The 111044-nt window shown below is 67.9% G+C and carries 111 protein-coding genes and 1 pseudogene (1 of these 112 running past the window's edge); 64 read left to right on the top strand and 48 right to left on the bottom strand.

Annotated features, from left to right (window positions below; translation table 11 throughout):
• Positions 1 to 43 precede the first annotated feature (43 nt).
• A complete protein-coding gene (locus ACS5NL_RS12245) occupies positions 44 to 478 on the bottom strand; it encodes a hypothetical protein (protein WP_439354100.1) in 435 nt (144 codons plus the stop codon).
• A gap of 177 nt (positions 479 to 655) precedes the next feature.
• On the opposite strand from ACS5NL_RS12245, the gene ACS5NL_RS12240 reads away from it, so the two are divergent.
• From ACS5NL_RS12240 to ACS5NL_RS12225, 4 genes are all read left to right on the top strand, one after another.
• Positions 656 to 1780, top strand: a complete 1125-nt coding sequence (locus ACS5NL_RS12240) for a hybrid sensor histidine kinase/response regulator (protein WP_439354099.1) — start codon at positions 656 to 658, stop codon at positions 1778 to 1780.
• A complete protein-coding gene (locus tag ACS5NL_RS12235) occupies positions 1777 to 2406 on the top strand; it encodes a response regulator (protein ID WP_439354098.1) in 630 nt (209 codons plus the stop codon). The genes ACS5NL_RS12240 and ACS5NL_RS12235 overlap by 4 nt, the downstream gene beginning before the upstream one ends.
• 234 nt (positions 2407 to 2640) lie before the next feature.
• Positions 2641 to 3075, top strand: coding sequence for an outer membrane protein assembly factor BamD (locus ACS5NL_RS12230; protein ID WP_439354097.1), 435 nt, complete (start codon positions 2641 to 2643; stop codon positions 3073 to 3075).
• A gap of 14 nt (positions 3076 to 3089) precedes the next feature.
• Positions 3090 to 3296 carry a DUF4287 domain-containing protein gene (locus ACS5NL_RS12225; protein WP_439354096.1) on the top strand — a complete coding sequence of 69 codons (207 nt, stop codon included), beginning with the start codon at positions 3090 to 3092 and terminating at the stop codon, positions 3294 to 3296.
• Between the two features lie 9 nt (positions 3297 to 3305).
• On the opposite strand, the gene fliR is transcribed toward ACS5NL_RS12225, so the two are convergent.
• The 8 genes from fliR to fliK form a co-directional block, all read right to left on the bottom strand.
• Positions 3306 to 4082 carry a flagellar biosynthetic protein FliR gene (gene fliR, locus ACS5NL_RS12220; RefSeq protein WP_439354095.1) on the bottom strand — a complete coding sequence of 259 codons (777 nt, stop codon included), beginning with the start codon at positions 4080 to 4082 and terminating at the stop codon, positions 3306 to 3308.
• Between the two features lie 118 nt (positions 4083 to 4200).
• Positions 4201 to 4470: a flagellar biosynthesis protein FliQ gene (gene fliQ / locus ACS5NL_RS12215; protein ID WP_439354094.1), complete on the bottom strand. Its 270-nt coding sequence runs from the start codon at positions 4468 to 4470 to the stop codon at positions 4201 to 4203.
• Positions 4471 to 4478: 8 nt separating this feature from the next.
• Positions 4479 to 5252 carry a flagellar type III secretion system pore protein FliP gene (fliP, locus tag ACS5NL_RS12210; RefSeq protein WP_439354093.1) on the bottom strand — a complete coding sequence of 258 codons (774 nt, stop codon included), beginning with the start codon at positions 5250 to 5252 and terminating at the stop codon, positions 4479 to 4481.
• Positions 5239 to 5592 carry a FliO/MopB family protein gene (locus tag ACS5NL_RS12205; RefSeq protein WP_439354092.1) on the bottom strand — a complete coding sequence of 118 codons (354 nt, stop codon included), beginning with the start codon at positions 5590 to 5592 and terminating at the stop codon, positions 5239 to 5241. Before ACS5NL_RS12205 ends, fliP begins: the two co-directional genes overlap by 14 nt.
• Positions 5593 to 5602: 10 nt before the next feature.
• The gene (gene fliN / locus ACS5NL_RS12200) at positions 5603 to 6037 is read right to left on the bottom strand and encodes a flagellar motor switch protein FliN (protein WP_439354091.1); all 435 of its coding nucleotides are present in this window, start codon (positions 6035 to 6037) and stop codon (positions 5603 to 5605) included.
• Positions 6027 to 7031 (bottom strand): flagellar motor switch protein FliM, encoded by a 1005-nt coding sequence (gene fliM, locus ACS5NL_RS12195; protein ID WP_439354090.1) that lies wholly within the window; start codon positions 7029 to 7031, stop codon positions 6027 to 6029. The genes fliN and fliM overlap by 11 nt, the downstream gene beginning before the upstream one ends.
• Positions 7032 to 7052: 21 nt before the next feature.
• Positions 7053 to 7655 (bottom strand): flagellar basal body-associated FliL family protein, encoded by a 603-nt coding sequence (locus tag ACS5NL_RS12190; protein WP_439354089.1) that lies wholly within the window; start codon positions 7653 to 7655, stop codon positions 7053 to 7055.
• A 157-nt stretch (positions 7656 to 7812) separates the two neighbouring features.
• Entirely contained in the window at positions 7813 to 8154 is a 342-nt protein-coding gene (gene fliK / locus ACS5NL_RS12185; RefSeq protein WP_439354210.1) for a flagellar hook-length control protein FliK, read from the bottom strand.
• A 108-nt stretch (positions 8155 to 8262) separates the two neighbouring features.
• Here fliK and ACS5NL_RS12180 point away from each other — a divergent pair, with 108 nt between their 5' ends.
• Complete coding sequence (locus tag ACS5NL_RS12180; RefSeq protein WP_439354088.1) at positions 8263 to 9342, top strand: hypothetical protein; 1080 nt, start codon at positions 8263 to 8265, stop codon at positions 9340 to 9342.
• Here ACS5NL_RS12180 and fliJ read toward each other — a convergent pair.
• Genes fliJ through fliF form a run of 5 tightly spaced genes read right to left on the bottom strand, consistent with a single transcriptional unit; the run spans position 9337 to position 14686 of the window.
• Entirely contained in the window at positions 9337 to 9807 is a 471-nt protein-coding gene (gene fliJ, locus ACS5NL_RS12175) for a flagellar export protein FliJ (protein ID WP_439354087.1), read from the bottom strand. The genes ACS5NL_RS12180 and fliJ overlap by 6 nt on opposite strands.
• Positions 9804 to 11276, bottom strand: coding sequence for a flagellar protein export ATPase FliI (gene fliI, locus ACS5NL_RS12170; RefSeq protein ID WP_439354086.1), 1473 nt, complete (start codon positions 11274 to 11276; stop codon positions 9804 to 9806). Before fliI ends, fliJ begins: the two co-directional genes overlap by 4 nt.
• Positions 11269 to 11991, bottom strand: a complete 723-nt coding sequence (locus ACS5NL_RS12165; protein ID WP_439354085.1) for a FliH/SctL family protein — start codon at positions 11989 to 11991, stop codon at positions 11269 to 11271. Before ACS5NL_RS12165 ends, fliI begins: the two co-directional genes overlap by 8 nt.
• Positions 11975 to 12970 carry a flagellar motor switch protein FliG gene (gene fliG, locus ACS5NL_RS12160; RefSeq protein WP_439354084.1) on the bottom strand — a complete coding sequence of 332 codons (996 nt, stop codon included), beginning with the start codon at positions 12968 to 12970 and terminating at the stop codon, positions 11975 to 11977. Before fliG ends, ACS5NL_RS12165 begins: the two co-directional genes overlap by 17 nt.
• A 33-nt stretch (positions 12971 to 13003) precedes the next feature.
• Positions 13004 to 14686 carry a flagellar basal-body MS-ring/collar protein FliF gene (fliF, locus tag ACS5NL_RS12155; protein WP_439354083.1) on the bottom strand — a complete coding sequence of 561 codons (1683 nt, stop codon included), beginning with the start codon at positions 14684 to 14686 and terminating at the stop codon, positions 13004 to 13006.
• A 184-nt stretch (positions 14687 to 14870) separates the two neighbouring features.
• Between fliF and fliE the strand changes: the two genes are divergently transcribed.
• Complete coding sequence (gene fliE, locus ACS5NL_RS12150; protein WP_439354082.1) at positions 14871 to 15197, top strand: flagellar hook-basal body complex protein FliE; 327 nt, start codon at positions 14871 to 14873, stop codon at positions 15195 to 15197.
• Positions 15198 to 15307: 110 nt separating this feature from the next.
• Here fliE and ACS5NL_RS12145 read toward each other — a convergent pair whose 3' ends face one another.
• From ACS5NL_RS12145 to ACS5NL_RS12130, 4 genes are all read right to left on the bottom strand, one after another.
• Positions 15308 to 15601, bottom strand: a complete 294-nt coding sequence (locus tag ACS5NL_RS12145) for a flagellar protein FliT (protein ID WP_439354081.1) — start codon at positions 15599 to 15601, stop codon at positions 15308 to 15310.
• A gap of 2 nt (positions 15602 to 15603) precedes the next feature.
• Positions 15604 to 16038: a flagellar export chaperone FliS gene (gene fliS, locus ACS5NL_RS12140; RefSeq protein ID WP_439354079.1), complete on the bottom strand. Its 435-nt coding sequence runs from the start codon at positions 16036 to 16038 to the stop codon at positions 15604 to 15606.
• Positions 16039 to 16161: 123 nt separating this feature from the next.
• Entirely contained in the window at positions 16162 to 17577 is a 1416-nt protein-coding gene (gene fliD / locus ACS5NL_RS12135) for a flagellar filament capping protein FliD (protein WP_439354078.1), read from the bottom strand.
• 146 nt (positions 17578 to 17723) lie between these two features.
• Positions 17724 to 18551, bottom strand: a complete 828-nt coding sequence (locus ACS5NL_RS12130) for a flagellin N-terminal helical domain-containing protein (RefSeq protein WP_439354076.1) — start codon at positions 18549 to 18551, stop codon at positions 17724 to 17726.
• Between the two features lie 488 nt (positions 18552 to 19039).
• On the opposite strand from ACS5NL_RS12130, the gene flhD reads away from it, so the two are divergent.
• The 6 genes and pseudogenes from flhD (at position 19040) to ACS5NL_RS12100 (ending at position 23254) form a co-directional block, all read left to right on the top strand.
• The gene (flhD, locus tag ACS5NL_RS12125) at positions 19040 to 19381 is read left to right on the top strand and encodes a flagellar transcriptional regulator FlhD (RefSeq protein WP_439354074.1); all 342 of its coding nucleotides are present in this window, start codon (positions 19040 to 19042) and stop codon (positions 19379 to 19381) included.
• A gap of 28 nt (positions 19382 to 19409) precedes the next feature.
• Positions 19410 to 19949, top strand: a complete 540-nt coding sequence (flhC, locus tag ACS5NL_RS12120; protein WP_411365938.1) for a flagellar transcriptional regulator FlhC — start codon at positions 19410 to 19412, stop codon at positions 19947 to 19949.
• Between the two features lie 158 nt (positions 19950 to 20107).
• Positions 20108 to 20968 carry a flagellar motor stator protein MotA gene (gene motA, locus ACS5NL_RS12115; RefSeq protein WP_439354072.1) on the top strand — a complete coding sequence of 287 codons (861 nt, stop codon included), beginning with the start codon at positions 20108 to 20110 and terminating at the stop codon, positions 20966 to 20968.
• A pseudogene (motB, locus tag ACS5NL_RS12110) lies at positions 20968 to 21831 on the top strand (flagellar motor protein MotB); the annotation flags it as partial. The gene motA and the pseudogene motB, both read left to right, overlap by 1 nt.
• A 398-nt stretch (positions 21832 to 22229) precedes the next feature.
• A complete protein-coding gene (gene cheY, locus ACS5NL_RS12105) occupies positions 22230 to 22616 on the top strand; it encodes a chemotaxis response regulator CheY (protein ID WP_439354070.1) in 387 nt (128 codons plus the stop codon).
• A 20-nt stretch (positions 22617 to 22636) separates the two neighbouring features.
• Positions 22637 to 23254, top strand: a complete 618-nt coding sequence (locus ACS5NL_RS12100) for a protein phosphatase CheZ (RefSeq protein ID WP_439354068.1) — start codon at positions 22637 to 22639, stop codon at positions 23252 to 23254.
• Between the two features lie 57 nt (positions 23255 to 23311).
• On the opposite strand, the gene ACS5NL_RS12095 is transcribed toward ACS5NL_RS12100, so the two are convergent.
• Positions 23312 to 23737 (bottom strand): Cd(II)/Pb(II)-responsive transcriptional regulator, encoded by a 426-nt coding sequence (locus ACS5NL_RS12095; RefSeq protein WP_439354066.1) that lies wholly within the window; start codon positions 23735 to 23737, stop codon positions 23312 to 23314.
• A 24-nt stretch (positions 23738 to 23761) separates the two neighbouring features.
• Positions 23762 to 25996 carry a heavy metal translocating P-type ATPase gene (locus tag ACS5NL_RS12090; RefSeq protein ID WP_439354209.1) on the bottom strand — a complete coding sequence of 745 codons (2235 nt, stop codon included), beginning with the start codon at positions 25994 to 25996 and terminating at the stop codon, positions 23762 to 23764.
• Positions 25997 to 26184: 188 nt separating this feature from the next.
• Here ACS5NL_RS12090 and ACS5NL_RS12085 point away from each other — a divergent pair, with 188 nt between their 5' ends.
• The 7 genes from ACS5NL_RS12085 to ACS5NL_RS12055 all read left to right on the top strand — a co-directional run bounded on the left by ACS5NL_RS12085 (position 26185) and on the right by ACS5NL_RS12055 (position 39367).
• Positions 26185 to 27345: an EscU/YscU/HrcU family type III secretion system export apparatus switch protein gene (locus tag ACS5NL_RS12085; RefSeq protein ID WP_439354064.1), complete on the top strand. Its 1161-nt coding sequence runs from the start codon at positions 26185 to 26187 to the stop codon at positions 27343 to 27345.
• Positions 27342 to 29426 (top strand): flagellar biosynthesis protein FlhA, encoded by a 2085-nt coding sequence (gene flhA, locus ACS5NL_RS12080; RefSeq protein WP_439354062.1) that lies wholly within the window; start codon positions 27342 to 27344, stop codon positions 29424 to 29426. The genes ACS5NL_RS12085 and flhA overlap by 4 nt, the downstream gene beginning before the upstream one ends.
• Positions 29423 to 30943 carry a flagellar biosynthesis GTPase FlhF gene (gene flhF / locus ACS5NL_RS12075; protein WP_439354060.1) on the top strand — a complete coding sequence of 507 codons (1521 nt, stop codon included), beginning with the start codon at positions 29423 to 29425 and terminating at the stop codon, positions 30941 to 30943. Before flhA ends, flhF begins: the two co-directional genes overlap by 4 nt.
• Entirely contained in the window at positions 30936 to 31736 is an 801-nt protein-coding gene (locus ACS5NL_RS12070; RefSeq protein WP_439354058.1) for a hypothetical protein, read from the top strand. Before flhF ends, ACS5NL_RS12070 begins: the two co-directional genes overlap by 8 nt.
• Positions 31737 to 31741: 5 nt before the next feature.
• Positions 31742 to 32458 carry an RNA polymerase sigma factor FliA gene (locus ACS5NL_RS12065; RefSeq protein WP_439354056.1) on the top strand — a complete coding sequence of 239 codons (717 nt, stop codon included), beginning with the start codon at positions 31742 to 31744 and terminating at the stop codon, positions 32456 to 32458.
• Positions 32459 to 32688: 230 nt separating this feature from the next.
• A complete protein-coding gene (locus ACS5NL_RS12060) occupies positions 32689 to 35118 on the top strand; it encodes an HAD family hydrolase (protein WP_439354055.1) in 2430 nt (809 codons plus the stop codon).
• Between the two features lie 31 nt (positions 35119 to 35149).
• Positions 35150 to 39367, top strand: a complete 4218-nt coding sequence (locus ACS5NL_RS12055) for an FkbM family methyltransferase (protein WP_439354053.1) — start codon at positions 35150 to 35152, stop codon at positions 39365 to 39367.
• Here ACS5NL_RS12055 and ACS5NL_RS12050 read toward each other — a convergent pair.
• The 4 genes from ACS5NL_RS12050 to flgA form a co-directional block, all read right to left on the bottom strand.
• Positions 39328 to 40467 carry an acyltransferase family protein gene (locus tag ACS5NL_RS12050; RefSeq protein ID WP_439354052.1) on the bottom strand — a complete coding sequence of 380 codons (1140 nt, stop codon included), beginning with the start codon at positions 40465 to 40467 and terminating at the stop codon, positions 39328 to 39330. The genes ACS5NL_RS12055 and ACS5NL_RS12050 overlap by 40 nt on opposite strands.
• 155 nt (positions 40468 to 40622) lie before the next feature.
• Entirely contained in the window at positions 40623 to 40988 is a 366-nt protein-coding gene (locus ACS5NL_RS12045) for a hypothetical protein (RefSeq protein WP_439354051.1), read from the bottom strand.
• A gap of 17 nt (positions 40989 to 41005) precedes the next feature.
• On the bottom strand, positions 41006 to 41356 hold the full coding sequence (gene flgM / locus ACS5NL_RS12040; protein WP_439354049.1) for a flagellar biosynthesis anti-sigma factor FlgM: 351 nt from the start codon (positions 41354 to 41356) through the stop codon (positions 41006 to 41008).
• Positions 41357 to 41480: 124 nt separating this feature from the next.
• A complete protein-coding gene (flgA, locus tag ACS5NL_RS12035) occupies positions 41481 to 42215 on the bottom strand; it encodes a flagellar basal body P-ring formation chaperone FlgA (protein WP_439354047.1) in 735 nt (244 codons plus the stop codon).
• Positions 42216 to 42376: 161 nt separating this feature from the next.
• Between flgA and flgB the strand changes: the two genes are divergently transcribed.
• The 23 genes from flgB (at position 42377) to ACS5NL_RS11920 (ending at position 61751) form a co-directional block, all read left to right on the top strand.
• Positions 42377 to 42778: a flagellar basal body rod protein FlgB gene (gene flgB, locus ACS5NL_RS12030; RefSeq protein WP_439354045.1), complete on the top strand. Its 402-nt coding sequence runs from the start codon at positions 42377 to 42379 to the stop codon at positions 42776 to 42778.
• Between the two features lie 10 nt (positions 42779 to 42788).
• Positions 42789 to 43193, top strand: coding sequence for a flagellar basal body rod protein FlgC (gene flgC / locus ACS5NL_RS12025; protein ID WP_439354043.1), 405 nt, complete (start codon positions 42789 to 42791; stop codon positions 43191 to 43193).
• 14 nt (positions 43194 to 43207) lie between these two features.
• Positions 43208 to 43873, top strand: coding sequence for a flagellar hook assembly protein FlgD (locus ACS5NL_RS12020; protein ID WP_439354041.1), 666 nt, complete (start codon positions 43208 to 43210; stop codon positions 43871 to 43873).
• Positions 43874 to 43910: 37 nt separating this feature from the next.
• Complete coding sequence (gene flgE / locus ACS5NL_RS12015) at positions 43911 to 45125, top strand: flagellar hook protein FlgE (protein ID WP_439354040.1); 1215 nt, start codon at positions 43911 to 43913, stop codon at positions 45123 to 45125.
• A 31-nt stretch (positions 45126 to 45156) separates the two neighbouring features.
• Complete coding sequence (gene flgF / locus ACS5NL_RS12010; protein ID WP_439354038.1) at positions 45157 to 45897, top strand: flagellar basal-body rod protein FlgF; 741 nt, start codon at positions 45157 to 45159, stop codon at positions 45895 to 45897.
• 12 nt (positions 45898 to 45909) lie between these two features.
• On the top strand, positions 45910 to 46692 hold the full coding sequence (gene flgG / locus ACS5NL_RS12005) for a flagellar basal-body rod protein FlgG (protein ID WP_439354036.1): 783 nt from the start codon (positions 45910 to 45912) through the stop codon (positions 46690 to 46692).
• Between the two features lie 8 nt (positions 46693 to 46700).
• A complete protein-coding gene (locus ACS5NL_RS12000) occupies positions 46701 to 47363 on the top strand; it encodes a flagellar basal body L-ring protein FlgH (RefSeq protein WP_439354035.1) in 663 nt (220 codons plus the stop codon).
• Positions 47364 to 47383: 20 nt separating this feature from the next.
• Positions 47384 to 48583, top strand: a complete 1200-nt coding sequence (locus tag ACS5NL_RS11995) for a flagellar basal body P-ring protein FlgI (RefSeq protein ID WP_439354033.1) — start codon at positions 47384 to 47386, stop codon at positions 48581 to 48583.
• A 7-nt stretch (positions 48584 to 48590) separates the two neighbouring features.
• Positions 48591 to 49580 carry a flagellar assembly peptidoglycan hydrolase FlgJ gene (gene flgJ, locus ACS5NL_RS11990; protein ID WP_439354031.1) on the top strand — a complete coding sequence of 330 codons (990 nt, stop codon included), beginning with the start codon at positions 48591 to 48593 and terminating at the stop codon, positions 49578 to 49580.
• A gap of 16 nt (positions 49581 to 49596) precedes the next feature.
• On the top strand, positions 49597 to 51510 hold the full coding sequence (gene flgK / locus ACS5NL_RS11985; RefSeq protein ID WP_439354029.1) for a flagellar hook-associated protein FlgK: 1914 nt from the start codon (positions 49597 to 49599) through the stop codon (positions 51508 to 51510).
• A gap of 17 nt (positions 51511 to 51527) precedes the next feature.
• A complete protein-coding gene (gene flgL / locus ACS5NL_RS11980; protein WP_439354027.1) occupies positions 51528 to 52760 on the top strand; it encodes a flagellar hook-associated protein FlgL in 1233 nt (410 codons plus the stop codon).
• A gap of 19 nt (positions 52761 to 52779) precedes the next feature.
• Positions 52780 to 54036, top strand: a complete 1257-nt coding sequence (locus ACS5NL_RS11975; protein WP_439354026.1) for an HDOD domain-containing protein — start codon at positions 52780 to 52782, stop codon at positions 54034 to 54036.
• A gap of 116 nt (positions 54037 to 54152) precedes the next feature.
• Positions 54153 to 54914 (top strand): 7-cyano-7-deazaguanine synthase QueC, encoded by a 762-nt coding sequence (queC, locus tag ACS5NL_RS11970; protein WP_439354024.1) that lies wholly within the window; start codon positions 54153 to 54155, stop codon positions 54912 to 54914.
• Positions 54915 to 55281: 367 nt separating this feature from the next.
• Positions 55282 to 55653, top strand: coding sequence for a hypothetical protein (locus ACS5NL_RS11965; protein ID WP_439354022.1), 372 nt, complete (start codon positions 55282 to 55284; stop codon positions 55651 to 55653).
• Between the two features lie 6 nt (positions 55654 to 55659).
• The gene (locus ACS5NL_RS11960; protein WP_439354020.1) at positions 55660 to 56748 is read left to right on the top strand and encodes an AAA family ATPase; all 1089 of its coding nucleotides are present in this window, start codon (positions 55660 to 55662) and stop codon (positions 56746 to 56748) included.
• A 13-nt stretch (positions 56749 to 56761) separates the two neighbouring features.
• Positions 56762 to 57877 (top strand): AAA family ATPase, encoded by a 1116-nt coding sequence (locus tag ACS5NL_RS11955; protein WP_439354019.1) that lies wholly within the window; start codon positions 56762 to 56764, stop codon positions 57875 to 57877.
• Positions 57874 to 59079 (top strand): tetratricopeptide repeat protein, encoded by a 1206-nt coding sequence (locus tag ACS5NL_RS11950; RefSeq protein ID WP_439354017.1) that lies wholly within the window; start codon positions 57874 to 57876, stop codon positions 59077 to 59079. Before ACS5NL_RS11955 ends, ACS5NL_RS11950 begins: the two co-directional genes overlap by 4 nt.
• 52 nt (positions 59080 to 59131) lie before the next feature.
• Positions 59132 to 59686, top strand: a complete 555-nt coding sequence (locus ACS5NL_RS11945) for an isochorismatase family protein (RefSeq protein ID WP_439354015.1) — start codon at positions 59132 to 59134, stop codon at positions 59684 to 59686.
• A gap of 109 nt (positions 59687 to 59795) precedes the next feature.
• Positions 59796 to 60077: a hypothetical protein gene (locus tag ACS5NL_RS11940; protein ID WP_439354013.1), complete on the top strand. Its 282-nt coding sequence runs from the start codon at positions 59796 to 59798 to the stop codon at positions 60075 to 60077.
• A 7-nt stretch (positions 60078 to 60084) separates the two neighbouring features.
• Entirely contained in the window at positions 60085 to 60726 is a 642-nt protein-coding gene (locus ACS5NL_RS11935; RefSeq protein WP_439354011.1) for a LysE family translocator, read from the top strand.
• Positions 60723 to 60938 carry a hypothetical protein gene (locus tag ACS5NL_RS11930; RefSeq protein ID WP_439354009.1) on the top strand — a complete coding sequence of 72 codons (216 nt, stop codon included), beginning with the start codon at positions 60723 to 60725 and terminating at the stop codon, positions 60936 to 60938. The genes ACS5NL_RS11935 and ACS5NL_RS11930 overlap by 4 nt, the downstream gene beginning before the upstream one ends.
• A gap of 12 nt (positions 60939 to 60950) precedes the next feature.
• On the top strand, positions 60951 to 61349 hold the full coding sequence (locus ACS5NL_RS11925; protein WP_439354008.1) for a VOC family protein: 399 nt from the start codon (positions 60951 to 60953) through the stop codon (positions 61347 to 61349).
• A gap of 21 nt (positions 61350 to 61370) precedes the next feature.
• Complete coding sequence (locus tag ACS5NL_RS11920) at positions 61371 to 61751, top strand: hypothetical protein (RefSeq protein WP_439354007.1); 381 nt, start codon at positions 61371 to 61373, stop codon at positions 61749 to 61751.
• A 19-nt stretch (positions 61752 to 61770) separates the two neighbouring features.
• On the opposite strand, the gene ACS5NL_RS11915 is transcribed toward ACS5NL_RS11920, so the two are convergent.
• Complete coding sequence (locus tag ACS5NL_RS11915; RefSeq protein ID WP_439354006.1) at positions 61771 to 63009, bottom strand: MFS transporter; 1239 nt, start codon at positions 63007 to 63009, stop codon at positions 61771 to 61773.
• Between the two features lie 181 nt (positions 63010 to 63190).
• On the opposite strand from ACS5NL_RS11915, the gene ACS5NL_RS11910 reads away from it, so the two are divergent.
• A complete protein-coding gene (locus ACS5NL_RS11910) occupies positions 63191 to 63631 on the top strand; it encodes a hypothetical protein (RefSeq protein ID WP_439354005.1) in 441 nt (146 codons plus the stop codon).
• Between the two features lie 24 nt (positions 63632 to 63655).
• Here the strand turns inward: ACS5NL_RS11910 and ACS5NL_RS11905 are convergent, their stop codons facing one another.
• From ACS5NL_RS11905 to ACS5NL_RS11895, 3 genes are read right to left on the bottom strand one after another with little or no spacing between them, the layout of a single operon-like run.
• The gene (locus ACS5NL_RS11905) at positions 63656 to 65428 is read right to left on the bottom strand and encodes an ABC transporter ATP-binding protein/permease (protein WP_439354004.1); all 1773 of its coding nucleotides are present in this window, start codon (positions 65426 to 65428) and stop codon (positions 63656 to 63658) included.
• A gap of 54 nt (positions 65429 to 65482) precedes the next feature.
• Complete coding sequence (locus ACS5NL_RS11900) at positions 65483 to 67402, bottom strand: sensor histidine kinase (RefSeq protein ID WP_439354003.1); 1920 nt, start codon at positions 67400 to 67402, stop codon at positions 65483 to 65485.
• On the bottom strand, positions 67399 to 68109 hold the full coding sequence (locus ACS5NL_RS11895) for a response regulator (RefSeq protein ID WP_439354002.1): 711 nt from the start codon (positions 68107 to 68109) through the stop codon (positions 67399 to 67401). The genes ACS5NL_RS11900 and ACS5NL_RS11895 overlap by 4 nt, the downstream gene beginning before the upstream one ends.
• 137 nt (positions 68110 to 68246) lie before the next feature.
• Here ACS5NL_RS11895 and ACS5NL_RS11890 point away from each other — a divergent pair, with 137 nt between their 5' ends.
• Complete coding sequence (locus ACS5NL_RS11890; protein WP_439354001.1) at positions 68247 to 68852, top strand: hypothetical protein; 606 nt, start codon at positions 68247 to 68249, stop codon at positions 68850 to 68852.
• Positions 68837 to 70630, top strand: coding sequence for a DUF1566 domain-containing protein (locus ACS5NL_RS11885; protein WP_439354000.1), 1794 nt, complete (start codon positions 68837 to 68839; stop codon positions 70628 to 70630). The genes ACS5NL_RS11890 and ACS5NL_RS11885 overlap by 16 nt, the downstream gene beginning before the upstream one ends.
• 24 nt (positions 70631 to 70654) lie before the next feature.
• Here the strand turns inward: ACS5NL_RS11885 and ACS5NL_RS11880 are convergent, their stop codons facing one another.
• The 12 genes from ACS5NL_RS11880 to gspG form a co-directional block, all read right to left on the bottom strand.
• Positions 70655 to 71551: a 5'-nucleotidase gene (locus tag ACS5NL_RS11880; protein ID WP_439353999.1), complete on the bottom strand. Its 897-nt coding sequence runs from the start codon at positions 71549 to 71551 to the stop codon at positions 70655 to 70657.
• A 7-nt stretch (positions 71552 to 71558) separates the two neighbouring features.
• The gene (gene gspF, locus ACS5NL_RS11875; protein WP_439353998.1) at positions 71559 to 72785 is read right to left on the bottom strand and encodes a type II secretion system inner membrane protein GspF; all 1227 of its coding nucleotides are present in this window, start codon (positions 72783 to 72785) and stop codon (positions 71559 to 71561) included.
• Positions 72786 to 72877: 92 nt separating this feature from the next.
• A complete protein-coding gene (gene gspE / locus ACS5NL_RS11870; RefSeq protein WP_439353997.1) occupies positions 72878 to 74320 on the bottom strand; it encodes a type II secretion system ATPase GspE in 1443 nt (480 codons plus the stop codon).
• 10 nt (positions 74321 to 74330) lie between these two features.
• Complete coding sequence (gene gspD / locus ACS5NL_RS11865) at positions 74331 to 76457, bottom strand: type II secretion system secretin GspD (protein WP_439353996.1); 2127 nt, start codon at positions 76455 to 76457, stop codon at positions 74331 to 74333.
• Between the two features lie 34 nt (positions 76458 to 76491).
• Positions 76492 to 77280 carry a type II secretion system protein N gene (gspN, locus tag ACS5NL_RS11860; RefSeq protein WP_439353995.1) on the bottom strand — a complete coding sequence of 263 codons (789 nt, stop codon included), beginning with the start codon at positions 77278 to 77280 and terminating at the stop codon, positions 76492 to 76494.
• Complete coding sequence (locus tag ACS5NL_RS11855; RefSeq protein ID WP_439353994.1) at positions 77280 to 77741, bottom strand: type II secretion system protein M; 462 nt, start codon at positions 77739 to 77741, stop codon at positions 77280 to 77282. Before ACS5NL_RS11855 ends, gspN begins: the two co-directional genes overlap by 1 nt.
• 77 nt (positions 77742 to 77818) lie before the next feature.
• Complete coding sequence (gene gspL, locus ACS5NL_RS11850) at positions 77819 to 79018, bottom strand: type II secretion system protein GspL (protein WP_439353993.1); 1200 nt, start codon at positions 79016 to 79018, stop codon at positions 77819 to 77821.
• A gap of 86 nt (positions 79019 to 79104) precedes the next feature.
• Positions 79105 to 80073, bottom strand: coding sequence for a type II secretion system minor pseudopilin GspK (gspK, locus tag ACS5NL_RS11845; RefSeq protein WP_439353992.1), 969 nt, complete (start codon positions 80071 to 80073; stop codon positions 79105 to 79107).
• Positions 80070 to 80774, bottom strand: coding sequence for a PulJ/GspJ family protein (locus ACS5NL_RS11840; RefSeq protein WP_439353991.1), 705 nt, complete (start codon positions 80772 to 80774; stop codon positions 80070 to 80072). Before ACS5NL_RS11840 ends, gspK begins: the two co-directional genes overlap by 4 nt.
• Position 80775: 1 nt before the next feature.
• Positions 80776 to 81147, bottom strand: coding sequence for a type II secretion system minor pseudopilin GspI (gspI, locus tag ACS5NL_RS11835; protein ID WP_439353990.1), 372 nt, complete (start codon positions 81145 to 81147; stop codon positions 80776 to 80778).
• A complete protein-coding gene (locus ACS5NL_RS11830; RefSeq protein WP_439353989.1) occupies positions 81144 to 81602 on the bottom strand; it encodes a prepilin-type N-terminal cleavage/methylation domain-containing protein in 459 nt (152 codons plus the stop codon). Before ACS5NL_RS11830 ends, gspI begins: the two co-directional genes overlap by 4 nt.
• Complete coding sequence (gspG, locus tag ACS5NL_RS11825; protein ID WP_439354208.1) at positions 81599 to 82102, bottom strand: type II secretion system major pseudopilin GspG; 504 nt, start codon at positions 82100 to 82102, stop codon at positions 81599 to 81601. The genes ACS5NL_RS11830 and gspG overlap by 4 nt, the downstream gene beginning before the upstream one ends.
• A gap of 77 nt (positions 82103 to 82179) precedes the next feature.
• On the opposite strand from gspG, the gene ACS5NL_RS11820 reads away from it, so the two are divergent.
• On the top strand, positions 82180 to 82680 hold the full coding sequence (locus ACS5NL_RS11820) for a type II secretion system protein N (protein ID WP_439353988.1): 501 nt from the start codon (positions 82180 to 82182) through the stop codon (positions 82678 to 82680).
• Positions 82681 to 82723: 43 nt separating this feature from the next.
• Here the strand turns inward: ACS5NL_RS11820 and ACS5NL_RS11815 are convergent, their stop codons facing one another.
• Positions 82724 to 83809 (bottom strand): nicotinate-nucleotide--dimethylbenzimidazole phosphoribosyltransferase, encoded by a 1086-nt coding sequence (locus ACS5NL_RS11815; RefSeq protein ID WP_439353987.1) that lies wholly within the window; start codon positions 83807 to 83809, stop codon positions 82724 to 82726.
• Between the two features lie 9 nt (positions 83810 to 83818).
• A complete protein-coding gene (gene ilvA / locus ACS5NL_RS11810; protein WP_439353986.1) occupies positions 83819 to 85414 on the bottom strand; it encodes a threonine ammonia-lyase, biosynthetic in 1596 nt (531 codons plus the stop codon).
• Between the two features lie 231 nt (positions 85415 to 85645).
• On the opposite strand from ilvA, the gene ACS5NL_RS11805 reads away from it, so the two are divergent.
• Positions 85646 to 86095: an OsmC family protein gene (locus ACS5NL_RS11805; RefSeq protein ID WP_439353985.1), complete on the top strand. Its 450-nt coding sequence runs from the start codon at positions 85646 to 85648 to the stop codon at positions 86093 to 86095.
• A gap of 14 nt (positions 86096 to 86109) precedes the next feature.
• On the opposite strand, the gene coq7 is transcribed toward ACS5NL_RS11805, so the two are convergent.
• Positions 86110 to 86748 carry a 2-polyprenyl-3-methyl-6-methoxy-1,4-benzoquinone monooxygenase gene (gene coq7 / locus ACS5NL_RS11800; protein ID WP_439353984.1) on the bottom strand — a complete coding sequence of 213 codons (639 nt, stop codon included), beginning with the start codon at positions 86746 to 86748 and terminating at the stop codon, positions 86110 to 86112.
• A 255-nt stretch (positions 86749 to 87003) separates the two neighbouring features.
• Here coq7 and ACS5NL_RS11795 point away from each other — a divergent pair, with 255 nt between their 5' ends.
• Positions 87004 to 88002: a porin gene (locus ACS5NL_RS11795; RefSeq protein WP_439353983.1), complete on the top strand. Its 999-nt coding sequence runs from the start codon at positions 87004 to 87006 to the stop codon at positions 88000 to 88002.
• A 231-nt stretch (positions 88003 to 88233) separates the two neighbouring features.
• A complete protein-coding gene (locus tag ACS5NL_RS11790; RefSeq protein ID WP_439353982.1) occupies positions 88234 to 89154 on the top strand; it encodes a porin in 921 nt (306 codons plus the stop codon).
• Between the two features lie 85 nt (positions 89155 to 89239).
• On the opposite strand, the gene ACS5NL_RS11785 is transcribed toward ACS5NL_RS11790, so the two are convergent.
• Entirely contained in the window at positions 89240 to 89581 is a 342-nt protein-coding gene (locus ACS5NL_RS11785) for a ComEA family DNA-binding protein (protein ID WP_439353981.1), read from the bottom strand.
• Between the two features lie 170 nt (positions 89582 to 89751).
• On the opposite strand from ACS5NL_RS11785, the gene ACS5NL_RS11780 reads away from it, so the two are divergent.
• The 7 genes from ACS5NL_RS11780 to ACS5NL_RS11750 all read left to right on the top strand — a co-directional run bounded on the left by ACS5NL_RS11780 (position 89752) and on the right by ACS5NL_RS11750 (position 97583).
• A complete protein-coding gene (locus ACS5NL_RS11780) occupies positions 89752 to 90597 on the top strand; it encodes a DUF3047 domain-containing protein (RefSeq protein ID WP_439353980.1) in 846 nt (281 codons plus the stop codon).
• A gap of 146 nt (positions 90598 to 90743) precedes the next feature.
• Positions 90744 to 91724 carry an ABC transporter permease gene (locus tag ACS5NL_RS11775; protein ID WP_439353979.1) on the top strand — a complete coding sequence of 327 codons (981 nt, stop codon included), beginning with the start codon at positions 90744 to 90746 and terminating at the stop codon, positions 91722 to 91724.
• The gene (locus ACS5NL_RS11770) at positions 91724 to 92947 is read left to right on the top strand and encodes a M20 aminoacylase family protein (RefSeq protein ID WP_439353978.1); all 1224 of its coding nucleotides are present in this window, start codon (positions 91724 to 91726) and stop codon (positions 92945 to 92947) included. Before ACS5NL_RS11775 ends, ACS5NL_RS11770 begins: the two co-directional genes overlap by 1 nt.
• A 30-nt stretch (positions 92948 to 92977) precedes the next feature.
• Positions 92978 to 94549: an ABC transporter substrate-binding protein gene (locus tag ACS5NL_RS11765; protein WP_439353977.1), complete on the top strand. Its 1572-nt coding sequence runs from the start codon at positions 92978 to 92980 to the stop codon at positions 94547 to 94549.
• Between the two features lie 129 nt (positions 94550 to 94678).
• Positions 94679 to 95590 (top strand): ABC transporter permease, encoded by a 912-nt coding sequence (locus ACS5NL_RS11760; RefSeq protein WP_439353976.1) that lies wholly within the window; start codon positions 94679 to 94681, stop codon positions 95588 to 95590.
• Positions 95587 to 96567: an ABC transporter ATP-binding protein gene (locus ACS5NL_RS11755; RefSeq protein WP_439353975.1), complete on the top strand. Its 981-nt coding sequence runs from the start codon at positions 95587 to 95589 to the stop codon at positions 96565 to 96567. Before ACS5NL_RS11760 ends, ACS5NL_RS11755 begins: the two co-directional genes overlap by 4 nt.
• The gene (locus ACS5NL_RS11750; protein ID WP_439353974.1) at positions 96564 to 97583 is read left to right on the top strand and encodes an ABC transporter ATP-binding protein; all 1020 of its coding nucleotides are present in this window, start codon (positions 96564 to 96566) and stop codon (positions 97581 to 97583) included. The genes ACS5NL_RS11755 and ACS5NL_RS11750 overlap by 4 nt, the downstream gene beginning before the upstream one ends.
• 249 nt (positions 97584 to 97832) lie before the next feature.
• On the opposite strand, the gene ACS5NL_RS11745 is transcribed toward ACS5NL_RS11750, so the two are convergent.
• Positions 97833 to 98681 (bottom strand): MurR/RpiR family transcriptional regulator, encoded by an 849-nt coding sequence (locus ACS5NL_RS11745; RefSeq protein ID WP_439353973.1) that lies wholly within the window; start codon positions 98679 to 98681, stop codon positions 97833 to 97835.
• A gap of 85 nt (positions 98682 to 98766) precedes the next feature.
• Here ACS5NL_RS11745 and tal point away from each other — a divergent pair, with 85 nt between their 5' ends.
• Complete coding sequence (tal, locus tag ACS5NL_RS11740) at positions 98767 to 99708, top strand: transaldolase (protein ID WP_439353972.1); 942 nt, start codon at positions 98767 to 98769, stop codon at positions 99706 to 99708.
• Here tal and ACS5NL_RS11735 read toward each other — a convergent pair.
• Genes ACS5NL_RS11735 through ACS5NL_RS11725 form a run of 3 tightly spaced genes read right to left on the bottom strand, consistent with a single transcriptional unit; the run spans position 99683 to position 103619 of the window.
• A complete protein-coding gene (locus ACS5NL_RS11735; protein WP_439353971.1) occupies positions 99683 to 100666 on the bottom strand; it encodes an aldose 1-epimerase in 984 nt (327 codons plus the stop codon). The two genes, tal and ACS5NL_RS11735, sit on opposite strands and share 26 nt — an antisense overlap.
• Positions 100663 to 102006, bottom strand: a complete 1344-nt coding sequence (locus ACS5NL_RS11730; protein WP_439353970.1) for a vanadium-dependent haloperoxidase — start codon at positions 102004 to 102006, stop codon at positions 100663 to 100665. The genes ACS5NL_RS11735 and ACS5NL_RS11730 overlap by 4 nt, the downstream gene beginning before the upstream one ends.
• Complete coding sequence (locus ACS5NL_RS11725) at positions 102003 to 103619, bottom strand: CRTAC1 family protein (RefSeq protein ID WP_439353969.1); 1617 nt, start codon at positions 103617 to 103619, stop codon at positions 102003 to 102005. The genes ACS5NL_RS11730 and ACS5NL_RS11725 overlap by 4 nt, the downstream gene beginning before the upstream one ends.
• A 217-nt stretch (positions 103620 to 103836) precedes the next feature.
• On the opposite strand from ACS5NL_RS11725, the gene xylF reads away from it, so the two are divergent.
• From xylF to ACS5NL_RS11690, 7 genes are all read left to right on the top strand, one after another.
• Entirely contained in the window at positions 103837 to 104856 is a 1020-nt protein-coding gene (gene xylF / locus ACS5NL_RS11720) for a D-xylose ABC transporter substrate-binding protein (protein WP_439353968.1), read from the top strand.
• A gap of 141 nt (positions 104857 to 104997) precedes the next feature.
• A complete protein-coding gene (locus ACS5NL_RS11715) occupies positions 104998 to 106131 on the top strand; it encodes a sugar ABC transporter permease (RefSeq protein WP_439354207.1) in 1134 nt (377 codons plus the stop codon).
• Positions 106128 to 106892: an ATP-binding cassette domain-containing protein gene (locus ACS5NL_RS11710; RefSeq protein ID WP_439353967.1), complete on the top strand. Its 765-nt coding sequence runs from the start codon at positions 106128 to 106130 to the stop codon at positions 106890 to 106892. Before ACS5NL_RS11715 ends, ACS5NL_RS11710 begins: the two co-directional genes overlap by 4 nt.
• Positions 106893 to 106918: 26 nt before the next feature.
• The gene (locus ACS5NL_RS11705; RefSeq protein WP_439353966.1) at positions 106919 to 108094 is read left to right on the top strand and encodes an ROK family transcriptional regulator; all 1176 of its coding nucleotides are present in this window, start codon (positions 106919 to 106921) and stop codon (positions 108092 to 108094) included.
• A 12-nt stretch (positions 108095 to 108106) separates the two neighbouring features.
• Entirely contained in the window at positions 108107 to 109555 is a 1449-nt protein-coding gene (gene xylB, locus ACS5NL_RS11700; RefSeq protein WP_439353965.1) for a xylulokinase, read from the top strand.
• A gap of 34 nt (positions 109556 to 109589) precedes the next feature.
• The gene (xylA, locus tag ACS5NL_RS11695; protein ID WP_439353964.1) at positions 109590 to 110906 is read left to right on the top strand and encodes a xylose isomerase; all 1317 of its coding nucleotides are present in this window, start codon (positions 109590 to 109592) and stop codon (positions 110904 to 110906) included.
• A 26-nt stretch (positions 110907 to 110932) separates the two neighbouring features.
• A protein-coding gene (locus tag ACS5NL_RS11690) for a Gfo/Idh/MocA family protein (protein ID WP_439353963.1) crosses the window boundary here: on the top strand, positions 110933 to 111044 show its start. The gene runs 893 nt beyond the window's last position; the window shows 112 of its 1005 coding nt (coding positions 1–112); it begins with the start codon at positions 110933 to 110935; the stop codon falls past the right edge of the window.

Here is a 111044-nt window from a genome sequence, read left to right as displayed (position 1 = left end):
TTCTCCGTGGTTCGAACCGATATCGGCAAACGGGTGGGCGGCTTTAGAAAAGGTCGATGGAGCCGGCGTCCATCTCGTTCTGTGTCACGGGGCTGGGCCGGTCGGGCATGGGGTCCGGCGTGATCGGCATTTCGCCTTCCTCGGCCTCCATGGTTTCGTCGGCCAGCTTCCAGGCGCAGCCCTGCAGCACCTTGCCGGTGTGCACGATCAGCTGGGTTGCCATGTCGTGGAACTGCAGCTCGGTCACGGCCTGGTGCAGGCTGTGGCGGATGCTCAGCAGATCGTCGGTGTCCTTGTGGACCGCCAGGTTGCCCAGCGCGTGGTTGGCGGTGGAGAAGCGCTCCAGCAGGTTGCCGGTCGCGTGGTCCAGCAGCCCCTCCAGACGCTTGAGGTCGGTCATCGCCATCAGCAGGGAGTCCTGGAGGTCGGCCACCAGGTTCACGGGCAGGGAGACAGACGGCGAAGTTTGCGGCGTCATGGGTAGGTCCTTGGTTCTCAGTGCCGACAGGCCTGGCTGTCGGAAGCCATTGCGCGTCGGGGCAGTACAATTTTCTCGGTCCGAGAGCAGCTGTATCGGCAGATAACGGCCCGAATTCAGCGCCAATTCGATCCCTGTGGAATCCGGCCATTGACGGCCCCCATCCCTGCGAGTGGCATGTCCGATACCCCCGAAGCCCGTCCGGTCCGCATCCTTCACCTGGAGGACTCGCGCGTGGATCACGCCCTCGTCAAGTTCGCCCTGCAGCGCAGCGGCCTGCCCAACGAGATCTTTCTGGTCGACACGCTGGACGATTTCGAGCGCGAACTCGACAGCGGCAAGTACGACATCGTGCTGGCCGACTACCACCTGCCGGGTTTCTCGGGGCTGGACGCCTGGGACCGGATGCGCGAGCGCGGGCACGACCTGCCCTTCGTGATCCTCTCGGGCGCCATCGGCGAGGCCGCGGCCGTCGAGGCGATGCACCGCGGCGTGAGCGACTACCTGCTCAAGGACAGCATGAACCGGGCGGCCCACGTGATCGAGCGCGCCATCGAGGTCAGCGAGACCCGCCGCGCCAAGGGCCGTGCCGACGCCGAGCTGGCCGAATCGCAGCGGCGACTGGCCGAACTGGCCGAACACCTGCAGACCAGCATCGAACAGGAGCGGGCCGACATCGCCCGCGAAATCCACGACGACATCGGCGGCGCCCTCGCGGCCGTCAAGCTCGACCTCTCGTGGATCGCCCGCCGCCCCGCGCTCGACAACGACGTGCGCCAGCACATGGACACCGCGCTGGAAATGCTGCAGCACGCGCTGGGCGCGAGCCAGCGCATCATGATGAACCTGCGCCCGCCCATCCTTGACCAGGGCCTGGTCGCTGCGGTGCAGTGGCTGGCCTCGGGCTTCGAGAAACGCAGCGGCGTGCGGGTCATCGTGCGGCGGTCGGCGGAGCAGATCGACGTGCCGCGCGAGGTGCAGCTGGTCGCCTACCGAACGGCGCAGGAAGCCATGACCAACGTCTCCAAACACGCGACGCGCGCGACCCAGGTCGACATCGACCTGGACGACCGCGAAGGCGTGCTGACCCTCGAAGTCAGCGACAACGGCCAGGGCATGGGCGCCGACGCGCTGCGCAAGGCCAAGTCCTTCGGCCTGCTGGGACTCAAGGAGCGCGCTGCCAAGGTCGGCGGCTGGCTCGACATCAGTTCATCGCCGCGCGGCACCTCGGTCATCCTGTCGGTGCCACTGGACGGCGAGGTGAACGACGCGGACCACACACACAGGGAAGAAGAAAAATGATCAAGGTCATCTTGTGCGACGACCATGCCGTCGTGCGGCGCGGCATCCGCGACACGATTTCGGAGGCGGTCGACATCCAGGTCGTCGGCGAGGCCGGCAGCTATCCCGAGTTGCGCGAGCAGATGCGCAAGACGGAGTGCGACGTGCTGGTGCTCGACCTCAACATGCCCGGCCGCGGCGGGCTGGAGGTGCTGGCCGCGCTGCGCGAAGAGGGCTCGCCGGTCAAGACCCTGGTGGTCTCGATGTACCCCGAAGACCAGTACGCGATCCGCTGCCTGCGCGCCGGCGCACGCGGCTACCTCAACAAGGCGGGCGAGCCGGCCGAGATGATCGCCGCCATCCGCACCGTCAACCAGGGCCGCAAGTACGTCACGCCCGACGTCGCACAGATGCTGGTCGACAACCTGAACGCGCCCGAGAGCGAGGAGCTGCACGCCAGCCTGTCCGAGCGCGAACTGCAGACCCTGCAGAAGATCGCCTCGGGCAAGAAGCTCTCGGAGATCGCAGACGAGCTCATGCTCAGCCCCAAGACCGTGAGCGTCTACCGCGCCCGCGTGCTGGAGAAGCTGCACCTGGCGAACAACGCCGAACTGACGGTCTACGCGATCCGGAACAGCCTGGTTTGAGACCTGCAACCGCAAGTCGAAGGCAGTCCGGCATATGTTGAAAGCACTGTATGTTCTGGGCACAACACTGGCTGTCGGATTGATTTGGTTTCTCGTGATCCTTGGACTACTGGAAAAATTTCTGGGTCACGAGAGCAGTGACTTTGCCCGGTTGCTCCTTCTATGCACATGTCTTTGTGTTGGAGCGGTGACCGGGTGGAAGCTCTTTTGGCGTGCCGCAAGGACTGATTAGCCATGCACCGCCGCACCGTCTCCCTCACCCTGCTCGCCATCTCCGCCGGCCTGCTCACCGCCTGCGGAAAACCCGATCCTCTGAAAGCCCTCGAAGCCGCCGTCCAGCGGCTGCAGGACCATCTGGAGGCCAAAGACAGCAAGGCGGTGCTGGCCCTGCTGGACCCGCACTTTCGCGCCCAGGACGAACACGACACCGAGTGGGCGCGCAAGACCATGGCGCTGATGTTCCTGCGTTATGCCCATGTGAAGGTGATTGCGGTCACGCGCAGCAGCCGCATCGAACCGCCGGGGTCGGAGGTCGGCATCACCGACGCGCAGGTCGTGTTCACCGGGGCTCAGGGCCTCATTCCCGAACGGGCGTCGCCCTATGCGGTGCAGCTGCAGTGGGTGCTCGATGGCACTGACTGGAAGCTGCGGGACCTGCACTGGGAGTAACAGGAGTAATCCACATGGCAACCGAAGACAAACCCAAAGGCCCGGCCTCGTACTTCCCCTCGATCGAAAAGAAGTATGGCCAGCCGATCGCCCACTGGCTGGACCTGGTGGCCGGACTGAAGGGCATGAAGCACATGGAGATGGTGGCCTGGCTCAAGAGCGAGCACGGCATGGGCCACGGCCATGCGAACGCCATCGTGGCGTACGTGCTGTCGCGGTGAGCGCCCGGCTCACCCGCCGATGAACATCCCGGTCGCCAGCTTCATCAGCGCGACCACCGGGCCTTCCATCATCGGCAGCGTGACGGCGATGCCGAGCAGTCCGACGGTGAGGGTGATGGGGAAGCCGATGGCGAAGGCGTTCATCTGGGGCGCGACGCGCGAGATGACGCCCAGCAATACGTTGACGAACAGCAGCATGCCGACCATCGGCAGCGCGATCCACAGGCCGTAGCGGAACACGACCGAGCCCAGTTCGTGCAGGCGCATGCGTGCGACAACCTCGAAGGCGTCGGTGCCGATGGGGAAGGTCTCGAAGCTGGCGACCACGGCTTGCAGCACCATCAGGTGGCCGTTGAGGATCACGAACAGCAGCATGGTCGAGTTGCCGTAGAAGCGGCCGACGGCGCTGGTGCTCTGGTTGGTCGTGGGGTCGAAGAAGCCGGCGTAGTTCAGGCCCATCTGCAGGCCGATGATTTCGCCAGCGAGTTCGACCGACGCGAACACGATGCGCACGGCCAGGCCGATGGCCACGCCGATCACGACCTGCTGCAGCACCACGCCCATGGCCTTGGCGTCGGCCAGACCGACCACGGGCTGGTCGGTCGGCAGGGCGGCCTGGGCGCAGATGGCGACCAGCATGGCCAGCGCGACGCGGCTGCGCATGGGGACCGAGCGGGCCGAGAAGATCGGTGCGCTGGAGAAGACCGCCAGGATGCGCAGGAAGGGCCAGAACACCGGCGCCACCAGCGCCATGATGTCGGCCTCACTGAACGTGAACGTGAACATGACCAGGTCCCGGAGCGGTGTGTCTGTGATCAGGGGCGCCGCGGAACCGGCTTTGCCGGGCCGCCAGCGCCGCCCCCCTGGAGGGGGGAGACGCGAAGCGGCGCAGGGGGTGTTCCATCTAGATCGCGTGGTTGGGGATCGCCATGATCGTGCTGCGGATGAACTCGACCAGGGTCGTGAGCATCCAGGGACCGGCGATTGCGAACACCGCGATCGCGGTGATCAGCTTGGGCACGAAGGACAGCGTGGCCTCGTGGATCTGGGTGATGGCCTGGAACAGGCTGACCAGCAGGCCCACCACCAGCACCGCGCCGAGCACGGGCGCGGCCAGCATCAGGACCATGTAGAGGGCGTTCTGCCCCATCGTGAGGGCGGCTTGGGGGTCCATGGTTTTCCTTAAGTGGCGAAGGACGCGGCGAGCGAGCCCAGCAGCAGGTTCCAGCCATCGGCCAGCACGAACAGCATCAGCTTGAACGGCAGCGCGACCAGCACCGGCGAAAGCATCATCATCCCCAGCGACATCAGCACGCTGGCGACCACCATGTCGATCACCAGGAAGGGGATGAAGATCATGAAGCCGATCTGGAACGCGGTCTTGAGTTCGCTGGTGACGAAGGCCGGCACGATGACGCGGAACGGGGCGGTCTCGGCCTTGACCTCGGCCGGCAGCTTGGCCAGGCGGGCGAACAGCTCGAAGTCGCTCTGGCGGGTCTGCTTGAGCATGAACTCGCGCATCGGGCCCTGGGCGCGGTCGAGCGCCTGGTCGAACGGAATCTTGTTGGTGGTGTAGGGCTCGTAGGCCTCGGTGTAGACCTTGTCGAGCGTCGGACCCATCACGAACAGGGTGAGGAACAGCGACAGGCCGATGATCACCTGGTTGGGCGGCGCGGACTGCGTGCCCAGGGCCTGGCGCAGCAGCGAGAGCACGATGACGATGCGGGTGAAGCCCGTCATCAGCAGCAGCACCGCGGGCAGAAAGCTCAGCGCGGTGAAGAACAGCAGGGTCTGGATCGGCACCGAGTAGCTGGTGCCGCCCGCGCCCTGGCCGACCACGATGGGCAGCGCGCCGTTGCCGCTCTGCTGGGCCCAGGCGGGTGCGGCGAACAGCAGGGCGCCGATCAGTGCGGGTGCCGCGGCACGCAGCAGGGAACGCAGGTCAGGACGCCGCATGGCCGCCCTTCCGGATCTGGGCCAGCCGCGCGGCAAAACCGGTGGCGGGCGGGGTGGTGTCGGCCGGCTCGTCGGCGACGGCGGGCAGGGGCATCTGGTGCAGCGCGGTGACGCTGCCGGGCGAGACGCCGAGCACCAGGCAGACGCTGGTCTCGCCGCTGCCGACCTGCAGCGTGACCACGCGCTGCTGCGGGCCGAGCGCGACCGAACCCAGCACCTGCATCGCAGGGCCGGCGCGGCGCGCGGCACCGGGCAGGTGGCGGCGGTAGCGTTGCAGCAGCCAGGCGATGCCCACCATCAGGATGAGCAGCACCACGGCGGGAGCGGCGTTCTGGATCATCAACCGGTCCTCAGCTCTTGCTCACCCGGCGCATGCGCTCGGACGGCGTGACGATGTCGGTCAGGCGGATGCCGAACTTGTCGTTGACCACGACCACCTCGCCCTGGGCGATCAGGTAGCCGTTGACCAGCACGTCCATCGGCTCGCCGGCCAGCGCGTCGAGTTCGACCACCGAGCCCTGCGCCAGCTGCAGGATGTACTTGATCGGCACCTTCACGCGGCCGAGTTCGACCGACAGCTGGACCGGGATGTCCAGCACCATCTGGATGTCCTGCGTCGCGTTGCTGCCGCCGGGCGGCGCGGTGTTGGCCGAGGGAGCGTTGGGGGCGTCGAACGCGGGCGCGGCGTCGACCGTCGCGCCGGACGACGCCTGTTCTTCCAGGGCCTGCGCCCAGTCGTCGGCGATGCTGTCTTGGTTCATGGTGTCGGTGGTGTCAGTGGACATAGTTGTCTCCCAGCCAGGTCATCTCGGAACCGCGCAGCTTGCGGTCGATCCGCAGCGCGTACTTGCCCTTGTGGGTGCCGTACTGGCACTCGAACAGCGGCACGCCTTCGACCTTGGCCTGGATGGACGGGGCGCGTTCAAGCTCCAGGAAGTCGCCGACCTGCATCGCCAGCAGCTGTTCGATGGTCGCGTCGGTGCGGGCCAGCTCGGCCACCAGCTGCAGCTCGGCGGCCTGGATCTCGTGCGAGAGCAGGCGCACCCAGCGGCGGTCCAGTTCCATCGCATCGCCCTGCACGGTCGAGTACAGGACATCGCGGATCGGTTCGAGCGTGGCGTAGGGGATGCAGACGTGCAGCGAGCCGGTCAGGTCGCCGATCTCCAGCGAGAAGCTGGTAGTGACGACGATCTCGCTGGCGGTGGCGATGGTGGCGAACTGCGGCTGCATTTCCGAGCGCTGGTAGACCAGCTCCAGGGGATACACGCCCTGCCACGCCTTCTTGTATTCGTCGGCGACGACCTCGATCAGGCGCGCGATCACGCGCTGCTCGGTGGGCGAGAAGTCGCGTCCTTCGATGCGGGTCTTGAACTTGCCGTTGCCGCCGAACAGGCTGTCGATCACGCCGAACAGCAGGGTCGGCTCGCACACCACCAGGCCGTTGCCGCGCAGCGGGCGCACCGACATGATGTTGAAGTTGGTCGGCACCACCAGCTCGCGCAGGAAGGCGCTGTACTTCTGCGCCTTCACCGGGCCGACCGTGATCTCGGGGCTCTTGCGGATGAAGTTGAACAGGCCCATGCGCAGGTTGCGGGAGAAGCGTTCGTTGACGATCTCCATCGTGGGCATGCGCCCACGCACGATGCGCTCCTGGTTCGAGAGGTTGTAGCCGCGCACCCCTTCGGTCGCTGGCTCTTCCTTCTCGATCTTCTGGCTCTCGCCGGTCACGCCTTCGAGCAGCGCGTCGACTTCTTCCTGGGACAGAAACGATTCGGACATGGCGGTGGCCCGTTGTCGGTGTTATTGCACGATGAAGCTGGAGAAAAGCACGCCCTCGATGGGGTTGTTGACCTCGCGCTTTTTCTTCTTCTTGCCCTTGGCGTCGGCCTCGGGTTCGGCCTCGGGGTGCTCGTATTCGTAGCCCATGACGTTGGAGATCTCGGCAATGATGTCGTAGGTCAGTGCCTGCTTGCCTTCGGCCTTGAGCAGCTCGTCGGCGGTGCGCTGCGAGATCAGGATCAGGATGCCGTTGCGGATGCTGGGCATGTAGGTCTTCATCTCGTCGCCGGTGTGGGCGTCGGCCAGCTGCAGGGTGATGCCCATCTGCGCGAAGCGGTTGCCGCCCGGGTCGGCCAGGTTGACCACCATGCTGTCCAGCGGCAGGAAGGTCGGTGGCACCTTGGGATCGCGCTTGGGCGTTGGCGCGTGGGCCTCGGTCTTGTGTGCCCCCGGTTCGGCGCCGTCGGAGCCTTCTTCGTCGGCGTGTTTCTTCTTCAACAGGAAGAACGCGGCGCCGCCCCCGATCAGGGCCAGCACCACCACACCGATGATGATGAACAGCAGTTTCTTGCTCTTGGGCTTGGCCGGTGCTTCGGCATCGGCGGTGGCGGCGGCAGCAGACATGGAATTCCTCCGGAAGGTCGCCCCGACGGGGGCGGTGCACACCGCTGGAAACGGTGGGCTGTGGAGGAATTATTGGAGTCGGACCCCCGAGGCGTAGCCCGGAATAGCGCCCGGAAAACCGGCTATTCGGGACCGCTGCGGCCCCGGTTTGCGGTTCTCAGGCGAAGGTGTCGAGCGGCCGGTTGCCGTCGGTGCGGGGGCGCAGGGGGGTGATCGGGGCCTCGGAAACCGCCGCTCCCGACCGCTCCACGCGGCCCGCGGGGCCGCTGCGGCTGGTGGTGTGGCGGGCATCGCTGCCGGCGCCCTGGCCGTTCTGGGCGCCGACGCTGACGTCGCCGAGCTGGATGCCGCTGCGCTGCAGCAGTTCGCCCAGCGAGCCCTGGGCGTGGTCGACCAGCGCCGCGCGCGCCTCGGCGCTGTCGGTGCGGAAGCCCAGGTCCAGCTCCTGGCCGGACAGCGAGAGCCGGATGTCGATCGCATCGCTGCCCTCGTCGCCCACGCGCAGCTTGGCTTCGTGCAGGGTCGGGGCGGTGAAGGCGTCCAGGCGTCCAGGCGTTCTTCGTTCTGGGCCCGTTCTTCGGCGGCCCACAGGGCGCCGTCGTCGGGGTTGCCGCTGTGGCTGTTGCTGTCGCCGCCGGACGACGAGGTCGCGGCGCCGGTGTCCTGGCCGCCGTGGCCGCTCTGGCCCGCGAGGTCGCCGCCCGAGGAGCCGGCGCCGGTCGAGGCCGGCGCGGTGGCGGCGGCGCTGCTGGCCGCACCGGCGCCCAGGGCGTCGCCCGACGGGGTGCTGGCGCTGAAGCGTTCGTCCAGGGTCACGGTCGAGCGGGTGCTGGCGACGGCGGTGTTGTCGCCGCGGTTCTGCAGGCGCTCGATCTGCACCGACACCGGTGCCTGCTGCAGGGCCTGGGTGGACACCACCGGGTTGGCCTGCGCATGTGCGCCGGCCGGGGCGTGGGCGCCGGGCCTGGCGCCGCCAGCGCCCTGGTGGGCCGTGGCGCCGGTGGCCGCGTTGGCACTGGTCGCATTCGCGAGGCTGGCGGCGGCCGCCTGGTCGGGGGTCGCGGTTTCGACCGCCATGCCGCCGGTCGACCCGGCCAGGGCCGCGAGCGTGGCGCTGTCGGGCGCTTCGGCCTGGGTCAGAAGCTGCATGCCGGCCGGCAAGGGGTCGCCCTGGCCGGTCGTGCGGGCGCCGTCGGCGCCGATCGGCCCGGACAGGCCGCCCGCGAGGCCGTGGCCCTTGCCGGCCCGGCCGCCGCTGGCGTCGAGACCGGTGTCCGTGTCGGCATCGGTGGCGGCGCCGCGCTTGGCGCTGCCCTGGGGCAGCCCCATCCACTGCATCACCGCCGCCAGGTGGCTGCCGTCGGCGGCCGTGGCGTTCGGGTCGATGCTTGTGCCCAGGGCATCGGTGGCGGACGGTGTGGCGCTGCCGTCGGCGCTGCCCAGGAGCGCGGGCAGACCGGTGGCGTCGCTGGCGCTGAGCAGCGACAGCAGCATGGAGAAGTGGTCGGTGCCGGTGCCGTGGGCGCCGGGCTTGCGGGCGGCCGCGTGGGCGGCGCGTGCGCCGGCGGCGTGGCCGGCACCGGTCGTGCTCGCGTGCGAGGAGGCGGGAGCGGTGCTCATTGGACGATCCTCCGTGCTGCGCACTGCGGGGCTGAGCGCCTTGGGAACGGCCCGGCGGCGCTCATGACCGCAGCCCCTGGGCCTGGGCACGGCTCTGGCGCAGGTGGATGGTGAGGGCCATCTCGTCGGTGGACTTCTGCTCCTGGCGCATCACCCGCAGGTCGATGGCCTGCTGCTGGCGTTCGGCGTACTTGCGCAGGCCGGCGACGTCGCGCTCGGCCGCATAGACCTGGGCCTGCACCCGCTCGACCATTTCTTCCCGGCTGCGCTGCACCGACTTCTGGAACTCGATCGCGTGGGTGATCTTTTCCATGAACTGGCGGTGGTGGTGCAGCAGGGCGGCGTCGACACCGCCGGAGGTGCTGCGCGTGGCCCAGCGTCCCAGGGCTTCGTCGGCGTAGGCGCGCAGCTGGTTCATCTGGTCCTGCGCCGCCTGCAGTTCACGCTGGGCCTGGCCGAGTGCCAGCAGTGCGTCGTCGCGGCGCTTTGCCGCCAGGTCCACCACCTTGTGCAGTGTCTGCAACTTGTTCATGCCTGGGCTCCTTCATACGGGTTGTGGTGGGTGCGTCCGCGCAGGCCGGCGCCGTCGCGTGCATGCGGCTTGTCTTCCTGCAGCGCCACGGCCAGTTGCTGCAGGCTGCCGGCCATGGTGGCGGGCTCGCGCATGTCCTGGATCAGGAAACGCTGCAGGCCGGGGTAGAGCACGATGGCGCGGTCGGTCTCGGGGTCGCTGCCGGCCGCATAGGCGCCCAGCTGGATCAGGTCGCGGCTCTTCATGTAGCGCGAGTAGTTGTTGCGGAACTTGCGCGCCAGCTCCAGGTGCTGCGGGCTGGCCACGTTGTGCATCACGCGCGAGGCCGAGGCTTCGACGTCGATGGCCGGGTAGTGGCCCGATTCGGCGAGCGCGCGCGAGAGCACGATGTGGCCGTCCAGGATGGCGCGCGCCGCGTCGGCGATCGGGTCCTGCTGGTCGTCGCCTTCGGTCAGCACGGTGTAGAAGGCGGTGATCGAGCCCTTGCCGTTGAGGCCGTTGCCGCTGCGTTCGACCAGCTGCGGCAGCTTGGCGAAACACGAGGGCGGGTAGCCCTTGGTGGCCGGCGGTTCGCCGATCGCCAGCGCGATCTCGCGCTGCGCCATGGCGTAGCGGGTGAGCGAATCCATCAGCAGCAGCACGTGCAGGCCATCGTCGCGGAAGCGTTCGGCGATCGCGGTGGCGTAGGCCGCGCCCTGCATGCGCACCAGCGGCGGCGCGTCGGCCGGGGCGGCGACCACGACCGAGCGCTTGCGGCCGTCCTCGCCCAGGATGTCCTCGATGAATTCCTTGACTTCGCGGCCGCGTTCGCCGATCAGGCCGACCACGATCACGTCGGCCTTGGTGTAGCGGGCCATCATGCCCAGCAGCACCGACTTGCCGACGCCGGAGCCGGCGAACAGGCCGATCCGCTGGCCGCGGCCGACGGTGAGCAGGGCGTTGATCGCGCGCACGCCGGTGTCCAGCGGTTCGCGCACCGGGTCGCGGTCCATCGCGTTCAGCGGCGTCTGGTCCATCGGCTCGATGTCGACGTGGGTGATCGGGCCCATGTGGTCCATCGGGCGGCCGTGCGAGTCGACCACGCGGCCGAGCAGGCCCCGGCCCAGCGGCAGGCGCAGCAGGCCGCGGTCGCCCGGGGACGGCACCTTGTTGACCTGGCCCAGGCGCGGAACCGGGCGGAACGGCGCCAGCGGCGTGACGCTGGCACCGCTGGCCAGGCCGCGGGTGTCGCCGGCCGGCATCAGGAAGGCGCGGTCGCTGGAGAAACCCACGACCTCGGCCAGCACCGGTTCGCGCTTGCCGTTGGCGATCAGGCATTGCGAGCCCACCGGCACGCGCAGGCCCACGGCTTCGAGCACCAGGCCGGCCAGCCGCGTGAGCGTGCCGCGCACCTCCAGCGGGGTCTGCACGTTGGCGCCGGTGCGCAGGTCGGTCATGAACCGGTCCCAGGTGTTGTCCGGCTCACTCATCGTCTTCCTCCGCGTCCCAGGGGGTGTCCAGCCCCAGGTTGCCGACCGCGCGCGACCAGCGCTTCTCGACCGTCGCATCGACGATCGCGCTCGGGGTCTGCACCAGGCAACCGCCGGGCGTGATCGTGACGTCGGCCACGAACTCGGGCGCGTTCTCGCCCAGGGTGTCCATCAGCGCGTCCTTCATCAGCGACAGGTCGTTCGGGTGCATGCGCACCGTGGCCGGCAGACCGTCTTCGACGATCAGCTCCAGCGACTCGCCGATCACCGCGCGCAGGTGGCCGGTGTTGGACTGCAGCTCCTGGCGCACCACCTGGCGCGCGATGTCGCAGGCCAGGTCGAGGATCTGGCGCGCGATCTTCTGTTCGCAGCCGATCAGCTGGTCGGTCATGTTGTGCAGCAGCTGGCCCATGCGCACGCCGGTCTCTTCGGTGCTGCGGCGCATCGCGGCTTCGAGCGCGTCGCGCACTTCCTTGCCGCCGGCGTCGTGCCCGTGGGCGAAGCCGTCGGCGAAAGACTGCTGCCGGGCTTCGGCGACCGCCTGCTCCAGCAGGAGGTTCGGTTCCGGCTCCGGTTCGGTCTCGGCAGGCGGGGGCAGCTCGTCGCTGCCGTCCACGGCCGAAAACCGCCAGGCCGAGACCGCGTCGATCTCCTCGCGCGGAATGAAGCGCGAGTGCGGGCTGGTCTTGGGCACCGTCTTAGACGAAGCCGTCATCGCCACCTCCGCCGATCACGATCGTGCCTTCGTCGGACAGGCGGCGCACGATCTTGAGGATTTCCTTCTGCTGGCCCTCGACCTCGGACAGCCGCACCGGGCCGCGCGATTCGAGGTCGTCGCGCAGGCCTTCGGCCGCGCGGCTGGACATGTTGCCCAGGATGAGTTCCTTGAGCTCGGTGCTGGCGCCCTTGAGCGCGATGACCAGCATGTCGGTCGACACTTCCTTGAGCACCATCTGGACCGACTTGTTGTCCAGCTTCTGCAGGTCCTCGAAGGTGAACATCTTGTCGGTGATCTTCTGTGCCAGGTCGGCGTCCTGTTCGCGGATCGACTCGATGACCGTGCCTTCGATGGCCGTGCCCAGCATGTTGAGGATGTCGGCGGCGGTCTGCACCCCGCCCAGCGAGGTCTTGCGCACCTTGTCGCCGCCGGCCAGCACCTTGTAGAGCACCTCGTTGAGGTCGTTCAGGGCGGTCGGCTGGATGCCTTCGAGCGTGGCGATGCGCAGCATCACCTCGTTGCGCATGCGTTCGCTCAGGTTCTTGAGCACGCCCGCGATCAGGTCGCTGTCCAGGTGGACCAGGATGGCCGCCATGATCTGCGGGTGTTCGTTGCGCAGCAGCTCGGCGATCGACTGCGGGTCCATCCACTTCAGGCTTTCGATGCCCGAGACGTCGCTGCCCTGCATGATGCGGTCGATCAGCAGCGAGGCCTTGTCGTCGCCCAGCGCGCGCTTGAGCACCGACTTGACGTAGTTGTTGGTGTCACTGACCAGCAGGCTCTGCGAAGCCGCCTCGTCGGTGAACTTGCCCATCACCTGCTCGACGCGGTCGCGCGAGACCGTGCGCATCGCGGCGATGGTTTCGCCCAGCTTCTGCACTTCCTTGGGTGAGAGGTGCTTGAACACCTCGGCGGCTTCTTCCTCGCCAATGGACATGAGGAAGATGGCGGCGTCCTGGATACCCTGGTCTTCCATTTGGATTTCCCTGTCGCGTGTGTGGGTGGGCGGTCAGGCCGGCTGTTCGCCGCTGACCCAACCCTTGACGATGTTGGCCACGGCGATCGGGTTCTCCAGGGCCAGGCGCTTGGCGTCGGCCAGGCGCAGCTGCTCGGGAGTCGGTTCGTTGTTGCTGGCGGGCACCGGCAGGCCGGGGCGCTCGGGCGCGTCGTTGACCAGGGCGTCGAGTTGCGGCACCACCGGGGTCAGCGGTGTCTTGGCGGGCGTCTTCAGCGCCTTCATGCCCGGGCGCACCAGGCCCATCAGGATCAGCAGCGCCACGCCCAGGCCACCGACCGGCCAGGCCAGGCTGCGCAGCAGCTCCATGTTCTCGGCCTGCTTCCACCACGCCACCGGCGGTTCCTCGACCGGCTTGGTGACGTTGAAGACTGCGTTGACCACGTTGACCGAATCGCCGCGGTCCTTGTTGAAGCCGATGGTCTCGCGCACCAGGGCGGTCATCTGTTCGAGCTGCTCGGGCGGGATCGCGGCCGTGACCGACTTGCCGGACTTGGGATCGGTGCTGCTGCGGTGGTTGACCACCACGGCGGCGGACAGGCGCCGGACCGTGCCACTGGATTCGCGCACGGTGCGCACCGTCTTGTCGATCTCGTAGTTGGTGACCGACTCCTTGCGCATGGTGCCGGCCTTGTCGCCGTTGCTGGCCGTGCTCAGCGGGGCGGCGGCGCCGTTGACCGGGGCGGTGCCGGTGGCCGGCGGCTGGTTGGTGGTGGCGCCGGGAACGCCGGCCGGCTTGGCCTGCGGCGGGGTGCCGTCTTCGATGGTCTGCTGGCTGCGCACGGCGCCGGCGTCGGCACCCTGGTTGGGCTTGTGCTGCTCATAGGTCGCTTCCGCCTGCGAGAAGTCGACGTCGGCGCTGACCTGTGCCTTGACGTTGCCCACGCCGACCAGCGGCTCGATCATGTCCAGGATGCGGCGGGTGTAGAGCTGCTCGATCTGCTGCGTGTACTGCAGCTTCTGCGTGTCGGCGCCCTGGGCCTGGCCCTCGGGCGTGGCCGAGAGCAGGGTGCCGGCGTCGTCGACCACGCTGACGGCCTTGGGGTTCATCTCTGGCACGCTGGAGGCGACCAGGTGCACGATGCCGGCGATCTGCGCCTTGTCCAGCGTGCGGCCGGGGTGCAGGGTCAGCAGCACCGAGGCGCTGGGTTTCTGCTGCTCGCGGAAGAAGCCATTCTGGTTGGGCAGCGCCAGGTGCACGCGCGCGGCCTGCACCGACGAGAGCGACTGGATCGAGCGGGTGAGTTCGCCTTCGAGGCCGCGCTGGAAGGTCAGGCGCTCCTGGAACTGCGTCATGCCGAAGCGGTTGGTCTCCATCAGCTCGAAGCCGTTGACCGAACCCTTGGGCAGGCCCTGCGAGGCCAGGCGCAGGCGGGTGTCGTGCACCTTGTCGGCCGGCACCATGATGGCGCCGCCGCCCTCGGTGTACTTGTAGGGCACGTTCATCGTCGTCAGCTGCGCGATGATGGCCCCGCCGTCCTTGTCGTTGAGGTTGTTGTAGAGGATCTTCCAGTCGGGCTGCTGGCCCATGAAGAACAGGGCGATGGCGATCGCCAGCAGGGCGAAGGCACCCAGGCCGAGCTTGATCTTCTGGGACTTGTCCAGTTTCGACAGACCCGCGCTCAGCGCATTGCGTTGGTCGGGCGGCAGGTCCAGTTCGGCGACGGCGTTGCTCATGGCGGGAGGGCTTCGAAGTGGGGCTCGGAAGGGGAAATCACCCCTGTTGCGACCGAGTATCCGGTTCCACCTCCCCCCGCATAGCCATGAAAAGGGCGGACTTTCCCCCCCTGTTCCCAACCCGGAAAAACCCGCCAATCCCTACGATTGGATTCCGTTTCCGCCCGCCTGAAAGGACACCGCCATGGACCTTCGAATCAATGCCCTGAACAGCCAGGCCGCCACCGGCATCGGCCGCAGTGCGTCGGCGCGCGGCGCAGGCTCATCCGCCGGCGTGGGCGGGGTCGGCGGTGGTTTTGCCGACAACTTCAAGACCGCGCTGCAGTCGGTGAGCAAGGCCCAGAACGAGGCCAGCGACCTGCAGATGGAAGTCCAGAAGGGCAATCCGAACGTCAGCCTGGAAGAAACCATGCTGGCCATGCAGAAGGCCCAGATCGGCTTCCAAGCCACCATCAACGTGCGCAACCGGATGGTCCAGGCCTACACCGACATCATGAATATGAGTGTTTGACCCCCCCGCGCCGCCTGCGGCGTCACCCCCCAGGGGGCGATGCGAGCGGCCCGGCGGAGCCGGTTCCGCCGCATCCTCGACACAGGCACTGCGCTCCGGAGGGATGCCCATCAATGGACTTGTTTCGTGTCCATCAGCTGTTCGAGGTCGTTCAGCCAGGGCTCGGCCAGGCAGCGGATCTCGGCGTCGGTGCGCAGGATGCACTGCATGATGCGGGCCTTTTCCTTGCGCTCCTCGGGGGCGAGCTGCAGGTTGCGCGACTTGTGGCGCAGTTGGGCGATCAGCACGGCGCAGGTGCCTTCGAGATGCATGATCTGGTCCCAGTTCTCGCTGCGCGCAGCTTCCAGCATGCGTTGGCTCGCGTTCTCGATGGCTTTGTAGTAGTCCAGCAAGCTGTGCTCCATGATCAGGCTCCCCGGCCCGTGACGGGCTGCAGGTAGGCGGGGCCCGGGCCCCGGATGAGTTTCCAAGATTGCGCCACCGGCTCGATGAGGCGGGTGACTTCTTCCACCAGGGTGGCGTCGTTGCGCAGGTTGGCCAGCGTGAGACGGCGGATGCTGTACTCGTAGAGCGCCTGCAGGTTCCTGGCCAGGTCGCCACCGGCGCTGACGTTCAGGCCGGCCTTCAGGCCTTCTTCGATGATGCGCACGGCCTTGCCGATGGCCTGGCCCTTGGCCGGGATGTCACCGCGGCCGATGGCACCGCGGGCCGATGCCAGCGATTGCAGCAGGGCGTCGAACAGCAGGTCGACCAGCTGGTGCGGGTCGGCGCCCTGGACGCTGGTCTCTGCGGCAACCTTTTTGTAGACCGATGCAGCGCGTGTGCTGGCAGAAGTGAACATGGTGTCGATTCCTTGTGGCTGATGCCTTTCTGTATCGGCACCTGCTGCGGGGACTGTAGTTTTTGCGATCGACATCTGGTGGAAAAAACGCGGGTTAATCAAGCACTTGCAGCCGACAGTTCGTCAGGCCTTGTTCCACATCGTGATCTGCTGGCTGACGAAGGAATTCAGCCCGTTGAGCTTGGCCACGGCCGCGTCCATCGCGTTGTACTGGGCCAGGTAGCGGACCTCGGCCCGCGATGCGCGGTCGTTGACGCGGTCCTGCTCGCTGGTGTTGCGCTTGATCGAGCTCTGGATCGAATTGGTCTTGGTGCTCAGCAGGCCGTCGGAGTCGACCAGGCCCTCGGCAAAGGCCTTGACCTTGAGGCCGAAGCCTTCGGTCGTGGCGGAGCCGGTGTTGGCGGTGAAGAGCGATTTCAGGCCGTCCAGGTTGTCCAGCGCCGCGTCGAACTTCTCGCTGTCGAGCGTGAGCTTGCCGCCGGTCTGCATCTCGATGCCGATGTCGGACAGGCGCGAGAACGGCGTGCTGGACGTGACCGAGCGCATCATGCTGCGCAGCGCGTTCTGCAGCCCGGTCGCGGTCGAGTCGCCCTGCAGCGCGCCGGCCACCTTGGTGCTGGCGTCGTAGCGCGTCGCGTTGGCGATCGTGGTGTTGAGGGTGTTGTAGTTGTCGACGAAGGCCTGCACGTTGGTGCGGATGGCCTCCAGATCGGTGCTCACGTCGACCTCCACCGGGGCGGTCGTGACCTGCGAGAGCTGCAGGGTCAGGCCGGGCAGGGTGTTCGAGAGCTTGTTGCTGGTCGAGCTGATCGACACGCCATTGACGGTGGCCAGGGCGTTCTGCCCGGCCTGGGTCTGGGCCATGCCGTTGGCGTTGCCGGCGGCGTAGGCGAGGCGCGAGAGGCCCGAGGCATCGGTGTTGTTGCTGTCGTCGTCGGTGACCGAGACCCGAAAGCCGGTGGTGGCGCCGGTCTCCTTGGAGCGCATGAGCAGGCGTTCGCCCGACGCGTCCTTGAGCACCGTGGCGCTCACGCCCGCGTTGGCGTCATTGATCTTGGCGGCGATTTTGGCCAGGGTGTCTTCCCCCGAACCGATGGTGACCGTCACGGGTGTGCCGCTGCCGGCCGTGAAGGCGTTGCCGCTCCAGCTGCCCAGCTCGATGGTCATGCTGCCGGTGCCCATGGCGGTGTCTGCCGCGACGGCCGACGAGGCCGTCGACTGGGCTTTCGCCAGTTGCTGGACCGAGATGGAGAACGAGCTGGCCGGTGCTCCGGACGAAGCGGTCACGCCGACGGCGGCGCTGTTGGACGAGGTGGCCGTGACGGCGTTCCAGCCTTTGCTGGTGGAGAGCTTGCTCGCGGCGTCGCCGAGCGCGGAGACCTGCGACTTGATGGTGCCGTAGGTCGACATCCGGGTCTGCAGCGAGGTGGCCTGTGTCTTGAGGGCGGTCAGCGGCGCCTTCTCCAGCGCCACCAGCTGGGTGACGATGCTCTGGACGTCGAGTCCGCTGCCGATGCCTGGAGAAGAGATGGTGGCCATGGTGGACCTCGTTCAGGATGGACGCACCGCACGCGAGGGCATGCGGTCTGTGCATCCCGCGAAAAACGGGAGCGCAGCGGGGCAGCAGGACGCTGCCACCGCTGCGGCCCGTCACACCCGGGGGTGTGACGTTGCCGATCGACCGATCAACGCAGCAGGGACAGCACGCCCTGGGGCAGCTGGTTGGCCTGGGCGATCATCGCGGTGCCGGCCTGCTGCAGGATCTGGCCTCGCGAGAGGTTGGCCGTTTCCGTCGCGAAGTCGGCGTCCATGATGCGACCGCGCGAGGCTGCCGTGTTTTCCGACGCAATCTGCAGGTTGGAGATCACCGACTCGAAGCGGTTCTGCGAGGCGCCGAAGCCGGCACGGGCGGTGGTGATCTCGTCGATCGCGTCGTCCAGGTCGTCCATGGCGGCCAGGGCGTTGGTGCGGTCGGTGATGTCGCCACCGACCACGGCGGTGATGCCGGCGCCACCAGTCAGGTCGCCGGTGGCGATGTCGATCTGGTCGGTCGAGACGTTGTTGGCGCCGACCTGGAAGCTCAGGGTGGCGGCGGTGGACAGCAGGTCGGTGCCGTTGAACTTGGTGCCGGTCAGCACGCGGGTCACTTCCTTGGCCAGTTCCTGGTACTCGGCGTCCAGGTTGGCCTGGTCGCTGGTGGAGTTGGTGGCGTTGGCCGACTGGGTGGCCAGTTCACGCATGCGCTGCAGCGAGTCACCGACCTTGCCCAGAGCGCCTTCAGCGGTCTGCGACAGGGAGATGGCGTCGTTGGCGTTGCGGATGGCCACGTTCATGCCCTTGACCTGGGCGTTCATGCGTTCGGCGATGGCCAGGCCGGCCGAGTCGTCCTTGGCGCTGTTGACGCGCAGGCCCGAAGACAGGCGCTGCATCGAGGTGGACAGAGAGGCCGAAGACTGGGCCAGGTTGCGTTGTGCATTCAGCGATTGCACGTTGGTGTTGATGGTGCTGCTCATGTTTAACTCCTAAAGTTGGACAAAGGTAATCCGGCATCTCTGCCGATCTCAACGCCCCCCTTGCGGAGGGCCGCCATGACCGGTGCCCATTGCAGCAAGCCGGATGGCCCCTTGGGACCGCTGACCGTCTCACCGCGTTGCTTGCCGGACGACGAACCTTTTAGAAGTTCGTTGAGAAGCTTTTCGGTGGCCCCGACATATTCTTTAGCCCCGGCCTACACCGGATGGCTGAAATAAGCAAGGGATGTGCGCCGCTGTTCCGGCCTTAGCGGGTGCGGCCCTGGTGCATCGCGTGCGCACAGGGCGGACGCAAATGAACACCAAAGATGTAAGAAGAAATCCGACACGGTGTCGGGCGTTCGCCGACAGGTCGAACAGCCATTTCCCGATTCAAGTTTTTTTTTACGGTCGACACAATTACATACATCGAGTCAGCAGATGTAAGCCCCCCGCCCGCACCGCCGACAAGAACCTCTAGGAGAAACGACATGGACAGCGAACAACTCTTGGCCGAAATCCGCGAAGCCAACCTGACCTACCTGATGCTGGCTCAGAACCTGATCCGCAAGGACCGCGCCGAAGCCCTGTACCGCCTGGGTCTGACCGAAGAAGCCGCTGACCTGCTGGGCATGCTGTCCACCGCGCAACTGCTCAAGATCGCTTCGAGCAACATGCTGCTGTGCCGCTTCCGTGTCGACGACGACCTGGTGTGGAACCTGCTGACCAGCCACAACGTCAAGAAGGTCGACAACGCCACCACGACGCAGCTGCACGCCAGCATCCTGATGGCCGGCCGCTTCGCCGAGTCGATGGCCAACACGGCCCACTGATCTCACCCCACGCTGTCAGGAGCACACCATGGCCACCGCAAAAAGCATCCTCAACGAGTCCCGCGACATCGAGCGCGCCGTGGCCCTGATCCAGCTGGGCGCCCGTCTGCAGGTGCTGGAGTACGAGACCAGCCTGTCGTACGAGCGGCTGCTGCGCCTGTACAAGGAAGTGGCCGGCAAGTCGCCGTCCAAGGGCCAGCTGCCCTTCTCGACCGACTGGTTCCTGACCTGGCAGCCGAACATCCATGCCTCGCTGTTCCTGAACATCCACGAGTACCTCTCCAAGACCAGCGACCTGGAAGAGATCGACACCGTGATCAAGGCCTTCCGCCTCTACAGCGAGCAGATGCAGGCCAGCGCCATCGAACCCCTGCTGTCCGTCACCCGCGCCTGGCGCCTGGTGAAGTTCGTGGACAACGGCATGCTGACCCTGACCAAGTGCTCCTGCTGCGGCGGCCACTTCGTGACCGAGCCCTACGAAAACGCCAAGAGTTTCGTCTGCGGCCTGTGCGAGCCGCCGGCCCGCGCCGGCAAGGGCAGCGCCTCGGGTGGACTGCGCCTGCACTGAATCCGCCGTTTCTCCAAACGCCGAAAAGGACCCTTGCGAGGGTCCTTTTTGCGTTCATGGCACCCCTCAATCACCTCTAGAGTTGGACCGATAGAAAAGGCATTCACGGGTCGGCGCCAAGCTGTGCGGCGGCTCCTCTCTTAGTACAGGGTCCCACCATGTTCGTGATCATCGGTTTTCTGGTCTCGATGGCCTGCATCTTCGGTGTGTTCATCGCCCACGGCGGCAACATCGGCGTGGTGCTGCACGCCTTGCCGTTTGAAATCACCACCATCCTGGGGGCGGCGCTGGGCGCCTTCGTGATGAACAACCAGATGAAGGTCGTCAAGGCCTCGGCCGCCGGTCTGGGCCAGTGCTTCAAGGGCAGCAAGTACACCAAGGCCCGCTACATGGAGCTGCTGGCGCTGCAGTTCGACATCCTGCAGAAGGCGCGCAAGGAAGGCCTGATGGCGATCGAGCAGGACGTCGAGAACCCCAGCCAGTCGCCGCTGTTCAAGAAGTACCCGACCGTGGGCAGCGATCACCACGTCACCGAGTTCATCACCGACTACCTGCGCATGATGGTCTCGGGCAACCTCAACGCCCACGAGATCGAGTCCCTGATGGACGCCGAGATCGAGACCCACCACCAGGAGGCGCATGCCCCGGTGGCGGCCATCGCCCGGCTGGCCGGCGGCCTGCCGGCGTTCGGCATCGTGGCCGCCGTGCTCGGTGTGGTGAACACCATGGGCTCGGTGGGCCAGCCGCCGGCGGTGCTCGGCGGCATGATCGGCTCCGCCCTGGTCGGCACCTTCCTCGGGATTCTGCTGGCCTACGGCGTGGTGGAGCCGCTGGGCGGCCTGCTGGAGCAGAAGACCGAAGAGGCCTCCAAGGAATTCCAGTGCATCAAGACCACGCTGCTGGCCTCGATGCAGGGCTACGCCCCGTCGACCGCCATCGAGTTCGGTCGCAAGGTGCTGTTCTCCGACGTGCGGCCTTCGTTCACTGAACTCGAAGGCCACGTCAAAGGGAAGAAGTGATGGCGGACGGCAAAAAGCTCCAGCCGATCATCGTCAAGCGCGTCAAGAAGGGCGGGCACGCGGCGCACGGTGGTGCGTGGAAGATTGCCTATGCCGACTTCGTGACGGCCATGATGGCCTTCTTCCTGCTGATGTGGCTGCTGGGTTCGACCGCCAAGGGCGACCTGCAGGGCATCTCGCAGTTCTTCAACACGCCGTTCAAGGTCGCGCTGATGGGCGGCGACGGCTCCGGCAACAGCGACAGCGTGCTGCCCGGCGGCGGGCGCGACCTCTCCAAGGCGGCGGGCCAGGTCGATGGCGGCGACGCCGAGCGGGCCGTGAAAGAGGTCGGTGCCCAGATGGCGCGGGCCGAGCTGGCGCGCCAGGACAAGCTGCGCATCGACGCCCTGCAGTCCAAGATCAACGAGATGATCGCCAGCAACCAGGCGCTGGCGGAATTCGGGGCACAGATCCGCATGGAGCAGACGCCCGACGGCCTGCAGATCCAGATCGTCGACGACCAGGCGCGGCCCATGTTCGATTCGGGCAGCGCCATCGTCAAACCCTACATGCGCGACATCCTGCGCGAGATCGGTTCGGCGCTGGGCGACATCGAGAACCGGCTCACGCTCTCGGGCCACACCGACGCGACACCCTATGGCAGCGGGGACCGCGGCTACGGCAACTGGGAACTCTCGGCCGACCGGGCCAACGCCTCGCGGCGCGAGCTGGTGGCCGGTGGCCTGCCGGACGACAAGATCGCCCGCATCGAAGGCCTGGCGTCGAGCCGGCTGCTGGAGCCGACCCAGCCCAGCGCCGCGATCAACCGCCGCATCAGCATCCTGGTGATGACGCGCGAGGCCGAGGAGCGCATGGCGCCCAAGGGCGACGGCAGCACCGCGCCGCACGCGGCCGCCGCGCCCCCCGCAGGTGCCCCGGTGGCGGCCGGGCCGGCCGACCTGGCCGCCAGTGTCGCTCCGGCCGCGCCAGCCACGCCGGTCGGTGCTGCACCTGTCAGCGCTGCACCTGTCAGCGCTGCCGCGACACCTCCTGCGCCGCCCCTGCCAGCGCCCATGCCCACCGCCGCACCGGTGAAAACCGCGACACCGGCGCCTGCCGCCGCTGCCACCGCACCGGCCGAAACCGTTCCCGCCCCCGCCCGGCGCATGCCCATCGGGCTGCCCGATCTACAGAAACTGGCAGAAGTGCCGAAACCCAGGGAAGAGGCAGGGCCCATCAAGCCCCGCTGAATCGCCACTGTTTCCTGACCGGAGACCTCACCATGTCCACCCCGATGAAATTCCTGATCGTTGACGACTTCTCCACCATGCGCCGCATCGTGCGCAACCTGCTCAAGGAGATCGGACATACCGACGCCGACGAGGCCGAGGATGGGGCGGTCGCGCTGAACAAGTTGCGCAACGGCACCTTCAACTTCGTGGTCAGCGACATCAACATGCCCAACATGAACGGCTTCCAGCTGCTGGCCGAGATCAAGAAGGACGAGGCGCTCAAGCACCTGCCGGTCCTGATGGTGACGGCCGAGGCGCGCAAGGAAGACATCGTGATGGCGGCGCAAGGCGGGGCGGCCGGCTACATCGTCAAGCCTTTCACCAAGGCCACGCTGGAAGACAAGCTCGCCAACATCTTCAAGAAACTCGGCCTCTGAGCCAATTCCGGGAGCACCCCATGTCACCGAGCGCCACCAGCCCGGGCAATCCGGAAATGTTCCAGCAACTGGGTGCCATCACGCGCCAGTTGCACGACGCCCTCAAGGAACTGGGCTACGCCGACAAGCTCAAGGGCACGGTCGACCAGCTGCCCGATGCGCAGAGCCGTCTCTCCTACATTGCCCGCCTGACCGGGGAAGCGGCCGAGAAGGTGCTCAACCACGTCGAGGGCGCCAAGTCCGAGCAGGAGACCATTGCCGAGCGCGGGCGCCAGCTCGCGGCCACCATCGCCGCGGTGCCGGGCCTGTCCAGGGCCATGCCCGAGTTGCTGAACTGGTCGCAGGACGTGGTCAACCTCAGTGAGCAGAGCGACGCCCGCCTGACCGAAATCATGATGGCGCAGGACTTCCACGACCTCACCGGCCAGGTGATCGCCCGTGTGGTGCAGCTGGCCGGCACGATCGAGGAACAGTTGCTGGGCCTGCTGCTGCAGGCGGCCCCGACCGGCACACCGGGCCAGGACAAGGCCTACGACATGCACGCCCTCGAAGGGCCGGTGGTCGACACCGAAGGCCGCACCGACGTGGTGGCCGACCAGAAGGACGTCGACGACCTGCTGGCATCGCTCGGCTTCTGAGCGTCGCCGCGGCGCGGGCGCGGACCTGCCCCTCAGCGGCGTCCGCGGACATGCCCGTCAGCGGGCATGGCAGGCGCAGGCCTCGCCGGTGGCGGCCGCCACCAGTTCGTTGAGGATGCCGCAGGGGTGGCCCTCGTGGTGGCCGTCGCAGCGCGACTTGAGCTGCACCAGCTGCAGTTCCAGCGCCCGCATGCTCGCCAGGCGCGCGCGCACCCGGCCCAGCTGCTCGTCCACCAGCCGGTCCACGTCTTCGGCAGGCCTGTCCGGCTGGTCCACGAATTCCAGCAACCTGGCGACGTCGGCCAGCGGCATGTCCAGCGAGCGGCAGTGCTTCACGAAGGCCAGCCGCTGGACGTGGGCGTGGTCGTAGTCTCGGTAGCCGTTGCCGCGCCGGGACGGCGGCGGCAGCAGGCCCTGTTTCTCGTAGTAGCGGATGGTCTCCACATCGACGCCGGTGGCCTGTGCGACTTGCTTGATCTGCATGTTCGTTCCTCCGGCCGGTGGGGCCTAGCGGGTTGAATCCCTGCCCTGGCGCAGCAGGCGCATGCCGTTGAACACCACCAGCAGGCTCGCGCCCATGTCGGCGAACACCGCCATCCACATCGAGGCGTCGCCGAACACCGCCAGCACCAGGAACACCGCCTTGATGGACAGCGCCAGCGCGATGTTCTGCCACAGCACCGCGTGGGTGGCGCGCGAGAGGCGCACGAGCTCCGGAATGCGGCGCAGGTCGTCGTTCATGACCACCACGTCGGCCGCTTCCATGGCGATGTCGGTGCCCGCGGCGCCCATGGCCACGCCCAGGTCGGCCTGGGCCAGCGCGGGCGCATCGTTGATGCCGTCGCCGGTCATGGCCACGCTGCCATGGCGCTGCTGCAGCGACCGGATCGCCTCCAGCTTGTCCTGCGGCAGCAGGTTGCCGCGCGCCTCGCCGATGCCCGCCTCCTGGGCGATCGCCGAGGCGGTGGCCTGGTTGTCGCCGCTGAGCATCACCGGCACGATGCCCAGCGCCTTCAGCCCGGTCACGGCCTCGCGCGACGAAGCCTTGATCGTGTCCGCCACGGCAAACAGCGCCAGCACCCCGGCCGGCGAGGCCAGCATGGTCACGCTGCGGCCGGCGTCTTCATGGATCTTCAAGCGGGCTTCGAGCCCGGGCGAGCACTGGCCACGTTCCTCCATCAGGCGGTGGTTGCCCAGCACGAAGGTCTCGCCGTCGATCTCGCCCTGTACCCCGCGGCCGGGCAGCGCGGTGAAATTCCGGACCGGCGCCGGGTCGGGCGACAGGCCGGCGGCAATGGCGCGCGAGACCGGATGGTCCGAGTGGGCGGCCAGGGCGGCGGCCACCTGCTCCAGGCGGGAGGCCTCGGCGTCGGCGCCGGCAACCAGCGGCGACCAGTCCACCAGCCGGGGCCTGCCTTCGGTGATGGTGCCGGTCTTGTCCAGTGCGATGGCCCGCAGGTGGCGGGCGTTTTCCAGGTGGATGCCGCCCTTGACGAGAATGCCGCGCCGGGCGGCGGCGGCCAGCCCGCTGACGATGGTCACCGGCGTGGAGATCACCAGCGCGCAGGGGCAGGCGATCACCAGCAGCACCAGCGCCTTGTAGACCGCGGTCATCGCCGTCCAGCCGAACAGCCACGGCCCGCCCAGCGCGGTGAGCACCGCCACGGCGAACACCGCTGGCGTGTACACCGCGGCGAAGCGGTCGACAAAACCCTGCGTCGGCGCCCGCGAGGCCTGGGCCGTCTCGACCGCGTGGATGATGCGCGCCAGCGTCGACTGGGACGCCAGCGCCGTCACCCGCAGCTCGATGCTGCCGGTGGCGTTGATGGTGCTGGCGAACACCGGATCGCCCACCGCCTTGTCCACCGGCAGGCTCTCGCCGGTGACCGGCGCCTGGTTGATGGTGGTCGTGCCGGCGGTGATGGTGCCGTCCATCGGCACCCGTTCGCCCGGGCGCACCTGCACGACCGATCCCAGGGCCACCCGGGCCACCGGCGTGTCCAGCCAGCGGCCGTCGGGCTGGCGCACGGCGGCTTCTTCGGGGGCCATCGCCAGCAGGCCCTGGATGGCGTTGCGTGCCCGGTCGACCGCGCGCGCCTCGATGGCCTCCGCGATCGCGTACAGCGCCATCACCATGGCCGCCTCCGGCCACTGCCCGATCACGAAGGCGCCCGTGACGGCGACCGTCATCAGGGCATTGATGTTCAGGCGGCCCTGGGCCAGGGCGGCGATCCCCTTGCGGTAGACCGAGAAGCCGGACAGCCCGATGGCCGCCGCGGCGACGGCCAGTCCCAGGGCCTGGAAGCCCGGCGTGTCGGGCAGGAAGAAGCCGATGCCTTCGGCGGCGGCGGCCAGTCCGAGCGCCGCGACCAGCCGGCCCGTGCCGTCGCCGGGCGCGCCGTGGTCGTGGGTGTCGCCGCCGGTGCCGGGCGCGGCCAGCGGCACGGGGTCGAAGCCGCACCGGCGGATCGCGGCCACCGCCTGTGTGACCACCGGCGGGTCGGCGTCGATGGCCAGGACGCGGGGGCCGAGCTGGAACGTCAGGCCGCGGATGCCGGCAATCGGGTCCAGGGCGCGCCGGATCTCCGACTCTTCGGCCGCGCAGTCCATGGCGGCGATGCGGTAGCGCGCACCCCGCGGCGCCGGGCCGGTGTCTCCGCCAGGGGATTCCACGGGCCCGGGGGGGTGGTCGTGTCCGCAGCAACCGGGGGCGCAGGCGGCAGAGGAGGGCGGGGGTTTCATGTCCATCTGCCGGATTAGAAACCCTGTAGCCAGATCAGGGTCAAGCGGTGATTGCGCCGGGTGCGGCCGGGTGGAGGCCCATCGCCGGGGCAGAAAAAAGAATAAGGGGGTGTCGGGTGGCCTTTTCGCGCTTTAGTTTTTCGACCTGCCTTTGAGAATCTGAGCAACCCCCCCGTTGAGTCAGATCGATGTCTTCCTCCAGTTCGGACAAGAATTTACCGGCGACCGCGCACCGCCTGAAGAAGGCGCGCCAGGAAGGTCAGATTCCCCGCTCCAAGGAACTGACCAACCTGGTGGTGCTCGGTGGCGGCGCCGTGCTGGTCATGTTCCTGCTGCCGACGGGGTTCGGCCGCCTGCGGGACGCGCTGCAGACCCAGCTGCGGTTCGACCACGCCGCCCTGCTCAAGCCGGAGCTGCAGCTCGAGTACCTGCAGGCCTGCCTCACGCTGGGCCTGGGCCTGTTCCTGCCGGTGGGCGCGGTGATGCTGGCCCTGGTGCTGGGCTCGGCCTTCGCCTCCGGCGCCTGGACCCTGACCACCCACAGCCTGATGCCCGACCTCTCGCGCGTGAGCCCGTTCGCCGGCATCGGGCGCCTGTTCTCGATGCAGCAGGTGTTCGAGACCGCCAAGCTGCTGGTCATGTCCATCGTGGTCGGCGCGGTCGGCTGGCAGTTCCTGTCGTCGCACCTGGCGGCCTTCGCCAGCCTGACCATGCAGCCGCTGGAAAGCGGCCTGGGCCAGCTGGGCCTGTGGATGCGCGCCGGCGTCGGCACCTTGCTGGTGGTGGTGGTGGTGTTTGCGGCCATCGATTTTCCGATGCAGAAGTTCCTGCACGCCAAGCGCCTGCGCATGTCGCTCGAAGAAGTCAAGCGCGAACACAAGGAAAACGAAGGCGACCCGCATGTCAAGGGGCAGCGCCGCCGCCGCCAGCGCGAACTGGCCAACCGCCTGAGCATCGGTGCCGTGCCCAAGGCCGACCTGGTGGTGATGAACCCGACCCACTACGCCGTGGCGATCCAGTACGACGACGCCACCATGACCGCGCCGCGCGTCATCGCCAAGGGCGCCGACCTGCTCGCGCTGCGCATCCGCGATGTGGCCAAGGAACACAAGATCCCGGTGCTGCAGTCGCCCATGCTGGCGCGCGCGCTGTACGCCCACTCCGAGCTGGACCAGGAGATTCCGTCGGCGCTCTACACGGCGGTCGCCCAGGTCCTGGCCTACGTCTACCAGCTGCGCGCCGCCCTCGCAGGCCGCGGCGCCATGCCCGGCGATCCGCCACAGCCGGAAGTGCCCAAGGAACTCGATCCGCACTGGAAGAAACCCGCCACCCCGGGAGCCGCTGAATGAACGCCCAACTGAAATTCCTGCAGCAGTGGTTCGGACGCCACGCCGCCGTCGCCCACGGGCTGGCCGCACCGCTGCTGGTCATCACCGTGCTGTCGATGATGGTGCTGCCGCTGGCGCCCTGGGTACTCGACACCTTCTTCACGCTCAACATCGCGACCGCGCTGGTGGTGATGATGGTGGCGGCCTACATGCGCCGTCCGCTGGACTTCTCGGTCTTCCCGACCGTGCTGCTGCTGACGACGCTGCTGCGGCTGTCGCTGAACGTGGCCTCCACGCGGGTGGTGCTGATGCACGGCCACACCGGTCCGGGCGCGGCCGGCGCGGTGATCGAGGCCTTCGGCCACTTCCTGATCGGCGGCAACTTCGCGGTCGGTTTCATCGTGTTCGCGATCCTGGTGGTGATCAACTTCGTGGTGATCACCAAGGGCTCGGAGCGCATCGCCGAGGTGTCGGCCCGCTTCACCCTGGACGCCATGCCCGGCAAGCAGATGGCGATCGACGCCGACCTGGGCGCCGGCCTGATCGATGAGAAGGAAGCCCGCCGCCGCCGCGCGGAAGTGGGCGAAGAAGCCGAGTTTTTCGGCTCGATGGACGGTGCCTCCAAGTTCGTACGCGGCGACGCGATCGCCGGCATCCTGATCCTGTTCATCAACATCGTCGGCGGACTGATCATCGGTGTGGTGCAGCACGGGCTGTCCGCCGGCGAGGCTGCCGACAGCTACATCCTGCTGGCCGTCGGCGACGCGCTGGTGGCGCAGATCCCCGGCCTGCTGATCTCGGTCGCGGCCGCCATGGTGGTCTCGCGCGTGGGCAAGGACCAGGACCTGGGCAACCAGCTGATCGGCCAGATGTTCATGTCCTCGCGCGTGACCGGCATCACCGCCGCCGTGCTGTTCCTGCTGGGCATCGTGCCGGGCATGCCGCACGTGGTGTTCCTGAGCTTCGCGCTGCTGATGGGCGGGCTGGCCTGGTGGCGCCTGCAGGAAGAGCGCCGGCCGCCGGTGGTCGAGCAGCCGGCCGCGCCGGTCAGCGACGGCGAAGCGACCTGGGACGACCTGCAGCCGGTCGACCTGCTGGGCCTGGAGCTGGGCTACCGCCTGATCGCCATGGTCGACAAGAACCGCCAGGGCGACCTGCTCACCCGCATCAAGGGTGTACGGAAAAAGTTCGCCCAGGAGGTCGGCTTCCTGCCGCCAGCGGTGCATGTGCGCGACAACCTGGAACTGCGCCCCAGCGGCTACCGCATCACCCTGCGCGGCGTGGTGGTGGGCGAGGGTGAGGTGTTCCCCGGCATGTGGCTGGCGATCGACCCGGGTGGCATCGGCACGCCGCTGATCGGCACCCCCACCACCGACCCCGCGTTTGGCCTGCCGGCGCACTGGATCGAAGACAAGCAAAGGGAACACGCGCAAATGGCGGGTTTTACGGTGGTTGATTCCGAGACTGTGCTGGCCACCCATCTTTCACACTTGATGCAAGTCCAGGCCGCCAAGTTGCTCAGCCGGACGGAGACCCAGGAACTGGTCGAACACGTGACCCGCCTGGCCCCCAAACTGATCGAAGAAGTCGTGCCGAAAATGGTCTCCATTGCCACCTTCCAGAAAGTGCTGCAGCTGCTGCTGGAAGAGTCGGTGCACGTGCGCGACATCCGGACCATCATCGAATCGCTGGCCGAACACGCCGGCGCCAGCACCGATCCGGTCGAACTGGCCCGCCGTGTGCGCACCGCCCTGTCGCCGGCCATCGTCCAGCAGATCTACGGCGGTTCCGTCAAGGAACTGGAGGTCATCGCGATCGAGCCCGGCCTGGAGCGCCTGCTGATGCAGGCCCTGACCGGCAACGGCGCCGGCGCGCTGGACCCCGGCGTGGCCGAGACGCTCTCGAAGTCGGCCGCCGACATCGCCAACCGCCAGGAAGAGAAGGGCGTGCCCGCCTGCCTGCTGGTGCCCGACGCGATCCGCAATGCCATGGCCCGCCTGCTGCGCCGCGCCGCGCCGCGCCTGCAGGTGCTGGCCCACAGCGAAATTCCTGAAACCCACCTGATCCGCATCGGCCCGATTCTTGGGGAGCTTGCAGCATGAACATCCAGCGATTCACCGCCTCGACCTCGCGCGAAGCCATGGCCAAGGCCCGCAACGCTTTCGGCGACAGCGCCGTGATCCTCTCCAGCCGCGCCACCGACGACGGCTTCGAGGTGATGGCCGCGGCCGAAGAAAGCCTGGCGTCCATCAATGCCGCGCCTGCCGTGGCCGCCCGCAGCGAGCGCATGCAGCCGATCCGCACCCGCGCCGCCGCCCAGGCGCCGGCCTTTGCCGACTCGGTGCAGAACGACACCGAACAGATGGCGATGAGCACGCTGTCGTTCCAGGAATATGTGCGCGAGCGCATGCTGCGCAAGCGCCGCGCCGAGATGGGCATGGAAGAGGAAGAAGCGCCCGCCCCGGCGCCGCGCATGGCCGCACCCCGCGCGCCTGCGCCGATGCCTGCACCGGTCCAGGCACCTGCCACGATGATGGCGCCCTCGCGCCCGGCGCCGCGCCTGCAGATGGCCGATCCCGAACCGGCGCCGATCCGCACCCGCGCGCCGGCACCCGCACCGGCCTGGGAAGACGCTGCCCCGAAGGACCCGCACATGGCGCCCCAGATGGGCGACCAGCGCATGGCGGTCGAACTGTCCGCGCTCAAGGAAATGATCGAGGAGCGCTTCAACACCCTGGCCTGGCTGGGTTCGTCCAAGCAGAACCCGATCCAGTCCAACCTGATGCTCAAGCTGATCCGCGGCGGCTACTCGCCCGCGATCGCCCGCACCGTGCTCGACCGCATTCCGGCCGACTCGGGCGCCCCGCAAGCGGTGCGCTGGGTGATGGACACGCTGACCCGCAACCTCAAGACCGCGCCCGTCGGCTCCAGCCTGTGCGACGAAGGCGGCGTGGTCGCCCTGATCGGCGCCACCGGCGTCGGCAAGACCACCACCGCGGCCAAGCTCGCCGCCCAGTGCGTGCGCCAGTACGGCGCCGCCAGCGTCGGCCTGATCACGCTGGACACCTACCGCGTCTCGGGCTACGAGCAGCTGCGCACCTACGGCCGCATGCTCGGTGTCGTCGCCCACCTGGCGCACGACCGGGCCGCGCTCAAGGACCTGCTGAACCTGCTCTCGGGCAAGCGCATGGTGATCATCGACACCGCTGGCCTGGGCCAGCGCGACCAGCGCATCCAGGAAATGCTCGACGTGCTGGACATGCCCGCCGTCAAGAAGGTGCTGGTGCTCAACGCCGGCGCCCACGGCGACACGCTGGACGATGTGCTGACCTCGTTCAAGGCCAGCACGCTGCACGGCGTGGTGCTCTCCAAGGTCGACGAGGCCGTCAAGCTCGGCCCGGCGATCGACGCCTTGATCCGCCACCAGGTGGTGCTGCGCGGTGTGGCCAACGGCCAGCGCGTGCCCGAAGACTGGCAGAACCCCGACGCGGCGGCCATGGTCCGCATCTCGCTGGGCACCGAAGGCAAGTCGGCCTACGACCCGCTGGCCAACGAGATGGGTTTCTACTTCTCGCAGGGCGCCGCCCAGAGCCTGCACCTGGGAGGTTCCCATGTTTGAGATCGGCACCGACCAGGCCGCGGGCCTGCGCTCCACCGCGCCCCGGCGCGGCCCGGCCATGATGCCGATCGCCAGCCCGGCGCAGCCCGCCGGTGCCTACGAACTGCTGTGCCTGCTGGCGATGCAGCTCAAGGCGCAGGGCTACCTGCCGGTGATCATCGACGCGACCGCCACCGAGGCCGGCGCGCGCCGCGAGAACGATGGGGCGCACCTGGGCCTGCAGCACGCGCTGACCGACGGCTCCATCGCCGGTCTGGGCCAGCCCGGCGAGGGCCACGAATGGCTGGTGATGCCGGCCGCGCGGGGTCTCAAGACCCTGCAGCAGACGGCGCTGGCCGCCGGCGGTGCGGTCGCGCTCTCGCGCCTGCTCTCGCCGTTCGCCCCCGAGGCGCTGCTGCTGGTGTTCGGCCCGGCCCACGAACTGGCGCCGCTGGTGAGCAACCTCTCGGCCCGCGTGCTGGTGCCGGTGCTGCCCTGGCCGCAGGCCAGCGTCGACGCCTACGGCGCGATCAAGCTGCTGCACATGGCGGGCGCCACACCGGTGCTCGCGCCCCTGAACCACGAACAACCCCAGCCCCCGGCCAACCCGGTGGTGGCGGGAGTGACCGACTGCGCCCGCAAGCACCTGGGCATCGAGGTGGAACGCTGGAATGCGCCCGTGTGGGCCACGGGCGTCCAGGAATGCGCCCTCGGACGGCCGCAGCGGCCCGACACCTCCCAAGGACTGCGCCACGCGCGGTACGCAGGACCGGGATCGCCCTTCGCAGGCGCGGTTCCCCAACTCTGGAGCTGACGACGATGTACACCGCCAAAGGCACCCTCAACCGCGACGACCAGCTGCGCAAGTACAGCCCGCTGGTGCGGCGTCTGGCCCATCACATGATCGCCAAGCTGCCGCCCAGTGTCGAGGTCGACGATCTGATCCAGGTCGGCATGATCGGGTTGACCGAAGCCATCGCGCGATTCGAACCCACGCAGGGCGTGCAGTTCGAGACCTTTGCCAGCCAGCGCATCCGCGGCGCCATGCTCGACGAGCTGCGCGAAGGCGACTGGATGAGCCGCGGCTCGCGCAAGAGCCAGAAAGACATCGAACAGGCGGTGCACCGCCTGCAGCAGAAGCTGCACCGGGCGCCGATGGAATCGGAGATCGCCAAGGAACTGGGCATGACCCTGCCCGACTACCAGCACATGCTGGCCAAGGTGCGCGGCACCCAGCTGGTCTACCTCGAAGACATCAGCGGCCGCGACGACGACGAAGAAGGCTTCCTGGACCGCCACATGGGCGACGACGAGTCCGACCCGTCCTCGCTGCTGCAGGACCAGCGCATGCGCATGGCCCTGGTCGAGGCGATCAAGAACCTGCCCGAGCGCGAGCAGCAGATCATGTCGATGTACTACGAACACGACATGAACCTCAAGGAGATCGCCGCGGTGCTGGGCGTGACCGAGTCGCGCATCTGCCAGCTGCACAGCCAGTCGATCGCCCGCCTGCGCTCCAAGCTGCGGGAGCACTGAGCAGCCCCCACGCTCCGCCGCTGCGCGGGTCGCTGCCCCCCGAGGGGGCTGGGCCTGCCTTGGGGCGGCCCGGCGGCTGGCCCTTCTGCCCCCACGCTCCGCCGTTGCGCGGGTCGCTGCCCCCCGTTCCAATCCGGTGAACAGGCGGGTTGGGGGCCCGGTGATTGGGCCTTTGACTGCGGCGTGGCTGCCTACAGTGGCCACATTGCCCCAGAGACGGACTGTTCACCATGACCGAGATCACCGCCGACCGATTGCACACGCTGCTGGATGCCCTGCCCAACGGGGTCCGCGTGCTGTCGCTGGACTGCTTCGACACCATCGTCTGGCGCAAGGTCGCCAAACCCACCGACGTCTTTTTCGCGCTGCAGGATTCGGCGCCCTGGCAGGCCCACGGCATCACGGCGCCGCTGCGCGCCAAGGCCGAGGACGCCGCGCGCCGCCGCAAGCGGCTGCTGACCCGCTCCAACGAGGTGACGATCGAGGAGATCTACCGCGAGCTGCTGCCCTCCCTGAGCGATGCCGAGCGCGCGACCTGGGTGGCGCTGGAGCTGGACGCGGAAAAACGCCATGGCTTTGTTTTTGAACCGACCCTGGCACTGATCCGCGCGGCGCACGCGCGCGGGCTGCGCATCATCGTGGTCAGCGACACCTATTTCTCCCATGTGCAGCTGCGCGAACTGCTGGCCGCGCTGATGGGCGATGAACACCGGCTGATCGCGCAGGTGCACTGCTCCAGCGAATGCGGTGGCTCCAAGGTCAACGGCATGTTCGGCGTGGTGCTGCAGCGCGAGAAGCTCAAGCCCGCGCAGGTCTGGCATCTGGGCGACAACCCCAAGGCCGACCTGTGGGCGCCGCAGCAGCAGGGCGTGGTCGGGGTGCATCTGCAGCACCACGTGCCGGCGGTGCTGGCCCAGCTGGAGCAGCGCGAGCGCGCGGCCCTGCAGCTGATGCCCGAGATCCACCGCAGCGTCGCCATGCCCAGCAGCTTCCACGCCCAGCTGGCCACCCGCCACGGCTTCATGGCCGGCGACGTGCGCGACCGCATCGGTTACGGCACGCTGGGGCCGGTGATGCACGCCTTCGCCACCTGGGTGCGCGATCGGGTGGCCGCGCTGGCGGCCGACGGCACGCCGGTGAAGGCGGCCTTCCTGCTGCGCGACGGCCACCTGCCGGCCCGGGCCATGCAGGCGCTCACCGGCGACGCATGGCCGCTGTTGCGGCTCTCGCGCTTCACCGCCAACGCCGCCTGCCTGCGCGACCGCGACGACGTGGTGAGCCTGTTGGCAGGCATGTTGTCGGAAAAGAGCATGCCGGCGCTGGCACGCCAGCTGCTGCTGCCACCGGCGCTGGCCGAATCCATTCTTGCCGAGAGCCTGAAAGCGAGCCGCCCGGAAGACGCCTTTGCCCGCCGGGTGCTGCGCGAAGACACGCTGCGCACCATTCTCGAGGCCTCGGCCCGGTTCCGCGCCCGCCTCTGGACGCATGTGCAGCGCGCGACCGGGGTGCAGCGCGGCGACACCCTGGTGTTCGCCGACCTGGGCTACAGCGGCACGGTGCAGACCCGGTTGCGCGAGATCTTCCAGGACGAACACGGCGTGCGCCTGCACGGCCTGTACCTGATCGCCAGCCGCGCGCTGCCCGGCCAGGTGGATCGCGAAGGCCTGATCGGTCCGGACTGGGCCGACGAGCGCCTGGTGGTTGCGCTGACCGCCTACATCGGCCTGTTCGAGATGATGTGCACCATGGCCGAACCCTCGACGGTGGACTACACCGACGGCGGTGAGCCGGTGTTCGGCGCCTCGGGCGCCAAGGCCACGCAGTCGGCCACGGTCGACCGCATGCAGGAGGCCAGCCTGCGCTTCGTGCGCGATGTGGCGGCGGTGCCTCCGCGCCGCAAGCCGGCCGCCAACCGCCTCGAGCTGGCGCGCCAGGTGGTGGCCGACCTCGGCCGCCTGATCTACCTGCCCGACGCGCAGGAGACCGAATGCCTCTCGACCTTCGAGTTCGACTTCAACCTCGGCACCGACCTGATGCTGGCCACCGCCGATCTGGAGACCGGGCTGGAGGAGTTCCGTCGCGAAGGCTTCGCCCTGATGAACCGCGACTTCACCCGCCTGCGCATCAGCTACCCGATGGAGCTGCGGCACATGGACATCTCGCTGGCGATCACGCTGATGTCGCTGCAGCGCTACGGCTATGGCCTCTCGACCAGCGACGCCAGCCTGCGCCGCGAGACGGTGCCGGCGCTGGTGGCCAATGCCACCGGTCATTCGCAGGGAGTGGTCGAAGCCCACGCCACGCACGACGGCTTCTTCAGCGTCTCGCTGCCGATGAGTTCCTCGTTCGACATGAGCGTGCTGCTCGGCCAGTGCTACCAGTGGCTGCAGATCGAGTCGGTGTGCAAGGTGTCGATGGAAGAGTCGCGCGAGACCTTCCCGCTGGAAATCGGCCGCGATGTGCTGTTCGACGGCGTCGGCGCCCAACCGGGTGGCCTGCTGCAGTGCAGCCCGGCGGCCATGCTGTTCCTGCCCGCGTGTGCACCGAAGGACCACGGCCGTTTCATGGTGCGCGTGGTCTACCGCCCGCTGGTGTGGGTCGAGGCGGTCGCCGCCGGACAGGCCAGCGCCAGGACGCACGCCGAACCGCTGGCGGCCTGAGAGAACACCCACCCCATTCAAGGACACCGAGATGGACATGGAACACCGCAGGCCCGAGGCGCTGCTTGAACGTGTGGTGACGGCGATCGAGGGCGGGGCCGCATTGCACGCCACCGCCACCGACCGGCACGATGCCGGGCTGTCGACCTTGCCCGGTCGCTGGAGCCACCACAAACCCGATGCCACCGGTCTGCCCGATTTCGCGGCCGCCACCGAGACCACCTGCGTGTGGGTGGTGCGTGGCGCCGCGTTCGATGGCGACCGCTGGCGCCTGGCGCTGGCGCGCTTCATGGCGGCGCCCGCCGGTCGGCTGGTGCTGGTGCTGCTGGGCTCGCCGTCGCAGGGCGCCGTGCTGCGCCAGGCGCTCGAACGCCTGGCCTTCGCCAGCGGACTGCGCAAGCACCCGGCGTATTACCTGATGCTCGACTACGAGGCGCTGCAGCAGGACGCCGGCCCGCTGGTGCTGCCGCTGGAGAAGCCCCCCGAAGCCGCGCGCCAGGCCTATCCCCTGGCGGCGCTGGAAGAGGAGCGCGACCTGCACATGGACATGCTGCGCGAGGCCGGCGAACGCTCGGACGCGCACGTGATCCGCTACCACCTGGCGGCCGATCTGGTGCGCGCCGGTGACCGGGTGCTCGACGCCGCCTGCGGCCTGGGCTACGGCAGCTACGTGCTGTCGCAGCTGACCCGCTGCCACAGCGTGACCGGGATCGACGGCAGCGACTACGCCATCGACTACGCCCGCGCCAGCTACGCCGCGGCGGAGGCACGTCTGGAGTACGTGCAGGGCTGGTTGCCCGACCACCTGGCGGCCTGGCCCGACCACAGCTTCGATGTGGTGGTCTCGTTCGAGACGCTGGAGCATGTGCAGGACCCGCAGGGCCTGCTGGCCGAGTTCTCGCGCCTGCTGCGCCCCGGTGGCCGCATCATCGCCAGCGTGCCCAACGACTGGTCCGACGAAACCGGCGAGGACCCGAACCCGCACCACCTGCACGTCTACACCCTCGACACGCTGCGCCAGCAGTTCGCCCGCCACTTCGTGCGCGAGCGCCTGCACCAGCAGATCGCCAGCGGCTGCAAGCGCCGCACCAACGGCAACCAGTGGGCCCCGCTGGCGCGCACGCTGCGCGAAGTGCCGGTGGACACCGACCTGCCACCCGACAGCGAGTGGTGGGTGATGACGGGCAGCAAGCCGGCCCGCACACTGTCCATCGACTACCGTGCACCCGCCTATGCCGCCCTGCAGCCGCCCTGGGCCGCCACCGCCGGGGCGGAGCACCTGGCCGGGGGCCTGGTGCTGGCCATGCATTGCGTGCCGGCCGAGGTCGACCCCCGGGTCGAAGCCTTCTGGTCGGCGCTGGCCCAGGAACTCGCGCAGCGGGGACACGCGCTGATGCTGCTGAGCACCACGCCCGTGCGCGATCCGGCGCTGCATGTGATCGACATGCCCTTCGAGCTGACGGGCTTCGTCCGGCATTTCGCCGCGCTGCCGTCGGCCGGTGAAGCGGTCAGCGAACAGGACATCCACGACGCGGTCGGCTGGTACGGTTGCGACCACGACACGGCGCGCGACAACCTGCGGCTGGCCCAGGCCTTCCTGCGCGACCTGCTGGAGACCCTGCGCCCGGCGGCGGTGCTGGGCTGGCAGGCGCTCAACCCGCTGACCCGGGTGCTGCGCGCCAGCGCCCGTGCGGCAGAGCTGCCGTACTGGTCCGGCGAGCGCGGCTGGGTGCGCAACACGCTGATGTTCGACCTCGGCGGCAGCCACCTGCTGGGCGAGCTCTCGACCAGCCTGGCCAGCGCCCGCCAGCGCGAACGCTACCGCCCGCACCCACTGGTGCTCGAGGCCCTGCGCCAGCGCGCCACCCGGGCGTCGAGCCTGGGGCGCTACACGGGTACCGAACGGGTGGGGCGCGAGGCCTTGCGCGAGCGGCTGGGCATGGCGCCCGGGGACCGGGTGGCCGTGCTGTTCACGCACGGCGAACCGGGCATGAACACGATGTCGAACGCGACCGTGCGCGAGCTGCACGACCTCTCCGGCCCGTTGCTGCAGCAGCGCCTGGACGCGCTGGCGCAGGCGCTCTCGGCGCGCGGCTTCTGGCTGCTGGTGCAGGAGCATCCCTTCAATGCGGCCGCCGGGCGCTGCCTGCGCCTGCCGGATGACCCGCGCGTGCTCGGCGTGCGCGAGGACGTCAGCAGCCTGCTGGACGCGGCCGACGCCTGCTTCTTCACGCTCGCCACGCTGCAGTTCGACGCGGTCTTCCTGGACAAGCCCTTCGGCTTGCTGGGCCGCAGCGCGCTCTGCCGCGACGGCCTGCCGCCGGTCATGGGCGACCATGGTTCCGCCGACGGATTCCTGGACACGGTGCTCGACAGCGCCGCCTGGCCGGCGCGCTTCGAGCGGCTGCGGGCCGATGTGGCCTTCCAGTTCGAGAACCTGCTCATCGACACCGAGCCGGACGCGGTTGCCCAGGGCGCCGCCGAGTGGGCCGCACACCTGGCGCGCCTGCAGCGGCCGGTGGACGCGGCGTTCCCGGCGCGGATCGAGCAGTTCCTTCAACTCTGGGCCACGACGGCCGGCGAGGCCGCCGGGCCCGCCTTGGACGAGGTGCCTGCCATCTCGCCGCCGACCGGTGCCGCGGTGGACGTGTTGACCCATTGCCTGGCCCAGCTGGGCCTGGCCGAGCCGCTGGAGCTGCGGCCGCAGGCCGGTGCCTTGGTGCACCGCTCGGACACGCTGTGCGTGATCGCCGGTCACGACCAGTGCCAGACCGACCTGCGCCAGGGGTTCGAGGCGCTGTGCAACATCGACGTCGAGGGCCAGCACCTCTGGGTGGGCGTGCCGTCGGTGTTGCCCGTCCTGCAGCCCCACGAATCCCCGGTGGTCGTGAGCTTCTACACCAAGAACACGCCCTACGAAGCGCAGGCGCGCGGCCTGGTCGAATCCATCGAAGCGCTGGGCGACGACGTGCCCTACTGCGTGGTCGGCATCGACAGCGCGGGCTCGTGGGAGGCGAACTGCAGCCTCAAGCCGGGCTTCATCCTGCAATGCCTGCGGGAGCTGCAGCGCCCGGTGCTGTGGGTCGACGCCGACGCGCGGCTCAACGCCCGGCCCTCGGTGCCACCGGCGTTCGACTTTGCGGTCCACAAGTACGACGGCTGGGAGTTCGCCAGCGGCACCGCCTATTTCGCCTGCAGCGACGCGTCGATCCGGCTGCTGGAGCGCTGGATCGAGCTGTCCCGCCAGCGCCCGCTGATCTGGGACCAGATGCTGCTGGACCAGGCCTGGGCCGAGTGCTCGCGCGACGGCACGCTCGTGACCGGCTGGCTGCCCGAGCCCTACACCCACATCTTCGACAACCCGGCCGCCGAAGCGCAGCGCGCCGCGCCGGTGGTCACGCACTACCAGGCGTCCCGCGCGGTGGTGAACAAACGGCCCAAGCCGGTGGTGCCCGACGCGCTGGTGCGCAGCCGGCGCGAAGACCGGGCCTGGCGCCACGAATACGACGTGCCGGTGCACCGCACGACCCTGGCCAGCGGCCGGCAGGTCGATGCCTGGCCCGGCGTGAACACCGACCTCGGCCGCCTGATGGACTACCTGCATGCGCTGCGCAGCGAAGCCGGCGAGCGCGTGTTCTTCCTGCAGGTCGGCGCCATGGACGGCGTCAAGTTCGATCCGCTGCACAAGCGCATCCGGACCCAGGCCTGGCAGGGCGTGCTGTTCGAGCCGCTGCCCGACATGTTCGAGAACCTCCAGCGCAACTACGCGGGCTGCGACGGTCTCACCCTGGTGCAGGCGGCGATCGACACGCAGGAAGGTTCGCGCGAGATGTACCGCATCCCGCAATCGGTGGTGAACCAGGGGCAGCTGCCCGACTGGGCGCTGGGCATTTCATCGTTCTACAACGACCGCAATGCGCTGGGCGGCAAGAAGATCGACGCGGCCACGCGCGCGCTGGTCGAGGCCAACACCGTGCGCGAAGCCGTGCCCTGCACGACCTTCGAACGTGTGCTGGCCGAGCACCGGATCACCGAGATCGATCTGCTGCAGATCGACACCGAGGGGCACGACTGGGCGATCCTGCAGAGCTTCCCGATCGGGCGCCTGCAGCCGAAGGTCATCAACTTCGAGTACTACAACCTGCAGGAGTCCGAGGTGCGCGAGGCGCTGGACTGGCTGCGCGCCCATGGCTATGCCTACGGCATGGATCACAAGGACGTGACCGCCACCCGTTTGCGCTTGCCCTGATCCCGGCGCAGCCATTCCTGCATCGGCTGCTCGAACTGCTGGTTGACGATGACCGAAATGAGCACCGTCGACAGCATGAAGGCACCGAAAAACCAGGGGCTGTAGAACGGGATCGGCGTGGCCGTGGCCGACAGCAGGCAGGCCAGCACGAGTTGCCACGGAAAGTGCAGCAGGTAGATCGCGTAGGTTGCGTTGCTCAGCTGGCGCACCGGGCGTGTCAGTGCCGCTGGAACGGCCACCGGGCGTGCGATCAGGAAGATCAGCAGCGGCAGGTAGGCCAGCAGCAGGTAGGGCCGCAGCCCGAAGTCGGTCAGCCAGCCCTGCCGATCCAGCAACCAGAGGCCGGCCGCGCCCGCCACCACCACCGCACCGTAGGCCGGTCGGCGCCAGCGCGCCATCGCTTCGTGCCGGGCCAGTGCGAGTGCCGCGACACCGCCCGCGAAAAAATACATCGCGCAATCGATCACCGGGGAGCGCACCAGCGCCGACAGCTGCAGCGCCAGCGCGATCGCCAGCACGGTCAGCGCCACCCACATCGACCCGCCCAGCGTGCGCAGCAACACGAAGAACAGCACCAGCACCAGCACCTCGACCGACACCGCCCAGATCGGGCCGTTGAAGCTGTAGCCCGACTGGAAACCCCAGTCGCTGGCCAGGAAGATCTGCAGCACGAAATGGCGCAGGTCGTTGACGGTGTAGACGAAGAAGCTGTCGTTGGTCCGGTGGTAGAGCGCCTGCAGCAAGGCCACCACCAGCAGGGTGAGCCAGTGCATGGGCAGCAGGCGCGAGATCCGCAGGACCAGGAAGTCGCGGCCGGTCACGCTGCGCGCGGGGATCGACGCGCGGTAGAGCCAGTAGAAGATGAAGCCGCTGATGCACCAGAAGGTGGGCACCCGGAACGCACCGTACTCATAGAGCCAGCGCAGCCCGCCGTAGAAAGGCTGCTGTTCCCTGACGAAGGCGACGGCCGGATGCGCGACCATGGCCAGGTGCTGGTAATGCCAGACCACGATGGCCAGCGCCATGGCGATGCGCACCAGTTCGATGCCGAACAGGCGGTTCTCTCCCACGAGCTCCCGGCGTGACGGGGTGTGGTGCATGCCCATGCCCTCTGGTGGACAGGTCTGGCGCCTGCCGTGCGGTGTACTCCCTATGTATCAGTATGTTACGCAGGGATGGACAACGGCGCCAACAACAACGCCGACAGGCGTCGGCGTGGCGGGGGATTCGTGGCGGCAGACCGGCCGCGTCGGGGTCAGGCCGAGAGGTAGGCCCGGCCGGCGCCGCCGGTCGAGGCCTGCTGGCCACCCAGGCGGCCATAGGTGCCCGGGGCCTGTTGCGGCAGCAGGCTGTGGACGGCGCGCTGGCTCTGGGCCTGTGCCCGCAGCACGGCCTGGCGCAGTTGCCCGAAGCGCTGGGCGGCGGCCATCATGTCTTCGCGCAGCTGGTCGCCGGCCGCGGCCAAGTCGGCCCGCTTGGGGGCCCGCTGCAGCACGTTCTGCACATGGGCGCTGGCGCGTTCGACGCCCGGCGCATCACCCTGCAGCAGCGCTTTCTCCAGCCCGTCCAGGCCGACGCGCAGGGCGACGATCCAAGGGTGGGTGCTGGGGCGCTGGTTCATGGTGAATCCTTTGGAAATCAGGTGCGGGAGCCGCCGCTGCTGGCGCCGAGCATTTCGGCCGCGTTGGACAGCATCTTGTCGGCGATGGCTTCGGCGTTGACCTTGAAGCTGCCGTCGGCGATCGCGGCCTTCATGGCCTCGACCTTGTCGGCGTTGAAGACGTCGTTGTTGCCCGCGCCCGAGAGGGCCTGCGTGGCCGACGAGGACAGGGTGACGGTGACGCCCGCCTGCGGTTGGGCCGACGCCGCAGCAGCGGCACCGCTGGCGGCGGCCGCTTCGGCGCCCGCGCTCGGGCGCTCGCTGGCCTTCTGGGGGCCACCCGCGACGGAACCAATATAGGAATCCGGTGAAGACGATTCGACTTTCATTTCACTCTCCAGACCCCGATACCGGGGCGTTGTGGAATGACTATCGGCTCAAAAACGGGAGGACTTGAGCCCTTTTTTGTGGAGTACATCACAAAATCCTCGCCGAATCTGGATAAAAAAGGTTTCACAAACGCACGTCGACCGTCTGGCCGTCGCGCACTGTGCCCGTCACGATCCGGCCGCTGCCCAGGCGGACCCGGACACTCTGGCCTTGCACGCCGGCGGTCAGGGCCTCACCGCTGACCACCACCTGGAAGCCGGCGCCGACGCTGCTGACCCGGACCTGGGCGCCCGGGCCGAAGGCCGGCGTGGGGCGCACCATGTTCTGGCGCAGGGCCTGGCCGGGTTGCAGCGCATAGGCCGCCTGCAGCCCGACCCAGCGTTCCGGGTTGGCCAGCACGGCATAGGGCTGTTCCGCCCAGTCCATTTCGGCCATTTCGGCGTCTTCCTGAGCCAGCACCGTGCCGGCGGCGATCGGGCGCCGGACCACCCAGCCCGGCCCCCAGGCCTTGACGGTGACCGGCATGAACACGTTCCAGCGCACGGGGCCTTCGAGGCAGCGCAGGCCGACCCGGCTGCGGCCCCACAGGCGGGTGCCCGGCGGCAGATAGGGCTCGATGCGAGCGCAGGGCGCCAGCTGCAGCCGGTCGTCCAGCGAACCCATGACGATCTCCGGCCGCAGCCGGCCGCCACCGTCGACGCCCACCGCCGCGGCCAGCGCGGGCTGCACCCAGTCGCGCGCCATCTGTTCGAGCTGCGCGTTGGCGTCGCTGGCCTGCGCGTGCGCGAAGCCGCTGGCCAGCAGGCCGGCCAGCAGCCAGCCCAGCCGGCGGAAGAAGGAAGTCAGACAGTTGTCCATGTGATCAATGTATGAGCGAACTTCCGAGCGCAAAGGACCGAAATGACGGTCAAACACGCGCTTTCTTTCGGCGCTGCGCACCCTCAAGTTTTCGCACACTTGTCCGCAACCCGGCCGCATAGCCCCCGCGAGCCGACCTGTCAACCCTTCTGGAGAACGCCATGCTCGAACAGATGACCGCCCGGCTCGACGCCTACGGCCAGTCGCTGATGCTGCGTTCGCACCGCCAGCAGGTGCTGGCCAGCAACATCGCCAACGCCGACACCCCGGGCTACGTCGCCCGCGATTTCGACTTCGCCGCCGCCCTGAAGGACGCCACCGGGGGCAGCAACCGCCAGGGGCTGGTGCAGACCGCCGAAGGCCACATGCGCCTGTCGGGCGCGCAGCCCGGCGACCCCAAGATGGGCTATGCCGTGCAGACCCAGCCTTCGCAGGACGGCAACTCGGTCGACCTCGACCGCGAGCGCGCCAACTTCGTCGACAACACGATCCGCTACGAGTCGACGCTGCGCTTCATCAATTCCAACGTGAAGACCATGCTGTCCGCGATCACCGGCCAGTAAGGAGAGCCTCATGTCCATGTTTTCGATCTTCGGCGTCTCCGGCAGTGCGATCAGCTCGCAGGCCCAGCGCCTGAACGTGGTGGCCAGCAACCTGGCCAACGCCGACGCGGTCGCCGGCCCCGACGGCAAGAGCTACAAGGCGCGCCAGGTGGTGTTCCAGACCGTGCCCATGGGCGACGACGCCACGGCCGGCGTCAAGGTGAAGGACATCACCGAGAACGACATGCCCGGCAAGCGCGTGTACGACCCCAAGCACCCCAGCGCCGACAAGGAAGGCTATGTGACCCATTCCAACGTCAACCCGGTCGAGGAGATGGTCAACATGATTGCCGCCTCGCGCTCCTACCAGAACAACGTCGAGGTGATGAACACCGCCAAGTCGCTGTTGCTCAAGACCCTGCAGATGGGCCAATGAAGGGAACCTGAACCATGACCATGATGACCTCCCTGGACCTGAGCAACCTCGGCACCACCGTGGGCAGCACCACCGGCACCGGGGGCAACAACACCAACGATCCGCAGGCGATGCAGGACCGTTTCCTCAAGCTGCTGGTCGCGCAGATCAACAGCCAGGATCCGCTCAACCCGATGGACAACGCCCAGATGACCACGCAGATGGCGCAGATCAACACGGTCAGCGGCATCCAGCAGCTCAACGAGACGCTCAAGGGCATGGCCGACCAGATGGCCTCCTCGCAGGCGATGCAGGGCACGACGCTGATCGGCAAGGACGCGCTGGTCGAAGGCAACGCGCTGGCCTTCGACGGCAGCACCGGCAAGGGCGCCTTCACGCTCGACGGCGCCGCCAGCAGCGTCAAGGTCGACATCATCGGCAAGAGCGGCGAGACCCTGGACACCATCGACCTGGGCGCACAGAGCGCCGGGCAGCACGGCTTCGAATGGAACGCCGGCGCCACCGACCCCAGCCAGGTCGCGAAGTTCGCCGTGCGCGCCAGCAGCGGCAGCACCGCCGTCACCGACACCGAACTCCAGCGCGTGCGCATCGCCTCCGTGGGCCTGTCCAACGGCGCGATGAGCCTGCAGCTGCAGAACGGCCGCACCCTGAGCTACGACCAGGTTCGCGGCTTCATGTAACACCCCCTCCCAGATCTCCACCCCGAAGGACACCACCATGGCATTCCAGCAAGGACTCTCCGGCCTGAACGCCTCCAGCCGCAACCTGGACGTGATCGGCCACAACATCGCCAACGCCAACACCGTCGGCATGAAGGCCTCGCGCGCCGAGTTCGGCGAGATCTACGCCAGCTCGATCAACTCGGCCGGCGGCATCAACGCCGGCATCGGCGTGCAGGTCTCGACCGTTTCGCAACTGTTCACGCAGGGCAACATCACCGTCACCGGCAACGACCTGGACGTGGCGATCAACGGCAACGGTTTCTTCGAACTGACCATGCCCGACGGCTCGATGTCCTATTCGCGCGCCGGCATGTTCAAGCTCAACCGCGACGGCGAGATCGTGACCAACATGGGTGGCCAGCTGATGGGCTACCCGACCGATGTGGCCGGTGTGCGCCAGGGCTTCGAGTCGGTGCCGCTGACCCTGCCCACGGGCGGCCCGATCCCGGCCAAGCAGACCACCACCGCCTCGGTCGAGTTCAACGTCGATGCGCGCGCCCCGATCGCCGCCGCGGCCGTGCCGCCCACCCCGCTGGGCACCTACGCGACCTCGTTCAACGCCTACGACCCGCAGGGCATCGAGATCCCCGTCGGCCTGGTGTTCCAGAAGACCGCCAACAACACCTGGGACGTGTACACCAGCGTCAACGGCTCGGACCCCGCCACCTCGACCCCGTTCTCGATCAGCTTCCTGGCCGACGGCACGCTGGACCCCGCGACCGTGGTCCCCCAGCTGCAGCTGGCCTCGCCCAACGACCCGGCGCAGACCTTCATGATCGACCTGGACTTCGCCGACGCGACCCAGTTCGGCGCCGACTTCGCGATCAACAACCTCACGCAGGACGGCTACCGCCCCGGCGAACTCACCAGCCTGGGCATCAGCGAGGCCGGCGTGATCACCGCCAAGTATTCCAACGGCCAGTCGCAGGCCGCCGGCCAGATCGCCCTGGTCAACTTCCGCAACGTGCAGGGCCTCTCGCCCATGAGCGGCGGCAACTGGTCGCAGACCTTCGCCTCGGGCGAGCCGGTGCGCGGCGCCCCCGGCGAGGGCAAGCTGGGCTACCTGCGCCCCGGTGCGCTGGAAGACTCCAACGTCGACCTCACGGCCGAGCTGGTCAACATGATGACCGCCCAGCGCGCCTACCAGGCCAACGCCCAGACCATCAAGACGCAGGACCAGATCCTGTCGACCTTGCTCAACATGCGCTGATCGCCTGACGCGAACCACCTAGGAGCCCCGCATGGACCGCATGATCTACACCGCCATGACCGGCGCCAACGCCACTGCCTACCGGCAGCAGCTGCTGGCCAACAACCTGGCCAATGCGTCCACGCCCGGGTTCCGCGCCGAGCTGGCGACCTTCCGGGCCGTGCCGGTGCGCGGCGACGGCACCAGCTCCCGGGTGTTCGCGCTCGAAGCCACGGCCGGCCACTCCGAAGCACAGGGCCCGGTGAACCCGACCGGCCGCAGCCTGGACGTGGCCGCGCGCGACAACGCCTGGTTCGCGGTGCAGGGCCTGGACGGCACCGAGGCCTACACCCGCGGTGGCGCCTTCGAGGTCAGCGCCGACGGCGCGCTGGTCAATGCCCACGGCCTGCCGGTGCTCGACGACGGTGGCTCGCCGATCAATGTGCCGGCCAACGCGCAGCTGTCCTTCGGCGGCGACGGCACGCTGACCGCCCGCGTCGGCGACCAGGCGCCGACCCGCGTGGCCAAGATCAAGCTGGTCACCCCGGACAACGAGAAGAAGATCCACCGCAGCGACGACGGCCTGTTCCGGCCGGTGCAGGGCGAGCCGCTGGACGCCGACCCCAACGCGCGGGTGATGGGCGGGGCGCTCGAAGGCAGCAACGTCAACCCCATCGAGGCCATGGTCGGAATGATCGCGGTCTCCCGCCAGTACGAGATGCAGATGCGCATGATCCAGAACGGCGAAACCAACGACAAGACCGCAGCGCAGCTGCTCAACATGAACGGCTGATAGGAGCACACCATGATCAACTCACTCTGGATTTCCAAGACCGGGATGCAGGCCCAGCAGACGCAGCTGGACGTGATCTCGAACAACATGGCCAACGTGTCCACGAACGGCTTCAAGCGCGCCAACGCCGTGTTCGAGGATCTGATGTACCAGAACCTGCGCCAGGTCGGCGCGGCCGAGACCGAGCAGAACAACCTGCCCACCGGCCTGCAGATCGGCCTGGGTGTGCGCACCGTCGCGACCTCGCGCCAGTTCAGCCAGGGCAGCCTGCAGCAGTCGGGCAACCAGCTGGACATCGCGATCAACGGCCAGGGCTTCCTGCAGGTCGCGCTGCCCGACGGCACCACCGGCTACACCCGCGACGGCAGCCTGCAGGTGAACGCGGAAGGCAAGCTGGTGACTTCCAGCGGCCTGGCGATCGCCGGCGACATCACCGTGCCGGCCGAGGCGCAGAGCGTGACCGTCGGCAGCGACGGCGTGGTCACCGCCAAGGTGCCGGGCAGCGCCACGCCGCAGCAGCTGGGCAACATCGAGCTGGCCAACTTCATCAACCCGGCCGGTCTCGAACCCAAGGGCCAGAACCTCTACACCGAGACCGTGGCCTCGGGCAACCCGGTGACCGGCGCCCCCGGCTCGGCCGGCATGGGCACGCTGATGCAGGGCTATGTCGAAACCTCCAACGTCAACGTGGTGCAGGAGCTGGTGACCATGATCCAGACGCAACGCGCCTACGAAATGAATTCCAAGGCGATCCAGACCTCCGACCAGATGCTGCAAAGGTTGGGGCAACTCTGATGACCGCAATGAAACACCTTCTGCTGCTCGTCTGCGTCACGCTCACCGGCTGCATGACCAAGCCGGTCGATGTGGCGCCGGTGCGTCCGATCCAGTACACGCAGGCGCCGTCGCCGGCCCAGACCGGCGGCAGCCTGTTCGTGGCCGCGCGCTACCGGCCCGCGTTCGAAGATCCGCGCGCGCGCCTGCCCGGCGACATCCTGACCATCACGATCACCGAGAAGGTCACGGCCAGCCAGTCCTCGTCGGCCAACATCGACCGCACGGGCGACGCCTCCGGTGGCATCACGGCCATTCCCGGCGTTCTGGCCAAGGACCTCACCAAAGGTCACAACTTCGATCTCGGCGGCACGTCGAGCAACAAGTTCTCGGGCAAGGGCGACAACAACAACCAGAACGACTTCTCCGGCACGATCACCGTCACCGTGCAGGAAGTGCTGCCCAACGGCCATCTGCTGGTCGCCGGTGAAAAACAGATCGGCATCAACAGCAATGTCGACGTGCTGCGCTTCTCGGGCACGGTCGATCCGCGCCACATCCTGCCGGGCAATGTGATCGCCTCGACCCAGGTCGCCAACGCCCGGATCGAGTCGCGAGGACGAGGCGCCGTGGATGAAGCGCTCTCAATTGGCTGGTTGGGACGGTTCTTTTTGAATGTTTTCCCGTTCTGAGGCTGCCTAGCATCCTTCTCATGAACTTCCTGCACAGCCCCGTCACCCTGGAGTCCGGTTTCCGCCGGACCCTGTTTGCACGCCGCAACGCGCGCGCCCTGTGGCTGCGCCGCCTGATGGGCTGGAGCGTGCTGGCGGTGGGCCTCGTGGTCTGGCTGGGCTGGCCGATGGACGCCCACGCCATGCGCATCAAGGAGATCGCGGCGGTGCAGGGCGTGCGCACCAACCAGCTGACCGGCTTCGGCCTGGTGGTCGGCCTGGACGGCACGGGCGACCAGACCACCCAGATGCCCTACACCTCGCAGGGCATGACCAACTACCTGCAGCAGCTGGGCCTGACCCTGCCGGCCGACGCCAAGACCCAGATGAAGAACGTGGCCGCGGTGCTGGTGACGGCGCAGCTGCCGCCCTTCGCCCGTCCGGGCCAGATGATCGACGTCACCGTCTCGTCGATGGGCAACGCCAAGTCGCTGCGCGGCGGCACGCTGATCACCACGCCGCTCAAGGGCGCCGACGGCGAGATCTACGCGCTGGCGCAGGGCAACCTGCTGGTCGGCGGCGCCGGCGCCTCGGGCGGCGGCAGCAAGGTGCAGATCAACCACCTGAGCGCGGGCCGCATTCCCTCGGGCGCACAGGTCGAACGCAGCGTGCCGACGGCGTTCGCCATGGGCGACACCATCGAGCTGGGCCTGAACTCGGCCGACTTCCAGACCGCCCGCCGCGTGGCGCAGGCGATCAACGACCGCATGGGCACAGGCGTGGCCAGCGCGGTCGACGGCCGCGTCGTCAAGCTGCGCGCACCGGCCAACCCGGACGACCGCGTGAACTTCCTGGCCGAGATCGAAGAGATCCCGCTGGAGGCGACGATTCCGATGGCGCGCGTGGTGATCAACACCCGCACCGGCTCCATCGTCATGAACCAGGCCGTCACCCTCGGTCCCTGTGCGGTCGCGCACGGCAACCTCTCGGTCAGCATCAGCTCGACCCCGGTGGTCAGCCAGCCCAATGCGCTGTCGCAGGGCCAGACCGTGACCGCGGAAAAGACCGACATCAAGATCACGCAGGACGCCGGCGCGCTCATCAAGATGGACGCTGCGCCGCAGCTGGCCGACCTGGTGCGCATGCTCAACGGCCTGGGCGCGACGCCGCAGGACCTGCTGGCGATCCTGCAGGCCATCAAGGCCGCGGGCGCGATGAACGCCGAGCTGGAAGTGATCTGAGGCCGTCATGAGCACGCTGCCGAACACCACCCAGGGCCTGGCCGCCGATCCCGGCGCGCTCAACGCCTTGCGCTATGGCGCGGGGCGTGATGGCCAGGGCGGCAAGACCGCGCTCAAGGAGGCGGCCAAGCAGTTCGAATCGCTGTTCATGCGCGAGCTGATCAAGAGCATGCGCGACGCGACCCAGAAGTCCGGCCTGCTCGAAGGGCAGGGCAGCGACCTGGGCACCGACCTGTTCGACCAGCAGATGGCGGTGCAGCTCTCGGGCCTGCCCGGCGGGCTCAGCGCCTCGATCGAGCGCCAGCTCAGCAAGCAGATGAAGGGCAGCGACGGCGCCGAAGGGGCCGGCGAGTCCGGCACCGACGCCAGCGGCACCGTCCAGGGGCAGAGCTTCAAGCCGCTCAACCGCTCGGCCATGAACGCGTTGATGAAGTACGCGCCCGCCGAAAAGACGGTGCCCGCGATGGTCGAAGGCAGCGCCCCGGCGGCCGGCAACGCCAGCCTGCGCGGGCTGCCGTCCGGCCAGCGCCAGGCCGCCTTCGTCAACCAGCACAACCAGGCCGCGGCCGCCGTGGCGCGCGAGTCGGGCATTCCGGCCAGCTACATGATCGGCCAGGCTGGTCATGAAACCGGCTGGGGCAAGAGCGAGATCCGCAACGCCGACGGCACGCCGTCCTACAACCTGTTCGGCATCAAGGCCACGCCCTCGTGGAAGGGCAAGGTCGCCGAAGTCAGCACCACCGAATACGTCAACGGCGTGCCGCGCAAGACGGTGGCCAAGTTCCGTGCCTACGACTCCTACGCCGACTCGTTCCGCGACTACGCCCGCCTGATCACGCGCAGCCCGCGCTACGACAAGGCGATGGACCAGATCGGCTCGGTGCACGGCTTTGCGTCCGGCCTGCAGCGCGCCGGCTACGCCACCGACCCGCAGTACGCGTCCAAGCTCAGCCGTGCCATCAACACCACGCTGAACCTGCAGCGCGCGCAAAGCTGAGGCCTGAGAGAACACCATGTCTTCCTCGGCCCTCAACATCGGCAACCTGGCGCTCAACGCCAACCTGTCGGCCCTGCAGGTCATCGGCCACAACATCGCCAACGCCAACACGGCCGGCTACTCGCGCCAGAACGTGTCCATGGTCACCGCCGGGTACCAGACCCTGGGCGGCAACTTCTACGGCATGGGCGTGCAGATCGACAGCGTCACCCGCTCGCACGACGCCTACCTGACCCGCGAGGCGCAGCTGGCCAGCGCCGTGTCGTCGGCCGACGCGCAGCGGCTGGCGCGCCTGAACCAGCTGGAGAACCTGTTCCCGACCGGCGAGAACGGCCTGGGCGCGGCGCTCAACGACATGCTCAACGCCTGGTCCGACGTGTCGACCTCGCCGACCAACCTGGCGGCGCGCTCGGCCGTGCTCAGCCAGTCGGAAGAATTCGCCGCCCGCCTGCGCGACACCGCCGGCCAGGTCGACATGCTCGCGTCCAGCGCCCGCCAGCAGATCGGCGACACGGTCACCAACATCAACCGCCTGGCCAAGGACATCGCCAAGCTCAACCAGCAGGTCATCGAGAGCCAGGGCGACGTCGGCACGCCCAACGACCTGCTCGACCAGCGCGACAGCCTGATCGGCGAGCTGAGCAAGTACGTGCAGGTGACCACGCTGCCGGCCGACGACGGCAGCTACAGCGTGTTCGTCGCCGGCAGCCAGCCGCTGGTGCTGGGCAGCAAGGCCTCGTCGCTGGCGGTGAAGCCGGGCGACCCCGATGCCTCCCGCCCGACCATCGTGTTTCAGTCGGTCAGCACCACGATGGACCTGCCCGACAGCGCGCTGGGCGGCGAACTCGGCGGCGTGCTGGAGTTCCTCAACACCGATCTGCACGACGTGCAGAACGTGATGGGCCGCATGGCCCTGGCGACCAACACCCTGGTCAACACGCAACACCAGCTGGGTGTGGACCTGCGCGGCGACACCGGCACCGACTTCTTCGTGCCGATCGCCGACGCCGCCGGCCTGGCCGCCGGCAGCAACACCGGCAACGCCACCCTGCACGCCGAGGTCAGCGACCCGACCGCCTTGCGGGCCTCGGACTACCAGCTGAACTTCACCGCCGCGGGCGTCGACATCGTGCGCCTGTCCGATGGCGAGAGCACCTCGTTCGCCGGCCTGCCGGCCGACCTCGATGGCCTGAGCTTCCAGCTCGATGCGGGCGCCGGCGCCCCGGGCGACAGTTTCCTGGTCAAGCCCTTCGCCAATGTCGCCCGCAACATGCAGATGTCGGTCAGTGCCGCCGACCGGCTGGCCGTGGCCAGCCCGGTGGTGGTCAGCCCGGCCAGCGGCAACATCGGCGGCGTCAGCGTGCAGAGCATGTACCCCGTTGCGCCCTCGGCCAACCTGACCGACCCGGTCACGCTGACCTTCCTGGCCAATGGCAGCTTCACCGCCACCGGCCTGGGCCCGGGCAACCCGCCGCCCGACAACGCCGGCCCGCCCGCCAGCTACAACTACACGCCCGGCAAGCCCATCGTGCTCAACGGCTGGAGCCTGACCCTGCGCGGCGTGCCCGCCGCGGGCGACAGCTTCGCCGTCACCCCGTCGCCATCGGCCGACCAGCGCCAGAACGCCGGCAACGCGGTCGGTGTGCTCGCGCTGCGCGACCTCGCGACCTTCGACGGTGCTTCGCTGTCCGAAGGTTATGCCTCGCTGCTGACCGACATGGGCACGCGCGTGCAGGGCGCCAAGTTCGCCGCCGACTACTCGGGCAGCGTGGCGTCCAGCGCCGAAAGCGCGCGCGCCGCGGTCGCGGGCGTCAACCTCGACGAAGAGGCTGCGCGCCTGCTGCAGTTCCAGCAGGCCTACCAGGCGGCCGCCAAGTACATGCAGATCGCACAGGGCATGTTCGACACCCTGCTGCAGACCGTGCGCTGACGGCCAGGAGATCCACCATGAACCCCATGCGCGTCACCACCGCCCACTCCTACGACACCACCATCGCCCAGCTGACCAAGCGCCAGGCCGATCTGGTCGACCAGCAGGAGCGCATCTCGTCGGGCAAGCGCGTCGTGCGCGCCAGCGACGACCCGGTCGCCGCCGCCCTGGCCGAGTCGGTGCAGACCCGCCTCTCGCGCATCACCTCCGACCAACGCGCCATCGACGCCTCGCGCACCTCGATGCAGCAGGCCGAAGGCGCGCTGGGCGAAGCGGGCGACCTGATCCAGCGCGTGCGCGACCTGATGGTCTCGGGCGGCAACGCGGCCTATGGCGATACCCAGCGCGAGGCGCTGGCCAAGCAGATGGAGGGGCTGCGCGAGCAGCTGTTCTCCGTCGCCAACCGGCAGGACAGCGCCGGCCGCAGCCTGTTCGGCGGCCTCGGCGGGTCGAGCACGCCGTTCGTGCAGGAATTCGGCAGCGGCAGCGGGCAGGTGCGTTTCGACGGCCAGCGCGGCCAGCAGGCCGCGACCGATGTGCGGCTGCCGCAGTCCATGGACGGCAACACCGTCTTCATGCGCGTGCCCCAGGGCAACGGCACCTTCGTGCTCGACCAGGGCGCCGCCAACACCGGCAGCCTGCGCAGCGACATCGGCAAGGTGTCCGACCTTTCGGCGCTCACCGGCCACGACTACCGCATCGACTTCGCCGACGTCGCCGGGGTGATGCAGTACAGCGTCACCGACCTCACCACCGCGACCCCGGTGGCCGGCCAGACCGGCGTGAACTACACCGCCGGCATGCAGGTCGAGTTCGACGGCATGTCCTTCCAGTTCAACGGCGCACCGAAGGCCGGCGACACGCTCGGCATCACTCCCGCCGACACCCCGACCGACCTGTTCAAGGTCATGCAGGACGCGATCGACGCGCTGCGCACCCCGACCAACGACACGGGCGACAACGCGCGCCGCACCCAGGACCTGGGACGTTCACTGACCGAGCTGGATGCGGGCCACGACCGCGTGCTGCTGGCGCGTGCGCAGGCCGGCGAATGGCTCAACCGCGCCGACACGATCACGGATCTGCTGGGCAACCGCGAGGTCGACCACACGGCCGAGAAGTCCTCGCTCGAAGACCTCGACATGGTCAAGGGCATCTCCGAGTTCCAGTCGCAGCAGGTCGGCCTGGAGGCGGCGATGAAGTCCTACGCCTCGATCCAGAAGCTCTCGCTGTTCCAGTACGTGAGCTGACCCCACCCGAGCCCATCCGATGAGCCACACCGTCCTCGACAGCGTCGCCATGGCCTACCAGCCGGTCTGGAACCGGCGGCGACTGCTCGCGGCGGTGCGCCTGTCGGTGCTGCCCACCGACCCCGCCTCGGTCGATGCCGCGCACCTGATGCAGGTGCTGGGCGACGACTGGCCGGTCAATGCCCCCGTGCTGGTGCTGGCGCTCGATTCGCCCGATCTGCTGCAACAGGCCTTGCGCTGCGCACCGGTGCCCAACACCTGGCTCGAAGTGCCGGCCGTGCTGTTCGAACACCCCGAGAGCCTGGCCATGCTCTCGCAGGCCACCCGGCGTGGCCACACGCTGCTGCGGCGCGGTGACCTGGCCGGGATGCGGCGCGAATTCGTCGCCCCGCTGGATGCGCGCAGCCTGCTGCACCTGAGCGCCGAAGACGCGCTCGAGGCGCTGCGCTCCCGACCCGTCGAGGGCCAGCCCATGCCGCCCCACCCGACGCCGATCCGGCCGGGACAGATCTACCGCAACGTCTGCAACCGGGGCCTGGCCGACCATTGCCTGGACGAAGCCGGCGCCTGGGGCATTCTCGGCTGGCCCGACGACGACGTGCTCTACGCCGGCCGCCACCTGCCGCCCGCCTGCGACGAGATCGTGATCCGGCTGCTGCGGCAGGCGCTCGACCAGGACGCCTCGATCGAACGCATCGAGCGCTACGTGCGCCAGGACCCGGTGCTGGTCTACCGCCTGCTCGCGCGCGTCAACTCCGCGGCCTACGGCGGCCGCCACGAAATCGACTCGCTGCGCCACGCGATCATGATGTTCGGCTTCTCGGCCCTGGACCGCTGGCTGGTCGACCAGCTGGCCGGCGCCGACACCGATCTCGCGATGCACCCGGTGCGCTACGGGCTGGTGATGCGGGCGCGCCTCGCGCAGCACCTGCTCGACCCCGGCTCGGAGGAAGAGCTGCGCGCCGAGGTCTACACCACCGCCATCTTTGCCCAGCTCGACCGCCTGATGCACGAGCCGCTGGCCAACCTGATCGACCGCCTGCCGCTCAACGACCGGGTGGCCGAGGCGTTGATCAGTCACGCGGGTCCGTACCACCCGCTGCTGGACATCGCGCGCGCGCAGGGCGAAGCCGACAGCATCCAGGCGCTGCCCGGCATCTGCGAGCAGCACGAAGTCAGCCTCGAACACGCCAACCGCGCGTTGCTGCGCATGCTCGCGACCAGCCGCGACCACGGCCTGGCGCCGGAACCGGCAGCCCCCCTGCGCGGGGTGTAGGGGCCCCCACGCTCCGCCGCTGCGCGGGTCGCTGCCCCCCGAGGGGACTGGTCCTGCCTTGGGGCGGCCCTGCGGCAGGCCCTGTGGCCCCAACGCGCCGCCGCTACCATCGGCGGATGAACGCCCCGACCCGCACCGCCCACCACACCAGCGCCCTCGTCCTGTTCTCCGGCGGACAGGACTCCACCACCTGCCTGGCCCACGCGCTCGCGCGTTATCCGCGCGTCGAAACCCTGGGCTTCGACTATGGCCAGCGCCACAGCGTCGAGCTACAGGCGCGGCAGGTCGTGCTGCAGAAGCTGCGTGAACAGTTCCCGGCCTGGAGCGACCGGCTGGGCGAAGACCACCTGCTCGACCTGGCCGTGCTCGGCAAGGTCAGCGAAACCTCGCTGACCCGCGACATGGCCTTCAAGATGGAGGCCAGCGGCCTGCCCAACACCTTCGTGCCCGGCCGCAACCTGCTGTTCCTCACCTTGGCCGCCGCGCTGGCCTACCGGCGCGACATCCAGGTCATCGTGACCGGCGTCTGCGAAACCGACTTCAGCGGCTACCCCGACTGCCGCGACGACACCATGAAAGCGCTGCAGGTCGCGCTCAGCCTCGGCATGGACCACCGCTTCCTGATCGACACCCCGCTGATGTGGATCGACAAGGCACAGACCTGGCGCATGGCCGAGCAACTCGGCGAAGTCGCGCAGCCGGCCGGAGGAGGCCAGGCAATGGTCGACCTGATCGTTGAACACACCCACACCTGCTACCTCGGCGACCGCGAACACCGGCAGGAGTGGGGCTATGGATGTGGGTCCTGCCCGGCGTGTGAGTTGCGGGCTCGGGGGTGGGAGCGGTACCGCTCTCCATTGGATGCGGTCAGACTGTAGGCAAAACATATACTTCTCACTCAATCGGCCGCGTCAGACAGGCTAGGGAGTGGAAGTGAAACCAGAGCATCAGGGGGCGGCTGCCGTGGCGCCCGGAAAATCGCAAACTGCCGGTGGGAATGCACAAGCAACGTCGCTCAAGCAGGGAGCGCGTCCGCCACATCCACCTCAGCAGCCTCCGTCCACGAGACGGCGCGGCGTCATCATCGGCGGTTCTGCTTCGGTAATCACCCTGGGTGCGTGGGGGCTGCTCAGTGCAACACTCCCTTCACCGTCCCGTTCCCCGGTTTCGACGGCAGCTGCCACGCCCGCCTCGCAGGCGTTGCCAGCCCAGAGCCCTTCTGGAACCACCTACGCCTTTGTGCCGATGTCGCCTGAAGAGGATGCTGCGTTCCGTCCGACGGTGCAGAAGGGGATGGCGAACACCAATCAAGAAGCCAAGAGCCCTTGCCCGGAGGCGCTCGCCCGTCTGTCACTGATCTCGACTGCCCAGAGCCAGGGGCAGATCCGGGTGACTTCTGGTCCATACACGTCGCCCTGGTACCAGCTTGCCAAGGGGCCGATGGCATTCGTCATTCCTTTCCCAGCCCCCTACCAAACCGGCAAAGGAACGCTCGTGGTCGAGGGCAACGGTGAGCATGGCGTCCTGGCGCTGAATCCCGGCATGGAGTTGAACTTCGCCTCGGCGACCACCGTCAGCATTCCGGTGACCTGGGATGTCAGTTCCACCTGCAGGTAATCGTTCATGACGTCTTCCTCCATCCGCCACTTCATTCCCTTGCTTCTGGTCACCGTTTTCGGAGTTTTTCTGACGGTCTGGATCACGACACCCGAAAAGGCGCCCTGGGCCGGCATGACCTACAGCGGTGTCATGACCAAAACGGTGGTTGCGCTGCTGCTGTTGGTGATGGCGTTGGCGTTGACATACGCCGCCGCTCGCCTGGCGATACGGGACACGCCTCACGAGGCGACCGGGGTGTGGCGCAGTTTCTGGACACCCGAAACATCGGCATCGTCCGAGTCGCCCAACAAACCGATCGAGAAGATCGAGTCGATGATCGGACTCCACTCGGTCAAACGAGAGATCAATTCGCTCATCTCGCGCATGCAAATCGAGCAGCAGCGCCGTCTCCAGAACATCAGCGTCACGGCCACCAGCCAGCACATGGTGTTTACCGGCCCCCCCGGGGTCGGAAAAACTGAGATCGCGCGTCAGCTGGGTGCCGTGTATCGAACGCTGGGTGTGCTCGACAAAGGGCACTTGGTCGAGGTGGACCGTTCGGATCTCGTTGCCGGCTATGTCGGACAGACCGCTGAACGCACGCTGGCCGTCTGCAAGCGTGCCCTGGATGGCGTCCTGTTCATCGATGAGGCGTATGCGCTGGTGGATGGAGGCGATGGAGGGTTTGGCAAAGAGGCCATTGAAGTCCTGCTCAAGTTCATGGAAGACCACCGCTCCCGGATCATTGTGATCGTGGCGGGCTATTCCAACGAAATGAGGCGTTTCATTTCCAGCAACCCCGGACTGGCCAGCCGGTTTGCCAAGACCATCGACTTTCCGCCCTACCGCCCATCAGAGCTCCTCGCCATCTTCCGGCAAATCGCCCTGGAACGGCAATATGAGCTTCGCGAGGCAGGGCTGGAGCGCTTGCTCCAACCGTGGCTGGCCGATCGGATGAAGTCGGCCGAATGGGGCAATGCCCGATCCATCCGGAATCTGTTTGAACGGGTCTGTGAAGTGCAGGCCAACCGCTTGGCCGCTTCCGCAGATTTCGGTCACGCCATTCAGAGAATCACCCTGGGCGATGTCGAGTCGGCCATCGCCAAACTGTAGGAAGACCCAACACATGAAAGCCACGGACATCCGCGCCAGCTTTGCTGGCTACCTGGGGCTGCAGGTGCTGGCCCTCCTGGTGCTGCTGGCGGGACTTCACTTCGGTGCCAGTCACCCGTGGAGCTCCCTGCTGGCCTCGGGCAACCTCTTCCGGCTCGTGCTCATCCTGGCCATGGGGGCCATCGGGACATACATTGCCTTGAAACTCAGCGCTGTCATCGACGCGCGCAATGCAGTGCGGGCCGGTAGCACGGTGCGTCCCATCCAGATCGCAGCCGATGAAGAAGACGATCCCGATCAGCAGGACCCGGTGCAGGCTTGTCTGGACCGTCTGGACCGCATGACGGGCTTGCAAGCGGTCAAGGACGAGGTTCGCGCCGTGGTCGCGCGCATTCAGGTCGAGCAGCGTCGCGCGGAAGCAGGGCTCAGCGTCACTGCCATGAGCCAGCACATGGTGTTCTCCGGTTCGCCAGGGGTTGGCAAGACCGAAGTGGCACGCATTCTCGGCGACATCTTCAAGGCACTGAAGCTGGTCCGCAAGGGACACGTGGTCGAAGTTGATCGTGCTGCTTTGGTGGCCGGCTATGTCGGCCAGACTGCGATCAAAACGCAGGAAAAATGCAAGGAAGCCCTCGACGGGGTGCTGTTCATCGACGAAGCGTACACATTGGCCTCCGATGCGCAAGGAGGTCAGGGCTTCGGTCAGGAGTCGATCGACACCTTGCTCAAGTTCATGGAAGACAACCGCAGCCGGATCGTGGTGATTGCTGCGGGATATCCTCGCGAGATGGAGCTGTTCATCCACAGCAACCCCGGCTTGGCCAGCCGATTCACCAAGCAACTGCACTTCACCAACTACTCGGAAGACGAGCTGCTGGACATCCTGGCCAGCATGGCTGCGTCGCAGCAGTTCACTCTCCCGCAGGGCTACAAAGATCTGGTGCGCCCCTGGTTGGATTCCCGTGTCAACGATCGCTCCTGGGCTAATGCGCGCGAAATGAGAACGTTGCTGGAGCGCGCCCGCGAAGAGCAGGCCCTTCGGATCGCCTCTTCCCCCAATGCGAGCCTGACCGAAATCAGCGACGCAGACATCACCGCCGCGTTGGAGCGCTCCAGGGCATACGCATGAACGCCATTTTCAAAGCTCACTCCAGCGCCTGGCTGGATTCCAAGATCTATCGGCTGGCCTGGTTGGTAGGACCGTTGGCGCTTGCCATGTTCGTCTTTGGGTCCAAGTTCTGGATCACGGCAGGCAACAACCTGCACCTGTTGCCGGTGCCCATGTCCTACACCGAAGATGAAAAGAAGACGATCGATGCAGATCTGAAGGCCAACGAAGCTGCCGCGCTCCAGGCGCTTCGCGCAGCCGCTGAGGACGGAGATTCGCGAGCGCTCAACCAATTGGGGTTGCTGCACGACCCGACGGCCGGGCGGCTCAACTCGGTGCCACCGAGCATCGACGTGGCATTGGCCTACTATGAAAGGGCGGCCGCGCTGGGTAACGTCAATGGCTTGTTGAACGCAGGCTACATGCTTAATTCAAGTGGCAAAGCTGATGAAGCATGCCGCTACTTCCCCAAAGCTGCCAAGGCTGATCCAAAAAACATTGAAGCCATGATGGAGGCGGGGTATTGCACGGCAACCGAGAAGGACGCGGAAGCAACCGCAAAGGCCAAAGCGATCGAACAGATGGAGTCCGCTGGAGCGTCCGGTTTCGCTCGTGCCTATCTGCTCCTGGGTACCACGTACCTGATTCAGAGTCCGCCGGATTTCAAACAGGCAATCAGTCACTATGAAAAGGCGGTCGCCGGCAATGTCAACGATCATGGCTTCTCACATGCCCAGATGGGATCCATCTACTTTCGTGGAGAGCCAGGCGTTCCGCAGGACTTCAGACAGGCCATTTCGCACTTCCAGAAAGGTTATGAGCAGGGCTCCGGCCTTTGTGCTCTCGAGTTGTCGTTTATTTATTCCAAGGGCACCTATGGTGCGCCCATCGATCACAGGAAATATTTCGAATACGCGGGTTATGCAGCCAAGGCAGGGGAGCCCGCGGGGCACAACAACCTCGCCGTTGCCTACATGTACGGGCAAGGAACTTCAAGAGACTACCGATTGGCTGCCAAACATTACCTCATTGCCATCTCTTTGGGCAACAGGCATGCGTTGGACAGTTTGAAAACGGGCAGCTATCCCAGCGACTTCATCATGGAAGTTCAGTCCAGGTTGTCCAAGGCCGTGATGTACAACGGCCCAATCAATGGAAAAGGGGAACCCGCGCTGCTTCGAAGCCTGGAGGCGCTTCTCGACAGTAAACGCTCCTTTGAATAGCGCGGGCCTGCAGCAGGCGCGTTTGTGCTTGTCTTCACCTTGGAGTGTTCCGATGGCCACCATCCGCTCAGGCACCCAATCCGCCTTGCTTGTCGTCGATGTGCAGGTCGGCGTTGTCGCCGAAGCTGGTGATGTCTCCCGCCAGATCGACCACATCGCACTCGCCGTGCGCAAGGCGCGCGAAGCGGGTGTGCCCGTGGTCTGGGTGCAGCACGACGACGAGGAACTGCCCAAGGGCAGCGCCGAATGGCAATGGGTGCCGGCGCTGGTGCCGCAGCCGAACGACGTGCGTGTCTACAAGCAGTTCAATTCCTCGTTCGAGAAAACGACGCTGGAATCCGAGCTGGCCGCGCGCGGTGTGTCGCACCTCGTGCTGTGCGGCGCTGTGTCGAGCTGGTGCATCCGCGCGACGGCCTACGGCGCGCTGGAGCGCGGCTACGACCTGAGCCTGATCGGCGACGCCCACATCGCCAAGACCATGCCGATGGGCAACGGTGAAACGGTCGAGGCCAAGGACATCGTGCGGGAGCTCAACGTGGTGATGCAGTGGGTGGCCTACCCGGGCAGAAAGAACCGGGTGGTGACGGCGGCGGAGCTGGCGTTTTGAGCATCGACGGTGTGGCCGAAGAAACGCGCCTCAAGGCGTCGACCGAGTGGTTCCACGGTCTGGCGAACCACGACCGCGACGAGATGCCCGCCGGTGTTTGCCGGAGAACTTGACCCGGCTGCAGGAACATGTGGCGCGTTGCCTCGATGGCAATCCGCTGCCCACCGAGCTGACACCGGAGCAGTTTGCCGAGGTCGTGCTCGACCTGCGCGCCAACGAGCTGGACTGGGAGCGAGCCTGGATGGCCGCTGCGGTGAAGGCGGACGACCTGATGCTGGCGGGGAACACAGAAGAGGCAGTGCATGCCTTGAACGTGTTCGCGCAAGACTGCCCCTGGCAGGTGTTCCGCGAGGCGGCGCTCCACGAAGTCACGCGGTTGCTGGGAGAATGACCCCACCATGTTGTCCACCTTCCTCACCATCGCCGTTCTGCACTGGGTCGTGCTCGCCACGCCCGGTGTCAATTTCGTGCTGATCGCGCAGCTGGCGGCGGGCAGTGCGCGCGGCGTGTCGCTCGCGGCCGTCGCTGGCATCACGACCGTCACCTTCCTCTGGGCCTCGCTGGCGATCCTGGGCATGGGCGCGGTGTTCTCGGCGCATCCGGCGCTGCGCCAGGCGTTCCAGATCGCGGGCGGTGTCTATCTTTGCTACGTGGCCTGGAAGCTCTGGCGCTCGCCGGCGGCGGTGGCGCAGGAGGTCACGGCGGTGACGACCAGCCGCGCCGCCGCGTTCCGCATGGGCTTCATCACCAATGTGTTCAACCCCAAGACCGCGCTGTTCTTCGGCAGCGTGTTCGCGACCGCGCTGCCGCCCTCGCCGGGCGTGGCGGTGCTGGCCGGTGCGGTGGCGCTGGTCTGGTTCAACGCCGTGGTCTGGCATGTGTTCCTCGCGCTGGCGTTTTCGCACGGCCGCATCCAGTCCGGCTACCAGCGCTGGCGCGGGGCGTTCAACCGCGGCGCGGGTGCGCTGGTCGGGGCCTTCGGTCTGCGCCTGCTGGTCGCGACGCTGCGGGAACTGCGTGCCAAGGCGATGCTGTCATGAGCCCGGACGTCGACACCGCTTCGCTGCTGCTGTCGGTGTTCTTCGGCGCACTGGGCGCCGGCTACGCCCTGTACGGGCGCAAGCAGCGCGCCATTTCTCCGCTGGTCAGTGGCGTGGCGCTGATGGTGTTCCCGTTTTTTGTCCACGGCACACTGCCGACGCTGCTGGTCGGTGTGGCGATCGCCGCGGTGCCGTATTTCTGGCGAGCCTGAGCGGAGCGGCGCATGTTCTCCCACCTCTTCATCGGCGTGTCCGACTTCCCCCGTGCCCTGGCGTTCTACCGCGCGCTGATGCCGGTGCTGGGTGTGGCGGAACGTTTCTGTGAGCCCGAGAAGCCCTGGGCCGGCTGGCAGTCGTCGCCGGGTCCGCGCCCGCTGCTGCTGATCGGCACACCGTTCGATGGCCAGCCGCACGTGCCAGGCAACGGGTCCATGACCGCCTTCCTGGCCGAAGACCGGGCGACGGTCGATCGCGCGCACGCGACCGCGCTGGCGCATGGCGGACGCTGCGAAGGGCCACCGGGTCTGCGGCCCGAGTACCACGCGCATTACTACGGCGCCTATTTCCGCGACACCGAAGGCAACAAGCTGTGCGTGGCCTGCCACGCACCGGAACCAGACTGACCCACCAGGAAAACCACCGCCATGGACCCTCTGTATTTCTACCTGCTGGGCATCGTGGTGCTGGCGTTCCTGATCAACATCGTGCTGGTCACGCGCAGCCATTTTTCCGGCGGCGAGGTCGGCGTGGCGCCCGTGGTGCAGGCCGTTCTGGCCGTGCCCCTGTTGCTGCTGTCCGCGGCGGTGCTGTTCCTGACCCGTGATCTGGGCTGGCACACGCGCCAGTGGATCCTGCTGCTGCCGCTGGTGTTGCAGCTGGCGTACTTTCTCTACACCGGAGATCTGCGTGCCTTCTTCCAGCCCGGTGCGGGCGGCTTCCTGACCCGCAGCTTCATCGGTTCGATCGCGGCCGCCACGGCCATCGGATGCGCGGTGGCCTGGGCCCTGGGCACGCTGGCGGCCTGACGGCCGCCCAGCATCTGCCTCACACCACCCGCACCGGCCCCTGGTGTTTGGGCGCCGGATGCCGGCGCGCATCGGCCAGCGCCCAGCCGAAGATGCCCAGGCCCGCCGCCGCGAGCAGGGCGCCGACCCAGCCGGTCGAGGTCCAGCCCAGGCCGGCGCTGATCGCCAGCCCGCCGAGCCAGGCGCCCAGTGCGTTGGCGGTGTTGAAGGCCGAGTGGTTGAGCGCCGCGGCCATCACCTGCGCCTCGCCGGCCACGTCCATCAGCCGGATCTGCAGCGCCGGGCCGATCGCGACCGTGGTGCCGATGAGGAAGACGTTGATCGCGCCCAGCACCACGTGCTGCGCGGTGAACACGTAGGCCAGCAGCACCACGATCGACCAGACCAGCATGCCGCCCACGGTCGGCATCAGCGCCTTGTCGGCCAGGCGCGAGCCCAGCACGTTGCCCGAGACCATGCCCAGGCCGAACATCGCCAGCACCACCGGCACGCCCGCCAGCGGCAGGCCGGCGACCTCGATCATGGTCGGCTTGACGTAGCTGAACACCGAGAACAGGCCGCCGAAGCCGATCGCTGCGATGCCCAGCGTGAGCCAGACCTGCTTGTTGCGCAGCGCGCCCAGCTCTCGCAGCGGGCTGGCGCCGGCGGGCGCGGGCATGACCGGCAGGTGGCGGTGGATCAGGCCGGCGGCCAGCAGGGCGATGGCGCCGACCAGCACGAAGGCGGCCCGCCAGCCGAAGTGCTGGCCCAGCCAGGCCGCCAGCGGCACGCCCAGCAGCGTCGCGAGCGTCAGCCCGCTCATCACCAGGCCGATGGCGCGCGCCCGCTGGTCCGACCGGGCAAGGGCAGCGGCCACCAGCGCGGCCACGCCGAAGTAGGTGCCGTGCGGCATGCCGGTCAGGAAACGCAACGCATTGAGCGAGAGGTAGCCCGGCGCCGCGGCGGTGGCGAAGTTGCCGAGCGCGAAGGCCAGCATCAGCGCCACCAGCAGCGCGCGGCGGCCCCAGGTCGCGGCCGCCACGGCCAGCACCGGCGCGCCGATCACCACGCCCAGCGCATAGGCGCTGATGACGTGGCCGGCTTGCGGGATGGTGACCTCGATGTCTTTCGCGACCTCGGGCAGCAGGCCCATGATGACGAACTCGCCGGTGCCGATGGCAAAGGCGCCGATGCCCATGGCCCACATGGCCGGGCCGGGGCGGGTGGTCGGAGCAGCGGGAAGGGCGGAATGGCGGGTATCGGCGGCAGAGGCTTGCACGGAATGGGACTTTGAAAAATCAGCGGCGATGCTGACAGGTCTGCCAGCGCCGGGTGCGAGACCTCGGTAGAAACCCTCGGTTGTTCTGGTCCATGGCCTGCCCGAGCCGCGGGAATGGACGGGTTTTTCCCCGCAACTCCGGCGTATTCGCCGCGCCGCGATTCCTACACTGGGTCGCACCATGTCCGCCCTCGATTCCCTCCTGAAAGAACTGCGTTCGGCGCTGTGGCGTTCGAAGCCACAGCCCCCGCTGCCGCGCCTGCCCAGGCAGGCGGCCAGTCGCGCATTGGTGGTCAGACCCGCGGCCGAGGTGAAAAAGGACCCACCGGACCTCGGTGCCCTGGTGGTCGGTCTGGTGGCGGAGCGGCATGCGCGCGGCCAGCGGGTGCGCCTGCTGGTCGATGCGGGCGGACGCACCGGCGTGCCCACGCACCGCGTTCCGGGTCAGGTGCTGGCGATGCGCCAGGAAATCGACCAGCTGATCGACCACGCGCTGCAACACGGCGGCGCGGTCGAGCTGGTGGTGCGCGAAGACCGGTCGGGGGTGCGGGTGAGCGTCAACGAACGCCGGCCCGACGGATCGGGCCTGCGGGCCGAGTTGCAGTACCCGCGCGCGGCCTAGACTGAACCCATCACGCGGCGGCCGTCAGGCCGCGCTCATGCGAAAGCGCGCGTCCCCTTCGCCGGTTCCCGGCGTCAGCACCCATTGCGTCGCATGGAATGCGGCCACGCCTGGACGGTGCGCGATCGAGACCAGGGCGCCGTTCTGCGACTTCACCAGGGCCTGCAGCCGCTCGTAGACTGTGCGTTCCGCCGCTTCGTCCAGGGCGCTGGTGGCCTCGTCGACAAACAGCCAGCGCGGCTGCTTGAGCAGGGCGCGGGCAATCGCCAGCCGCTGCTGCTCGCCGCCCGAGAGCTTCTGGCCCCAGCTGTCGTCGTCGTCCAGCCGTGTCGACAGGTGCGGCAGCAGGGCGTCGGTCAGCGCCTGCTTCAGCTGTTGATCGCCGTAGTGGTTCACCGGTTCGGGATAAGCCAGCGCCTGGCGCAGGCTGCCGACCGGGAAGTACGGCCGTTGCGGCAGGAACATCACGCGCTGGTCGAAGTCGGCCGGGCGCTGCAGCTTGCCCCTGGCCCAGGGCCAGATGCCGGCCAGCGCGCGGAACAGCGTGGACTTGCCGCTGCCCGAGGGGCCCTTGATGAGCACACTCTCGCCCGCCTGCAGCCGCAGGCCGTGGGCCGAGAACAGGGCCACGCCGCCCGGCAGGGCGAGGTCCATCTGGTCGATCTGCAGCGTGTCGGGCACGGTCGCTTCGGTGGTTTCCAGGGGCGCCTTCTGCAGCGCCTGGAAGCTTTCCTCGAAGCTGGTCAGGCGGTCGGTCGTGGCGCGCCAGGCGGCCAGGCTGTCGTAGTTGTCGACGAACCAGGACAGGGCGCCCTGCACGCGGTCGAAGGCCGAGGCGATCTGCATCAGCTCGCCCAGCTGGATCGCGCCGCTGAAGAAGCGTGGCGCCGCGACGATGAAGGGAAACACGGTGGCGGCCTGGCCGAAGCCGGTGGTGAACCAGATCAGGCGCTTCTGCGCCTTGATGAGCTGCCAGTAGTTGCCCAGCACCGCGCCGAAGCGATCGCCCAGGAACTGCCGCTCGACTGGCTCGCCACGGTCCAGCGCGATCGACTCGCTGTATTCGCGCATGCGCACCAGGTGGTTGCGGAAGTTGGCCTCGACGCGCTGCTGCTGGAAATTGAGCTGGATCTGCGGTCGCCCGATGTAGTGGGCGAGCACGCTGCCGACTGCGCAGTACAGCACCGCCATCCAGACCATGAAGCCGGGGATGGTGTGCGAACTGCCCTGGAAGTCGAACGAGAAGCTGCCCGAGAGCGTCCAGAGGATGCCGATGAAGCTGGCCAGGGTGACCACGGCGTTGAGCAGGCCCATCGAGAGACCGAGCGTGGCACTGGTGAAGCTGTTGACGTCTTCGGCAATCCGCTGGTCGGGGTTGTCCGGCGGCGCGTCGACGCCCTTGGAAAAGCGGTTGAGTTCGAGCTGGTAGAAGGCCTTGTTGGCCAGCCAGCGGTCGAGGTAGTGCGTTGTCATCCACGCACGCCAGCGCATCTCCAGCACCTGGCGCAGGTAGAAGCGGTAGACCGCGATGATGATGAAGCCGAAGGCCAGGTAGGTGAAGCGCCCGAGTTCGCGCCAGAAGGTGGCCTGGTCCTTGTTCTGCAACGCGTCGTAGAACACGCGGTTCCAGTCGTTGATCAGCACCAGCATGTAGACCGCGCCCAGGTTGAGCGCGACGATGGCCGCGAGCAGTCCGCGTGCCTTCCATTTCTGGTCGGAGTTGAAGTAGGGCAGGGCGAGCGCCAGGGCCTTGCGCAGGAAGGCGCGGAAGTTCTGGAACTTGGTGGGTGAGGTCATGCGGGGTTCTCCGGCGGAAACACAGCCAGGGCCGAACCCCGGGCGTGGTCGATGCTATACCGACGGCAGCAGTGGCAGCCGCAGCACCACGCAGGTGCCGGTGTGGTCGCTGGAGCGCTCCAGCGCCGCGCCGATCAGGGCCGCCCGTTCCCGCATGCCGCGCAGGCCGTGGCCGGCGCCGTGGCCGGCGCCCACGCCATCGTCGCGGAGTTCCAGCACGACATGCGTGGGGTCGGCGGTGGCCGAGATCGTCAGGCGGCTGCCCTGGGCGTGCTGGATGGCGTTGGAAATCGCCTCCAGCACGATGAACTGCACATGGCGCAGCTGCGGGCTCTGGAAGTGCGCGACCAGCGGCAGCTCGTCGGCGCGCCAGACCAGCTTCAGGCCCGCGGCCTGGATGCGCCGCTCCAGCCGGTAGCGCAGGCTGGAGAGCAGGGCGTTGATGTCGCCCGGTGGCAGGTGCATGGCGTCGATGTTCAGCCGCAGCTGGTCGAGCGATTCCCGCAGCGTCTGCAGCAGCTCCTGGCGCGTGGCCTTCCCGCTCTCGACCTGGTGGATGGCGGCGATCAGGTGCGCGCCGGCGCCGTCGTGCATGTCGCGCAGGATGCGGGTGCGTTCCTCGGCCGCGGCGCGTTCCCGTTCGAGGGCAGTGACCTGTTCGTGCCGCTGTGTCAGCTCGGCCTCGCGCTGCGCCAGCTTCTGGCCGATGCTGCTGTTCAGGCGCAGCAGCTCATCACGCGCCTGCTGGAAGCGCAGGCTCACGATGACCAGCACCGACAGCGCCAGCGTGACGGCCGCGTACTTCGCCCAGGCCGATTCTTCGTAGTGCAGGGCGCTGGCCCGGCCGGCGTAGATGTCGCGGGCGATGGCCATCAGGCTCAACGCCAGCGCAATGACCACGAGCGCCCTGGACAGGTCGGGCTTGCGCCAGACCTCGAGCGCCAGGCGAACATTCAATACCGCCCAGAACAGCAAGGTGCCCAGCATCCACACCACCAGGAACATCGGTGTCTGCTGGCCCGAGCCCAGGCCGTAGGCCAGTGGGCCGAGGTGCTGCGCCATTTCATCGCGGCCACCGAGCGTCTGCAGGGCCCAGCTCAGACCATAGGCCAGCGGTCCGCCCAGCAAGCTCAGGCCGATGGTGTGGCGCTCCCAGCGTGGTCTGGGCGTGAATTGCAAGGCGGCGATGAATTGGTAGAGCGCACCAGACCAGATCCAGATCAGGCCGAGCACGGCCAGCCCCCAGGCCGGCCAGCCCATCGGTGAAGCCTCCCACCAGGAGTCCGCGACCCGCAGCGCCCACGCCAGTTCCCCCAGGGCGGCCCAGGCGTACAGCGGATCGTGCTGCTGCAGCCAGAGCAGGATGCACAACGTGGCCACGACCAGGCTGAGCACCGAAGCGGCCTGCGGCAGACTCGAGCGCAGCCATTCCTCGCGGTCCCGCATGGGCAGCAGGGACGCCGTGGGCCCGACCCACAGACGCGACAGCCCCGCGCGCCGCGCGGTGTCCATGCGCAGGCGGATGCGCAGCTCGTTCTGCGGCTGCAGCAGCACCGTCGGCAGGGTCAGCCAGACCGGCCGCTTGGCGGCCCAGGCGTCGCCGGGCTGGTCCAGCCGGCCGGCGCTGGCAAGTTCCTGCCCGTTGAGTTCGATCGCCCAGGCATTGCCCAGCCGCGGGATCAGCAGCGACCACGGCGCTGCCGCGTCGGCGCCCGTGCCGGGGCGCTCGAAGCGCACCCGCAGATCGGCCACCGCCTGCTGGCCCGGGGCGCTGATGTCCCAGTGCAGAGGCAGGGGCTGATCGACCGCGGTCCGGCCCGGCGCGGTGATGCGTTGCGCGTGGTCGAGCAGTTGTGCGCCAGGTCCGGGCACCGCCTGCCCGGGCGTGAGCAGCCACAGCAGCGCCAGCAGAAAACCCAGCACCACCAGCGGCGCCAGCCAGCGCGGGCGGACGGTTCGGCCTGTTGCCGTCACGATCCGGGCGGTCCCACCAGACCCATCAGGCCGGCCTGGTACACGGCCTGACCGCGCGAGTTCACAGCCAGCTTCCCGTACAGGTTCTTGATGTGCATCTGCACCGTGTGTTTGGAGATGCCTTCCATCTCGCCGATCTCGGCGTAGGTGTAGCCGCGCGCGATCAGGCGCAGCACATCGCTCTCGCGCGCCGTCAGCTTCACCGCCTCGACAGAGGCCGCCGGCGGGGTTGACGGCGAATCTGCGCTGTCGGCCTGTCGCAGGCGCTGGAGCAGCTTGCGCGCCAGCATGGGCGAGATCGGCGAGGCGCCGCGCTTGACGTCCACGATGATCTGGCCCATGTCGTCGGGCTGCGTGTCCTTGTGGATGTAGCCGACCGCACCGGCTTCCACACAGGCCAGCACCGTGTCTTCGTCGCCCAGCACCGAGATCACCAGGGTCTCGCAGTTGGGCTGCATCTTGCGCAGGCGGTAGATCAGCTCCAGCCCGTGGCCATCGGGCAGCGCCAGGTCGGTGAGCAGCAGGTCGACCGGGTGCTCTTCCAGCCAGGCCTGCGCGTCCCGCAGCCGGTTGAACGAGGCACACAGCTCCAGCGCCGGGTGCTGGCGGATGCTCTGCTCGAAGAACCCCCGCAGACGCTCGTCGTCCTCCAGCAGCACGATGCGCCATTGGTCGTCGGTGGGGCGGGCGGTGGCGGTGTCGTTCACGGGGTGGAGTTCTCGGGTCGATTCATCTTAGCGCTCTCGTTGCGGCGGGCGACACCCATGTTCTGGGGTATCGCGGGGCCAGGGCCGTCCATAGCATGAAAGCGTTCCTGCCCATCCCACACCGTCCGGAGAAGTTCATGAAAAAGCCCCTGCTGGCCACCGTCGTTGCCACTGTCTGCAGTGCCGTCGGGATGCCCGCCCATGCCGAACCAGGCGTCATGCTCGGCATCAGCCACAACTTCGGCGGCGACACGGGCATCACCCTCAAGCTGCTGTCGACAGACCGACGCGACAAGCTCGCTGCCGCGGTGGGCGTGAGCTACTTTCCCTGGGCCGCAACCCGGTCGTGGGGCTTCGACACCAGTGTGGGCTACACCTTCCGCCATGGCGCACTGACCCTCGGCTACGACTGGCTCAACGGCCAGGTCCAGCTGGGCCTTGGGGCGGCCAACACGAAGTCCAAGACTTCGCCCGTTCCAGCGCCCGCACCGGCGCCGGTCGTGGCGCAAACGCCGGCACCGGCGCCCGAACCATCGCCCGCGCCGGCACCGGTTGCAACGCCCGCTCCTGCACCGGTGACGAACCCTGCACCTGTACCTGCGCCTGCGCCGGTGGCTTCGCCCGCCCCGGCCCCCGTGGCGTCACCGCCCCCGGCACCCGCGCCGGCCCCGGCGACCGATACGTGCTCGAAGGCCTTGCCAGGCCACAAGGCCGCCGCGGTGGACCCTTGCGCGCCCCTGTGATCGAACACCAGAAGGAGCACACCGTGCCGCTGAGTCCCGTCTTTTCGTTCCCGTCCTTCGTCCGCCCGCTGGTGGCGGGAACCCTGTGCGCCCTCCTGACCGCGTGCGGCGGCGGCGCTTCTCCGGACGCGACGGGTGAGCGGGCCGCGACCACGGCGGAGACGGATGGCGCCGTGCTCAGCCGCACCGAACTGGCCGCGGCCGAGAAGCAGGCCGCGGCGGCCGACGCGTCGCCGTCGCCGGCACCGCTGGACGCGCTGCCCGCCGGCCAGATCGCCGCCAAAAGCGCCTACGTGTCGGGCGCGGTGGCGCGCAAGGCCCTGGCGGTGAGCACCCCCGTCTACCGCTTCTACAACGGCAGCACCGGCGCGCATTTCTTCACCACGAGCACGGTCGAGCGCGACAACATCGTCGCCACGCTCTCCCCACCGTTCGGCCTGGAAGGCGCGGCCTTCTCGGTCGCCAGTGCGTTCTCGCCGGGTTTGAGTCCTGTGCACCGCTTCTTCAACACGCAGACCGGCGTGCACTTCTACACCATCAGTGAGGCCGAGCGAGCCAGCGTGGTGGCGACCTTGCCGCACTTTCTGTATGAGGGTGTGGCCTATCACGCGAGCCAGGTGGCCGGCGCGGGGCTGATCCCGTTCTACCGCTTCTTCGTGCCCAGCAAAGGCTTTCACTTCTACACGGCCAGCGAGAGCGAGAAGAACAGCATCATCGCCAACCTGAGCGCGACCTACAGCTTCGAGGGTGTGGGTTACCACGTGCTCGACAGCGACTGGCGGGCCGAGAAACTGCCGAACACCGGCGTGGGCAGCGCCCAGTGTCTGCAGGCGGGCAGCAACACGCTGGTCGTCTGCACCGACAGCGCGGCCACCAGCCTGAGCGTCCAGCAGGACGGACACCGCATCAACATCAACCCCATGCGCTTCCTGCTGCTGACCGGGTTCACCAGCGACCAGTGCATGGCCGACGAAATCACCGGCCTGGTCTGGGAAGGCAAGACCGGCACCGGCACCCGTGCCGGCTCCAACACCTACACCCGCCTGGGCAACAACGCCGCCACCGACACCAGCGGCTATGTGGCGGCGGTCAACGCCCTGGCCCTGTGCGGCTTCACCGACTGGCGGATGCCCACGGCCCTGGAGCTGCAGACCATGCTCCGGTACGGCGACACCTCCCCGCCCATGGCGCTGTCCAAGGGACCGGCGGGCACGCAGGCTGGTGAGTACTGGTCGTCCGACACGTCGTCGGGGTCGACCGGCTTCACCACGTCCTTTGCCGACGGCATGGTGTTCACCGACAGCACCAGCAACGCCCACCACGTGCGTCTGGTGCGCGGCAGCATGCTCAACGATCCGCGCTTCAGCTTCGGCAGCGTGAGTTATGCGGGCGACGCCGCCAACAACCTGGTCAACGATGCGCTCACGGGTCTGCAGTGGCGCCGTTGCCTGGAAGGCATGAACTGGAACGGCAACACCTGCACCGGCACCGCCGGCTCCTTCTCGCAGGAACAGGCCCTCGTGCATGCGCGGAACCAGAGTGGCTGGCGCCTGCCCAACATCAAGGAGTTGGGCAGCCTGGTCGACCGCACCCGCACCGCGTCACCGCGGATCGACACCAATGCCTTCCCGGCGCTGGGGCAGCCGGCGGCCTGGTCGTCGACGCCCCTGGTGGCGAACACGGCGGGCGCCTGGGCGGTGGGGTTCACCACCGGTGCCGTGGGCTACACCAGCCGCACCGACCTCACTGGCGTGCGTCTGGTCAGGATCAACCCCTGAGGGCTGCGATCAGGCGGCCGGGCCTCAGGCGTTGGAGACGCCCGAGGCCACATGCCCGGCCGGCACATGCAGCGAGGCCGATTCGATGTGGCCGGTCTGGTCGTCGAAGAAGAAGTCGGGCTCGAACTCGCGCAGGAACTCGCCCTTGGGCAGTCCGCCCAGGAACATGGCCTCGTCGACCTGGATGTCCCATTCCATCAGCGTGCGGATCGCGCGCTCATGGGCCGGGGCGCTGCGGGCGGTGACCAGGGCCGTGCGCACATGCATGGCGTTCGTGCCCTCGGCCTGCAGGCGGTGCAGGGCTTCGAGCAGCGGCTTGAACGGCCCGCCGGCCAGGGGTTGTCCGGCGTGGCTGGCTTCGTGGGCCTGAAAAGCCGACAGCCCTTCGCTCTGGTAGACCCGCTCGGCCTCGTCGGAGAACAGCACGGCGTCGCCGTCGAAGGCGATGCGCACCTCGTGCGGATGCGCGTCGCTCGCGTGCACCGACTGCGGATACACCTGCGCAGCGGGCACGCCCGCGTCCAGCGCGGCGCGCACGTCGGCCAGGTGGGTCGAGAGGAACAGGTTGGCGCGCAGCGGCCGCAGGTAGCGCCACGGCGGCTGGCCGCGCGTGAAACTGCCGCGCTGGATCGGCAGGCCGTAGTGCTGCGCCGAGCGGAACACGCGCATGCCCGAGACCGGGTCGTTGCGCGAGAGGATCACCACCTCGACCCGCTGCGTCGTCGCGTCGTTGAACGCCAGCAGCTTCTGCACCAGCGAGAACGCCACGCCCGGCGGTGCGGGTTGCTCCAGCCGCTCCAGCTGCAGCTTCATGTAGGCCCGGTCGTCGCCGGTCTCGAAGACGCGGTTCTCTTCCTCGAAGTCGAACAGCGCCCGCGAAGAAATCGCCACCACCAGTTGTCCGTCGAGCGTCACCGGCATGGCAGGTTCACTTCACCAGTTGGTTCAATTGGATGATCGGCATCAGCACCGCCAGCACGATCAGCATCACCACCGCCCCCATCACCACGATCAGCAGCGGCTCCAGGATGGTCGCCATGTGCATGGCGCGGCGCTGCACCTCGGCGCCCAGCTGCGCGGCCGCCCGCTGCAGCATGACCGGCAGCTGGCCGGTCTGTTCGCCCAGGCGCGCAAACATCGCGACCAGCGGCGGAAAGCGTTTCTTGCTGGCCAGGGCTGAGGCCAGCGGTGCGCCCTCGCGCACCAGCACCAGCGCGTCCAGCGCGTCGGCGCGCATGGCGCGGTTCGACAGCGTCTCGGCGGCGGTCTGCAGCGCGCGCAGGATCGGCACACCCGCGCCCGAGAGCATGGCCAGCGTGCCGGCAAACCGCGCCGCGTTGTAGCCACGCGCCAGGCGCCCCACCAGCGGCAGGCGCAGCCAGGCGGCGTCCATGCGCAGGCGCAACGCGTCGTTGCGGCGCGCCAGCACCACCGATGCGCCGGCCGCGATCACCAGCCCCAGCATCACCCAGCCGTAGCTGCGCACGAAGCTGCTGATCGCCAGCATCGCCACCGTGAGGAAGGGCAGGGCGCGCTTGCTGCCGGCGAACACGCCCGCGACCTGCGGCACCACGTAGCTCACCAGGAAAATCACGATCACGATCGCCACCAGGGTGACGATGGCCGGGTAGAGCGAGGCACCGACCAGCTTGTTCTTGAGCGCCTCGCGCGTTTCCAGGTCGTCGGCCAGGCGTTCGAGCACCGTGCCCAGCTGGCCACTCTGTTCGCCCGCGGCGATCACGCCGGTGTAGATCGGCGAGAACTCACGCGGGTGCTGCGTCAGCGCGGTCGCGAACGATGCACCCGCATTGACCTCGGCGCGCAGGCTGGCGACCAGCCGGCGCTGTTCGTCCTTCTCCGCCTCTTCGGACAGGGCCGAGAGCGCGCGTTCCAGCGGCAGGCCCGAGGAAACCAGGCCGGCGAGCTGGCGTGTCCAGACCGCCAGTCCGGTCGCCCCGAAGGTGCGGCCGCCGAACAGGGTGATGTTCAGCCCCTCGTTGCGCTGGGTGCCGTTGCCGACGGCGGGGTCGACCGCCAGCGGCACCAGCCCGCGGCCACGCAGCATCGTGCGCGCGGCCTTGGCGGTCTCGGCGTCGATCAGGCCTTTCTGCGTCGCGCCCTGCGCATCCAGCGCCTCGAAGGAATAGGCGGGCATGGGTCAGTGGCCGCAGCGCAGGGCCGCCCCAAGCAAGGCCAGCCCCCTCGGGGGGCAGCGAAGTACACGAAGTGACAAGCGTGGGGGCATGGTCAGTCCCGGGTGACGCTCAGCACTTCGGCCTCGGACGTGACGCCCTCGTCGACCAGGTGCTGGCCGTCGGCGCGCATCGAGCGCAGGCCGGTCGCGGTCGCCGCTGCGAGCAGCTCGCTCTCGGCGGCGCGGTTGTGGATCAGCGCGCGGATCGGGTCGTCGCAGACCAGCAGCTCGTAGATGCCGGTGCGGCCCTTGTAGCCGGTCTGGTTGCAGTGCGCGCAGCCCACCGGTTGCCAGCGGCCGGTCGGGTCCTGGCGGCGGCAGTGGGTGCAGAGGCGGCGCACCAGGCGCTGCGCCAGCACGCCCAGCAGCGAGCTCGACAGCAGGAAGGGCTCGACCCCCATGTCGGTCAGGCGCGTCACGGCGCTGACCGAGTCGTTGGTGTGCAGGGTCGCCAGCACCAGGTGACCGGTGAGCGAGGCCTGGATCGCGATCTGCGCGGTCTCGAAGTCGCGGATTTCGCCGATCATGACCACGTCCGGGTCTTGCCGGAGGATGGCGCGCAGGGCACGGGCGAAGTCCAGATCGATCTTGGCGTTGACCTGGGTCTGACCGACACCGGGCAGCTCGTACTCGATCGGGTCCTCGACCGTCATGATGTTCTGCTGCGTCGCGTCCAGCCGCTGCAGCGCGGCGTACAGCGTGGTGGTCTTGCCCGAGCCGGTCGGGCCGGTCACGAGGATGATGCCGTGCGGCTGGTGCACCAGGCGCTCGAAACGCGAGAGCACATCGCCCTGCATGCCGACCGCTTCGAGGTTGAGGCGGCTCTCGCTCTTGTCCAGCAGACGCAGCACGGCGCGTTCGCCGTGGGCGCTGGGCAGGGTCGAGACCCGCACGTCGACCGCGCGGGTGCCGATGCGCAGCGAGATGCGGCCGTCCTGCGGCAGGCGCTTCTCGGAGATGTCCAGCTCGGCCATGATCTTCAGGCGCGAGATCAGGGCGGCGTGCAGCGCGCGGTTGGGCTGCACGACCTCGCGCAGCGTACCGTCGACGCGGAAGCGCACGCTCGAATGGCGCTCGAAGGGTTCGATGTGGATGTCGCTGGCGCCGTCGCGCGCGGCCTGCGTCAGCAGCGCGTTGAGCATGCGGATGATGGGCGCGTCGTCGGCGGTCTCCAGCAGATCCTCGATCGCCGGCAGCTCCTGCATCATGCGGCTCAGATCGGCGTCGCTCTGCACCTCGCTGACCACGGCCGCGGCGCTGGACTCGCCCTGCGCGTAGGCGGCGCTGATGCGCTGGGTCAGCAGCTCGCCCGGTTCCCACTGCAGGGTGCCCACGTCGTGGCAACGCAGGATTTCCGCCAGCGCCGACAGACGCCGCGTCTGCGCTGCGTCGTCGGCCGCCGGGGTGCTGCTGCCGTGCAGCGTGAGCTGCCCGCCGTCGTCCGCCAGCAGCCAGAGGTGTTCGCGCGCGAAGGCGTAGGGCAGCGGGTGCTTCATCGCCACACCGTCACTTGGTGGGGGCGGGGGTGGCCGGCGCGGTTTCGGGCGCGCGTTGCGGCGGCATCACCGGCGCCTCGTTGACCCGCACCAGCTCGCTCGACACCGGCTGGGCATCCTTCTGCACCGATCGCATCAGCTCGTAGCGGTCGAGCGAGAAGTTGTTGGTGGCGCGCGCGTCGCGCAGCACGACCGGGCGCAGGAACACCATCAGGTTGGTCTTCTTGCGGCCCCGCGTCTCGCTCTTGAACAGGTTGCCAAACAGGGGAATGTCGCCCAGGCCCGGCACCTTGTCCTGGTTGCCCGAGTACTCGTCCTGCAGCAGACCGCCGAGCACCACGATGCCGCCGTCGTCGACCAGCACGGTCGACTCGATGGTGCGCTTGTTGGTGATCAGGCCGGTGGTGGAGTTGACCGACGAGGCCTGCACGCTGCTGACCTCCTGGAAGATGGTCATCTTGATGGTGCCGTTCTCGCTGATCTGCGGCTTCACGCGCAGGGTCAGGCCCACGTCCTTGCGCTCGATGGTCTGGAACGGGTTGACGGTGCCGGAGCTCGACGAGTTGTTGTTGGAGTTGGTGTACTGGCCGGTCACGAAGGGCACGTTCTGGCCGATCACGATCTTGGCCTCTTCGTTGTCCAGCGTCAGCAGGTTGGGGGTGGACAGGATGTTGCCGTCGCCGTTGGTCTGCAGGAAGCGGGCGAGGAAGCCCAGCAGGTAGACGCCGTTGCGGCGCGCCGCCACGCCCAGGTTCAGGCCGGTGCCCGGCGCCGTGATGCTGGCGGTGTCGCCTTGCGCGATCGGCAGCAGATTGGTCAGGATGTTGTTGCCGCCGGTGCCGAAGTTGGTGCCCAGCAGGCCGACGGTGTTGTCGCCCAGGTTGCCCAGCGGGCCCTGCCACTGGATGCCGAACTCGGCCGCCTTGTCGGCGTTGACCTCGGCGATCAGGCTTTCGACATAGACCTGCGCCCGGCGAGCGTCGAGCTGGTCGATCACCGCGCGCAACTGGCGGTACTGCGGCTCGGTCGCGGTGATGATGAGGGCGTTGGTGGCGGGGTCGGCCTGGATCTGGCCGCCGGTGGACGGGCCGGCCGAGGCCGCGACCGGGGTCGTCGCGGCGCTGGAGCTGCCCGGGCTGGCCGTGCTGCTGGCGCCGCCAGCGGCATTGCGCACGGTGGTGGTGCCGCCGGACGCCGCGCCACCACCTTCACTGGCCATCGCGGCACGCAGCGTGGTGGCCAGCGAGACCGCGTCGGCGTTCTTGAGATAGACGACGTGGATGTTGCCGGCCGCGCTGCTGCCGGTGGGGCGGTCGAGCTGGCTCACCAGCGAACGCACCAGCGCCAGGCGGGCCGGGTTGGCGGCGCGCAGGATCAGGCTGTTGCTGCGCGGCTCGGCCAGCAGCGTGGTCCGGTAGGACGCATCGCCCGCCTGGCCGGGCGCGGCGCCCGCGGTGGCACCGCTGGATTCGATCAGCTTCTGCACCATGGGTGCTAGGTCGGCCGCGACCGCGTGCTGCAACGGAATGATCTCGACATCGGTGGCGCCGGCCACGTCGAGCGCGGCGATGATGCGGCCGATGCGCTGCAGGTTGTCGCTGTAGTCGGTGATGACCAGCGAGTTGTTGCCCGGGTTGACGTTGATGGTGTTGTTGGGGCCGATCAGCGGCCGCAGCACCGGCACCAGGTTGTTGGCCGACTCGTGGTTGAGGCGGAAGATCTGGGTGACGATCTGGTTGCTGGCGGGCAGCTTCTCGACCGCGGCCGCGTTGACGGTGTTGCTCTGCAGCTTGGCGTCGGCTTCCGGGACGATCTTGTAGAGGCCGCCGGTTTCCACCAGCGAGAAGCCCTGCAGGCGCAGCGCGGCGGCGAACTGGTTGAGCGCCACCATCGGCGCCACCGGCTTGTCGGTCGAGAGGTTGATCGTGCCCTTGACGCGCGGGTCGACGACGACGTTGCGGCCGGTGATGGTGGCGATGGTGCGGGCGACGGCTTCGATCTCGGCGCCAACGAAACTGAGGGTGACGGGTTCGGCGGCGCGCTTGGACTGCGCCATGGCGATGGTCGGTGCACCCAGCGTGCCGAGGGCCAGGCCGATGGCCAGGGCGAGCGCGGCGGGAGAGAGGGTCGGTTTCATGGGTTGATCCTATCGCGAAGTCCTGTGTGGACCCTTATCCGAACGTAAGCAGGGAACGCGTGCCTTCGCGGCGGCCGATGATGCTCAGCAGGTTGGCCAGTGCGGTCTCGTTGCCCGGTGCGGCCTGGGCGTCGCCGCGGAAACGCAGGCGTCCGCCGACCCACTGTCCGTTGCCCTGCAGTTGCAGGCCGCCACTGAGCGTGGCCAGCGACAGGCTGGCCTGGTCGTCGGCGCCGGCCCGGATCTCGACCCGGTAGCTGCCCAGCGGGCGCAGCGTGGACACGCGGGTCGCCAGATCTTGGGCCTCGACCGCGATCTGGCCCTGCAGGCTGGGGCGGCCGCTGTTCCAGGCCACGGCAAAACCGGGCGACTGCAGCTGCAACTGGCCATCGAGCCGCAGCGTGTTCCACGGCGTGCCCAGCCCGACCAGCATCGCCGCCGGCCAGCGGCTGCTGAAGGCATCGAAACGCACGCTGGCGCTGCCGAAGCCAGGCTTGAATGTGACCGCGATCGGCTGCTCGGTGCAGCAGGGAGAGCTCACACGCGCTCGCAGCGCCGGGCCGGTCGACCAGGCGGGTCCCAGCTTCCAGCGGATGCCTTCGGGCAGGGCGGTCTGGCCCTTGCTGCCGGCGCCGCCGCTGAGCAGCAGGTCGCCCTGGCCGTTCCACACGGTGCCGCGCGCGTTGAGCAGCTGCAGCTTGTTGTCGGTGAGGCTGGCCAGTGCACTGCCGAGCCAGCGGGCGGGTGCGAACACGACGGTCGCCACCAGCAGGCCGGTGATCGCACCGAGCCAGGCCCAGCGGCGGGAACGTTGCGTCGCCATCAGTTGCCCGCTCCGAGGCCGGGCCCGGCCAGCACGATCTGTCCCGACCACGCGGCCTGGTCGCCGCGCTGGATCTGCGCCTGCACCGGCAGCACGCGCGCGTTGATGCGCACCTGCTGCAGCCATTGCGCCAGCGCGCCGGGTGCGACGCCCTTGAGCGTGACGGTGGCACGGTCGCCCTGCTGCGCCAGGCTGGCGCCGGCGCCCAGACCACGCGTGGCCTCTTCCAGCGCCCGCAGCGCGGCCTCGCGGCCGGGCGGGGGCGTGGCGTTCTGTGTGCGCAGCACCTCGGCGCTGGCGGCCTGCGCCTGCACCAGGGCCAGCTCCTTGTCGAGCCTGGCGTGGCGGGCTTTCGACTGGCGCAGCGTGTCGAGCGCGGGCGCCAGCCCGACCCACCACAGCAGGCCCAGTCCGACCACCCAGGCGGCCACGCGCACCAGGCGCTGTTCGCGCGGGGACATGCCCTGCATGGTCACGCTGAGGCGGTCACCCAGGCTGGACAGGGGGGAGAGAGGGGCTTTTCTTGCGGGGCCGGCCATCAGGGTGCTTTCGGTCGAATGCGCAGCGTGCCGCCGTCCAGGCTGGTCTGCCAGCCCCGCGCGTTGAGGGCCTGCATCAGGGTCTGCAGGCGGTCTTCGGGAACGGTCCAGGTGCCCAGGCGGGCATCACCGGCAGAAAAGTCGATGTTGCCCGGCGAGGCCTCGGGCGCGACCGCGGCGGTCGCGGCCAGCATGGCTTCGAGATCTTCGGTCGACAGCACGCCGCTGGACTGCTGGAGCTGCACCAGGGCACGGCGCATCTGCGCCGGCGCGTCGAGCACCAGCGTCACCTCGGGGAACGTCTTCTGCAGCACCTGCGACACCGCGGTCTTCTTGGCCGCGAGGCTGTTGCGCTCCATCCAGGCCAGCGCGTTGATGCCACCCAGCAGCGACAGCAGCAGCACCGCCAGGCCCCAGCGGGCAGGGCGCCATTCGGGCGCGCTGACGAACTGGCGCAGCGCCTGCTTCAGGCGCTGGCCGCGGCGCGCATTGCCCGACAGGCTCAGGTCGAACTGCGCCAGGTTCCATCCACCCTGCGCCGCGCGCAGCAGCCGCAGGTGCAGGGGCAGCAGTTCCAGCCGGCGGTCCAGTGCGTGTTCGGCCTGCGCGGCGACCGAGGGTTCGGTCAGCCAGCGGGCATCTTCAGCGCTGTCGGACACGCCCATCGATCCTTCGGTCGGCAGCGGCAAGGTCGCGACACCCTGCGCCGTCGCACTCACCAGCCAGGCGCGACCACCTTGTGCATGGGCCCAGTGTTCGGCCGACGGTGCCTGTCCGGCGCCCAGTGGCCAGGCCGCGGGCACGATGCGCGCCACCGGCCGCCCGGCGCCTTCGAGCACCTGCAACCAGGCCTTGAGCCAGGTTTTCCCGCAGGCCGCGACCCACAGCGTCTGACCGGGCTTGCCGCCCGGCTCCAGCGCGAAATGCAGCTCGGGCGTGTCGTCCAGCAGCCGGTCTTCCAGCAGACCGTCGAGCGCGGCGCGCAGGCGGCCTCCGGCGACCTTGGGCAGGGCGATGCGGTGCCAGGACACCGCGCGCGGTGGCAGCACCAGCACCACGTCGTCGTCGGCCGGCAGCAGGGACGCGGCACTGCTGCCGTGCTCCCCGGCCTGCTGGCCATTGGGCGAGCTCACCCAGTCCAGCACCGAGGTCGGTGTGGGCGGACTGAGGGAAAAGTCGGTGGGGGTGAGGATCAGCACGTCGGAATCGGGCCGCGGCACGGGTGGTGGGACAGACAGCTTCGCATTCTAGAGAGGCGCATGGTGGGACAACAGGGTGGCAACGCTCACGACGCGGCCACCCGTTCGCGCCAGCGGACCTGGGTGCTCATGCCGTTGCGCTGGACCATTGAACGCTCTTCGATCAGCGTGTCGTCCAGCCGCAGGCGCGCCCGCACCTCGAAGAAGCGGCTGCGCACGTCGTGGGTCTGGCTGGTCACGGTCTTGTCGGTCGCCCCGGGAATGCGGGCGATCGCGCTCTTGAGGTCGGTGAACGGGGTGGTGGCCCGGCTGGTCACCACCTGTTGCGCCAGTGCCAGGTCCAGGCCGGGGATGCTGGCGCTCAGCGCTTCGGCACTGGCGGTGTTGAGGTTGAGCAGGCTGCGTTCGGGCAGCACCGTGACGTGCGGCTGCAGCACGGTGAGCGTGTGGGCGCTCAGGCCGAGCCAGCGCAGCTGCGCAAAGCGCTGCGGCAGCAGCGGCGACTCCGAGGGCTGGGGATCGCTCATGGCCTGCTGGGTGGTCTTGAGCAGGTTGGCGGTGGCGACCGTGAGCTCGGCCGCCGGCAGGTTCAGCAGCGAGAACAGCCGCGTGAAGGTGGCCACATCGGCCGCCGAGACCTCGGCCTTGGCCTGCGCGCCGGCGCCGATGGTCCTGACCAGGTTGCGGAAGTTCAGGCGCGACTGCAGGTCGATCATCTCGCCCGACAGAAAAGCCGGCATCAGCTCCTCGGCGCTGTTGTTCTTGTCGGCCGCGAGAAAGCTCGACAGCCGCGCTTCCTCCAGCGGCGTCGCCCAGGGCTCGCCCAGGTGGTCGGCGGCGCCGGTGTTCTGGTTGGCGCGCGCATCTTCGCGCAGGATCAGGCGCGCCCAGTCCAGCGCGCCGACCAGGATCCAGCTGGCCTGCAGCCGGCGCCGTTCGGCCGACTCGACCTCGGCCGAGCGCCACTGCTGCCACAGCGCGGCCGAGGCCAGCGTGGCGACCAGCGCCACGGTGAGCATCGCCAGCAGCAGGGCGGCGCCGCGTTGTGGCTTCATGACGCGGACCGCCCCGTCACGAGGGTCGGGCGCAGCCAGTCGCTGGTCACCGTGCCCGCCAGGCCCTGGCCCGCACTCAGCGTGAGCACCAGCCGCACGGCATTGGGCAGGGTGTCAATGCCCGCCGAGGCACTGCCCGCACTCTCGTTGCCGACCGACGAGAGCGGGTTGCCCCAGGTCTCGCCGCGGTGATAGGACAGCTGCCACTGGTCGATGGCGCCGAGCATGACGGCACTGTCTCGCGCGTCTGCCGCCTGTGCGCTGGTTCCCGATTCGGCCCACTCGTAGGCCCGTTGCCAGGCCTGCGCCAGCTCGTCGCGCCGGCGCACCGGCGCCGATTGCCAGCGCGCCCACTGCGCACCGGCCATGTCGCCACGCTGCATCCGGGTCCAGGCGACGACACGCACGCCGTCGCTCTCGACACCGCCTTCGGCCGCGTCGCGGCGGGTCAGGCGCAGCACCTTGCCGTCGAACTCCATCGGATTGAGCTCGTCGGTGTCGACCACCGCATTCAGGTCGGCGTTCCACTGGCCCAGGGCCGCCTGCAGCCGCAGCAGTCCGTCGGCACGTTCGCGGGTGAGCGTCTGCGCGTGGTTCATGCCGTCGATCGAGCGCCAGCTGAGCAGGGCGAGCATGGACATGATGGCCAGCGCCACCAGCAGTTCGATCAGGGTGAAGCCACGCGGGCTGCCTCGCTTCACTTCAGTACCGTCCCATGATGGTGGACAGGCTCAGCAGGCGCACTTCGTTGCCATCGACCGTGGACTCGACCATCGCGTCGATGCGCCGGAAGTTGGGGTTGGGCGTCGGCTGCACCGCCACGCGCAATTGCATCGTGCGGCCGGCCTGGCTGCATTCGCTGGTGCTCTCGCCCACACCCGGCAGCTGCCGCAGCAGCCGCAGCCGGATCAGCTCGTTTTCCGCGCACAGCTGGGCCAGCCACTGGTCGCTCTGCCTGGCGGCATTGCGGGTGAGGGCCGAGGTGGCTTGCGTGCCAGCGGCCAGCGCCACCGCCACGACGGCCAGCGCCACCAGGATCTCGATCAGCGTGAACCCACGCCCGCGGCGGTTCATGGCGTGGCGGCGGGCACGACCGCGAAAGGCCCGAGACCATCGGTGCCCAGCACCAGACGCCGCTCGCCTTGCGCGAGTTCGATCTGCTGGGCCGCGATCAGCGGCTCGGGGCCGAGCAGCAGTTCGCTGGCGCCGGGCGGCTGGACCACCCGCGCGCGCGTCTGCCCGTTGAGCCAGGTGCGGGGGTGTGCCAGCGAGTCGCGGGCGTCGGCGCTGGTGGTGATTCCCTGGAACTCGAAGCCCTGCGCATTGCTGCGCCAGCGCACCGGCACGCCACTGGTGCGCGACTGCGCACGGGCCGACTCGAACATGGCGGCCAGGCGGACCGCTTCATCGTCCAGGGCGGTGGCGTTGGTGTCGCGCAGCGAAAGACTCACGCCCGCGGTGGCCAGTGCCACGATCGCCACCACGATCAGCAGTTCCAGCAGGGTGAAACCGCGCGATCCGGGTTTCACTGCCAGCTGCCGATGTCCGCGTCCTTGCCTTCGCCACCCGGTTGACCGTCTGCCCCCAGCGACAGCACGTCGATCTCGCCATGCAGGCCGGGACTCACATACTGGTATGGGCGGTTCCAGGGGTCGGCCGGCAGCTTCTCGAGGTAGGGACGCCAGTTCGGGGGCACGGGCGCGGCCGTGGGTTTGGCGACCAGCGCGGTCAGGCCCTGCGCGCCGCTGGGGTAACGCTGGTTGTCCAGGCGGTAGAGCTTGAGCGCCTGCATCAGGTTGTTGACGTCGGTGCGTGCGGCAGTGACGCGCGCATCGTCTGCGCGGTCGAGCACGTTGGGCACGATCAGCGCCGCCAGCACGCCGATGATCACCAGCACCACCATCAGTTCGATCAGCGTGAAGCCGCGTTGCAGGCGGCGCACCGTGGCAGAGAACGGGGTGGAGGACCTTGCCGAGGGGACGGAAACAGAATTCAAGACAGACTCCCGGAATCGCAGTTGGCAGACCATGTCGGCGCTGCCGGAGGCGGCCACCGGAGCCTGTCTCGCAGGGCCGGTCGCCGTGGTGCTTGGATCATAATGCGCCCATGCTTAAACGCACCTTCTCTTTGAGCCTGTTTCGCCCATCGGGAGGAGCCCTTGCCGCCTCTGGCGGAGGCCGTCTGGCACCGGCGGTGACGGCGGGTCTGCTGTGGCTGCTGGCGGCGCTGGTCACGGCGTACTGGGTGCTGCAGGTCTGGGGCCAGGCGCCGCTGGTTCCGGTGGCGGCGATGGCAGGCAATCCGCTGCAGGCCGATGTCGGTGCTGTCGCTCGCGCCCTGGGTGCACAGCCCGAAGCACCGGTCAATGCGCCTGTGGCGCCCCCTGTTTCCTCTCGTTTCAAGCTGATGGGCCTGGTCGGGCAGCCTGGTCAGCGCGGTGCGGCGTTGATCGGTGTGGACGCACAACCGCCGCGGCCGGTGACCGTGGGCGCCGTGGTCGATGGCGATGTGCGCCTGCTGTCGGTGGGCCAGCGCATGGTGCGCTTGGGTGCCCGTTCGGACGATCCGGCGGCGTTTGAACTGAACCTCCCCGAACACAAGGAATGACCGGCCGGAGGTTGCCGGCGCGGCTGTGTGAGGATTTGTTTCCTCAGCGTTCGATCAGGCGCTGAGCCGCCAGCAGCAGCGGCCAGGCCAGCAGTGCACCCACGCCCTGGCCGGTGCGCAGGTTCATGTCCAGCAGCGGCGAGGCCTGCATGTGGATCAGCAGCAGGCGGTGTCCGGGTTCTGCCGAGCGCTGGGCAAACACGAGGTAATCGGCCACGGCAGGCACCAGCGCCCTGGCCACCAGGGCCGCCGCACCCGCCACGAATCCGTCGAGCAGCACCACGCGCCGTTCGCTGGCTGCCTGCAGGATCGCACCACAGAGCATCGCGATCTCGAAGCCACCCATGGCGGCCAGCACATCCAGCGGTTTGGTGGCCTTGCGGTGGCGGCTGGCGGCGGCAAAGAGGCGTTCGAGCTTGCGCTGCGCCCCGACCTCGTCCTCCGCCTGATCCTTGCCACAGGCGTCGGCCAGTGGCACGCCGCACAGTCGAGACAGCAGCTGCGCGGCGGAGGCATTGCCCGCCACGCCAATGTTGCTCAGTGCGACGACATTGCCAGGCAAATGCCGCGCCACGTCCATGCCGGCCTCGATCGCCGCACGGGCCTGCGCGACCGACATCGCCTGGGTGATCACCATGTTGCGCGTGCCGTAGCCGATCTTGCGCAGCAGCAGCGGCACCGATGCTTCGGTGTCCGGCGGCAGCTGGATGTGCGACCCGACCCCTGCGTCCACCAGCGTGACGGCAAAGCCGTGCAGGTCGGCGAGCGCGTTCACATGGCTTTTTCCGGTCAGCAGCGCCAGTGCCCGCTGCCTGGTGGTTTCCTGCGGGAAGGTCGACACCCCCTCGTCGGCGATGCCGTGGTCGGCGGCGAACACCACCAGCTGTGGCGCCTCGAAGCGGATGTTCTGCAGACCTTGGTCGGTGTGCTGGATGGCGGCCAGCTGCCTGACCAGGGCCTCCACATGCCCGAAGGCCTGTTCGGACTCGGTCGGTCCGTTGAGGTGGTGCTGGACCATCAGGTCCAGCTGGAGGTGGGGGGTGGGGTGCACCTCGGGCCATGAAGGTCTGGCGGCCGCCACTTCGTTGTCGATGGGTGGTTCCGTGAGCGGGGCAGGCCGGGAGTTCATGGCGGAGGTTCAGCTTTTGAGGAACAGGCGGTACACCGGATTGTGTGTTTCCTCGACGTAGGGATAGCCCAGGGTGTCGAGGAACTTGGCAAAGGCCTTGTCGTCTTTGGGAGGCACCTGCAGACCCACCAGGATGCGGCCGTAGTCGGCGCCCTGGTTGCGGTAGTGGAACAGGCTGATGTTCCAGCCCGGTCGCATCAGGTTGAGGAACTTCAGCAGCGCCCCCGGCCGCTCGGGGAACACGAAGCGCAGCAGGCGCTCGTCGTGGGCCAGCGGCGAGTGTCCGCCGACCATGTGGCGGATGTGTTCCTTGGCCAGGTCGTCGTGGGTCAGGTCCAGCGACTCGAAGCCCCGCTTGCGGAAATTCCCCGCGATCTTGGTCGACTCGCCAGGGCCCTGCGTGGTCATGCCGACGAACACGTGGGCGGTCTTGTCGTCGCTGATCCGGTAGTTGAACTCGGTGATGTTGCGCGGGCCACCCGGCAGGCTGTCGAACGACTCCAGGAAACGCTTGAAGCTGCCACGCTCTTCGGGAATGGTGACGGCGAACAGGGCTTCGCGCTCTTCACCCACCTCGGCGCGTTCGGCGACAAAGCGCAGGCGGTCGAAGTTCATGTTGGCGCCGCACAGGATGGCTGCGTAGGTCTCTCCCTTGGTCTTGTGCCTGGCCACGTACTGCTTCATGGCGGCCACCGCCATCGCGCCCGAGGGCTCGACGATGCTGCGGGTGTCGACAAAGATGTCCTTGATCGCGGCGCAGACCGCATCGGTGTCGACCACGACGAACTCGTCGACCAGGCCACTGGCGATCCGGAAGGTTTCTTCGCCCACCAGCTTGACCGCGGTGCCGTCGGCGAACAGGCCGACGTCGTTCAGGGTGACGCGCTCTCCGGCATCGACCGAGCGCAGCATGGCGTCCGAATCGACGGTTTGCACGCCGACGACCTTGATCTCGGGGCGCACTGCCTTGATGTAGTTGGCCACGCCGGAAATCAGGCCGCCGCCGCCGATGGCCACGAACACCGCATCCAGCTTGTCCGAGCCGATGCTCTGCAACTGGCGCAGGATCTCCATGGCGATCGTGCCCTGGCCGGCGATCACGTCCGGGTCGTCAAACGGGTGGACGAAGGTCAGGCCCTCTTTCTTCTGCAGGCGAAGTGCGTGGGTGTAGGCGTCCGAGTAGCTGTCGCCGACCAGCACGACCTCGCCGCCGAACGAGCGGACCGCGTCGACCTTGACCTGGGGGGTGGTGGTCGGCATGACGATCACCGCGCGCGTGCCGAGCCGCTTGGCGCCGAGGGCAACGCCCTGCGCGTGGTTGCCCGCCGAGGCGCAGATCACACCCTTCTTCAGTTGGGCCGGAGACAGGTGCGCCATCTTGTTGTAGGCGCCGCGCAGCTTGAAGCTGAACACCGGTTGCTGGTCTTCGCGCTTGAGCAACACCTGGTTGTGCAGCCGGCGGCTGAGATTGCGCGCCGGCTCCAGGGCGGATTCGACCGCCACGTCGTAGACACGTGCGGTCAGGATCTTCTTGAGGTAGTCCGAGGGGCTGAGGGGGGGCGTTGCCGGAGGACTGGTGCGGGGCTTGGAGGGGCGTGAGGTCATGGGTATTCCTGAGTCAACCATGATAGCGAGCCCGAAACGGCGAAAAAAAACCCGGACTGGCTGAGCCGGTCCGGGTTTGAATCCACCCGTGGAGGGCAGAGGAGACAACCTTCAATACAATGCCTGCAGTATACCGGGAGCATGTTGCGATGCAACATCCTTGTGGCTCATTTTGCTACTTTTTAGTGAGCTGCCTCTCGAAGCCCGTCAACTAAATCACACACGAATCAGATGGAATGCACGGTGACATGGACCGGTGGGTCCGGGACGCGATCAAACATGGGTTTTGTGGCCGAAACGGGCAGTGGCCATGTGCTCGCCATGGATGGGGCACCCGACGCGGCCAAGCCGGAAAACGGCGGCGCCAACCTGGCACCGCGTCCGATGGAGACCGTGTTGGCCGGGACCGGGGGATGCACAGCCTATGACGTCGTGCTGATTCTCAAGCGTGGCCGGCACGATGTGCGGGGTTGCAGCGTCAGGCTGACGTCCGAGCGGGCCGAAACCGATCCCAAGGTGTTCACCAAGATCCACATGCAATTCACCGTGACCGGCAAAGGCATTCCGCCTGCGGCCGTGGAGCGGGCCATTGCCATGAGCCACGAAAAATACTGTTCCGCCAGCATCATGCTGGGCAAAACAGCGGAAATCACCACCGGGTTTGATCTGGTGGAAGTCTGATCGCGGAACGCCGCTCAGATGCGGTGAGCCACCGTGGTCATGACGCGCGCCGCCGCGCGCATCACCATCTTTACCGGGCCAGGCAACTCCACGGCACCAGCGCGCTGGGCGTCACGGGCATGCCGGGCTTCATCGGCTTTCATTTGCGCCACGATGGCTTTTGACGTCTGATCGCCGGCGGGCAAGCGTTCCATGTGGGAAGCCAGATGCGCTTCCACCTGGCGTTCGGTTTCGACCACGAAGCCGAGGCTGACTCCCGGCCCAAATCGCCCTGCCACCAGTCCGATGCCGAAAGCCCCGGCGTACCAGAGCGGATTGAGCAACGACGGGCGCGAGCCCAGTTCGTCCAGGCGTTCCCGTGTCCAGGCAAGGTGATCCGTTTCTTCCCGTCCGGCGTCTTCGAGTTGCTTCGCGAGGAATTCACGCCCCGGAGTGTTGCCTTGCCGGGCGGCAAGCGCTTGTGCGGTGTACAGAGCCTGCGCGCAAACCTCACCGACGTGATTGACGCGCATGAGGGCGCCTGAAATCTTGCGTTCATCCCCATTTAGCGCATCGGCATTCGATTCGGGCAGGGTGTTGCAGGAGCGGGTTGCCCGGGGCTGTGCAAACAGGGTGCGCAATGCCGAATCGGCGGCAATCAGAAGGCTGTCCATGGTCGATTTTTTTGCAGGGGTGATCTGCTGATATTGATGCGGAATTTTGATGCATCTCCGCTTATTTGTTGGCGTACTAACGTTCTAGGTATTTCTACTAGTAGGGTGAATTCCTGTTGTCCCAGCACGACAAAACAGAGTGAAAGCTTTGCGTGCCCGGGAGCCTTCTGGTGCAATCGTGTCACTTCCAGTAACGGAGGTTGGCTCAGCGGCGAAGACTGCTGAGCCCATTTATTAACCTTGGAGATTCCTTCAATGAAAAAGACCCTGATTGCTCTGGCCGCAGTGGCTGCTACCGGCGCTGCTTTCGCACAGTCCTCCGTGACGATTTACGGCAAGGTGAACGTCAGTCTGGAAAAGTCCAGCCTTGGCGGAAAGTCCAACATTGCTTCGTTGGATGATATTCACGGCAGCCGTTTGGGTTTTCGCGGTGCTGAAGATCTGGGCGGTGGTCTGCAAGCCAAGTTCCAAATTGAGCATCGCTTCCGCCCCGACACTGGCGCAGATGCCACGTTCAACCCTGGTGGTACCAATGCCACGACCGGCGTCGTGACACCGGCTTCCTCCACCATGTGGAACGGTATGTCGACCGTTGGTCTTGCTGGTTCCTTTGGTGAAGTTCGTCTGGGTCGCTACTACAGCGCCAACTTCCTGGGCGCAGCCAACGTACCCGATCCCTTCGGTGGTGATGGTGCTGGTGCCCTGCGCGGCGTCGGTATGTACGCCAACCGGCTTGCAGCTTTCCCTGTGATTCGCACTGCCAACATCATCCACTACAGCGGTAGTTTCAGTGGTGTCAAAGTGGCGCTTTCCACCAGCGTGAAAGAAAGTGATTCCAAGGCACACACCAGCTTTGCCGTCGGATACGCCAACGGTCCGCTGGATGTGGGTGTGGGTACCGACAGGGCGTCCATCGGTAATTTGGTTAATGCCTACGTCACCTATGACCTGGGTGTGGCCAAGCTGGCGTTTGGCATGGGTAATACCAAGTCCACAGCAGGTCTGAAGTCTGAGGGCCTGCTTCTTGGCGCAACGATCCCTGCCGGTCCTGGCAAGGTGCTAGTTGGCTTGGCTCGTGCTAAGAACAAGAACTCGGGCGTGGTGACCAACTCCAAGCTGGGCTTGGGTTACCTCTACCCTCTGAGCAAGCGCACCACTCTGGAGGCCTCCTACGGTCGTGATTCCAAGGCGGTTAGTAGTGCCACGGGTAAGAAGGAGTCTGGTTTCGACTTGACCCTGCAACACAACTTCTGATCTTCTTCCGGTGTCCGTTACCGGTTGATGTCAAAGCTAAAAAAGCCTGCCTTGGAAACAAGGCAGGCTTTTTTTCTTACAGCGTGTGATGTGTTGGACTGGTCATGTGGTCAAAAACCCACAGGATGGGAATTTTTAAGGGTTTTCCCCCGAGGCCTGGAACGCAACGCGCTACCATGACATGTCAGTTGTTCAACCGGGCTCTGGGAGCCCAGCATTTAAGGACTTGCAATGAAAAAATCTCTGATTGCTCTGGCCGTTCTGAGCTCTGTGGCTGGTTTCGCTCAAGCTCAATCTTCCGTCAGTGTGTACGGCGTCGTGGATGCTGTGCTGCACAAGGACAAGGGCGTTCCGGCGGCTCTGACCTCTGGTGGCGTGAGCGGCAGCCGTCTGGGCTTCAAGGGCTCGGAAGATCTGGGCGGTGGTCTGAAGGCCAACTTCCTGCTGGAACACGGTTTCAACGTCGACACCGGCACCCAGCGCACCGCGGGTTCCTCGTTCGACCGTCAAGCCTATGTCGGTCTGTCCGGCGGCTTCGGCGAATTCAAGCTGGGCAAGATCTGGTCTGCCTATGACGACATCTCTGGCGCTACCAGCCCGGTCTTTGATTCGGTTCTGTCGCCTGTCAACAGCGTATGGGCCAGCACCGGCTACGTTGGTAACCCCTCCAACGGTATCTACTACGCAACCCCCACCTTCGGTGGCGTGAGCGGTGCCCTGAGCACGAACCTGAAGGAAGGCACGGGCAACCAGTCGACCGCCTTCAACGTTCAGTACAACGGCGGCCCCGTGTACGCTGGTGTTGCTTACCAAAAGGACACCACCACCAAGGGCGACACCAAGTTCACCCGCGTGAACGGTTCTTATGACCTGGGCGCTGTCAAGCTGCTGGCCGGCTACGGCAACGTCAAGGCCGGTAGCGTGAAGACCACCGACCTGTCCTTCGGCGCTGACGTGCCGCTGGGTTCCAACGTGGTTCTGTCCGCTGGTTACGCTTCCTCCAAGGCTGACGGCGCTGAGCGTCTGTCTGGTCTGGGCGTGGGCGTTGCTTACCTGCTGTCCAAGCGCACCACCGTGTACGGCGGTTTCCTGGACACCAAGAACACCGGTCCTGACACCCGTTATGGCTTCGGTCTGAAGCACACTTTCTGATGACCGCGGCTTCGGCCGCTTGAGTCAGAACGTTAAAAAGCCACTTGGCATTGCGCCAAGTGGCTTTTTTTATTGGGTGTTTCCGTTATTGCTTGGGGGCCGGTGTGGCGATGGCCTTGACCGGCTTGTCCGTGGCCGGTTTGGTGGTCGTCGCTGCCACGGCCTTGAAGCTTTCGCCGTTCACGGTGAGGCCTTCTGCCGACAGTTTGGCGGCGCGCTTTTCGCCGATGCCGGGCATGCGCGCAATCAGGTCCGGCCAGTCCTTGAATTTGCCGCTCTTGCGGACTTCCAGCAGCTTCGAAGACGTCCCTGGGCCGATGCCCTTGACGCTGTCCAGATCGGCGGAGCCGGCGGTATTGACATCCACGGCCGCAAAGGCGGTCGCTGCACAGAGGGTCATCAAAAGGGCGAGCAGGCGTTTCAGCATGGGTATTTCCTCCTTGGGTTCGTTTGAAAGGCGGTCCTCGGTTGGAGGCCACCATGGTCACCGGGACGGTGCCACGGGCAAAAATGTAGCGATTTACCGGTGGTGAGGCTTCCCCTGCAGAAGGGATGTCCGGTGCGGGCTGGCGGTAGACTACGCAGCACAGAAACAAAATGTCACCGCCCGATCCCTCACTGTGGAGTGAGCTGTCCGACGCGGTTTTCAGTCACAAGGTCGTCGTGTTCAAGATTCTGGTTGCGGGAGCGGTGTGCGTTGCGATGGTGGGGTGCGCGGGGCTGACAGGCAACGAGGAGTTGTCTTCGGCCCGCGAGCCTCGCGCCGAGGTCGCAGACATGCAGGGTGCGGCATGGAACGCGGCGGTGACCGACCTGCTGCACACGCCTTCTGGTGGCGAGCCGTGGATGCCGTTCCGGTTGCCCGGCAAGCGCTTTGCCGGGTTCGAGATTGACCGCAAGAAAGACAGGGCGGCGCTGTCGGTGCAATCCGACAAATCGGTCAGCATTCTGCGGCGCCAGTTCGCGCACGGCGGCCCGCAAGTCGGACAGATCGACTTCTCATGGATGGTCGAGGCGTTGCCCGAGGGGGCCAATCTGCACGAGGCCGAGAACGAGGATGCGCCCGTGCGCATCCTGCTGGCCTTTGATGGCGACCGCAGCAAGCTGTCGGCGCGCACCCACCGTCTCTCCGAGATGAGCCGCCTGCTCACTGGCGAGGAGTTGCCGTATGCGACGCTCATGTATGTCTGGAGCAACCACGATGCGCCGGACACGGTGGTCATCAATCCGCGCACCGACCGGATCCGCAAGGTGGTGGTCGAAAGCGGTGATGCGCAGGTCGGGAAATGGCGCGACTACCGGCGCGATGTCCGCTCGGACTTCATCCGCGCGTTTGGTGAGGAGCCCGGACCTCTGCGGGCCGTGGCCTTGATGACGGACACGGACAATACCCGCTCACGCCTGCGCGCCTGGTACGGACCAATGACACTGGGCTCGCGTTAGCCGGTGGCCTTGTGATAGGGTTGTCACGCATCAACAAGGTCTGCAATCCCCGGCAGAGTTCCTGATCGCATGACGTGTACGACCCAGCTTCCTCGACGCCGGCACCGCTGGCCGCTTGCAGCTTCTCCTGAGGTGGTGGCGCAGCAATGACCGCCTTCATCCTCCGACGGCTGGTGCAGGCTGTGCTGGTGATGGTCAGCGTGGCTCTGATCGCCTTCATGCTGTTCCAGTTCGTCGGCGATCCGGTCGTGTTCCTGCTTGGTCAGGACGCCACCCCGGAGCAGATCCGCCAGTTGCGCTCCGATCTTGGCCTGGACCAGCCCTTCGTGGTGCAGTTCTGGCACTTTCTCGTCAACGCGGTCCAGGGCGAATTCGGCATCAGTCTGCGCCAGGGGGCCAAGGTGTCCCGCCTGATCGCGGAGCGCCTGCCGGCCACGCTGGAGCTGGCCTTTGTCGCGGCGACGCTGGCGCTGGCGCTTGGTGTGCCGATGGGGGTGTACGCCGCCTTGCGGCGCGGCAGTTTCCTCAGCCAGCTGTTCATGACCGTCTCGTTGCTGGGTGTGTCCTTGCCGGTGTTTCTCATCGGCATCCTGCTGATCCTGGTGTTCGCGGTGAATCTGGGCTGGTTCCCGAGTTTTGGCCGCGGAGACGTGGTGTCGCTGGGCTGGTGGAGTTCGGGGCTGCTGACGGCCAAGGGCTGGCACCACATCGTGCTGCCGGCACTGACTTTGGCGATCTTCCAGCTCACGCTGATCATGCGGCTGGTGCGGGCGGAGATGCTGGAGGTGCTGCGCACCGACTACATCAAGTTCGCGCGGGCGCGTGGCCTGACCGACCGCGCCGTGCATTTCGGTCACGCGCTCAAGAACACCCTGGTGCCGGTCATGACCATCACCGGACTGCAGCTTGGCGGCCTGATCGCGTTTGCCATCATCACCGAGACGGTGTTCCAGTGGCCTGGCATGGGCCTGCTGTTCATCCAGGCCGTGACCTTCGCCGACATCCCGGTGATGGCGGCCTACCTGTGCCTGATCGCGCTGATCTTTGTCGTCATCAACCTGGTGGTCGACCTGCTGTACTTTGCGGTCGATCCCCGTTTGCGCGTCGAGCGAGCCGGAGCCCATTGATGCCACACACCGCCCGCATCCGCGCCCAGGGACGAGCCTTTGCGCACATCGCCGCCTACCACCCCGAACTGACCGCGCTGCGGCGCGACCTGCATGCGCATCCCGAGATCGGCTTCGAGGAACACTACACCGCCAAACGGGTGATCGAATCGCTCAAGGTCTGCGGTGTCGACGAGATCCACACCGGCATCGGCAAGACCGGCGTGGTGGCGGTGATCCATGGCCGACAACGCACCAGCGGCCACCTGATCGGCCTGCGCGCCGACATGGACGCGCTGCCGATGACCGAGCACAACGATTTCGCGTGGAAGTCGACCAAGCAGGGAATGATGCACGGCTGCGGTCACGACGGCCACACGGCGATGCTGGTCGGCGCGGCGCGTTACCTGGCCGAGACGCGGCGGTTCGACGGCACGGCGGTGCTGATCTTCCAGCCGGGCGAAGAAGGCTTCGCGGGCGCCAAGGCCATGATCGAGGACGGTCTGTTCGAGCGCTTCCCGGTGCAGTCGGTCTACGGCATGCACAACTGGCCGCAGATGCGGCCGGGCACGGTGGGCGTCAATCCCGGGCCCATGATGGCGGCGGCCGATCGCATCACGATCGAGATCACCGGCAAGGGCGGTCATGGGGCGCATCCGTACCTGACGGTCGACCCGGTGCTGGTGTCGGCGCACATCATCACGGCGGTGCAGAGCATCGTCTCGCGCAATGTGCGGGCGGTCGACAGCGCGGTGATCAGCCTGTGCGCGATGCAGGCTGGTGATCTCGGCGCCTTCAGTGTGGTGCCCGGTTCGGCGACGCTGGTCGGCACGGTGCGCACCTTTAGCCCGGAGATCCAGGCGCTGGTCGAGCGTCGGCTCAACGAAGTGTGTTCGGGCGTGGCCATGGGCCTGGGCGCGACGGCGCATGTCAAATACGAACGCATCTATCCGGCGACCATCAACAGCCCCGAGGAGGGACGGTTCGCCGCCCAGGTGGCGCAGTCACTGGTGGGCGAGGAGCACGTCGACACCGAGATGGACCCGAGCATGGGCGCGGAAGATTTTTCGTTCATGCTGCAGGTCAAGCCCGGCGCCTACCTGCGGCTGGGGCAGGGGGGCGAAGGCAGCTGCTTCCTGCACAACAGCCGCTACGATTTCAACGACGAGGTGCTGCCCCTGGGGGCGGCGCTGCACGCGGGTCTGATCGAGCAGGGCATGCCCCTGCCGACCGAAGAACATTGATTCCTTTGACAACTTCCAGGAGAGAGAGCCATGAATTTCAAGATGTCCCTGATCACTTCGCTGGTGCTGGCGGCGGCCGCTGGTGCGGCCTCGGCGCAGACGGTGCGCATCGGCAATCAGGGCGACGCGCTCTCGATGGACCCGCACTCGCTCAACGAGTCGCTGCAGCTGAGCGTGCTGGGCAACGTCTATGAGCCCCTGGTCAACCGAGACAAGGACCTCAAGCTGGTGCCGGCGCTGGCCACGTCCTGGAAGCAGACATCGCCGACCGTGTGGCGCTTCGAGCTGCGCAAGGGCGTGAAATTCCACGACGGCAAACCGTTCACCGCCGACGACGTGGTGTTCAGCCTGGCGCGCGGCGCGGGCGATGGCTCGGACATGCGCTCCTACACCAACGACTTCAAGGAAGTGCGCAAGATCAACGACTTCACGGTCGAGATCGAGACCAAGGCGCCGTTCCCGATCCTGCCCGATCAGCTCTCGTTCTTCTACATCATGAGCAAGGCCTGGTGCGAAGAGAACCAGGCGACCAAGCCGGTGGACCGCCGCAAGGGCATCGAGAACGCCGCGTCGTTCCGCGCCAACGGCACCGGCCCGTTCCGCCTGCGCGAGCGCCAGCCCAACGTCAAGACCTCCTTCGTGCGCAACGGCAGCTACTGGGGCAAGATCGAAGGCAACGTGGTCAATGTGGAGTACACGCCGATCGGCAACGACGCCACCCGCGCCGCGGCCCTGCTGTCGGGCCAGGTGGACGTGATCGAGCCGGTGCCGCTGCAGGACGTGGCGCGCATCAATGCCAGCGGCAAGGCCAAGGTGCTGCAAGGCCCCGAGCTGCGCTGGATCTTCCTGGGCATGGACCAGAAGCGCGACGAGCTGCTGTATTCGAGCGTGAAGGGCAAGAACCCGTTCAAGGACAAGCGGGTTCGCCAGGCCTTCTACCAGGCCATCGACATCAACGGCATCCAGAAGAACGTGATGCGTGGGGCCTCCACACCGGCGGCCCAGCTGATCGGCCCGGGTGTGAACGGCTACGACGCCAGCATGGGCGGCCGCCTGCCCTACGACCCCGAGGCCGCCAAGAAGCTGCTGACCGAGGCCGGCTATCCGAACGGCTTCGAGGTCAGCATGAACTGCCCGAACGACCGCTACGTGAACGACAGCAACATCTGCCAGGCGGTCGCGGCCAACCTGGCCAAGATCGGCGTGAAGATCAACCTACAGGTCGAGACCAAGGGCACCTACTTCCCCAAGATCCTCAAGCGCGACACCAGCTTGTACCTGCTGGGCTGGTCGCCCAGCACCTACGACGCGCACAACGTGCTCAACGCCATCATGCGCTGCGTCGACGACAAGGGCTCGGGCCAGTTCAACCTGGGCGCCTACTGCAATCCCAAGGTGGACGAGCTGACGTTGAAGGTGCAGTCGGAGACCGACAAGGCCAAGCGCGACGCCATGATCAAGGAAGCCTTCAAGCTGCACGCCGACGACATCGGCCACCTGCCGCTGCACCAGCAGGCGCTCGCCTGGGGTGTCGGCGACAACGTGCAGCTGACACAGCGCGCCGACAACCAGATGCCCTTCCGCTACATGAGCGTGAAGTAACCCCCCTGCGCCGCTGCGCGGCTCCCCCCCAGGGGGACGCCGTGCAGCGGCCCGGCGAAGCCGGTTCCGCGCCGGCCCTGGACAGGCTCCCCCTCCGCTTCCCTGACATTTGAGATCGAAAGTCCTGCGTTGATTGCTTTTGCTCGCCGCTGGCTCGACAGCGATGTCGGCCACAGCTTCCGCACCTCGCCGATGGCGATGGTGGCGGCGCTGATTGCGCTCGTGTGCGTGGGGTGTGCGCTGTTCGCGCCCTGGGTGGCGCCGCACGATCCGTTCGACCTGGCGACGCTGGAGCTGTCCAACGCGCGGCTGCCGCCGGCGTGGATGGAGGGCGGCAACCCCGGCTTCCTGCTCGGCACCGAAGACCAGGGGCGCGACATCCTCTCGGCCGTGATGTACGGGGCGCGGATCTCGCTGGCGGTGAGTGTGAGCTCGGTGCTGCTGTCGGTGGCGATCGGGGTGTTCTTCGGCTTGCTGGCGGGTTTCCTGGGTGGCTGGGTGGATGCGTTCCTGATGCGGCTGTGCGACGTGATGCTGTCGTTCCCGCCGATCCTGGTCGCTCTGCTGATCGCGGGCGTCGGCCGTGCGCTGTTCCCGCAGGCGCAGGACTCGCTGGCGTTTGGCGTGCTGGTGCTGTCGATCACGCTGACCGGCTGGGTGCAGTACGCGCGCACGGTGCGTGGATCGACCCTGGTCGAGCGCCGCAAGGAGTATGTGCAGGCCGCGCAGGTGATCGGCGTGCCGCCGCTGCGCATCATGCGGCGCCATGTGCTGCCCAATGTGCTGGGGCCGGTGCTGGTGCTGGCCACGATCCACGTGGCCACCGCGATCATCACCGAGGCCACGCTGTCCTTCCTCGGTGTCGGCGCACCGGTCACTTCCCCGTCGCTGGGCACGCTGATCCGCGTCGGCAACGACTACCTGTTTTCCGGCGAGTGGTGGATCACCGTGTTCCCCGGCGCGATGCTGGTGCTGATCTCGCTGTCGGTCAACCTGCTGGGCGACTGGCTGCGCGACGCGCTCAACCCGAGGTTGAGATGAGCCTGCTGCAAGTCAACAGCCTGGTTGTCGAGTTTCCGCACCGCCGCGGTACGCTGCGGGCGCTGGACGGTGTGTCGTTCGAGATCGCGCCGGGCGAGATCCTGGGCGTGGTCGGCGAGTCGGGCGCCGGCAAGTCGCTCACCGGCGCGGCCATCATCGGCCTGCTCGAACCGCCGGGGCGCATCGCCAGCGGCGAGATCCTGCTGGAAGGACGGCGCATCGACCACCTGCCGGCCAGCGAGCTGCGCAAGGTGCGCGGCCGCCAGATCGGCGCGATTTTCCAGGACCCGCTGACCTCGCTGAATCCGCTCTACACCGTGGGCCGGCAACTGGTCGAGACCATCACCACGCATCTGCCGGTGGGCCAGGCCGAGGCGCGCCGGCGTGCGATCCAGTTGCTCAAGGACACCGGCATTCCCGCGGCCGAGCAGCGCATCGACCACTATCCGCACCAGTTCTCCGGCGGCATGCGCCAGCGGGTCGTGATCGCCCTGGCGCTGGCGGCCGAGCCGCGCCTGATCGTGGCGGACGAGCCGACCACGGCGCTGGACGTGTCGATCCAGGCGCAGATCATCACCCTGCTCAAGACGCTGTGCCGCGAGCGCGGCGCGGCCGTCATGCTGATCACGCACGACATGGGCGTGATCGCCGAGACCTGCGACCGGGTGGCGGTCATGTACGCGGGGCGCATCGCCGAGATCGGCCCGGTGCACGACGTGATCCACCGGCCGGCGCATCCTTACACCGCGGGCCTGATGGGCTGCATTCCTGACATCACCGAAGACCGCGAACACCTGCACCAGATCGATGGCGCCATGCCGCGGCTCGACGCCATTCCCTCCGGCTGCGCCTACCACCCGCGCTGCGAGCGCGCCTTCGAGCGCTGCCTGGCGCAGCGGCCCGAGCTGCTGGCGGCGGATGCGACGCGCGTGGCCTGCTGGCTGCACGACGGATCGAACGGGAGGGTGTCGCCGTGAGCGAGACAGAGCGCACGGCACCGGACGCGCCGCTGGTGCGCGCCACCGATCTGGCCAAGACCTTCGACGTCTCGGCGCCCTGGCTCAACCGCGTGCTGGAGCGCAAGCCGCGCCAGCTGCTGCGGGCGGTCGACGGCGTGAGCTTCGAGATCCAGCGCGGGCAGACCCTGGCGCTGGTCGGCGAATCGGGCTGCGGCAAGAGCACGGTGGCCCGTCTGCTGGTGGGCCTGTACGCGCCGACGCGCGGCGGCTTCGAGTTCGACGGGCAGGACGCGCACGCGGCCTTCAAGACGCCGCAGGGCCGGCAGCTGCGGCGGCGCATCCAGATGATCTTCCAGGACCCGTACGCGAGCCTGAACCCGCGCTGGCGGGTGCAGGACATCGTGGGCGAACCGCTGATCGAACACGGGCTGCTGTCGGGCGCCAGTGAGCTGCGCGAACGCGTCGGCGAGCTGCTGCAGTCGGTCGGCCTGTCGCCGCTGGACGCGCTCAAGTACCCGCACCAGTTCTCCGGCGGACAGCGCCAGCGCATCTCGATCGCGCGCGCGCTCGCCACACAGCCCGAGTTCCTGGTCTGCGACGAACCGACCTCGGCGCTGGACGTGAGCGTGCAGGCCCAGGTGCTCAACATCATGAAGGACCTGCAGCGCCGGCAGGGGCTGACCTACCTGTTCATCAGCCACAACCTCGCGGTGGTGCGGCACGTGAGCGATCAGGTGGGGGTCATGTACCTGGGGCGGCTGGTGGAGCTGGCGGACAAGCGCACGCTGTTCGACAGCCCGCGCCACCCGTACACGCGCATGTTGCTGGACGCGATCCCGAAGATCCACGAGACCGGCCGGGCGCGCACGCCGGTGCAGGGCGAGGTGCCCAATCCGCTGGACCCACCGGCCGGGTGCGCCTTCAATCCGCGCTGCCCGCATGTGAACGAGCGGTGCCGCGCCGAGCGGCCGGTGCTGCAGACGATTGGCGGCGTGCGCATCGCCTGTCACGCGGTGGAAGAGGGCCGAATCTGATCGGAGGCGGGTGGGCGTTGGCGCGGACGAGGGGCGCTCCCCTCCGCGAATGTCCCCCGGCCCGCTGCGCGGGCCTCCTCCTTTATTTCGCTGCGGGGAGCGCCCATCGTCCTCGGGTGTCGTCGACGCGCCGGACTTCAATCCAGGATGCCGTGGCATCGGCTCCGCCGAGCCACAGGCATCGTCCCCCTTTGGGGGAAGACGCGAAGCGGCGCAGGGGGCCGCAGAAGCTGTGCGCATCGCGCACGCTTATGCGTACCGTTTGCTCCGCAGGTTGTTCTTCATTTCCTTGAGCAGCGGCTGCAGCTTGTTGCCGCCGATGCGCAGCGCCAGGCAGGTGGCGACCACGTCGATCACCATCAGGTGCATCAGGCGCGAGGTCATGGGGCTGTAGCGGTCGTAGCCCTCGGGGTGGTCCGCGGCCAGGTGGATGTGGCCGGCGGTGGCCAGAGGCGAGCCGCTGGCGGTGACCACGATCACGGTCGCGCCGTGTTTGCGCGCGATGTCGGCGGCGTCCATCAGATCGCGCGTGCGGCCCGAGTTGGACACGATCACCACGCAGTCGCCCGGGCCCAGCAGCGAGGCACTCATCACCTGCATGTGGCCGTCGCTGTAGGCGATGGCGTTGATGCCCAGGCGGAAGAACTTGTGCTGCGCGTCCTGCGCCACGATGCCCGAGTTGCCGGCGCCGTAGAACTCGATGCGGCCCTTGTTCTTGTAGGTCGCCAGCAGGGCGTCGACCGCCTTTTCGATCGAGTGGGTCGAGGCGTCGTTGCGGTATTTCAGGAAGGCCGCCACGGTGTTGTCGATCACCTTGACCAGCACGTCGCTGACCTTGTCGTCCACGTCCACGCTGCGGTGGATGAAGGGCACGCCTTCGCTCACCGTGCCGGCCAGCTTGAGCTTGAAGTCCGACAGCCCGTCGTAACCCATGCTGCGGCAGAAGCGCACCACGGTCGGCTTGCTCACGTGGGCGCGGTCGGCCAGCTCGGAGACCGGCAGGCTGGCGAAGCTGCGGGGGTCCAGCAGCACGAGTTTGCCCACGCGCTGTTCGGCGGGTGCCAGGGAAGGCATGGAGGCTTTGATGCGGTCGAGCATGGTGGTGCGCCGGGGAGAGTTACCAACGGGTTTCGGATTGGTTACCGAACGGTTGTGAAACCTTATTACACCCGATAATGGCGCGATGAACCAGCTTGACGCCCTCAAACAGCTCACCACCGTGGTCGCCGACACCGGTGATTTCAAACAGATTGCGGCGTTTTCGCCCCGCGATGCGACGACCAATCCGTCGCTGATCCTCAAGGCGGTGCAGAAGCCCGAATACGCCCACCTGCTGCAGGACGCGGTGGCGAAGTACGGCGCCCAGGGCAAGGACGAGGTCATGAACCGCCTGCTGGTGGCGTTCGGCATCGAGATCCTGAAACACGTGCCCGGTCGTGTGTCGACCGAGGTGGATGCCCGTCTGAGCTTCGACACCGAAGCGACCGTGACCCGCGCGCGCCGCATCATCGACCTGTACCAGGGCGAGGGCGTGCATGTGGACCGCATCCTGATCAAGATCGCCTCGACCTGGGAAGGTATCCAGGCGGCCGCGCGGCTGGAGCGCGACGGCATCCACACCAACCTGACGCTGCTGTTCTCGTTCTGCCAGGCCGTGGCCTGCGGCCAGGCCAAGGTGCAGCTGATCTCGCCCTTTGTCGGTCGCATCTACGACTGGTACAAGAAGCAGGCCGGTGCCAGCTGGGACGAGGCCGCGATGGCCGGTGCCAACGACCCCGGCGTGAAGTCGGTGCAGGCGATCTACAACTTCTACAAGAAGCACGGCATCGCCACCGAGGTGATGGGCGCGAGCTTCCGCAACGCGGGCCAGATCACGGCGCTGGCCGGTTGTGACCTGCTGACCATCAGCCCCGACCTGCTGGCGCAACTGGCCGCCAGCGAAGCACCGCTGACCAAGGCGCTGGACGCCGGCACGGCGCAGGCCATGGACATTCCTTTCGTGCAGTACGACGAAGCCGGCTTCCGCTTCGCGCTCAACGAAGACGCGATGGCGACCGAGAAGCTGTCCGAAGGCATCCGTGCCTTCGTGGCCGACACCATCAAGCTCGAAGCGTTGATGCGCTGAGCGCGGCGTTTTCCAGCCGCTCGAACGCCCATCGCAGGTCGAGCGTCATGGACGCTTGCGGTTCGAGCCACCGCAGCCCCGGTTGTCCCGGCAGGTGGATGGCGTCGACCGGATGGGTCACCGGCTCGACGCAGAACGAGGGGCCGCTCTCCGGGCGGAACACCAGCAGGCAGCTGTCGGGGTGGATGTCGGCCTGGTGCAGGTTCAGCGCCCATCCCGTGTCGGGCCACTCGATGCGGGCGGTGCCGCTCCAGCCGGTGAAGGCGTTGTCGATCAGTCGGCCGTAGGCCGGGATGCCGGCCCGCAGGTCCCAGTGGTCCACCGCCGGCTCGTGCAGGGTCGGCAGGCGGTCGGCGCCGCAGAGCCAGACACCCTCGACCGCCGCCCGAACGCGGGTCTCCGGTGTTCGCAGCAGCCAGGGGTGTTGCCCCAGGCCATAGGGCAGGGCAGACGCGCCCCGGTGCGTCACGGTCAGCGTCTGCCGGATGCCGTCGGGCAGCAGCCGGTAACTTTGCGTGGCCACGAAGGCATAGGGGCTGTCCATGAAGTGCTCCGAGTCCAGCTGCATGTCCAGCCGATGCGCGTCGTGGACCTGCACCTCCCAGGCCTGCAGCCAGCCCTCGCCGTGGATCGGGCAGGGCTCCCCTTTGCGATTGGGGTGGAGCGGGAAGAACCGGCCACCATGCCCGAAGCCGCCCCCGCTCACCCGGTTGGACCAGGGCACCAGCGGCAGCGACGCCACCGAGAACCGATCGGTGTCGCCGAACCACGGCCGCCAGAGGTGGAACGGTGTGTCCGGATGCCGGCCGCTGCCCGCGACTGCGGGATGCAGCATCCAGGCCGCCACGCTGCCGCCCATGCCGGGGATGAGTCCCAGCCGCTGCCGGCCATCGTCCAGCCAGTGGACCGCATGGCCGCCGCAAGCGGTGGTCAGGGGCGCAGCAGCCGTCCCGTTCATGGGTTCATGACCAGACCGAGCGCCCGTTGGGCGACGCAGCGCCCCTGGACCTTGCCGCCTTCGATGCCGCTGCGGAAATGGATGCCTGCATAGAGGCGCGACACCGCCGCTTCGTCGGCGGCCGCCCGGAAGCTGGCAAAGCTGCGTGGGCCCCAGCCCCGGTCGTTGTGCGTGTTGTCGGTGAAGCGCGTTTGGGCGCCGAACTCGTGCTCCAGCACACCGGCGGCCGCCGACGACAGCACCGAATGCCCGGACGGGTACTCGGGGAAGGGTGGCGTGTGCATCAGCGTCGGCACCCACTGGCTGTCGAGCATCAGCTGCACGGCAGTCACCGGACGCAGGCGGTTGACCGCGTATTTGGTGTTCCAGGTGGCGATGAAGGCGTCGGCCATGGCCAGGTGCAGGCGGGCGTACACCCTGGCGGCGCGGGCCAGGCTGGCCTTGTTCTGTTTGAGCAGATCGGTGGCGATGAAGCCCCAGTGTCCTGCGGGTGTGGGCGTCTTGAGCGGGTCGTCGGCCCAGTACAGGGAGACCTGGCGCTGCTCCTGGGTGGCGGCCTGGCTGATGCGGTGCACTTCCACGGTCTCGCGGTGAAACACCGAGCCGGCCTGTTCGTCGTAGGCCGGCGGGGGTGGAGCCGGGCACGCCGCGGCGCCGTTCAGTGCGAACGGACGGACGTCGCCCCACCAGGGCAGCAGGGCGGGGCCGAAGGCCGGGGGCGTGGGAGACCACTGGCCGGCGCCGCTGGGCGGCACGTAGTTGGCCTGGTGGCGGCGCAGCGGACCCCAGGCCTCGTGCCCACCGTCGGTGCGGGCCCAGGTCATGACGGCCATCGCCATCAGCTTGCCGAAGGTCTCGGACCGGGTGCGCATGTCGGCGCCGACCCGCTGGGGATCGAAGTCCCGCGCCAGCTTGAGCGGCAGGCTGCGTTCGAGCAGATCGATGCGGGCGCGGTTCTCGGCGCTGGCCTGCGGAAACATCATGCGGGTCATGGCCGCCATCGCCGAGTGGGCCACCGTGGGCCAGTGCAGGGCTTCGTCGGGCTGCGCCCAGGGCAGGGACTGCAGTTCGTTGAGCTGGCCCGCCAGGCTGCGGTGGTCCGGCATGCCGGCCACCACCGATTCGTACAGCGTCAGACCCAGATAGGCCAGGGCCCGCGACGCCACCGGCGGGCTCATGCCGGGTGTCTGCTGGGTGAGCAGCAGGGCCAGGCCGAACCATTCGGTGGCCACCTCGGCGCTGTAGGCCTCGGCGGGAACCGACGTGGTGGCCGGTGCGGGTGCCGCGGCACCCAGTCCGCACAGGCCGATCAGGCAGCGAAACAGGGCGCGGCGGATCATGGTGCTCTCCATGGCGTGAGGCCCGCAGGCGACAGGACGTAGAAACCGGTGGCATCGGCGGCCTGCCAGGCGCTCCAGTCGCCTTGCGGCCACTGCACGCGGACCTCGGCCCGGCTGGCCGTGCCCAGCCCGAAGTGCATCCAGCCGAGGTGGCCGCTGGCGTGACCGCCGCCCACGGTCAGTTCCTGGCGCTGCACGATGGGGTTCCCGGGAGGGCCGGTCCGTACCTCCACCCAGGCACCCACCGCGTCGCGGTTGCCGCCTTCCTGCCGCAGCCTCAGCTGCAGCCAGCGGGCGGCGTCCGGGGATGGCGACGGCAGCTGGCGCCAGAGCTGGGCCCGGTCACCGCGGTTGACCACCACCACGTCCAGCAGGCCGTCGCCGTTGAAGTCCACCACCAGACCGCCGCGACCGCGCAGCACACTGGCCAGCCCGGCGGTGTGGCCGGCCTCGACAAACTGCCCGTCGGCGGCCTGCAGCAGCAGGTTGTTCGGGTCCAGCGCGGCGAAGTCCGGCATGGAGGACACATTGCCCTTGACCACGAACAGGTCGGTCAGTCCGTCGTTGTTGAGGTCGGCGAACTGGGCGTGCCAGGCGGTCGAGGGGCGCACATCGCCGCCGACATAGGGACGGTGCGCCGTGGCGCCGCGCTTGAACGCGATGTCCATGTAACGCGGCTGTGCCGGGCCCGCTTCCAGCACCTGCAGCTTGTTGTCGGACATGCTGGTGAGAAACACCTCGGGATAGCCGTCGCCGGTGAGATCGTGGCTGGCGATGCCCATGCCCCAGATCTGCAGCGGCTTCCAGCCGTCGGCCGGACCGTAGCGCAGCGGCGCAGCGTCGGGCGGGATGCGCCAGAGCTGTTCCTCGCCGCCCTTGTAGTACTCGCGGTCGTTGCTGACCCGCAGCGAAGCGGTGCCCGAGCGGTTCCAGTCGGAGAACAGCATCGACAGCGCGCAATGCCCCGGCACCAGCGGCTGGGCTGGCCGGTAGCCGCCTTCGGCCCGGGGCCGCAACAGCAGGGAGGGCGTGCAGCTGCCCCAGGGAAAATCCGGTTTGCTGCGGTCGGTGTAGGTGCCGATCGCCAGCGTCGGCCAGCGCTGGCCGCGCTCCCAGGTGGCCGACATGGCCGTGTGCCAGCCGTTGCCGGTCTGCCATCCCCAGGCCTCGTTGGCGCGCTCGAACCGGCACTGCCCCAGACCGCGGTAGACCTGCACCTCGCCCACCCGCAGGACCACCAGGTCGGCGATGCCGTCGCCGTCGATGTCCAGCGGGTAGGCGCCGATGGCGTTGGTGGTCTCCAGGCCGGAGCGGTGTTCCTGCAGCCGCAGCGCCTGGCCCCGCTGGCTGCGGTTGCGGTAGAGCCTGGCCTTGCCGACGCCGGCGGTCACGTACAGGTCCGGCAGTCCGTCGTCGTCGCAGTCGAAGGCCGCGACCCCGCCGCCCACCACGTATTCCTCTTCGCCCTCGAAGCGGCTTTGCAGTCCGGCGCTCTCGGTTTCTTCGGCAAACCGGGGGATGTCGGGCACCGGGGCGGCGGCGCCGGCCCACGCCGGGACACCCATCAGCAGGGCGGTGCAGAGGCTGGCCAGGGGTTGTCGGAGCAGGGGCACAGGAGGCCTTTGGAAGAGATGGAACCCAGGCCATCTTATTAAGTTCGTGCAACGAACTATGTCGGGTTTGTCCCAATTGGTCGACTGCACGGGTCGTTCGCATAATTAGTTCGTCGTCCGTACTAAATGGCTGTGTGGGGAGCCGGCGGCACGATGAGTCCAAGCCATGCATCAACAAATACCGGTCTGTCCGACAGGCCGTTCACTGGAGACAAGGATGAAACTGAAGAGAACCCTGATCGCGCTCTCGCTGGGACTGGCCAGTGCCGGTGCGTTCGCGCAAGTGGTGGGCGTGAGCTGGTCCAACTTCCAGGAAGAACGCTGGAAGACCGACGAGAAAGCCATCAAGGACCAGCTGGCCAAGCTGGGCGCCAGCTACATCAGCGCCGACGCGGGCGGATCGCCCGAGAAGCAGTTGTCGGATGTCGACTCGCTGATCGCCAAGGGCGCCAAGGTCCTCATCGTGCTGGCGATGGACAAGGACGCGATCCTGCCGGCCGTCAACAAGGCGGCGCAGCAGAAGATTCCGGTGGTCGCCTACGACCGCCTGATCGAAGCACCCGGCGTGTTCTACATCACCTTCGACAACGTCGAGGTCGGCCGCATGCAGGCGCGCGCCGTGCTGGAGGCCAAGCCCAAGGGCAACTACGTGATGATCAAGGGCTCGCCCACCGACCCGAACGCCAACTTCCTGCGCGGCGGCCAGCAGGAAGTGCTGGACGCGGCGATCAAGAAGGGCGACATCAAGATCGTCGGCGAGGAATACACCGACGGCTGGAAGCCCGAGGTGGCGCAGAAGAACATGGAGCAGATCATCACCAAGACCGGCGGCAAGATCGACGCCGTGGTGGCCTCCAACGACGGCACGGCCGGCGGTGTGGTCGCGGCACTGACCGCCAAGGGCATCAAGGGCATTCCGGTGTCGGGCCAGGACGGCGACCACGCGGCGCTCAACCGCGTCGCCGCGGGCTCGCAGACGGTGTCGGTCTGGAAGGATGCGCGCGACCTCGGCCGCGACGCCGCGTCCGCCGCGGTGTCGCTGGCCAAGGGCCAGAAGGTCAACGGGGCGTCGGCCTGGGCCGGTGGCGAGAAGAAAGTCTCCTTGCAGGCGCAGTTCCTCAAACCAGTGCCGATCACGGCCAAGAACCTGGACCTGGTGGTCAAGGCCGGCTGGATCAAGAAAGAAGACCTGTGCAAGGGGGTGGACGCCGCCAAGGGTCCGGCCGCCTGCAAGTGATCTCCTCGCTCTCCTGATGGATGGGGGCCCTCGAACCGCGGGCTGGATCGGCCCGCGGTTCTTTTTTTCTGATGGAGCACATCTGTGAGTCCTGTTCCCAATGTCCTCAGGCAACTGGCTGTCGATTGGCGGCTGGTGCTGATGGGGCTCGTTCTGGTGTTGACCGCCGTGGTGTTCAACATCCTCTCGGGCGGCCTGTTCCTGTCGCCCGAGAACCTCTACAACATCGCGCAGCAGACCGCGGTGGTCGGCATCGTGGCGACCGTGGTGGTGCTGGTGATCGTGGCGCGCCACATCGACCTGTCGGTCGGTTCCGTGATGGGCTTCGTCGGCGTGCTGATCGCGACGCTGATGTACACCGCGGGCTGGCACTGGGTCGAGGCCTCGCTGGCCGGGCTGGCGGTGGCGATCGCGGTGTCGCTCTACCAGGGGGCCCTGACGGCGATGCTGGGCGTGCCTTCTTTCGTGGTCACGCTGGGCGGGCTGATGTCGTTCCGCGGCGCGGCCTTCCTGGTGGCCGATGGCAAGACACAGCCGGTCAACGACGCGTTCTTCCAGCGCCTGGGTGGTGGCTTTGATGGCGCCATCGGCGTGCAGGCCAGCTGGATGCTGGCCGCGGTCCTGGTGGCGGCGCTGTGCATCCAGACCTGGTTGCGCCGCCGCGCCAAAGCGGCCTACGAAGTACCCAACCCGCCGCTGTGGCTGGACACCCTGGTCACCGCGGTGCCGGCGGTGATCGTGGTCGCCTTCGTGGCCACCATGAGCGCCTACCAGATCCCGACCAAGGAGGCGCCGCAGGGCGTGCCGATCCCGGTGCTGATCTGGGGTGGCGTGGCGCTGGTGCTGTCGTTCATCGTGCACCGCACGCGCTTCGGACGTTATGTGTTTGCCATGGGCGGCAACCCCGAGGCGGCCGCGCTGGTCGGCATTCCGGTGCGCCGCGTGACCTTGATGCTGTTCGCCCTGATGGGCGTGCTGATCACGATCGCGGCGATGGTGTCGATCGCCCGCCTGAACGCCGGCACCAACTCGCTGGGCACCGGCATGGAGCTCTACGTGATCGCGGCCGCCGTGATCGGCGGCACGGCGCTGGCCGGCGGCAGCGGGTCCATCCTCGGCTCGGTGCTGGGCGCGCTGATCATGCAGAGCATCGACAGCGGCCTGCTGCTGCTGGACATCTCCATCGGTCTTCGCTACGTGATCATCGGCCAGGTGCTGATCGCCGCTGTGGTGTTCGATGTCGTCTACCGCCGCGTCACCGGAGACGTGTCATGAGCGCGCCGCTGGTTGAGATGCGCCAGATCGGCAAGTCGTTTGGCGGCGTGCGGGCGGTCGACGATGTGTCGATCAATCTGTATCCCGGCGAGGTGGTGGCGCTGCTGGGCCACAACGGCGCCGGCAAGTCGACGCTGATGAAGATGCTGGCCGGTGCCTACCCGATCGACAGCGGCGAGGTGCTGATCAACGGCGAGAAGGCCCACATCCGCACCCCGGTCGATGCCCAGCGCTGCGGCATCGAATCGATCTACCAGACGCTGGCGCTGGCCGACAACCTGGACGCGGTGGCCAACCTGTTCCTGGGGCGCGAACTGCTCACGCGCTGGAACACGCTGGACGACCACCGCATGGACGCCGAGGCCCGCAAGGTGTTCCATCGGCTGAACAAGAACTTCCGCAACGTGCGCACGCCGGTGCGCCGGCTCTCGGGCGGGCAACGGCAGGTGGTCGCGATCTCACGCGCCATCTACTTCAACGCCCGCATCCTCATCATGGACGAGCCGACCGCGGCGCTGGGACCTGAGGAGACGGCGATGGTGGGCAACCTGGTGCGCCAGCTCAAGGCCGAGGGCGTGGGCATCTTCCTGATCACCCACGACATGCCGGACGTGTTCGGCCTCAGTGACCGGCTGGCGGTGATGAAGAACGGGCGCATGGTGGGCGCCTACCGCACGGCCGATGTCTCCGAGGACGAGGTTCTTGGCATGATCATCGCGGGCAAACAACCTGAGGGAAAAGCACAGGCCCACAGCCTCTGAGGCCTGACGCTTCCCGCCACATCCGCATGAAAACCACCGGCGACCAGCAACTGGTCAAACGAATCAACCGCAGCGTGCTGCTGCGCCTGCTGCGCCGCCGCAGCGGACTCTCCCGCGCCCAGCTTGCGCAGGAAAGCGGCCTGACCAAGTCGACGGTCAGTCTGCTGGTGCGCGAGCTGATCGACGAGGGCTGGATCACCGAAACCGGCATCTCCACGGCCCAGGGGCTGGGCCGGCCGTCGACGCCGCTGCGGCTGGATGGCGGCCGCCGCGCCATGATCGGCGTGGAAATCGCGGTCGAGTCGCTGCGGGTGGTCGGGGTGTCGTTGACCGGCGAGGTGCTGTGGTCGAGCGAAGAGCCGCTGGCCGACCGCGGGCCAGCCGCGGTGTGCCGCCAGGTTGCCGCTCTGGTGGTGCGCGCGCACGCCGAACTGGCGGCGCGGCCGGTGCTGGTCTCGGGTGTCGGGATCGGTCTGCCCGGCGCGTTCGACGAAGCCACGGGGACGGTGCGCTTCGCACCCAACCTGGGCTGGCGCGACGTGATGTTCCTGCCCATGATCGCGCGGGCACTGGCCGAGGCGGGCTGTCCGGCTGTCGCCGTGCACGTGCAGAACGAAGCCGACACCGCGGCGCTCAGCGAGTACGAGTTCACCGACGGGGATGCCATGGACTCGCTGATCTTCGTGACCTGTGGCGCCGGCGTGGGGGCGGGCATCGTGCTCAACGACCGCCTGTTCACCGGCCTGCAGGGCATGGCCGGCGAAATCGGCCACAGCATCCTGCAGATCGACGGGCCGGACTGCTCCTGCGGGCGCAGGGGCTGTGCGGAGACCTTCTTCGGCGCGCGGGCGCTGGACCGCCTGCCCGACCCGGCGCGCGGCGGCGTGTTCCTGGGCGTGGTGTTGCAGAACCTCTGGACCACCTTCAACCCCGGCTCGCTGGTGGTGGGCGGACCGTCCTGCGGGCGGTACCCGGGCATCGTGCGCACGGCCCGGGACACGCTGGCGGGCTACGCGGCCAGCGCGGGCGTGGCGGCACCCCTGGTGCGGCCGGCGCGCTACGGGCTGCTGGCCTCGGCCGTCGGCGCGGCGGCACTGGTGCTGCACCACGAACTGCGGCCGATGCACGCGCCGGCGTTGGCGTCCCTGCCGGTCGAACCCGAAGACCGGACCGACGGCGTGCCGCACCAAGTCCTCCACTGACATTGCCCAACCATGTTCATCGGCATCGACATCGGTACCTCCGAAGTGAAAGCCCTGTTGCTGGGGCCTGACCAGCGCGTCATCGGTTCGGCGGGGTCGGCGCTCACGGTGTCGCGGCCGCACCCCGGCCACAGCGAGCAGGCCCCGGCCGACTGGTGGACCGCCACCCAGGCGGCGCTGGCCAGCCTGCGCGCCGCGCACCCGGCCGAATACGCGGCGACCGAGGCCATCGGCCTGTCGGGCCAGATGCATGGCGCGGTCCTGCTCGACGCGCAGGACCAGGTGCTGCGGCCGGCCATCCTCTGGAACGACACGCGTTGCGCGGCCGAGTGCAGCGAGATGATGGCCGAGCTGCCCGCGCTCAGCGAGCTCGGCGGCAGCCTGGCGATGCCCGGCTTCACCGCGCCCAAGCTTCGCTGGGTCGCGCGCCACGAACCCGAAATCTTCCGGCGCGTGGCCAAGGTGTTGCTGCCCAAGGACCATGTGCGCCTGATGCTGACCGGCGACCACGTGAGCGACCTGTCGGACGCCAGCGGCACGCTCTGGCTGGACGTGCGGCGCCGTGCGTGGTCCGACGAGCTGCTGGCGCTGACCGGGCTGACGCGTGCCCACATGCCGCGCCTGGTCGAGGGCAGCGAGGCTAGTGGCCGTCTGAAGACCGAGGTCGCGCAGACGCTGGGGCTGCGGCCGGGCACGGTGGTGGCCGGCGGCGCGGGCGACAACGCGGCCAGCGCCATCGGCATGGGCGCGGTCGAGGCGGGCCAGGGTTTTCTCTCGCTGGGCACCAGCGGCGTGCTGTTCGTGGTCACGCCCGACTACCAGCCCAACGCCGCCAGCGCCACGCACGCGTTCTGCCACGCGGTGCCGGGCCGCTGGCACCAGATGAGCGTGATGCTCTCGGCCGCCAGCGCGGTGCAATGGGCGTCCGATCTGCTCGGTGCAAACAACGCCGGCGAGGTGGCCGCGCGTGCGGCGGGTCTGAGCCTGCAGGACCGCGCCGCGTCACCCCTGTTCCTGCCCTACCTCGGCGGCGAGCGCACGCCCCACAACGACGCGAAGGTGCGCGGCAGCTTCCACGGACTGGACTTCGACACCGGCGCCGCCCGCCTGGGCTACGCGGTGATGGAAGGCGTGAGCTTCGGGTTGCTCGACGGCCTGGCCGCACTCAACGCCGCCGGCAGCACCGTCTCGCGCCTGTCGCTGGTGGGCGGCGGTGCCCGCAGCGCCTTCTGGGCCCAGATGCTGGCCAGCGCGCTGAACGTCGAGATCGTCACCCACGGCGACTCCGCCATCGGCGGCGCGCTCGGTGCCGCACGGCTGGGCGCACTCAGCGTCGGCGCGCCGATGGCCTCGGTCTGCCTGCTGCCACCGGTCGACACCGTCTACCGCCCCGACCCGGCCGAGCGCGAACTGCTGGCGCCACGCCATGAACTTTTCCGCCGCCTGTACCGCAGGCCCTGATGACTTTCACCGAACGCATTCCAACGAGACAACCATGAGCACCTACTTCTCCGACATCCCCGCCATCGCCTACGAAGGCCCGCAGTCCACCAATCCGCTGGCCTTCAAGTGGTACGACAAGGACCGCCTGGTACTGGGCAAGCGCATGGAGGACCACCTGCGCTTTGCCGTCTGCTACTGGCACAGCTTCTGCTGGAACGGCTTCGATCCCTTCGGCTACGACGGCACCTTCGAGCGCCCGTGGCAACGCGTGGCCGACCCGATGGCGGCGGCGCGCATGAAGGCCGACGCGGCGTTCGATTTCTTCTCGCGCCTGGGCGCGCCGTACTACTGCTTCCACGATCGCGACGTGGCGCCCGAGGGGGCGACGCCGCGCGAGAGCGTGAACCATCTGCACGAGATGGTCGACGTGCTGCAGGCCAAGCAGGCACAGACCGGCATGAAGCTGCTCTGGGGCACGGCCAACCTGTTCAGCCACCGCCGCTTCATGTCGGGCGCGTCCACCAACCCCGACCCCGAGATCTTCGCGCTGGCCGCGCTGCAGGTGAAGGAGGCGATGGACGCCACGCTGAAACTGGGCGGCGAGAACTACGTGCTGTGGGGCGGGCGCGAGGGCTATGAGACCCTGCTCAACACCCGCATGGGCCAGGAGCTCGACCAGATGGGCCGCTTCCTGAACATGGTGGTCGAGTACAAGCACAAGATCGGTTTCAAGGGCACGATCCTGATCGAACCCAAGCCGCGCGAGCCGTCCAAGCACCAGTACGACTTCGACACCGCCACGGTGTACGGCTTCCTGTGCCGCCACGGCCTGGACAAGGAGATCAAGGTCAACATCGAAGGCAACCACGCCACGCTGTCCGGCCACAGTTTTGAACACGAGGTGGCCACCGCGCTGGATCTGGGCATCTTCGGCTCCATCGACATGAACCGCGGCGACATGCAGTGCGGCTGGGACACCGACCAGTTCCCCAACAACATCCCCGAGACCGCGCTGGTGATGTACCTGATCCTGCAGGGCGGCGGCTTCACCACCGGCGGCCTGAACTTCGACTCCAAGGTGCGGCGCCAGTCGATCGATGCCGAGGACATGTTCCACGGTCACATCGGCGGCATGGACGTCTCGGCGCGTGCGCTGCTGATCGCCGAGCAGATGGTCAGCGACGGGCGGCTGGCCCGCCACGTCGCGCAACGCTACGCGGGCTGGGACGCTGCCTTCGGCCGTCAGGTGATGGAAGGACAGCTCTCGCTGGACGCGGTGGCGGCGCGGGTGCTGGAGCGCAATGCGGATACCCGTCCCGTGTCCGGTCGCCAGGAACGGCTGGAAAACCTGCTCAACAGCTATCTCTGAGCGCAGTCCGTGGCCGGGAGAGCAGCATGAAGCCCGTGGTCTGGGGCATTCTGGGGACCTCGAAGATCGGGCGCGAGCAGGTGATTCCGGCGATGCTGTCGAGCCCGCTGGTCGAACTGCGCGCCATTGCCTCGCGGT

This window comes from Hydrogenophaga sedimenti (assembly GCF_051857515.1).
Taxonomy (GTDB): Bacteria; Pseudomonadota; Gammaproteobacteria; order Burkholderiales; family Burkholderiaceae_C; genus Hydrogenophaga.
The sequence above is the reverse complement of the archived record's forward strand: the minus strand, read 5'-3'. Positions and strand labels throughout refer to the sequence as shown.

Excerpts from the sequence above, each read along its gene's own strand:
- ACS5NL_RS12245 (WP_439354100.1), bottom strand. The coding sequence starts at position 478 with ATGACGCCGCAAACTTCGCCGTCTGTCTCCCTGCCCGTGAACCTGGTG.
- ACS5NL_RS12240 (WP_439354099.1), top strand. The coding sequence starts at position 656 with ATGTCCGATACCCCCGAAGCCCGTCCGGTCCGCATCCTTCACCTGGAG.
- ACS5NL_RS12235 (WP_439354098.1), top strand. The coding sequence starts at position 1,777 with ATGATCAAGGTCATCTTGTGCGACGACCATGCCGTCGTGCGGCGCGGC.
- ACS5NL_RS12230 (WP_439354097.1), top strand. The coding sequence starts at position 2,641 with ATGCACCGCCGCACCGTCTCCCTCACCCTGCTCGCCATCTCCGCCGGC.
- ACS5NL_RS12225 (WP_439354096.1), top strand. The coding sequence starts at position 3,090 with ATGGCAACCGAAGACAAACCCAAAGGCCCGGCCTCGTACTTCCCCTCG.
- fliR (WP_439354095.1), bottom strand. The coding sequence starts at position 4,082 with ATGTTCACGTTCACGTTCAGTGAGGCCGACATCATGGCGCTGGTGGCG.
- fliQ (WP_439354094.1), bottom strand. The coding sequence starts at position 4,470 with ATGGACCCCCAAGCCGCCCTCACGATGGGGCAGAACGCCCTCTACATG.
- fliP (WP_439354093.1), bottom strand. The coding sequence starts at position 5,252 with ATGCGGCGTCCTGACCTGCGTTCCCTGCTGCGTGCCGCGGCACCCGCA.
- ACS5NL_RS12205 (WP_439354092.1), bottom strand. The coding sequence starts at position 5,592 with ATGATCCAGAACGCCGCTCCCGCCGTGGTGCTGCTCATCCTGATGGTG.
- fliN (WP_439354091.1), bottom strand. The coding sequence starts at position 6,037 with ATGTCCACTGACACCACCGACACCATGAACCAAGACAGCATCGCCGAC.
- fliM (WP_439354090.1), bottom strand. The coding sequence starts at position 7,031 with ATGTCCGAATCGTTTCTGTCCCAGGAAGAAGTCGACGCGCTGCTCGAA.
- ACS5NL_RS12190 (WP_439354089.1), bottom strand. The coding sequence starts at position 7,655 with ATGTCTGCTGCCGCCGCCACCGCCGATGCCGAAGCACCGGCCAAGCCC.
- fliJ (WP_439354087.1), bottom strand. The coding sequence starts at position 9,807 with ATGAACAAGTTGCAGACACTGCACAAGGTGGTGGACCTGGCGGCAAAG.
- fliI (WP_439354086.1), bottom strand. The coding sequence starts at position 11,276 with ATGAGTGAGCCGGACAACACCTGGGACCGGTTCATGACCGACCTGCGC.
- ACS5NL_RS12165 (WP_439354085.1), bottom strand. The coding sequence starts at position 11,991 with ATGACGGCTTCGTCTAAGACGGTGCCCAAGACCAGCCCGCACTCGCGC.
- fliG (WP_439354084.1), bottom strand. The coding sequence starts at position 12,970 with ATGGAAGACCAGGGTATCCAGGACGCCGCCATCTTCCTCATGTCCATT.
- fliF (WP_439354083.1), bottom strand. The coding sequence starts at position 14,686 with ATGAGCAACGCCGTCGCCGAACTGGACCTGCCGCCCGACCAACGCAAT.
- fliE (WP_439354082.1), top strand. The coding sequence starts at position 14,871 with ATGGACCTTCGAATCAATGCCCTGAACAGCCAGGCCGCCACCGGCATC.
- ACS5NL_RS12145 (WP_439354081.1), bottom strand. The coding sequence starts at position 15,601 with ATGGAGCACAGCTTGCTGGACTACTACAAAGCCATCGAGAACGCGAGC.
- fliS (WP_439354079.1), bottom strand. The coding sequence starts at position 16,038 with ATGTTCACTTCTGCCAGCACACGCGCTGCATCGGTCTACAAAAAGGTT.
- fliD (WP_439354078.1), bottom strand. The coding sequence starts at position 17,577 with ATGGCCACCATCTCTTCTCCAGGCATCGGCAGCGGACTCGACGTCCAG.
- ACS5NL_RS12130 (WP_439354076.1), bottom strand. The coding sequence starts at position 18,551 with ATGAGCAGCACCATCAACACCAACGTGCAATCGCTGAATGCACAACGC.
- flhD (WP_439354074.1), top strand. The coding sequence starts at position 19,040 with ATGGACAGCGAACAACTCTTGGCCGAAATCCGCGAAGCCAACCTGACC.
- flhC (WP_411365938.1), top strand. The coding sequence starts at position 19,410 with ATGGCCACCGCAAAAAGCATCCTCAACGAGTCCCGCGACATCGAGCGC.
- motA (WP_439354072.1), top strand. The coding sequence starts at position 20,108 with ATGTTCGTGATCATCGGTTTTCTGGTCTCGATGGCCTGCATCTTCGGT.
- cheY (WP_439354070.1), top strand. The coding sequence starts at position 22,230 with ATGTCCACCCCGATGAAATTCCTGATCGTTGACGACTTCTCCACCATG.
- ACS5NL_RS12100 (WP_439354068.1), top strand. The coding sequence starts at position 22,637 with ATGTCACCGAGCGCCACCAGCCCGGGCAATCCGGAAATGTTCCAGCAA.
- ACS5NL_RS12095 (WP_439354066.1), bottom strand. The coding sequence starts at position 23,737 with ATGCAGATCAAGCAAGTCGCACAGGCCACCGGCGTCGATGTGGAGACC.
- ACS5NL_RS12090 (WP_439354209.1), bottom strand. The coding sequence starts at position 25,996 with ATGAAACCCCCGCCCTCCTCTGCCGCCTGCGCCCCCGGTTGCTGCGGA.
- ACS5NL_RS12085 (WP_439354064.1), top strand. The coding sequence starts at position 26,185 with ATGTCTTCCTCCAGTTCGGACAAGAATTTACCGGCGACCGCGCACCGC.
- flhA (WP_439354062.1), top strand. The coding sequence starts at position 27,342 with ATGAACGCCCAACTGAAATTCCTGCAGCAGTGGTTCGGACGCCACGCC.
- flhF (WP_439354060.1), top strand. The coding sequence starts at position 29,423 with ATGAACATCCAGCGATTCACCGCCTCGACCTCGCGCGAAGCCATGGCC.
- ACS5NL_RS12070 (WP_439354058.1), top strand. The coding sequence starts at position 30,936 with ATGTTTGAGATCGGCACCGACCAGGCCGCGGGCCTGCGCTCCACCGCG.
- ACS5NL_RS12065 (WP_439354056.1), top strand. The coding sequence starts at position 31,742 with ATGTACACCGCCAAAGGCACCCTCAACCGCGACGACCAGCTGCGCAAG.
- ACS5NL_RS12060 (WP_439354055.1), top strand. The coding sequence starts at position 32,689 with ATGACCGAGATCACCGCCGACCGATTGCACACGCTGCTGGATGCCCTG.
- ACS5NL_RS12055 (WP_439354053.1), top strand. The coding sequence starts at position 35,150 with ATGGACATGGAACACCGCAGGCCCGAGGCGCTGCTTGAACGTGTGGTG.
- ACS5NL_RS12050 (WP_439354052.1), bottom strand. The coding sequence starts at position 40,467 with ATGCACCACACCCCGTCACGCCGGGAGCTCGTGGGAGAGAACCGCCTG.
- ACS5NL_RS12045 (WP_439354051.1), bottom strand. The coding sequence starts at position 40,988 with ATGAACCAGCGCCCCAGCACCCACCCTTGGATCGTCGCCCTGCGCGTC.
- flgM (WP_439354049.1), bottom strand. The coding sequence starts at position 41,356 with ATGAAAGTCGAATCGTCTTCACCGGATTCCTATATTGGTTCCGTCGCG.
- flgA (WP_439354047.1), bottom strand. The coding sequence starts at position 42,215 with ATGGACAACTGTCTGACTTCCTTCTTCCGCCGGCTGGGCTGGCTGCTG.
- flgB (WP_439354045.1), top strand. The coding sequence starts at position 42,377 with ATGCTCGAACAGATGACCGCCCGGCTCGACGCCTACGGCCAGTCGCTG.
- flgC (WP_439354043.1), top strand. The coding sequence starts at position 42,789 with ATGTCCATGTTTTCGATCTTCGGCGTCTCCGGCAGTGCGATCAGCTCG.
- ACS5NL_RS12020 (WP_439354041.1), top strand. The coding sequence starts at position 43,208 with ATGACCATGATGACCTCCCTGGACCTGAGCAACCTCGGCACCACCGTG.
- flgE (WP_439354040.1), top strand. The coding sequence starts at position 43,911 with ATGGCATTCCAGCAAGGACTCTCCGGCCTGAACGCCTCCAGCCGCAAC.
- flgF (WP_439354038.1), top strand. The coding sequence starts at position 45,157 with ATGGACCGCATGATCTACACCGCCATGACCGGCGCCAACGCCACTGCC.
- flgG (WP_439354036.1), top strand. The coding sequence starts at position 45,910 with ATGATCAACTCACTCTGGATTTCCAAGACCGGGATGCAGGCCCAGCAG.
- ACS5NL_RS12000 (WP_439354035.1), top strand. The coding sequence starts at position 46,701 with ATGAAACACCTTCTGCTGCTCGTCTGCGTCACGCTCACCGGCTGCATG.
- ACS5NL_RS11995 (WP_439354033.1), top strand. The coding sequence starts at position 47,384 with ATGAACTTCCTGCACAGCCCCGTCACCCTGGAGTCCGGTTTCCGCCGG.
- flgJ (WP_439354031.1), top strand. The coding sequence starts at position 48,591 with ATGAGCACGCTGCCGAACACCACCCAGGGCCTGGCCGCCGATCCCGGC.
- flgK (WP_439354029.1), top strand. The coding sequence starts at position 49,597 with ATGTCTTCCTCGGCCCTCAACATCGGCAACCTGGCGCTCAACGCCAAC.
- flgL (WP_439354027.1), top strand. The coding sequence starts at position 51,528 with ATGAACCCCATGCGCGTCACCACCGCCCACTCCTACGACACCACCATC.
- ACS5NL_RS11975 (WP_439354026.1), top strand. The coding sequence starts at position 52,780 with ATGAGCCACACCGTCCTCGACAGCGTCGCCATGGCCTACCAGCCGGTC.
- queC (WP_439354024.1), top strand. The coding sequence starts at position 54,153 with ATGAACGCCCCGACCCGCACCGCCCACCACACCAGCGCCCTCGTCCTG.
- ACS5NL_RS11965 (WP_439354022.1), top strand. The coding sequence starts at position 55,282 with ATGTCGCCTGAAGAGGATGCTGCGTTCCGTCCGACGGTGCAGAAGGGG.
- ACS5NL_RS11960 (WP_439354020.1), top strand. The coding sequence starts at position 55,660 with ATGACGTCTTCCTCCATCCGCCACTTCATTCCCTTGCTTCTGGTCACC.
- ACS5NL_RS11955 (WP_439354019.1), top strand. The coding sequence starts at position 56,762 with ATGAAAGCCACGGACATCCGCGCCAGCTTTGCTGGCTACCTGGGGCTG.
- ACS5NL_RS11950 (WP_439354017.1), top strand. The coding sequence starts at position 57,874 with ATGAACGCCATTTTCAAAGCTCACTCCAGCGCCTGGCTGGATTCCAAG.
- ACS5NL_RS11945 (WP_439354015.1), top strand. The coding sequence starts at position 59,132 with ATGGCCACCATCCGCTCAGGCACCCAATCCGCCTTGCTTGTCGTCGAT.
- ACS5NL_RS11935 (WP_439354011.1), top strand. The coding sequence starts at position 60,085 with ATGTTGTCCACCTTCCTCACCATCGCCGTTCTGCACTGGGTCGTGCTC.
- ACS5NL_RS11930 (WP_439354009.1), top strand. The coding sequence starts at position 60,723 with ATGAGCCCGGACGTCGACACCGCTTCGCTGCTGCTGTCGGTGTTCTTC.
- ACS5NL_RS11925 (WP_439354008.1), top strand. The coding sequence starts at position 60,951 with ATGTTCTCCCACCTCTTCATCGGCGTGTCCGACTTCCCCCGTGCCCTG.
- ACS5NL_RS11920 (WP_439354007.1), top strand. The coding sequence starts at position 61,371 with ATGGACCCTCTGTATTTCTACCTGCTGGGCATCGTGGTGCTGGCGTTC.
- ACS5NL_RS11910 (WP_439354005.1), top strand. The coding sequence starts at position 63,191 with ATGTCCGCCCTCGATTCCCTCCTGAAAGAACTGCGTTCGGCGCTGTGG.
- ACS5NL_RS11905 (WP_439354004.1), bottom strand. The coding sequence starts at position 65,428 with ATGACCTCACCCACCAAGTTCCAGAACTTCCGCGCCTTCCTGCGCAAG.
- ACS5NL_RS11890 (WP_439354001.1), top strand. The coding sequence starts at position 68,247 with ATGAAAAAGCCCCTGCTGGCCACCGTCGTTGCCACTGTCTGCAGTGCC.
- ACS5NL_RS11880 (WP_439353999.1), bottom strand. The coding sequence starts at position 71,551 with ATGCCGGTGACGCTCGACGGACAACTGGTGGTGGCGATTTCTTCGCGG.
- gspF (WP_439353998.1), bottom strand. The coding sequence starts at position 72,785 with ATGCCCGCCTATTCCTTCGAGGCGCTGGATGCGCAGGGCGCGACGCAG.
- gspE (WP_439353997.1), bottom strand. The coding sequence starts at position 74,320 with ATGAAGCACCCGCTGCCCTACGCCTTCGCGCGCGAACACCTCTGGCTG.
- gspD (WP_439353996.1), bottom strand. The coding sequence starts at position 76,457 with ATGAAACCGACCCTCTCTCCCGCCGCGCTCGCCCTGGCCATCGGCCTG.
- gspN (WP_439353995.1), bottom strand. The coding sequence starts at position 77,280 with ATGGCGACGCAACGTTCCCGCCGCTGGGCCTGGCTCGGTGCGATCACC.
- ACS5NL_RS11855 (WP_439353994.1), bottom strand. The coding sequence starts at position 77,741 with ATGTCCCCGCGCGAACAGCGCCTGGTGCGCGTGGCCGCCTGGGTGGTC.
- gspK (WP_439353992.1), bottom strand. The coding sequence starts at position 80,073 with ATGAAGCCACAACGCGGCGCCGCCCTGCTGCTGGCGATGCTCACCGTG.
- gspI (WP_439353990.1), bottom strand. The coding sequence starts at position 81,147 with ATGAACCGCCGCGGGCGTGGGTTCACGCTGATCGAGATCCTGGTGGCG.
- gspG (WP_439354208.1), bottom strand. The coding sequence starts at position 82,102 with ATGGTCTGCCAACTGCGATTCCGGGAGTCTGTCTTGAATTCTGTTTCC.
- ACS5NL_RS11820 (WP_439353988.1), top strand. The coding sequence starts at position 82,180 with ATGCTTAAACGCACCTTCTCTTTGAGCCTGTTTCGCCCATCGGGAGGA.
- ACS5NL_RS11815 (WP_439353987.1), bottom strand. The coding sequence starts at position 83,809 with ATGAACTCCCGGCCTGCCCCGCTCACGGAACCACCCATCGACAACGAA.
- ilvA (WP_439353986.1), bottom strand. The coding sequence starts at position 85,414 with ATGACCTCACGCCCCTCCAAGCCCCGCACCAGTCCTCCGGCAACGCCC.
- ACS5NL_RS11805 (WP_439353985.1), top strand. The coding sequence starts at position 85,646 with ATGGAATGCACGGTGACATGGACCGGTGGGTCCGGGACGCGATCAAAC.
- coq7 (WP_439353984.1), bottom strand. The coding sequence starts at position 86,748 with ATGGACAGCCTTCTGATTGCCGCCGATTCGGCATTGCGCACCCTGTTT.
- ACS5NL_RS11795 (WP_439353983.1), top strand. The coding sequence starts at position 87,004 with ATGAAAAAGACCCTGATTGCTCTGGCCGCAGTGGCTGCTACCGGCGCT.
- ACS5NL_RS11790 (WP_439353982.1), top strand. The coding sequence starts at position 88,234 with ATGAAAAAATCTCTGATTGCTCTGGCCGTTCTGAGCTCTGTGGCTGGT.
- ACS5NL_RS11785 (WP_439353981.1), bottom strand. The coding sequence starts at position 89,581 with ATGCTGAAACGCCTGCTCGCCCTTTTGATGACCCTCTGTGCAGCGACC.
- ACS5NL_RS11780 (WP_439353980.1), top strand. The coding sequence starts at position 89,752 with ATGTCACCGCCCGATCCCTCACTGTGGAGTGAGCTGTCCGACGCGGTT.
- ACS5NL_RS11775 (WP_439353979.1), top strand. The coding sequence starts at position 90,744 with ATGACCGCCTTCATCCTCCGACGGCTGGTGCAGGCTGTGCTGGTGATG.
- ACS5NL_RS11770 (WP_439353978.1), top strand. The coding sequence starts at position 91,724 with ATGCCACACACCGCCCGCATCCGCGCCCAGGGACGAGCCTTTGCGCAC.
- ACS5NL_RS11765 (WP_439353977.1), top strand. The coding sequence starts at position 92,978 with ATGAATTTCAAGATGTCCCTGATCACTTCGCTGGTGCTGGCGGCGGCC.
- ACS5NL_RS11755 (WP_439353975.1), top strand. The coding sequence starts at position 95,587 with ATGAGCCTGCTGCAAGTCAACAGCCTGGTTGTCGAGTTTCCGCACCGC.
- ACS5NL_RS11745 (WP_439353973.1), bottom strand. The coding sequence starts at position 98,681 with ATGCTCGACCGCATCAAAGCCTCCATGCCTTCCCTGGCACCCGCCGAA.
- tal (WP_439353972.1), top strand. The coding sequence starts at position 98,767 with ATGAACCAGCTTGACGCCCTCAAACAGCTCACCACCGTGGTCGCCGAC.
- ACS5NL_RS11735 (WP_439353971.1), bottom strand. The coding sequence starts at position 100,666 with ATGAACGGGACGGCTGCTGCGCCCCTGACCACCGCTTGCGGCGGCCAT.
- ACS5NL_RS11730 (WP_439353970.1), bottom strand. The coding sequence starts at position 102,006 with ATGATCCGCCGCGCCCTGTTTCGCTGCCTGATCGGCCTGTGCGGACTG.
- xylF (WP_439353968.1), top strand. The coding sequence starts at position 103,837 with ATGAAACTGAAGAGAACCCTGATCGCGCTCTCGCTGGGACTGGCCAGT.
- ACS5NL_RS11715 (WP_439354207.1), top strand. The coding sequence starts at position 104,998 with ATGGGGCTCGTTCTGGTGTTGACCGCCGTGGTGTTCAACATCCTCTCG.
- ACS5NL_RS11710 (WP_439353967.1), top strand. The coding sequence starts at position 106,128 with ATGAGCGCGCCGCTGGTTGAGATGCGCCAGATCGGCAAGTCGTTTGGC.
- ACS5NL_RS11705 (WP_439353966.1), top strand. The coding sequence starts at position 106,919 with ATGAAAACCACCGGCGACCAGCAACTGGTCAAACGAATCAACCGCAGC.
- xylB (WP_439353965.1), top strand. The coding sequence starts at position 108,107 with ATGTTCATCGGCATCGACATCGGTACCTCCGAAGTGAAAGCCCTGTTG.
- xylA (WP_439353964.1), top strand. The coding sequence starts at position 109,590 with ATGAGCACCTACTTCTCCGACATCCCCGCCATCGCCTACGAAGGCCCG.